The 101007-nt window shown below is 45.1% G+C and carries 80 protein-coding genes, 2 tRNA genes, 1 other RNA gene and 3 pseudogenes (1 of these 86 cut by a window edge); 60 read left to right on the forward strand and 26 right to left on the reverse strand.

The genetic code is table 11. From position 1 onward, the window contains the following. On the reverse strand, positions 1-666 hold the 5' portion of the coding sequence (gene mtnN / locus QTN95_RS02315) for a 5'-methylthioadenosine/S-adenosylhomocysteine nucleosidase (protein WP_331416190.1). Its footprint begins 30 nt before the window's first position; only the first 666 of its 696 coding nucleotides appear in the window; the start codon lies at positions 664-666; the stop codon falls past the left edge of the window. A gap of 375 nt (positions 667-1041) precedes the next feature. Between mtnN and rpsO the strand changes: the two genes are divergently transcribed. The 5 genes from rpsO (at position 1042) to QTN95_RS02340 (ending at position 6681) form a co-directional block, all read left to right on the forward strand. Then, positions 1042-1311, forward strand: a complete 270-nt coding sequence (gene rpsO / locus QTN95_RS02320; RefSeq protein WP_005472830.1) for a 30S ribosomal protein S15 — start codon at positions 1042-1044, stop codon at positions 1309-1311. 288 nt (positions 1312-1599) lie between these two features. Further along, complete coding sequence (gene pnp, locus QTN95_RS02325) at positions 1600-3732, forward strand: polyribonucleotide nucleotidyltransferase (protein WP_331416191.1); 2133 nt, start codon at positions 1600-1602, stop codon at positions 3730-3732. 120 nt (positions 3733-3852) lie between these two features. Further along, complete coding sequence (gene nlpI, locus QTN95_RS02330; RefSeq protein ID WP_331416192.1) at positions 3853-4764, forward strand: lipoprotein NlpI; 912 nt, start codon at positions 3853-3855, stop codon at positions 4762-4764. Between the two features lie 108 nt (positions 4765-4872). After that, complete coding sequence (locus QTN95_RS02335) at positions 4873-5283, forward strand: MarR family winged helix-turn-helix transcriptional regulator (RefSeq protein ID WP_331416193.1); 411 nt, start codon at positions 4873-4875, stop codon at positions 5281-5283. Between the two features lie 60 nt (positions 5284-5343). Further along, a complete protein-coding gene (locus QTN95_RS02340) occupies positions 5344-6681 on the forward strand; it encodes an MATE family efflux transporter (protein ID WP_331416194.1) in 1338 nt (445 codons plus the stop codon). 45 nt (positions 6682-6726) lie between these two features. On the opposite strand, the gene QTN95_RS02345 is transcribed toward QTN95_RS02340, so the two are convergent. From QTN95_RS02345 to QTN95_RS02355, 3 genes are all read right to left on the reverse strand, one after another. Then, positions 6727-7605: a U32 family peptidase gene (locus QTN95_RS02345; protein ID WP_331416195.1), complete on the reverse strand. Its 879-nt coding sequence runs from the start codon at positions 7603-7605 to the stop codon at positions 6727-6729. Positions 7606-7625: 20 nt separating this feature from the next. Then, a complete protein-coding gene (gene ubiU, locus QTN95_RS02350) occupies positions 7626-8639 on the reverse strand; it encodes a ubiquinone anaerobic biosynthesis protein UbiU (protein ID WP_331416196.1) in 1014 nt (337 codons plus the stop codon). Positions 8640-8753: 114 nt separating this feature from the next. Continuing rightward, complete coding sequence (locus tag QTN95_RS02355; protein WP_331416197.1) at positions 8754-10793, reverse strand: sensor domain-containing protein; 2040 nt, start codon at positions 10791-10793, stop codon at positions 8754-8756. 198 nt (positions 10794-10991) lie between these two features. Between QTN95_RS02355 and ubiT the strand changes: the two genes are divergently transcribed. From ubiT to truB, 10 genes are all read left to right on the forward strand, one after another. Next, on the forward strand, positions 10992-11519 hold the full coding sequence (ubiT, locus tag QTN95_RS02360) for a ubiquinone anaerobic biosynthesis accessory factor UbiT (RefSeq protein ID WP_138972559.1): 528 nt from the start codon (positions 10992-10994) through the stop codon (positions 11517-11519). Further along, the gene (locus QTN95_RS02365) at positions 11503-12006 is read left to right on the forward strand and encodes a GNAT family N-acetyltransferase (RefSeq protein WP_331416198.1); all 504 of its coding nucleotides are present in this window, start codon (positions 11503-11505) and stop codon (positions 12004-12006) included. The genes ubiT and QTN95_RS02365 overlap by 17 nt, the downstream gene beginning before the upstream one ends. A gap of 226 nt (positions 12007-12232) precedes the next feature. Beyond that, positions 12233-12565: a preprotein translocase subunit SecG gene (gene secG / locus QTN95_RS02370; protein ID WP_138972557.1), complete on the forward strand. Its 333-nt coding sequence runs from the start codon at positions 12233-12235 to the stop codon at positions 12563-12565. Positions 12566-12596: 31 nt separating this feature from the next. Next, positions 12597-12680 (forward strand) — tRNA-Leu (locus QTN95_RS02375). A gap of 56 nt (positions 12681-12736) precedes the next feature. Then, a tRNA-Met gene (locus QTN95_RS02380) sits at positions 12737-12813 on the forward strand. A gap of 206 nt (positions 12814-13019) precedes the next feature. Continuing rightward, complete coding sequence (gene rimP, locus QTN95_RS02385; RefSeq protein WP_269376563.1) at positions 13020-13475, forward strand: ribosome maturation factor RimP; 456 nt, start codon at positions 13020-13022, stop codon at positions 13473-13475. 24 nt (positions 13476-13499) lie between these two features. Next, on the forward strand, positions 13500-14987 hold the full coding sequence (nusA, locus tag QTN95_RS02390) for a transcription termination factor NusA (RefSeq protein WP_331416199.1): 1488 nt from the start codon (positions 13500-13502) through the stop codon (positions 14985-14987). Positions 14988-15009: 22 nt separating this feature from the next. Then, positions 15010-17673 (forward strand): translation initiation factor IF-2, encoded by a 2664-nt coding sequence (gene infB, locus QTN95_RS02395; RefSeq protein ID WP_331416200.1) that lies wholly within the window; start codon positions 15010-15012, stop codon positions 17671-17673. 113 nt (positions 17674-17786) lie between these two features. Beyond that, positions 17787-18197, forward strand: coding sequence for a 30S ribosome-binding factor RbfA (rbfA, locus tag QTN95_RS02400; RefSeq protein WP_138972553.1), 411 nt, complete (start codon positions 17787-17789; stop codon positions 18195-18197). Further along, the gene (gene truB / locus QTN95_RS02405; RefSeq protein WP_331416201.1) at positions 18197-19147 is read left to right on the forward strand and encodes a tRNA pseudouridine(55) synthase TruB; all 951 of its coding nucleotides are present in this window, start codon (positions 18197-18199) and stop codon (positions 19145-19147) included. Before rbfA ends, truB begins: the two co-directional genes overlap by 1 nt. A 61-nt stretch (positions 19148-19208) precedes the next feature. On the opposite strand, the gene QTN95_RS02410 is transcribed toward truB, so the two are convergent. From QTN95_RS02410 to gltB (QTN95_RS02430), 5 genes are all read right to left on the reverse strand, one after another. Next, complete coding sequence (locus QTN95_RS02410) at positions 19209-19637, reverse strand: DUF1499 domain-containing protein (RefSeq protein ID WP_331416202.1); 429 nt, start codon at positions 19635-19637, stop codon at positions 19209-19211. Positions 19638-19732: 95 nt separating this feature from the next. Continuing rightward, the gene (locus QTN95_RS02415; protein WP_331416203.1) at positions 19733-21145 is read right to left on the reverse strand and encodes an FAD-dependent oxidoreductase; all 1413 of its coding nucleotides are present in this window, start codon (positions 21143-21145) and stop codon (positions 19733-19735) included. A gap of 20 nt (positions 21146-21165) precedes the next feature. Beyond that, complete coding sequence (gltB, locus tag QTN95_RS02420; protein ID WP_331416204.1) at positions 21166-25629, reverse strand: glutamate synthase large subunit; 4464 nt, start codon at positions 25627-25629, stop codon at positions 21166-21168. 428 nt (positions 25630-26057) lie between these two features. Continuing rightward, positions 26058-27527, reverse strand: coding sequence for a glutamate synthase subunit beta (locus QTN95_RS02425; protein ID WP_331416205.1), 1470 nt, complete (start codon positions 27525-27527; stop codon positions 26058-26060). Next, the gene (gltB, locus tag QTN95_RS02430) at positions 27527-32074 is read right to left on the reverse strand and encodes a glutamate synthase large subunit (protein ID WP_331416206.1); all 4548 of its coding nucleotides are present in this window, start codon (positions 32072-32074) and stop codon (positions 27527-27529) included. Before gltB (QTN95_RS02430) ends, QTN95_RS02425 begins: the two co-directional genes overlap by 1 nt. A gap of 531 nt (positions 32075-32605) precedes the next feature. On the opposite strand from gltB (QTN95_RS02430), the gene QTN95_RS02435 reads away from it, so the two are divergent. The 4 genes from QTN95_RS02435 to QTN95_RS02450 all read left to right on the forward strand — a co-directional run bounded on the left by QTN95_RS02435 (position 32606) and on the right by QTN95_RS02450 (position 38253). Then, a complete protein-coding gene (locus tag QTN95_RS02435; protein WP_331416207.1) occupies positions 32606-33553 on the forward strand; it encodes a TIGR01212 family radical SAM protein in 948 nt (315 codons plus the stop codon). 59 nt (positions 33554-33612) lie between these two features. Then, positions 33613-35361 (forward strand): diguanylate cyclase domain-containing protein, encoded by a 1749-nt coding sequence (locus tag QTN95_RS02440; protein WP_331416208.1) that lies wholly within the window; start codon positions 33613-33615, stop codon positions 35359-35361. Positions 35362-35443: 82 nt separating this feature from the next. Next, complete coding sequence (arcB, locus tag QTN95_RS02445; protein ID WP_331416209.1) at positions 35444-37801, forward strand: aerobic respiration two-component sensor histidine kinase ArcB; 2358 nt, start codon at positions 35444-35446, stop codon at positions 37799-37801. A gap of 5 nt (positions 37802-37806) precedes the next feature. Next, complete coding sequence (locus QTN95_RS02450) at positions 37807-38253, forward strand: hypothetical protein (RefSeq protein WP_331416210.1); 447 nt, start codon at positions 37807-37809, stop codon at positions 38251-38253. Between the two features lie 68 nt (positions 38254-38321). Here QTN95_RS02450 and tolC read toward each other — a convergent pair whose 3' ends face one another. After that, positions 38322-39650, reverse strand: coding sequence for an outer membrane channel protein TolC (gene tolC / locus QTN95_RS02455; RefSeq protein ID WP_331416211.1), 1329 nt, complete (start codon positions 39648-39650; stop codon positions 38322-38324). Between the two features lie 233 nt (positions 39651-39883). On the opposite strand from tolC, the gene nudF reads away from it, so the two are divergent. The 6 genes and pseudogenes from nudF to parC all read left to right on the forward strand — a co-directional run bounded on the left by nudF (position 39884) and on the right by parC (position 46813). Next, on the forward strand, positions 39884-40513 hold the full coding sequence (gene nudF / locus QTN95_RS02460) for an ADP-ribose diphosphatase (protein ID WP_138972542.1): 630 nt from the start codon (positions 39884-39886) through the stop codon (positions 40511-40513). Next, a pseudogene (locus QTN95_RS02465) lies at positions 40501-40952 on the forward strand (DUF1249 family protein). Before nudF ends, QTN95_RS02465 begins: the two are co-directional and overlap by 13 nt. 9 nt (positions 40953-40961) lie before the next feature. After that, positions 40962-41783, forward strand: coding sequence for a 3',5'-cyclic-AMP phosphodiesterase (gene cpdA, locus QTN95_RS02470; RefSeq protein WP_138972540.1), 822 nt, complete (start codon positions 40962-40964; stop codon positions 41781-41783). A gap of 9 nt (positions 41784-41792) precedes the next feature. Then, entirely contained in the window at positions 41793-42374 is a 582-nt protein-coding gene (gene yqiA, locus QTN95_RS02475) for an esterase YqiA (RefSeq protein ID WP_331416212.1), read from the forward strand. A 272-nt stretch (positions 42375-42646) separates the two neighbouring features. Further along, positions 42647-44527, forward strand: a complete 1881-nt coding sequence (gene parE / locus QTN95_RS02480) for a DNA topoisomerase IV subunit B (protein ID WP_138972538.1) — start codon at positions 42647-42649, stop codon at positions 44525-44527. Positions 44528-44530: 3 nt separating this feature from the next. Then, positions 44531-46813 carry a DNA topoisomerase IV subunit A gene (gene parC, locus QTN95_RS02485; RefSeq protein ID WP_331416213.1) on the forward strand — a complete coding sequence of 761 codons (2283 nt, stop codon included), beginning with the start codon at positions 44531-44533 and terminating at the stop codon, positions 46811-46813. A gap of 59 nt (positions 46814-46872) precedes the next feature. Here parC and degS read toward each other — a convergent pair whose 3' ends face one another. The 3 genes from degS to zapG form a co-directional block, all read right to left on the reverse strand. Beyond that, positions 46873-47937, reverse strand: coding sequence for an outer membrane-stress sensor serine endopeptidase DegS (gene degS / locus QTN95_RS02490; protein WP_331416214.1), 1065 nt, complete (start codon positions 47935-47937; stop codon positions 46873-46875). A 130-nt stretch (positions 47938-48067) separates the two neighbouring features. Continuing rightward, positions 48068-49435 carry a DegQ family serine endoprotease gene (locus QTN95_RS02495; RefSeq protein ID WP_331416215.1) on the reverse strand — a complete coding sequence of 456 codons (1368 nt, stop codon included), beginning with the start codon at positions 49433-49435 and terminating at the stop codon, positions 48068-48070. Positions 49436-49563: 128 nt separating this feature from the next. Further along, positions 49564-50025 carry a Z-ring associated protein ZapG gene (zapG, locus tag QTN95_RS02500; RefSeq protein WP_138972534.1) on the reverse strand — a complete coding sequence of 154 codons (462 nt, stop codon included), beginning with the start codon at positions 50023-50025 and terminating at the stop codon, positions 49564-49566. 152 nt (positions 50026-50177) lie between these two features. Here zapG and zapE point away from each other — a divergent pair, with 152 nt between their 5' ends. The 8 genes from zapE (at position 50178) to sspB (ending at position 56520) form a co-directional block, all read left to right on the forward strand. Further along, positions 50178-51284: a cell division protein ZapE gene (gene zapE / locus QTN95_RS02505; RefSeq protein ID WP_331416216.1), complete on the forward strand. Its 1107-nt coding sequence runs from the start codon at positions 50178-50180 to the stop codon at positions 51282-51284. 248 nt (positions 51285-51532) lie between these two features. Continuing rightward, positions 51533-51961, forward strand: coding sequence for a 50S ribosomal protein L13 (gene rplM / locus QTN95_RS02510; RefSeq protein WP_138972532.1), 429 nt, complete (start codon positions 51533-51535; stop codon positions 51959-51961). A 15-nt stretch (positions 51962-51976) separates the two neighbouring features. After that, the gene (gene rpsI / locus QTN95_RS02515) at positions 51977-52369 is read left to right on the forward strand and encodes a 30S ribosomal protein S9 (protein WP_005436094.1); all 393 of its coding nucleotides are present in this window, start codon (positions 51977-51979) and stop codon (positions 52367-52369) included. Positions 52370-52698: 329 nt separating this feature from the next. Beyond that, positions 52699-53292, forward strand: a complete 594-nt coding sequence (gene petA / locus QTN95_RS02520; RefSeq protein WP_138972531.1) for a ubiquinol-cytochrome c reductase iron-sulfur subunit — start codon at positions 52699-52701, stop codon at positions 53290-53292. Beyond that, positions 53292-54557, forward strand: a complete 1266-nt coding sequence (locus QTN95_RS02525) for a cytochrome b (RefSeq protein ID WP_006877361.1) — start codon at positions 53292-53294, stop codon at positions 54555-54557. The genes petA and QTN95_RS02525 overlap by 1 nt, the downstream gene beginning before the upstream one ends. Further along, entirely contained in the window at positions 54554-55291 is a 738-nt protein-coding gene (locus QTN95_RS02530; protein ID WP_331416217.1) for a cytochrome c1, read from the forward strand. The genes QTN95_RS02525 and QTN95_RS02530 overlap by 4 nt, the downstream gene beginning before the upstream one ends. Positions 55292-55387: 96 nt before the next feature. Next, positions 55388-56023: a stringent starvation protein SspA gene (gene sspA / locus QTN95_RS02535; RefSeq protein WP_331416218.1), complete on the forward strand. Its 636-nt coding sequence runs from the start codon at positions 55388-55390 to the stop codon at positions 56021-56023. Positions 56024-56034: 11 nt separating this feature from the next. Next, on the forward strand, positions 56035-56520 hold the full coding sequence (gene sspB, locus QTN95_RS02540; protein ID WP_138972528.1) for a ClpXP protease specificity-enhancing factor: 486 nt from the start codon (positions 56035-56037) through the stop codon (positions 56518-56520). Positions 56521-56567: 47 nt separating this feature from the next. On the opposite strand, the gene QTN95_RS02545 is transcribed toward sspB, so the two are convergent. From QTN95_RS02545 to QTN95_RS02560, 4 genes are read right to left on the reverse strand one after another with little or no spacing between them, the layout of a single operon-like run. Then, entirely contained in the window at positions 56568-57137 is a 570-nt protein-coding gene (locus QTN95_RS02545; protein ID WP_331416246.1) for a BON domain-containing protein, read from the reverse strand. Positions 57138-57140: 3 nt separating this feature from the next. Beyond that, a complete protein-coding gene (locus tag QTN95_RS02550) occupies positions 57141-57731 on the reverse strand; it encodes a phosphoheptose isomerase (protein WP_331416219.1) in 591 nt (196 codons plus the stop codon). Positions 57732-57734: 3 nt separating this feature from the next. Then, positions 57735-58100, reverse strand: coding sequence for a YraN family protein (locus QTN95_RS02555; RefSeq protein WP_138972526.1), 366 nt, complete (start codon positions 58098-58100; stop codon positions 57735-57737). Continuing rightward, entirely contained in the window at positions 58087-59901 is a 1815-nt protein-coding gene (locus QTN95_RS02560; protein WP_331416220.1) for a penicillin-binding protein activator, read from the reverse strand. Before QTN95_RS02560 ends, QTN95_RS02555 begins: the two co-directional genes overlap by 14 nt. A gap of 63 nt (positions 59902-59964) precedes the next feature. Between QTN95_RS02560 and rsmI the strand changes: the two genes are divergently transcribed. From rsmI to lpxC, 16 genes are all read left to right on the forward strand, one after another. After that, positions 59965-60828, forward strand: a complete 864-nt coding sequence (gene rsmI / locus QTN95_RS02565) for a 16S rRNA (cytidine(1402)-2'-O)-methyltransferase (RefSeq protein ID WP_331416221.1) — start codon at positions 59965-59967, stop codon at positions 60826-60828. 197 nt (positions 60829-61025) lie between these two features. Beyond that, an RNA gene (rnpB, locus tag QTN95_RS02570) (RNase P RNA component class A) lies at positions 61026-61454 on the forward strand. A 186-nt stretch (positions 61455-61640) separates the two neighbouring features. After that, the gene (gene rsmH, locus QTN95_RS02575; RefSeq protein WP_331416222.1) at positions 61641-62591 is read left to right on the forward strand and encodes a 16S rRNA (cytosine(1402)-N(4))-methyltransferase RsmH; all 951 of its coding nucleotides are present in this window, start codon (positions 61641-61643) and stop codon (positions 62589-62591) included. 6 nt (positions 62592-62597) lie between these two features. Next, positions 62598-62915 (forward strand): cell division protein FtsL, encoded by a 318-nt coding sequence (gene ftsL, locus QTN95_RS02580; protein ID WP_138972522.1) that lies wholly within the window; start codon positions 62598-62600, stop codon positions 62913-62915. Continuing rightward, positions 62912-64636, forward strand: coding sequence for a penicillin-binding transpeptidase domain-containing protein (locus tag QTN95_RS02585; protein ID WP_331416223.1), 1725 nt, complete (start codon positions 62912-62914; stop codon positions 64634-64636). The genes ftsL and QTN95_RS02585 overlap by 4 nt, the downstream gene beginning before the upstream one ends. Before the next feature lie 11 nt (positions 64637-64647). Continuing rightward, positions 64648-66132 (forward strand): UDP-N-acetylmuramoyl-L-alanyl-D-glutamate--2,6-diaminopimelate ligase, encoded by a 1485-nt coding sequence (gene murE, locus QTN95_RS02590; RefSeq protein WP_331416224.1) that lies wholly within the window; start codon positions 64648-64650, stop codon positions 66130-66132. Beyond that, on the forward strand, positions 66129-67487 hold the full coding sequence (locus QTN95_RS02595) for a UDP-N-acetylmuramoyl-tripeptide--D-alanyl-D-alanine ligase (RefSeq protein WP_331416225.1): 1359 nt from the start codon (positions 66129-66131) through the stop codon (positions 67485-67487). Before murE ends, QTN95_RS02595 begins: the two co-directional genes overlap by 4 nt. After that, positions 67484-68566 carry a phospho-N-acetylmuramoyl-pentapeptide-transferase gene (gene mraY / locus QTN95_RS02600; RefSeq protein WP_331416226.1) on the forward strand — a complete coding sequence of 361 codons (1083 nt, stop codon included), beginning with the start codon at positions 67484-67486 and terminating at the stop codon, positions 68564-68566. The genes QTN95_RS02595 and mraY overlap by 4 nt, the downstream gene beginning before the upstream one ends. Before the next feature lie 13 nt (positions 68567-68579). Continuing rightward, positions 68580-69905, forward strand: coding sequence for a UDP-N-acetylmuramoyl-L-alanine--D-glutamate ligase (gene murD, locus QTN95_RS02605; RefSeq protein WP_331416227.1), 1326 nt, complete (start codon positions 68580-68582; stop codon positions 69903-69905). Between the two features lie 15 nt (positions 69906-69920). Beyond that, positions 69921-71120 (forward strand): cell division protein FtsW, encoded by a 1200-nt coding sequence (gene ftsW, locus QTN95_RS02610; protein WP_331416228.1) that lies wholly within the window; start codon positions 69921-69923, stop codon positions 71118-71120. After that, positions 71107-72168 (forward strand): undecaprenyldiphospho-muramoylpentapeptide beta-N-acetylglucosaminyltransferase, encoded by a 1062-nt coding sequence (murG, locus tag QTN95_RS02615; RefSeq protein WP_331416229.1) that lies wholly within the window; start codon positions 71107-71109, stop codon positions 72166-72168. The genes ftsW and murG overlap by 14 nt, the downstream gene beginning before the upstream one ends. A 12-nt stretch (positions 72169-72180) precedes the next feature. Further along, the gene (gene murC / locus QTN95_RS02620) at positions 72181-73641 is read left to right on the forward strand and encodes a UDP-N-acetylmuramate--L-alanine ligase (RefSeq protein WP_331416230.1); all 1461 of its coding nucleotides are present in this window, start codon (positions 72181-72183) and stop codon (positions 73639-73641) included. 183 nt (positions 73642-73824) lie between these two features. Continuing rightward, positions 73825-74607 (forward strand): cell division protein FtsQ/DivIB, encoded by a 783-nt coding sequence (locus tag QTN95_RS02625; RefSeq protein ID WP_331416231.1) that lies wholly within the window; start codon positions 73825-73827, stop codon positions 74605-74607. After that, complete coding sequence (gene ftsA, locus QTN95_RS02630) at positions 74600-75862, forward strand: cell division protein FtsA (protein ID WP_138972512.1); 1263 nt, start codon at positions 74600-74602, stop codon at positions 75860-75862. The genes QTN95_RS02625 and ftsA overlap by 8 nt, the downstream gene beginning before the upstream one ends. A gap of 30 nt (positions 75863-75892) precedes the next feature. Beyond that, positions 75893-77128 (forward strand): cell division protein FtsZ, encoded by a 1236-nt coding sequence (gene ftsZ / locus QTN95_RS02635; RefSeq protein WP_331416232.1) that lies wholly within the window; start codon positions 75893-75895, stop codon positions 77126-77128. A gap of 97 nt (positions 77129-77225) precedes the next feature. Beyond that, positions 77226-78143: a UDP-3-O-acyl-N-acetylglucosamine deacetylase gene (gene lpxC, locus QTN95_RS02640; RefSeq protein ID WP_331416233.1), complete on the forward strand. Its 918-nt coding sequence runs from the start codon at positions 77226-77228 to the stop codon at positions 78141-78143. Between the two features lie 57 nt (positions 78144-78200). Here the strand turns inward: lpxC and QTN95_RS02645 are convergent, their stop codons facing one another. Next, positions 78201-78653 (reverse strand): DUF721 domain-containing protein, encoded by a 453-nt coding sequence (locus QTN95_RS02645; protein WP_331416234.1) that lies wholly within the window; start codon positions 78651-78653, stop codon positions 78201-78203. A gap of 319 nt (positions 78654-78972) precedes the next feature. Here QTN95_RS02645 and secA point away from each other — a divergent pair, with 319 nt between their 5' ends. The 6 genes from secA to QTN95_RS02675 all read left to right on the forward strand — a co-directional run bounded on the left by secA (position 78973) and on the right by QTN95_RS02675 (position 89078). Continuing rightward, the gene (secA, locus tag QTN95_RS02650; protein WP_331416235.1) at positions 78973-81699 is read left to right on the forward strand and encodes a preprotein translocase subunit SecA; all 2727 of its coding nucleotides are present in this window, start codon (positions 78973-78975) and stop codon (positions 81697-81699) included. A 199-nt stretch (positions 81700-81898) separates the two neighbouring features. Next, positions 81899-82297 carry an 8-oxo-dGTP diphosphatase MutT gene (mutT, locus tag QTN95_RS02655; protein ID WP_331416236.1) on the forward strand — a complete coding sequence of 133 codons (399 nt, stop codon included), beginning with the start codon at positions 81899-81901 and terminating at the stop codon, positions 82295-82297. 96 nt (positions 82298-82393) lie between these two features. Further along, complete coding sequence (gene dapB, locus QTN95_RS02660) at positions 82394-83203, forward strand: 4-hydroxy-tetrahydrodipicolinate reductase (RefSeq protein WP_331416237.1); 810 nt, start codon at positions 82394-82396, stop codon at positions 83201-83203. Positions 83204-83728: 525 nt separating this feature from the next. Then, positions 83729-84868 carry a glutamine-hydrolyzing carbamoyl-phosphate synthase small subunit gene (carA, locus tag QTN95_RS02665; RefSeq protein WP_138972505.1) on the forward strand — a complete coding sequence of 380 codons (1140 nt, stop codon included), beginning with the start codon at positions 83729-83731 and terminating at the stop codon, positions 84866-84868. Between the two features lie 16 nt (positions 84869-84884). Further along, positions 84885-88118, forward strand: coding sequence for a carbamoyl-phosphate synthase large subunit (gene carB, locus QTN95_RS02670; RefSeq protein WP_138972504.1), 3234 nt, complete (start codon positions 84885-84887; stop codon positions 88116-88118). Between the two features lie 180 nt (positions 88119-88298). Further along, positions 88299-89078 (forward strand): TSUP family transporter, encoded by a 780-nt coding sequence (locus tag QTN95_RS02675; RefSeq protein ID WP_138972503.1) that lies wholly within the window; start codon positions 88299-88301, stop codon positions 89076-89078. Here the strand turns inward: QTN95_RS02675 and QTN95_RS02680 are convergent. Both QTN95_RS02680 and grcA read right to left on the reverse strand, forming a co-directional pair. Then, positions 89014-89874 (reverse strand): LysR family transcriptional regulator, encoded by an 861-nt coding sequence (locus QTN95_RS02680; RefSeq protein WP_331416238.1) that lies wholly within the window; start codon positions 89872-89874, stop codon positions 89014-89016. The genes QTN95_RS02675 and QTN95_RS02680 overlap by 65 nt on opposite strands. Before the next feature lie 116 nt (positions 89875-89990). After that, on the reverse strand, positions 89991-90368 hold the full coding sequence (gene grcA, locus QTN95_RS02685; RefSeq protein WP_138972501.1) for an autonomous glycyl radical cofactor GrcA: 378 nt from the start codon (positions 90366-90368) through the stop codon (positions 89991-89993). Between the two features lie 322 nt (positions 90369-90690). Between grcA and nfo the strand changes: the two genes are divergently transcribed. The 3 genes from nfo to QTN95_RS02700 all read left to right on the forward strand — a co-directional run bounded on the left by nfo (position 90691) and on the right by QTN95_RS02700 (position 93158). Next, positions 90691-91581, forward strand: coding sequence for a deoxyribonuclease IV (nfo, locus tag QTN95_RS02690; RefSeq protein WP_331416239.1), 891 nt, complete (start codon positions 90691-90693; stop codon positions 91579-91581). Between the two features lie 237 nt (positions 91582-91818). Further along, on the forward strand, positions 91819-92502 hold the full coding sequence (ung, locus tag QTN95_RS02695) for a uracil-DNA glycosylase (RefSeq protein WP_331416240.1): 684 nt from the start codon (positions 91819-91821) through the stop codon (positions 92500-92502). 104 nt (positions 92503-92606) lie between these two features. Further along, complete coding sequence (locus QTN95_RS02700; protein ID WP_138972498.1) at positions 92607-93158, forward strand: hemerythrin domain-containing protein; 552 nt, start codon at positions 92607-92609, stop codon at positions 93156-93158. Positions 93159-93195: 37 nt separating this feature from the next. On the opposite strand, the gene QTN95_RS02705 is transcribed toward QTN95_RS02700, so the two are convergent. Further along, positions 93196-93378, reverse strand: a complete 183-nt coding sequence (locus tag QTN95_RS02705) for a DUF3545 family protein (RefSeq protein WP_269376620.1) — start codon at positions 93376-93378, stop codon at positions 93196-93198. A gap of 697 nt (positions 93379-94075) precedes the next feature. On the opposite strand from QTN95_RS02705, the gene QTN95_RS02710 reads away from it, so the two are divergent. Beyond that, entirely contained in the window at positions 94076-95506 is a 1431-nt protein-coding gene (locus tag QTN95_RS02710; protein ID WP_138972496.1) for an alanine/glycine:cation symporter family protein, read from the forward strand. 58 nt (positions 95507-95564) lie between these two features. Here QTN95_RS02710 and QTN95_RS02715 read toward each other — a convergent pair. Together QTN95_RS02715 and QTN95_RS02720 are read right to left on the reverse strand one after the other, a co-directional pair. Next, positions 95565-95945, reverse strand: a pseudogene (locus tag QTN95_RS02715) (peptidase C39 family protein); the annotation flags it as partial. Continuing rightward, complete coding sequence (locus QTN95_RS02720; protein ID WP_138972495.1) at positions 95935-96114, reverse strand: hypothetical protein; 180 nt, start codon at positions 96112-96114, stop codon at positions 95935-95937. The pseudogene QTN95_RS02715 and the gene QTN95_RS02720, both read right to left, overlap by 11 nt. A gap of 60 nt (positions 96115-96174) precedes the next feature. Between QTN95_RS02720 and QTN95_RS02725 the strand changes: the two are divergent. Continuing rightward, a pseudogene (locus tag QTN95_RS02725) lies at positions 96175-96783 on the forward strand (ATP-grasp domain-containing protein); the annotation flags it as partial. 323 nt (positions 96784-97106) lie between these two features. Here the strand turns inward: QTN95_RS02725 and ptuB are convergent. The 3 genes from ptuB to QTN95_RS02740 are packed head-to-tail and all read right to left on the reverse strand — an operon-like array spanning position 97107 to position 100349. Further along, a complete protein-coding gene (gene ptuB, locus QTN95_RS02730; protein ID WP_331416241.1) occupies positions 97107-97778 on the reverse strand; it encodes a retron Ec78 anti-phage system effector HNH endonuclease PtuB in 672 nt (223 codons plus the stop codon). 5 nt (positions 97779-97783) lie between these two features. After that, a complete protein-coding gene (gene ptuA, locus QTN95_RS02735; protein ID WP_331416242.1) occupies positions 97784-99424 on the reverse strand; it encodes a retron Ec78 anti-phage system effector ATPase PtuA in 1641 nt (546 codons plus the stop codon). Further along, on the reverse strand, positions 99417-100349 hold the full coding sequence (locus QTN95_RS02740; protein WP_331416243.1) for a retron St85 family RNA-directed DNA polymerase: 933 nt from the start codon (positions 100347-100349) through the stop codon (positions 99417-99419). Before QTN95_RS02740 ends, ptuA begins: the two co-directional genes overlap by 8 nt. Between the last annotated feature and the right edge of the window lie 658 nt (positions 100350-101007).

The following is a 101007-nucleotide window of genomic DNA, read 5'->3' on the forward strand; positions in this document are numbered from 1 at the left end:
CATTTCAGATGAGCTTTGAGCGGCTAGCGGAAGAAACTCATCAAAGCTCATACCTGCTTCTTTGTCAGCCACATCAGAGATTGCGCGCACTACAACGAAAGGAACTTTGAACTGGTGACAAGTTTGAGCGATCGCTGCGGCTTCCATTTCTACCGCGACAACCGATGGGAAGTGTTTGCGGATAAATGCCTGACGTTCCGCACTACATACAAAAGCGTCACCAGTACATATTAGGCCGCGAACTGCGTGCTTATCTTCCATTTGTGATAGCGCTTTCTCTGCTACATCCATCAGTTTTTCATCTGCAATGAATGCCGCTGGTTGTTGTGCCATTTGCCCCATTTCGTAGCCAAATGCCGTCACATCGGCATCGTGGTGGCGAACTTCAGTTGAAATCACAACATCACCAACGTTGAGGCTAGAATCAAAACCACCCGCAGAGCCAGTGTTAATGATCACGTCAGGTTGGTACTCGTCCAGTAAAATTGTGGTGCCAACCGCTGCTGACACTTTGCCAATGCCGGATTGAAGTAAAACGACATCTACACCATTGATTTGCCCAGAGAAGTAAGTGCAACCTGCTTTGTTTACTTCTTGGCGGTTTTCAATTGCTTGTTTAAGGATCGAAACTTCTTGTTCCATTGCACCGATGATGCCGATTTTCATAATGAATCCTGTTAATTGACATGGGTCTAATTGAATGGAGCTAAGTGTAACAGAAAAGGGCTAGATGGGAACGGGCTTCGCCCTTCGAGAGTTTAGAGAGGGCGAGAACGCTTCGCTCCGAGAATCGAGACCGGACTTCGTCCTTCGAGAATTTAGGACGGGCTTTGCCCTGTTGGAGGTGGGGGCGGGCAGTAAGTTGATAAAACCTATAGTGTTAAAGGTGTTGACAGAACTACTCCTTAATAAGACATCATGTTCTCGATCAATTACCTATTGCTTAACCCATATACATCTCATATAATCCGCGCTTCGCGTAGCGGCTGAATCAGAGATTGGCTGCTACAAATTTAAACTTACTCTTATTAGGAGAGAATTATGTCTCTGAATGCAGAAACTAAAGCAGCAATCGTTGCAGAATACGCTCAAACTGAAGGCGATACAGGTTCACCAGAAGTTCAAGTAGCTCTACTTACAGCTTCTATCAACCACCTACAAGGTCACTTCAAAGCGCACAAAGGCGATCACCACAGCCGTCGTGGTCTTCTACGTATGGTTTCTCGCCGTCGTAAGCTTCTTGACTACTTGAAAGGCAAAAACCTTTCTCGTTACCAAGATCTAATCAAGCGTCTAGGCCTACGTCGCTAATCAGCGGCTGCATAGAACAGTTTGTCGAAAAAGGGGCTATACGCCCCTTTTTTGTGGCCTAAATTGTGCAAAACCTCTGCTAAGTAGTTTATACTACGTCCGGCTATAACCACCTTAGTGGTTTTATCTCCACAATACTTTTTGCATTACAGTCACCGATGTCGGCCAAAAGGTCGCGACTATTAAAAGGCTATTGCCCCGCAGTATTCTTTTACTAGTCGCGATTCGTAATGCCTTGAGTAATTTAATTAACTCAATCTAAGCACGTGCTTAGAGAAAGGAATAACAATGTTCGAAAAACCAGTTGTTAAAACGTTCCAGTACGGTAACCACACAGTTACTCTAGAAACTGGCGTTATCGCTCGTCAAGCTACAGCTGCCGTTATGGTAACTATGGATGATACAGCAGTATTTGTTTCTGTTGTTGGTAAAAAAGAGGCAGTTGAAGGTCAAGACTTCTTCCCTCTAACAGTTAACTACCAAGAGCGTACTTACGCTGCAGGTAAAATCCCTGGTGGTTTCTTCAAGCGTGAAGGTCGCCCATCTGAAGGTGAAACTCTGACTGCTCGTCTAATCGACCGTCCAATTCGCCCTCTATTCCCAGATGCGTTTAAAAACGAAGTTCAAGTAATCGCTACGGTTATGTCTGTAAACCCAGACGTTCAACCTGATATCGTAACTATGATCGGTACTTCAGCAGCGCTAGCTATCTCTGGTATCCCATTCAACGGTCCTATTGGTGCTGCACGTGTTGGTCACATTGACGGTCAACTAGTACTAAACCCAAGCAACACTGAGCTAGAAACATCTAAGCTTGACCTTGTTGTTGCGGGTACGGAATCTGCAGTTCTAATGGTTGAATCAGAAGCTGACAACCTAACTGAAGAAGAGATGCTTGCAGCAGTTGTTTACGGCCACGATCAACAGCAAGCTGTTATCAACGCAATCAACGAGTTCGCATCAGAAGTTGCTACTCCAGCTTGGGATTGGGTTGCTCCAGAAGAGAACACAACACTTGTAGCTAAGATTGCAGAACTCGCAGAAGCTAAGCTTGTTGAAGCGTACCAAATCACTGAGAAGATGGCTCGTTACGGTCGTATCCACGAGATCGCGGCAGAAGTTAATGAAGTGCTACTTGCTGAAGATCCCGAAGCAAACACCAAAGAAATCCACACTATCTTCCACGATCTAGAGAAGACAGTTGTACGTCGCAGCATCATTGCTGGTAACCCACGTATCGACGGTCGTGAGAAAGACATGGTTCGTGCTCTAGACGTTCGTACTGGCGTTCTTCCACGTACTCACGGTTCTTCACTATTCACTCGTGGTGAGACTCAGGCACTAGTAACTGCGACTCTAGGTACTCAGCGCGATGCTCAAATCATCGATGAGTTAACTGGTGAGCGTAAAGATCACTTCCTACTACACTACAACTTTCCTCCATACTGTGTTGGCGAAACGGGTTTTGTAGGTTCTCCTAAGCGTCGTGAGATTGGCCACGGTAAACTGGCTAAGCGTGGTATTGCAGCTGTAATGCCATCTATCGATGAGTTCCCATACACAGTACGTGTTGTATCGGAAATCACTGAATCTAACGGTTCATCTTCAATGGCTTCTGTATGTGGTACGTCTCTAGCTCTTATGGATGCTGGTGTACCAATCAAAGCCTCTGTTGCGGGTATCGCGATGGGTCTAGTGAAAGAAGGCGATGATTTCGTTGTTCTTTCTGACATCCTTGGTGACGAAGACCACCTAGGTGACATGGACTTTAAAGTAGCAGGTACTAACGAAGGTATCACTGCACTTCAGATGGATATCAAGATCGAAGGTATCACTAAAGAGATCATGCAAATTGCTCTTAACCAAGCGCAAGGTGCACGTAAGCACATCCTATCTGTAATGGATGAAGCGATTTCTGGTGCTCGTGAAGATATCTCTGAGTTCGCTCCGCGTATTCACACAATGAAGATCAGCGCAGAGAAGATCAAAGACGTTATCGGTAAAGGTGGTGCAGTTATCCGTGCTCTAACAGAAGAGACGGGTACAACTATCGAAATCGAAGATGACGGTACAATCAAGATTGCTGCAACTGAAGGCGCAGCAGCAAAAGAAGCGATTCGCCGTATCGAAGAGATCACTGCTGAAGTTGAAGTAGGCCGTATCTACACAGGTAAAGTTGCACGTCTAGCTGACTTTGGTGCGTTCGTTACGATTCTTCCTGGTAAAGATGGTCTTGTACACATTTCTCAAATCGCAGACAAGCGTGTAGAAAAAGTGTCTGACTACCTTGCTGAAGGTCAAGAAGTTCAAGTTAAAGTTCTTGAAATCGACCGTCAGGGCCGCGTTCGTCTAAGCATGAAAGAAGCGGTAGAACAGACTGAGGAAGTCGTTGCTGAAGAAAAACCTGCTACAGACGCATAATGCGAGCTTGATAGGCTAATTAGCTTATTACGCTAAAAGCATGTTATAAAGGGAGCATTACGCTCCCTTTTTTATTGCGGATTACTCTGAGTGCAAACTCAGTAACAGGAGTATCGATCTGTGAAATGGTTTCAAACCGCTACGCTTAGTCTCGCTATAGCTACGGCAGGCTGTGCATCGACCTCAAGCAACAACGCTCAGTGGCTATATCCACCAATGGCGGTTCCTTTGCAAGCCAGTGTGCAGCAAGAAGTTCAGATTGCGCGTTTATCTCAACTCTTACAAAGACCCGATCTTTCGAATGATGTTCGAGCCAAAATGCTTTATGAACGCGGTAACTACTATGGTAGTGTTGGTCTGAGAGATCTCGCTCGTTTAGATTACAATCAGTCACTTGCTCTTAATCCTGCCCAGCCAGATCTGTTTAATTTACTTGGCGTTTATTTTACCCAGGTGGGCGAGTTTGATGCTGCGTACGATGCTTTTGATTCTACCTTAGAGTTAGCTCCGGATAATTCTTATGCCGCACGCAACCGTGCCATTGCGCTTTACTATGGTGATCGGATTGACCTTGCTTTAGAAGATATGCAAAAGCATTATGATGAGGACCCTGGCGATCCATTTCGTGCTTTGTGGCGCTATATCATTAAGCAGGAAAAGCAACCGGATGTTGCTCGTGAAGAGCTACTCAAAGTCTACCAGACTCGTGATGAGCAATGGGGGTGGGTACTGGTTGCCATTACGCTTGGAGAAGTGTCTGAAGATCTGGCCTTTAAAGCCATTTTAGCCGGAACCCGAGACAATACTGTTTTGGCTCAGCGTCTAACAGAGGCTTACTTCTACTTGGGTAAGCGCTATCAAGCTGAAGGTGACTTTGCGAGCGCCATATCGTTATACAAACTGGCGATTTCGTTCAACGTCTTTGAGTATGTAGAACATCGTTATTCGTTCTTGGAACTTAGCCGAATCTACAATCAAGTTAAAGCTGAACATCTTGCCAAGAATAAAGCCAAAGCGCTTGAGATAGAATAAACATTGATGATATGAGTTCGGATAGCCGCTGCTTTGCAGCGGCTTTTTATTGCCAGATGGAAAAATGAAGACTAAAATAGTTAGCCTTGCTAACTAAATGTGCAGACAATGACTCTAGAAAATAGCTTAATGGAACTGGAACGATTCTGTTCCAAAGCGTGGCGAGTTCATGCCAAAGAAGATGCGTTATCAAACCTGAGTTTCAATGAATACGATTATCTTCGAGTGATACAAGAACACGCTCAGGGGATTCGCATCACCGATTTAGCTCAAGAGATGAAAGTGAGTAAGCCTTCCGCCTCAAATATGGTGGCACGATTGCAGAATAAAGGCTTAGTTTCACGGATCTCATGTAATGAAGATGGACGCGCTAAGCGAGTGATTCTAACGGAGCAGGTCATTAAAGACCTTTCGCTTGAACAAGTGGTTTACCGCAGGATCGCGGAGTCTATTGGCAACAAACTGACTGAGGTTGAAAACAGCCATTTGATTAGCTTGTTAGAAAAAGCACTTAAATAATTAACTCGAAGTCAGAAAAATTTATCTATTTAGTTAGCTATGCTAACTAGTGGTGAGAAAATGCAAACATCCATTTATAAACAGTTTTGGAAATACACGATACCTACCGTGGCAGCAATGCTGGTCAATGGTCTATATCAAGTCGTTGATGGCGTCTTCATTGGTCGCTATGTTGGTGCTGATGGCTTAGCGGGCATTAACGTCGCTTGGCCTATGATTGGTTCGATTCTTGGGCTAGGTATGCTGGTTGGTGTCGGAACCGGAGCACTCGTTTCAATACAACAAGGAAAAAAAGACAACCAAGGTGCAAAACAGATCCTCGCGACGGGATTACTGCTACTTATCGCTTTGGTGCCTGTGGTCTCGGTTGTTCTTTATCTGTTCGCAGATGATTTTCTTCGTTGGCAGGGAGCTGAAGGCCGAGTATTTGAGCTGGGGTTACAATATTTACATATCTTGATTGGGGCCTGTATTTTTACTTTGGGCTCGATTGCGATGCCTTTTTTGCTGCGTAATGATGAAAGCCCAAATATTGCGACCATGCTTATGGTCATTGGTGCATTCGTTAACATCGCCTTAGATTACCTCTTAATTGCTGTGTTGGGCTGGGAGTTAACCGGTGCCGCGATAGCTACCGCTATTGCACAAGGTGTGGTCACCGTATCGGGTTTGGCTTACTTTTTTTCATCTCATGCGAGATTGCGTTTGAAGTGGGCTGATTTGCGTTTAAAGCTGGCTATCATCCCCAACATCTTTGCGATTGGCGCATCCAGTTTCTTTATGTATGCCTATGGTTCTATGATGGTTGCACTGCACAACGCACTATTTTCTCAATATGGCGATCAGTTGATGATTGGCGCTTACGCCATACTAGGTTATATCGTCACCGTCTACTATCTCACAGCAGAAGGTATTGCAAACGGTATGCAGCCTTTGGTCAGCTACAATCATGGGGCGAGAAACCAACAAAACATCCGTAAACTTCTAAAAGTTGCGATGTATTCAGCGGTGATAGTGGGTAGTGTATTTGTGGTATTACTCAATCTATTCCCAACTCAATTTGTCTCTGTCTTTAACAAGGATGACGCACAGTTGATGGAACATACGGTGATGGGAATTCGTCTGCACATGTTTTCTATGGCACTCGACGGCTTCTTAGTGGTTGCTGGTGCTTACTACCAAGCGATCAACAAGGGGAGTAAAGCGCTGTTTGTCACTGTTGGCAATATGTTGGTGCAATTGCCTTTCTTGTACTTGATGCCTAAGTTGTTTGGTGTGCCGGGTATCTGGATTGCGTATCCATTGTCTAACATTGCACTCAGCTTGGTGGTGATGACGATGCTGTGGAAAGATATCAAGCGCTTAAAAGTGACATCGACCGAACAGGTCACCGCATAGAGAAAAGGGCTCATTTGAGCCCTTTAACATGTGTCATAAATTTAACTAGACGTTCTTCACTTCGAGACCGGCCAGTTGATGCCAGTAACCGTTGCACTGACGGTTATCGATTTGATCTGGGCTTTGACCACTCTCGTTCGCGCGGAATTTTTCAACTTGCGAGAAGGTATCGAGGCCAAGTGGACTCAGGCGTACGACATCGACCAATCCTTGCATACTTGGCAGATCGTTGATCAGGTTATAGCAATAGCCTGATTGAGTCTGGATGCCGTTCAGGTTGAACACTTGCTGGCCTTCTTGGCTGCTTACTTGAATGCCTGTTGGGTATTTAATACAGCAGGTCTCACAATCGTCTTTGGCACGATTCTCTGCTCTTGCGGTAAAGCATCGAGCTGAGTAAGCCAAAGGTAGGTAGCCATGACTGAAGACTTCGACCTCGAACTTATCCTTAATACCAATCTCATCACATTGGGTTAATACTTTGCTCAGCCAATCACGAGACAGCTCGACAGGCATGCACCAACGGATCATGCCCTGTTTAAGAAACAGGTTGAGCGTGTGGGCATTGTAAGTATTGACCGCAGGGCCAACCACAAACGGTACCTTACGCTCAGAGGCTAGCTGGATTGCAGAAACGTCATTGGCTTCAATCGCGAAGTTACCATTATCGATGTACTTCTTCATGATGTTGACTTCGCTCGGCGCTTCGAGAAGAGCCATGGTCGAAAGGACAACTTGTTTGCCAGCAGAACTAAGCTCTTTGGCAATATCAAACCAATGATTTGGTTTCATTTCACGTCGTTTAGAGCAAACACTTTCACCCAAATAAATGATATCTGCTGAACTGCTTTTAGCCTGATTATAAAAAGCTTCGACATCCTGCTTTGGCCAGAAATAGAGTAGTGGGCCAAGCGCGTATTTCATGTTTTTTTCCATATTGACCTCTACTGCCACTTGCGGTGGTATGCACCGAGTGTTGTTTGCTTACCTTCTGACACGTTTGCTAGAGTCGCATCCCAAGCCGCTTCGACTTGGTAGCCTTCAGGGTTTGCGAGATAGCGATCAATAGCGGCTCGCCAAGTACGTGTTACCTGCTCCACGTAGGCAGGGCTGCGTTGGCGTCCTTCGATTTTTACCGAGGCTACGTTCGCGGCAAACAGCTCAGGGAGCATAGAGAGGGTGTTCAAACTGGTTGGCTCTTCCAAAGCATGATAAGCCTTGGTTTGCTCTTCTAGATCGGCGGTGAAACGGCCTTTACATAAGGTCGGATAACCTGCATTTTCACCTTCGCTGTAACGGTCAATAAGAATGTTGTTGAGGCGAGACTCAAGCCCTTTCTCGGTTTCTTGCCAACGAACATATTTGGCAGGCGAGCATGCCCCCACTGTGTTTGGTGATTCTCCAGTCATGTATGAGGAGAGATAGCAGCGTCCTTCAGACATGATGCATAGGCTGCCAAACGCAAACACTTCAAGTTCGACATCGCTGGTGATATTACGTGATAGCTGTTTCACCTGATGAATCGAAAGAACACGAGGCAGAACAACGCGCTTGACGTTAAAGTTGTTCTTGTAGAAATCGATAGCCGCGACGTTTGTTGCCGAGGCCTGTACTGATAAGTGAAGTTCTAAGTCAGGGTACTTTTGCGATGCGTAATCAAGTACCGCGATATCTGCCACAATCAGAGCATCTACGCCATTATCCGCTGCACGGTCGACCGCATCGGTCCAACGGCTAAATCCGTCTGGATGAGCGAAAGTGTTGAGAGCGACATGAATCTTCTTCTTATGGTCATGAACGTACTGAACGGCTTTTTCCAGTTTCTTACCTGTAAAGTTTAAACCCGCAAAGTGACGGGCATTGGTATCATCTTTAAAACCGATGTAAACCGCATCAGCGCCACAATCAATTGCAGTTTTTAGTGCAGGCAAGTTACCTGCAGGGCATAGGAGTTCCATTGCTCTTACCAGACTGTCTCATAAAATTGTTGAGCATTTTATGAAGAATTATGAATGGCAAATTTGATATAAGGCAGGTTTGAGTGAGTTTCTAAGTGAAATAATTACTTAGGGTTAGTTTTTGTGGCGACGATTTTGTGCAAATAGCTCTTCAACCTCTTGTCTTGGCTGAGGGCGATGGAAGTGGAAGCCTTGAATTGAGTTACAGTTTAGATTAGACAGCAGAGTCGCTTGTTGCTGTGTCTCTACACCTTCGGCGACGACAGTCAAATTGAGTGATTTGCCTAGATTGATGATATTTTCTATGACTGTGATTTGTTTAGGCAGCGTATCAATATCAGAGATAAATGCTCGGTCAATTTTGAGTTCATCGATTGGAAATCTCGCTAAGTAGGAGAGCGATGAATAGCCCGTTCCGAAGTCATCGATTGATAGAGCAAAACCTAGTCGCTTAATCGCATTCAACATTTGAAGAGTGTGCTCACTATCACTCATCACCGCACTTTCTGTCAGCTCAAAAGTAATACAGCTTGGATCTAATTCTGTTGTGCGCAGCAACTTCTCCATGTAGTCGATTAACTTAGGGTTGCCAAATTGTTCAGGGGAGAGGTTGATCGCCACTCGACCCGGTAAAATACCTTGCAGCTTCCAGCGTTTGACTGTGGCAAAGACCTCGCGCATGACCACTCGGCCTAAATGCTCGATCAAGCCAGCTCGTTCCGCAACAGGAATAAATGCACCAGGGCTAATATAGCCTTCTACGGGATGTTTCCAACGAATCAGTGCTTCTGCGCCATTGATACTGAAGTCTCGCGCATTGACTTTTGGTTGATACCACACCTCAAGTCCATTTTGTTGCAGCGCTTTCTGTAATTCGATTTCCAGCCATAAGCGCATACGAGCTTCTTTGTTCATCTGATCATTAAATTTGATCAGTCGGTTACGACCACGATCCTTGGCCTCATACATTGCTGTGTCAGCGTTTTGTAGCAAGATACGAGCATCGTTGCCATCGCCAGGGTAGGCAACACTACCAATAGAGCACGCAAGTCGCTTGCTGAAGTGGTGTAGATCAAACGGTTGATTCACGAGAGAGATAATGCGTTCTGACAGCATTTCTGCCATGCGATTATTATCAGGTTCAGGCAGTATGATGCCGAACTCATCTCCTCCTAAATGCCCTAAAACCGCATGTGGAGGTAAAAGGCGCTTAAGACGAGAAGAGACTTCCTTGATCACTTTGTCCCCAATGTGGTGGCCAAGTGAGTCGTTGATATTTTTGAAGTTATCGATATCAAGATAGAGCATGATCAACGGTGTATCGTTGTGGATCAGTTGCTCTAAACGTTTGGTGAATCCGAAACGGTTATACAAGCCAGTGAGTGAGTCAACATGCGCATCTTCATACTGTGTTGGAGAGAGCTTCTTAGGTGTCGAATCTGCATCTTGGATCAAAACCAGTTGAGAATCACTACCGAGAATCATTGTCGCGTCAGCCAACAGCTGGACTTTGCGTTCAAATCCACAGCGAGGACCAGTCAGACACGTTAATGGTGCTTCACCGAGCGAGTTGACTAATGAGCTAGAAAAAACCGTTTTTGTTTTTTCATCGACAAATAGCCGTGAAAGGTTTTCTCCGAGTAGATCTTGTACCGACTCAAAACCAAGTAATCTTAACGCAGCAGGATTTGCTGAAATGATGCAATCGTCTTCCACTAACATGATTCCCTCAGGAACGAGAGAGGTCAAAGTCGAAAACTTACCTTCTGACTCTTCCAAAGAGCGAATGAGGATCTGTTTTTCAGAGGTGTCGAGAGCATGAAAGATGATGTGCTCGATCTTACCATCGGTATTCAGTGGCGAGATATTGAAATGCAGGCTGGTCTCTAAGTCGAGATCACCCATCGTCATTTCAGCTTCGATCGATTCGCCTTTAAAAGCGCGATCATAGTAAGGCTTTAGATGATTATAAAACTGTTGCCCCATGATCTGGCTGTCACTCATACCAACCAGTTCAGGAGGAGTAAGACCTGCGATATCACAATAGCGCCCGTTAACCACGGCATAATTATGCTGGTTATCTAAGATAGCGAAAAAAAACGGGCTGTTAGCCGTTATTTCTTTAAACCAGTGCTGTAATTGTTGCGATAGCATCAAGTTTTTCCAACTCTCCAACAGAGCTTGTGATTCACATCGGTTGTGAATATGAATGATGTAATAACTATAACTGTCATTGCCTGTAGTTTAAAGAATTTCAGGCATCACGCAGATTCTTTGACAAATAACAGGAATCGTTAGTTAAACATACTTTATGATGAGCAATTCCAACCCACAAAGTAACGGATAATTCGCGTGATTAACAAGATTCGCACTCAACTAGTTCAAAACGCTGCATCAATTTTGCGATCTCCAGTCCACTTATTGCCTCAATCTGTACAAAAAAAAGCCTTGCTTGAAGGGCTAAAAACGGTGTTTAAAGAGGCTCTTGAAGATGGGGATTTCGAATTCCTTGAAGATAAGTGGTTAAAAGTTGAAGTAAAAGATATGCAGCTGAGTTGGCTGATTAGCTATCAAGACGAACAGCTTGTCGTTGGTGATAAAAGTGTGAAGGAAGATGTGTTGTTTGGAGGGAATCTGAATGACTTAGTTTTGATTGCCGGACGCAAAGAAGATCCTGATACCCTGTTTTTCCAACGTCGCCTAACCATAGAAGGTGATACGGAATTGGGTTTGGAAGTCAAAAACTTGATGGACAGTGTCGATCTTGATTCATTGCCGAAAGCTGTTCAGACCTTGTTAAATCAGCTAGCCGAATTTGTGCAAAAAGGCTTACAATCGCCTTCAACACACAAAGAGGTTGTAAATGCTTATTCGAACTGAAGCACCAGCAGATATTCTGGCGGTCGATAGACTTCTAAAAGGAGCCTTCGACACTGAAGCAGAAGCGAACTTAGTGATGACACTAAGAGAAAATGGTCGCCGTACATTGTCGCTTGTTGCTTGCAACGATGAAGGTGAAGTCGTGGGTTATGTACTGTTTAGTCCGGTCACATTAGACGGTGAAGACCTAAACTGGCAGGGATTAGCGCCACTAGCTGTTCGTCACGATTACCGAAACAAGGGAATTGCCGCCGATCTCGTTAAAGAAGGATTAGCTTCTTTACTGGAGTTTGACTACCCAGCTTGCGTGGTACTTGGTGATCCTGCTTATTATGCTCGATTTGGCTTTGAAGCAAGTGAAAAGCATAATATGCGTTGTCAGTGGGATGTCCCTCAAGGTGCATTTCAGGTGCTAGGTTTAGTGGAAGGAGAGCTAAATCAGCGCACAGGTTTGATCGAATACAGCAGAGAATTTTCAGAACTTTAGCTTTGTTCGCGGCAGAAAAGGATGAAAAATTATCGTTTTGTCCTTTTTTTGACCGCTTGGCGGCCAGTAGCTAATTTTTTGCAAAAATCTACTTGTCAGCAATAGCGTGTTTCGCTAGTATTGCTCGGCCTTCGATAAGGAGGTCGCTAGCCTTGTTCAAAAACCTATTGAAAAGTAATGTTTTCGAGCGGCGCTGGCTCAACAATTTGGAACATAGGTGGAAACAATGTTTACAGTTCTACTTGTGATTTACCTGTTGGCAGCGGTTGGTGTAATCGGCCTAGTGTTGATTCAACAAGGTAAAGGCGCAGATATGGGAGCCTCATTCGGTGCAGGCGCATCAAACACAGTGTTTGGCGCAAGCGGCTCAGGTAATTTCCTAACCCGAATGACTGCAATTTTTGCAACAGTATTTTTCGTCCTCAGCTTGGTGCTAGGCAATATGTCTACACACAAAACTGAATCTCAGTGGGTTGACCCAACACAAGGTCAAGTTATCCAGCAAGCTGACGATGCGAGTGAAATTCCTGCCCCTCAAGGTAGTGAAATTCCTCAATAAGCTATTTTCTAGCTGAGAAATAGAATTAGCTGCCGAGATGGTGAAATTGGTAGACACGCTAGCATGAGGTGCTAGTGCCTTAGGTGTGAGGGTTCGAGTCCCTCTCTCGGCACCATTGATTTACAAACTTGTAAAACACCTTGGAGAGCGTATAATGCTCGACAAGTCGGACGCGGGGTGGAGCAGCTTGGTAGCTCGTCGGGCTCATAACCCGAAGGTCGTCGGTTCAAATCCGGCCCCCGCAACCAATCCTGTTAGGATTTGGACAAGTTTGCGCAGTAGCGATACTGCGAGTTAAGCGACAATGATTTTGCTTAACGTATCAGGGTCCAGCAACAAAAAACCCCGACTTTTCGGGGTTTTTTGTTATCTAAATTTCTGAAGAGAAATTTAGAGCTTTGCTTGGAATTTAAATTGGGCTGTGAGCCCTTTTTTTGTTTCTGGAGTGGTTAAAATGACTGGTTTAGAAAGACAACTTACTGAAATGCTTGAAGCTCCTGTAGCTGCATCAGGTTATGAGTTAGTTGGATTAGAATTTATTCGCGCAGGCGAGCATTCAACGTTGCGTATTTTTATCGACCACGAAAACGGCATTACTGTCGAAGATTGTGCGGAAGTTAGCCGTCAAGTAAGTGCGGTTATGGACGTTGAAGATCCAATCACAGTGGCTTACAACCTTGAAGTGTCTTCACCAGGTTTAGAAAGACCACTTTTCAAAGCTGCACACTATGAACAATTTATTGGTCACGAGGTAAGCATCGTTTTGAAGATGGCTGTAGGCAACCGTCGCAAGTGGAAAGGTGTAATCCACTCAGTGGATGGTGAAACTATCTCTGTTACTGTTGATGGTAATGAAGAAGAGTTTGCACTAAGCAATATCTCAAAAGCTAACCTGATCCCTAAATTTTAATTAAAGTCTTAGAGGCTATTTAAAATGAGTAAAGAAATTTTAGCGGTAGTAGAAGCGGTATCGAATGAGAAAGCGGTACCTCGTGAGCGTATCTTTGAAGCCCTTGAAATTGCTCTAGCAACTTCTACTAAGAAAAAACACGAAATCGAAATTGACGTTCGTGTTCAAATTGACCGTAAAACGGGCGAGTTCGAAACTTTCCGTCGCTGGTTAGTAGTAGAAAACGTTGAACATCCAACGAAGGAAATCTCTCTAGAAGCTGCTCAGTACGATGATGCAGAAGTTCAACTAGGTGATTACGTTGAAGATGATATTGAGTCTGTAACATTTGACCGTATTACGACTCAAACTGCTAAACAAGTTATCGTACAAAAAGTACGTGAAGCAGAGCGTGCACAAATCGTTGAACAGTTCATCGACAATGAAGGTGAACTTGTTACTGGCGTAGTTAAGAAAGTAAACCGTGAAACGGTTGTTCTTGACTTAGGTAACAACGCGGAAGCGGTAATCCTACGTGATGACCAACTTCCTCGTGAAAACTTACGCCCAGGTGACCGTGTGCGTGGTCTACTATACAAAGTGGCTCCAGAAGCGCGTGGCTTCCAGCTATTTGTTACTCGCTCTAAGCCTGAAATGCTTGCTGAGCTATTCCGTGTTGAAGTTCCTGAAATTGCGGAAGAGATCATTGAGCTTAAAGGTGCAGCTCGCGATCCAGGTTCTCGTGCAAAAATCGCAGTGAAAACAAACGACAAACGTATTGACCCAGTGGGTGCGTGTGTTGGCATGCGTGGTGCACGTGTACAAGCCGTTTCTGGTGAGCTTGGTGGTGAGCGTATCGATATCGTTCTTTGGGACGATAACCCAGCGCAATTTGTAATTAACGCAATGGCGCCTGCAGACGTTGCTTCTATCATCGTAGATGAAGATGCGAATGCTATGGATATCGCAGTTGAAGCGGACAACCTAGCACAAGCTATCGGCCGTAACGGTCAGAACGTACGTCTTGCATCTCAACTGACTGGTTGGGAACTTAACGTAATGACAGTAGAAGATCTTCACAAGAAACATGCTGAAGAGTCTCAAGCTGCTATTGATAGTTTCATGAAGCACCTAGATATCGAAGAAGACTTTGCTCAACTGCTTGTTGAAGAAGGCTTCTCAACTCTAGAAGAAGTTGCTTACGTTCCAGTTAACGAACTACTTGAAGTTGATGGTCTAGATGAAGATCTAGTCGAAGAACTACGTAATCGTGCTAAGAATGCACTAACGACTCTTGCGCTAGCACAAGAAGAGTCTTTCGAAGGCGTTGAGCCAGCAGAAGACCTACTAGGCCTTGAAGGTCTTGAGCGTGAGATGGCATTTAAACTGGCAGCTAAAGGTGTATCAACACTAGAAGACCTAGCTGATCAGGGCATCGATGATCTTGAAGGTATTGAAGGCCTGACCGAAGAGCGTGCGGGTGTGCTAATTATGGCAGCTCGTAACATCTGTTGGTTCGGCGACGAAGCATAATTTTCAGCAAGGAGAAAGCGGCATGACACAAATTACTGTTAAGGCACTGAGTGAAGAAATTGGAACTCCAGTGGACCGCTTAATTGAACAACTTGCTGATGCTGGTATGAACAAAGCGAGCAGTGATCAGGTTTCTGATGAAGAAAAGCAGAAACTTTTGACTCACTTAAAGAAAGAGCACGGTGACACTACGGGTGAATCTGAGCCAACTCGTTTAACTCTACAGCGTAAAACTCGCAGCACACTTAGCGTAAATGCTGGTGGCGGCAAGAGTAAGGATGTTCAAGTAGAAGTACGCAAAAAGCGAACTTATGTTAAGCGCAGCATTATCGAAGACGACGCAAAACGTGAGGCTGAGGAAGCAGCAAAGCGTGAGGCTGAAGAGCTAGCAAAACGTGAAGCTGCAGAGAAAGCACAACGCGAGGCCGATGAGAAAGCGAAGCGAGAAGCGGATGCAAAACGTGACGCAGAAGAAAAGGCAAAGCGCGTACAAGCTGATAAGGCTAAGAAAGACATGAATGCAAAAAATGCGGACGCTAATACGCAAGCGAAAAAAGAAGCTGACGAACTAAAACGTCGTCAGGAAGAAGAAGCCCAACGTAAAGCTGAACAAGAAGCTGCAAAGCTTGTTGAAGAAGCTCGTAAACTAGCTGAAGAAAATGAAGCTCGTTGGAATGAAGAAGAACAGAAGAAGAAAGAGCTTGAAAACTCTGACTACCACGTGACTACTTCTTCGTATGCACGTGAAGCAGAAGATGCTGCTGACCGCAAAGAAGAAGGCGCTCGTCGCAGGAAGAAAAAGAAATCTTCTCTAGATGAAGAGCCACCTCGTCCTAGCCGCAACCAGCGTGGTGGTAAAGGCCGTAAGCAAGGCAGACTTTCTAAGCCAGCTTCAATGCAGCAAGGCTTCGATAAGACCGCTACTGTTGCTAAAGCAGACGTTGTGATCGGCGAAACAATCGTTGTATCTGAACTTGCTAGCAAGATGTCGGTTAAAGGCACAGAAGTTATCAAGGTGATGATGAAGATGGGCGCTATGGCGACTATCAACCAAGTTATCGACCAAGAGACGGCTCAGCTAGTTGCTGAAGAAATGGGCCACAAAGTTATTCTGCGTAAAGAAAATGAGCTGGAAGAAGCGGTACTGTCAGATCGTGACAACAACGCTGAAGCCGTTCCTCGCGCACCTGTTGTGACTATCATGGGTCACGTTGACCATGGTAAAACGTCTACGCTTGACTACATTCGTCGCACACACGTTGCGTCTGGTGAAGCTGGTGGTATTACACAGCACATCGGTGCATACCACGTAGAAACAGACAACGGCATGATCACCTTCCTTGATACTCCTGGACACGCGGCGTTTACCGCTATGCGTGCTCGTGGTGCTCAAGCGACGGATATCGTTGTTCTTGTTGTTGCAGCGGACGATGGCGTTATGCCACAAACAGTTGAAGCGATTCAGCACGCGAAAGCGGCAGGCGTTCCACTGATTGTTGCGGTTAACAAGATCGATAAAGAAGACGCAAACCCAGACAACGTTAAGAATGAGCTAGCTCAGTACGACGTAATTCCTGAGGAGTGGGGTGGTGAGAACATGTTCGTTCACATCTCTGCGAAACAGGGTACTAACATTGACGGTCTTCTAGAAGCAATCCTTCTTCAGTCTGAAGTTCTTGAACTTAAAGCTGTGAAAGAAGGTATGGCGTCTGGTGTAGTTGTTGAATCTCGACTAGATAAAGGTCGTGGTCCAGTTGCTACAGTACTTGTTCAGTCAGGCACACTAAACAAAGGCGATATCGTTCTTTGTGGTCAAGAGTACGGCCGTGTTCGTGCGATGCGTGATGAGCTTGGTAAAGAAATCACAGAAGCGGGTCCTTCTATCCCTGTAGAGATCTTAGGTCTTTCAGGTGTGCCTTCTTCAGGTGACGAAGCGACTGTAGTACGTGATGAGCGTAAAGCGCGTGAAGTTGCTAACTACCGTGCTGGTAAGTTCCGTGAAGTGAAACTTGCACGTCAGCAGAAATCTAAACTAGAGAACATGTTCTCGAACATGACGGCTGGTGAAGTTGCTGAACTGAACGTAGTACTGAAGGCTGACGTACAAGGTTCTGTTGAAGCGATTGCAGACTCACTACTGAAACTATCGACTGACGAAGTGAAAGTAAACATCGTGGGTTCTGGTGTTGGTGGTATTACAGAAACTGACGCAGTTCTAGCTGAAGCTTCAAACGCAATCATCCTTGGCTTTAACGTTCGTGCTGACGCTTCTGCGCGTCGTGCGGTTGAAGCGGCAAGTGTTGACCTACGTTACTACTCAATCATTTACCAATTAATTGATGAAGTGAAACAAGCAATGGGCGGTATGCTTGCTCCAGAATTCAAGCAAGAGATCATTGGTCTTGCTGAAGTACGTGACGTGTTTAAGTCACCGAAACTGGGTGCAATCGCTGGTTGTATGGTTACTGAAGGTCTAATTAAGCGTAGCAACCCTATCCGTGTATTACGTGATAACGTTGTTATCTACGAAGGTGAGCTAGAATCACTACGTCGCTTTAAAGATGACGTTCAAGAAGTTAAGAATGGCTACGAGTGTGGTATCGGCGTTAAGAACTACAATGATGTTCGCGTTGGTGACCAGATCGAAGTATTCGAAATCGTAGAGATTAAACGTACTCTTGATTAATTGACTAAAATTACGAGCAAGATCTTCTTAAGATAAGCTGTAATTGGTTGTTGAATACGCCATGGGGGGCTGGTTACGACCATCCCCCCATTCTTTCTAATAAGAGAAAAGATATGTCAAAAGAATTTAGCCGCACGCAGCGAGTGTCACAACAGCTGCAAAAAGAGCTCGCTTTGATCCTTCAGCGCGAAGTTCGTGATTCACGCCTAGGCATGGTGACGATTTCTGATGTAGAAGTGTCACGTGATCTAGCGTATGCAAAAGTATTTGTTACCTTCCTTTGTGTTGGTGAGCAAACACCAGAGTCATGCCTTGAAGCATTACGTGAGCATGAAGTTCATATCCGCATGATGCTAGGCAAGCGTATCCGTCTGCGTTTAACGCCAGAAGTTCGTTTCTACTATGACAACACCTTGGTTGAAGGTATGCGTATGTCGAACCTTGTTTCTGAAGTCGTTAGTGAAGATAAGCGTAAGCAAAGAGACTCTGGTCGTGAAGAAGAACAGACTGGGGAAGACAGCTAATGGCTCGTCGTCGTAAAGGTCGTCCAATTAACGGTGTGATTCTGTTGGATAAACCAACGGGAATTTCATCGAACGATGCACTGCAGAAAGTAAAGCGAATCTATTTTGCTGAGAAAGCAGGTCATACGGGTGCACTGGATCCCCTAGCGACAGGTATGCTGCCGATCTGCCTCGGTGAAGCAACCAAGTTCTCGCAATTTTTGCTTGATTCCGACAAGCGCTACCGTGTGATTGCTAAGCTTGGTGAGAGAACCGATACCTCTGATTCTGATGGTGAAGTGGTAGAGACGCGTCCTATCAATGTTGATATGGATAAGCTGCTCGCTTGTATCGATAAGTTTCGCGGTGAATCTGATCAAGTGCCTTCAATGTTCTCTGCGCTCAAGTACCAAGGTAAGCCTTTGTACGAGTATGCGCGTCAAGGTATTGAAGTACCGAGAGAATCACGCAAGATCACGGTTTATGAAATCATCTTGCATCGCTTTGAAGGCGATGAAGTGGAAATGGAAGTACACTGTTCGAAAGGTACTTACATTCGCACAATCGTTGATGACCTAGGTGAAATGCTTGGTTGTGGTGCTCATGTCACTATGCTGCGTCGTACCGCGGTTGCAAATTACCCTTACGAGAAGATGGTGACGTTAGAGCAACTGAATGAGTTGCTTGAGCAAGCTCAACGTGAGGAAATTGCACCGAAAGATCTACTTGATCCACTGCTATTACCAATGGATACCGCAGTAGAAGAACTGCCGGAAGTTAACCTTAACGCAGAGCTTACCGATCTTGTTCAGCACGGTATGCCAGTCCAAGTGTTTGGTGCGCCAGAAGGTACCCCACTTCGCATGACATCTGGAGAAGAGAAACTCTTCATCGGTGTGGCTGAAGTCAACGCAGATGGCAAAGTCGCTCCGAAGCGACTGGTTGTCTTCCGAGATGAGACTCAGCAGTAATACCATTTAGAGAAAAGCCGAAGCACTTGCTTCGGCTTTATATTACGCCACATTCTAAATGCTATTGGATGAGCCCTTTCTCACTCAGAAGGGTACGAAGTTGATCCGCGCGTTTACGGTTAACGCCAAAGTCGGAGTAACCCATTCTAGACTCAGAACGTACCAACAGCTGTTCACCTTCAATGCGTAATTCGAGGTCATCAACAAATCGCATGATCTTTGAGGTGCATTCAATACGAAGATAATCCTGCTCCTTCACGGCTGTTTTAGCTCCGGGTAATTGCAGCGCGGCAGCTTCGATGGCATCAATACTGGTGCTGCTCGCCAAAGTAAAGGGTGCAAGCTGATGCTTCTCTCGTGCATCTTGAGTCGAGACACAGTTAGGTTTGTCACCACAAGGGAGAGAAGTGCGATCTGTCATGGTTGTGACTCCTTGGCTACATGCAGTTAAGGTGAGTAGGGTCAGAGAAAGGAGAGCCCCTTTTTTCATCTTGGATTCCTTAGTATTGGAACTGGTCAGATAATTATATGTTTTAAATAAAAAAAGGATCCAAAAATAGGATCCTTTTTCGTGGTTATGAGAGGTTAAACTTCTAGGAAGTCGAGAATACCTTCAGCCGCTTTACGTCCTTCATCGATGGCTGTTACAACCAAGTCAGATCCACGAACCGCGTCACCACCAGCGAAGATTTTCTTATTGCTGGTTTGGAACATAAACTCCTGCTCCGACGGCGCTTTAATACGCCCCCACTCATCGAGCTCGACGCCAAAAGGTGTTAGCCATGACATTTGATGAGGCTGGAAGCCAAACGCCATGATGACAGCGTCAGCAGCAAGCACGTGTTCACTGCCTTTTACGGGTTGAGGACGACGTCGTCCAGCATCATCGGGTTCACCCAGCGCGGTTTTAACGACTTTAACACCAGAGACTTTGCCACTGGCATCAACTTCGACACCGAGAGGCTGTAAGTTAAACATGAAGTCGACGCCTTCCTCTTTAGCGTTTTTCACTTCTCGACGTGAGCCAGGCATGTTTTCTTCATCACGACGATACGCACAGATAACGTTGGAGGCGCCTTGACGAATCGAAGTTCGAACACAGTCCATCGCGGTATCACCACCACCTAGGACAACGACCTTTTTTCCAGCCATATCGATAAATGCTTCTTCACTCGGTAACTCCATTACTTTATAAGTATTGGAGATAAGGAAAGGCAAGGCATCGTAGACACCTTGAGCATCTTCATTCTCAAGTCCGGCACGCATATTCTTGTAGGTTCCTACACCTAGGAAGACGGCATCATATTCATCGACAAGCTGCTGCATCTCAATGTCTTTACCGACTTCTACACCCAAACGGAACTCAACGCCCATTTCAGTGAATACTCGACGACGGTTTTCCATCACGCCTTTTTCAAGTTTAAACGATGGAATACCAAACGTAAGTAGGCCGCCAATTTCAGGGTAGCGGTCGAAGACAACCGGCTTCACACCGTTTCGGACCAAGATATCCGCAGCGGCAAGACCAGCAGGACCTGCACCGATAATCGCGACTTTTTTATCTGTCCAAACCACTTTAGACATGTCCGGTTTCCAGCCCATTTCAAAGGCTTTGTCGGTGATGTACTTTTCGATATTACCGATAGTGACCGCACCAAAGTCTTCGTTTAGGGTACAAGAACCTTCACAAAGACGATCTTGCGGACAGACGCGTCCACAAACTTCTGGAAGACTGTTGGTCTGGTGAGAGAGTTCTACCGCTTCCAGAATTCGCCCCTCATTCGCTAACTTTAGCCACTGAGGAATGTAGTTGTGAACCGGACACTTCCATTCACAGTAAGGGTTACCACAGTCTAAACAGCGATCTGCCTGAGCGGTAGCTTGCTGATTAGTAAAGGGTTCATAAATTTCAACGAACTCGATCTTACGAATTTTAATTGGTTTTTTCGCAGGATCGACGCGCTGAACATCGATAAATTGGTATACGTTCTGACTCATGATTCAAACATCCTCCATGATTACTGCGCTTGAACGCGAAGTTCTGCGGCACTGCGACTTTGATGACCAAGCAGAGTACTTAAATCTGCTGCCTGCGGTTTAACCAAGTAGAACTTCGGAATCCATTCATCAAAGTTCGCTAGGATGTTTTCTGCGTGGACTGAGCCTGTTTCTTCTAGGTGCTCAGCGATCAAACCGCGCAGGTGTTCTTGGTGGATATAAAGATCCGATAGCGCAATCGCTTCGACAGATTCTTGGTTTACTCGTCCTTGGAACTCTTCGTTCTCATCAAGCACGTAAGCGAAACCGCCTGTCATACCCGCACCAAAGTTAACTCCGGTCGCACCAAGGATAGCGACAATACCACCCGTCATGTATTCACAAGCGTTGTCACCTGCACCTTCAATCACGGCAATCGTACCTGAGTTACGGACACCAAATCGCTCACCTGCCGTACCTGCTGCGAAAAGTTTTCCGCCAGTCGCGCCATACAAACAGGTATTACCAATAATCGTTGCTTCATTACACTGGAAGGCAGTGCCTTGGTGAGGCTTGATGCTAATTTTGCCTCCAGCCATACCTTTACCCACGTAGTCGTTCGCATCGCCTGTCAGGTAAAGTTCAACACCGCCAGCATTCCAGACACCAAATGACTGACCAGCAGTACCATCTAGGTGAAGCCTGATCGGGCTTGCTGCCATACCTTGATTGCCATAGCGTTTCGCGATTTCACCAGATAAACGAGCGCCAATAGAACGGTCAGTGTTAATTACTTTGTAGAACAAGTCTTTAGACTGACATGCCTCAATAGATTCAAGCGCATCCGAGACAATCTTTTGGTTCAATTCAGCTTTATCAAATGGAGCATTTGATTCCGTCCAGTAAAGAGGGTGGCCTTGTGGCGATATTGGTGATTCAAGAATACCCGAAAGATCTAGCTTGCTCTGTTTCGCTGTTAGCCCCTCAACGGCTTCTAAGAGATCGGTGCGACCGATTAAGTCAGTCAGTTTCTCAACCCCAAGTTGTGAAAGTAACTCACGCACTTCATCGGCGAGGCCGATAAAGTAGTTCATCACCATTTCCGGCAGGCCTTTGAAGTACTCTTTGCGTAAGGTGTCATCTTGAGTCGCAACGCCAGTCGCACAGTTATTTAAGTGGCAGATACGTAAGAACTTACAACCCATAGCAACCATAGGCGCTGTACCGAAACCGAAGCTTTCTGCACCAAGAATCGCAGCTTTAACGACATCAAGTCCAGTTTTCAAGCCACCATCGACTTGAAGACGAATCTTATGGCGTAGACCATTGGCGACTAACGCTTGTTGAGTTTCTGCAAGACCCAGTTCCCAAGGGCTGCCAGCATATTTGACCGACGTTAATGGGCTAGCCGCAGTACCACCGTCATAACCTGAGATGGTAATTAAATCGGCGTATGCCTTGGCAACACCCGTCGCAATGGTGCCAACGCCCGGCTCAGAAACCAGTTTGACCGAAATCAGTGCTTCTGGGTTGACCTGTTTTAGGTCGAAAATCAGCTGAGCGAGATCCTCGATAGAGTAAATATCGTGGTGTGGTGGCGGAGAAATCAGTGTTACCCCTTGTACTGAGTAACGTAGTTTCGCGATCTCAGCGGTGACTTTATGTCCCGGTAACTGTCCACCTTCACCCGGTTTTGCTCCTTGCGCTACTTTGATTTGCAGTACATCTGCGTTGGTCAGATAGTGTGGTGTCACACCAAAACGACCAGAAGCAATCTGTTTAATGCGTGAGTTTCGCTCTGTACCAAAACGTCTTGGATCTTCACCACCTTCGCCTGAGTTTGAGTAACCGCCTAAACGGTTCATCGCGGTTGCTAGGGCTTCATGAGCTTCTGGGCTCAATGCACCGATTGACATCGCCGCCGAGTCAAAACGTTTGAAGAGTTCTGTACTCGGTTCAATTTTTTCTAATGGCAGCGGCGTTGACGATGTCTTCAGATGCATTAAGTCGCGCAGCATAGCAACGGGACGTTCGTTTACCTGCTTAGCAAAGCTTCGGTAATCAGAAGTGTCACCGGATTTTACCGCTTGTTGTAGCGTACCTACGACATCTGGGTTGTAGGCGTGGTATTCGCCGCCGTGAACGTATTTCAACAATCCACCATGTTCAATTGGCTTACGTTTCGTCCATGCTTTGCGAGATAGATTGTAAAGATCTTGCTCGAAGTCTTCGAAGTTCGCCCCTTGAATTCGGGTTGTGACTCCCTTGAAGCAGAGATCGACGACATCTTGGCTTAGACCTACTGCTTCAAATAGTTGAGAGCAACGATATGAGGCAACGGTTGATATGCCCATTTTCGACATGATCTTGTATAGACCTTTGTTGATGCCGCTCTGGTAGTTTTGCATCACCTGTCGATAGCTCTTGGCGATAGCGCCATCATCAATGACTTTCGCTAAGGTTTCATAAGCCAGATATGGATAAACCGCTGTTGCACCGAAACCAAGCAGTACTGCAAATTGGTGAGGGTCTCGCACAGTACCTGTTTCGGCGATGATGTTGGCGTCACAGCGAAGGTTTGCATCGATCAATCGGCTTTGTACTGCCCCTACAGCCATGGCTGCTGGAATTGGTAATCGGCCTTTTTGTAGTGCTTTGTCTGAAAGAACCACGAGAACGGTTCCTTCGCGAACCGCTTGCTCTGCCTGATCACAAAGATCAAGAATCGCTTGCTCAAGGTCTTTGTCGTCGGGGTTGTAGTTGATGTCTAGTACCGTACTACGGTAGTGCTCATCACTTAACTCAAGTAGTTGCTGCATATCTGAGTAAAGCAGAACCGGTGAATCAAAGGTTACACGATGAGCGTGACCGTCGGTCTCGCAGAATACGTTCATCTCTTGGCCGACACTGGTCGCCAATGACATGACGTGTTTTTCACGAAGTGGATCGATCGGTGGATTGGTTACCTGAGCGAATTTCTGACGGAAATAATCAGTAATCAATCTCTCTTTAGACGACAACACTGCCATTGGCGTATCGTCACCCATTGAGCCGACTGCTTCTTGTCCCATATCGCCAAGAACACGCAATACCTGATCAACCTCTTCGTTGCTCATCGCAAACTGCTTTTGATAGGTCTTTAGTTCATCTTCATCGAAGCTCCGTTCACCCACTTGGTCTTCTGGCAACTTAGAGAATGGTGTCAGTTTATGGACATTATTTTCCATCCATTCACGGTATGGGTGGCGATCTTTGAGGTCATTATCGATCTCACTTGATTGCCAAAGCTTTCCACGGCGAGTATCAATAACTAAAAGCTCGCCTGGACCCACTCGTCCTTTTTCTGCGACTTCATCGGGAGCGTAGTCCCAGATACCAACCTCAGACGCTAACGTAATTAACTTATCTTTTGTTATGACATAACGAGCAGGACGTAAGCCATTACGGTCAAGGTTACATGCGGCGTAACGACCATCTGATAAGACGATACCAGCAGGGCCATCCCACGGTTCCATGTGTTTGGAGTTGAAATCATAGAAGGCACGTAAGTCAGGATCCATATCAGGGTGGTTTTGCCACGCTGGCGGAACGAGCATTCGCATCGCACGGAAGATATCCATACCCCCAGCTAAAAACAGATCGAGCATGTTGTCTAAGCTTGATGAGTCTGAACCTGTCTCGTTAACGAAGGGTGCAGCTGTTTGCAGGTCAGGAAGCAGTGGTGACGCGAATTTGTACGCTCGTGCTCGAGCCCATTGTCGGTTGCCTTGAATCGTATTGATTTCACCATTGTGAGCCAGATATCTGAATGGCTGAGCGAGTGGCCAACGAGGCTGAGTGTTCGTCGAGAAACGCTGGTGGAACAAGCAGATAGCAGATTCCATACGCAGGTCTGCCAAGTCGAGATAAAACCTTGGTAGGTCGGCTGGCATGCATAGACCTTTGTACACTATGACTTGTGTCGACAGGCTACAGACGTAGAATTCACTATCATCAACAATGCGTTTTTCAATACGGCGGCGGGCGATATATAGGCGACGTTCAATATCGCGTTCACGCCAGCCAGCAGGCGCTGAAATAAAAACTTGCTGAATGTTTGGTAAAGAATCTGCGGCAATTGGTCCGAGTACTGTTGGGTTGGTTGGCACGTCACGCCAGCCAGATACAGTCAGAGTTTCTTGGGCAAGTTCTTGATTGATAATGTCTTTTGCTTGCTGTGCTTTGGCTGGGTCTTGGTTAAAGAAAATCATGCCAACGGCATATTGTTTACCAAGCTTAAAGCCATTTTCTTCGGCAATAAGACGTAGATATGATTCGGGCTTTTGTAGTAATAGACCACATCCGTCACCCGTTTTTCCATCAGCCGCGATGCCGCCACGGTGGGTCATGCGATCAAGTGCTGAAATTGCGGTACGTACCAGTTTATGGCTTGGCTCACCTTCCATATGTGCAATTAAGCCAAATCCACAGTTGTCTTTCTCGAGACTAGGATCGTATAGAGCCATTGCAATTCTCCCTTTGCTTCTCTGTCATCCCGACAGAACTACCAACATTTAAAGGGTTGGTATTTATGACTAACTATTCATTTTAATTGTTATATATCGTATAGATATGCAGTAAATGTTCTTAAAACATTTAACAAAATTTGACGAATTCATTTTCATCGACTTCACAACGTATAGGTTATTATGAAAAAGGTCAAGTTCTTGGTGGAAAATCACGCTAATATACAATTTACCACGGAATACGCTGTAATTATCTATAGAATTCAGTTGGTTAGAATTTTGATTGTTACAGCTTTGCAACATTTGAATGTCAGGGAAATAAAAAAGACCAGCACAATGTACTGGTCAAATGGGAAAGTTTGGAAGGAATGATTGGTTATTCTAAACCACCTAGAATCTAATAAAATTCTTCATCTAGGTGGCTCACTTTATGCGGAAAGCATTAGTGAGTCGGCTTTCGCTTCAAGATTTGAGTTACCCATTAGATAACTATCAATAGCGATTGCACACTCACGACCTTCATTGATACAGCGAACAACCAGAGATTGGCCTGTACGCATATCGCCGGCAGCAAACACACCTTTTTGGTTCGTTGCAAAACCGTCGGTCGCCACGTTACCACGTTCATCTAGCTTAACATCTAGCTGCGCCAAAACACCGTTTGGCTCTGGATGTAAGAAGCCCATAGCCAAGAATGCCATGTCGCATGGGATGATACGCTCTGAGTTAGCAATTTCTTTAAACTCTGGGCGTTGACCTGGTTGTGCATCTTGCCACACGATGTCAGCAATACGCAGACCCGTCACTTCACCTTTATCGTTGCCAATAAATTCCTTGGTCAAAATGTTCCAATGACGTTGACAGCCCTCTTCGTGCGAAGTGGTTGTTTTCATGATCATTGGGTATTGTGGCCAAGGCATATTTACAGGGCGCTTTTCTGGTGGGATCGGCATGATCTCTACCTGAGTTACGCTCGCTGCTTTGTGACGGTTTGAGGTACCCACGCAGTCAGAACCGGTATCACCACCACCGATGACGACAACATGCTTGTCTTTAGCGTGAATCTCTTCACCTTTCAGATCCATGTCGTTAGCACGGCGGTTATTCTGAGCTAGGAACTCCATCGCGAAGTGAACGCCTTTTAGTTCACGGCCTGGTACTGGCAAATCACGAGGAACCGTTGAACCGCCAGTAAGCAGAACAACATCAAACTCCTGACGTAGTTGCTGAGCATTAACGTCAACACCGATATGTTGATTGACCTTGAACTCAACGCCTGCGTCGGCCATTAGGTTGATCTTGCGATCAATCACATCCATACCCAGCTTGAAGTCTGGGATACCAAAACGCAGTAGTCCACCAACTTTCTCATCACGCTCAAATACAGTAACAGAGTGACCTGCGCTGTTGAGCTGCTCAGCTGCGGCTAGACCTGCAGGGCCTGAACCGATGATGGCGATCGTTTTACCAGTGCGAGAACGAGGCGTTTTAGGTTTTGCGTACCCTTCACGGTACGCAGTTTCGACGATGGTTTTCTCAATGTTACAGATAGTGATTGGATCTTGGTTGATACCTAGTACACAAGCACTTTCACACGGGGCAGGACATACTCGACCTGTGAACTCTGGGAAGTTGTTGGTTGAACTTAGGATGTTCCATGCTTCTTCCCAGCTATCACGGTATACCGCATCGTTGAACTCAGGGATGATGTTACCAATCGGACAACCGTTGTGACAGAAAGGCACACCACAATCCATACAACGAGAAGCCTGAGTATTGATTTTGTCGCCAAACTCTTCGTTTAGAACGAATTCTTTGTTGTTTTCAATACGAACTGATGGGTCGAGCTTCTTTGGAAGCTCACGACCATGTTCTAAAAATCCAGTAGGCTTACCCATTATACTGCCTCCACTTGTTCCGTTTGTGCTTGTTCAGCGGCTGCCTTACGCTTTTGAAGTACCGCTTTGTAGTCGCGCGGCATAACCTTAACCATGGTTTCTAGGCTTGCTTCAAAGTTGTCGAGGAAAGACTTCGCTACTTCACTTCCTGTGAATTGAACCTGCTTAGTGAGCATCTCTTTTAGTAGTTCACGATCTTCAGCTTCGATTGGATCTAGGTCGACAAGTTCAGGGTTCAGCTTAGTTTCAAAGTCACCAGACTTATCCCAAACATAAGCGACACCGCCACTCATACCCGCTGCAAAGTTACGACCTGTTGAACCTAGGATGACAGCAACACCGCCAGTCATGTATTCACAACCGTGGTCACCGATACCTTCAACAACGACTTTTGCACCTGAGTTACGAACACAGAAACGTTCACCAGCCATACCACGAATGTATGACTCACCTGAAGTTGCACCGTAGAAACATACGTTACCTACTACAATGTTGTCTTCAGCGATGATGGTTGACTTCGAGTCTGGGTAAAGAACCAGCGTACCGCCTGATAGACCTTTGCCCCAGTAGTCGTTCGCATCGCCTTCAACCTCGAATTTCACGCCTTTTGCTAGGAATGCCCCAAATGATTGGCCAGCAGAACCGGTGAACTTAACGTTCATTGGTTTTGGTAAACCTTGGTCTTTGTACACTTTCGAAATTTCATTCGATAGCATGGTACCAGCAGAACGGTCAGTGTTAATGATCGGGAACTCAGCGTTAACGGCTTCGCCTTTCTCAAGCGCAGGGATTGCAGCTTGAATCAGTTTGCGGTCAAGAACCTGTTCTAAATTGTGGTTCTGTTCAGTCTGATTAAAGACACCATCGTTTTCACGCGCATGCTCAATGTGCAGTACTGGAGATAGATCAAGGTTCTTGTATTTCCAGTGACCAATATCTTCGCGAACTTTCAATTTCTGCGATTGACCAACCATCTCATCGATGGTGCGGAAACCGAGCTCTGCCATGATTTCACGTAGGCCTTCTGCCATGTATTGGAAGAAGGTTACGACGTCTTCAACACGACCATCAAAACGTTCACGTAGGGTCTTGTTCTGAGTTGCGATACCAACAGGACAGGTGTTTTTATGACACTTACGCATCATGATACAACCTTCAACAACCAGTGCCGCTGTCGCGATACCCCATTCTTCAGCACCAAGCAGTGTTGCTACCGCTAGGTCACGAGGTGTTTTCATCTGACCATCTGACTGAACTACGATACGGTTACGTAGGCCGTTTTTCAGTAGTGTCTGGTGTGTTTCTGCTAGACCCAGTTCCCAAGGCAGACCTGTATGGCGAATCGAAGACATTGGTGATGCACCTGTACCACCATCAAAACCAGCGATAAGAACCACATCCGCCTTCGCTTTCGCTACACCAGAGGCAATCGTACCTACACCGGCTTCTGATACCAGCTTGACGTTAACTCGGCCAGCACGGTTGGCGTTTTTCAAATCAAAGATTAGCTGAGCCAAATCCTCAATTGAGTAGATGTCGTGGTGAGGAGGTGGCGAGATTAGACCAACACCTGGTGTGGAGTGACGAGTCGCACCAATCCAGTCATCAACCTTATCACCTGGTAGCTGACCACCTTCACCCGGCTTAGCACCTTGAGCCATCTTGATTTGTAGCTCATCGGCGTTAGTTAGGTAGTAAGACGTCACACCGAAACGACCTGAAGCAACCTGTTTGATTGCTGAACGCTCCCAATCACCATTCTCTTTACGTTCGAAACGAGAAGGGTCTTCACCACCTTCACCTGAGTTCGATTTAGCACCAATGCGGTTCATCGCGACTGCGAGAGTAGAGTGTGCCTCGTAAGAGATCGAACCAAATGACATTGCTCCGGTAGCAAAACGTTTAAGGATGTTTTCAATCGGCTCCACTTCTTCGAGCGGGATAGAACCTGCTGGATTCTTAACGAAATCGAGCTGGCTACGTAGCGTTGCTGCGTTATCGCCTTGATCATCAACCGCTTTCGCATATTGCTTAAACTGAACATAGTCTTTGTTACGAGTTGATTGTTGAAGCAGTGAAATAGTTTCAGGGTTAAACAGGTGTTTTTCACCACGCTGTTTCCACTGATAAACACCACCAACATCCAGTACTTGAACAGGGATTTCACGTGTTGGGAAGCCAATACGATGACGTACAAGCACTTCTTTGGCGATGTCATCAATAGTAAGACCTTGGATACGCGAAACCGTACCAGTGAAGTACTTGTCGACAACAGACTTGCTGATACCCAGAGCTTCAAAAATTTGTGCACCGTGGTACGACTGCAAGGTTGAAATACCCATTTTCGAGAAGATCTTCAATAGACCGCCGTTGATAGATTTGCGGTAGTTCTCGAACAGTTCTCGAATGTTGGTTTCAGGATCCAGTTTTTTGATGCGTTGCAGTTCAACCATAGTCTCAATAACTAGGTATGGGTTGATTGCGTTTGCACCGTAGCCAATCAGAGTCGCAAAGTGGTGCGTCTCACGAGCATCACCTGTCTCGATAACTATGTCACACTTAGCACGGAGACCTTTACGGATCAGGTGATGGTGTACAGCGCCAACGGCGAGCATTGCTGGAATAGCTGCGTGGTTAGAGTTTACTGCGCGGTCTGTTAACAAGATGATTGAGTAACCATCGATCACGGCATCTTCTGCATATTGACAGATACGCTTCAGTGCACGTTCTAGCTTACCTTCATCTTCACTTGCTTGGAATACGATATCTAACGTCTTAGCCTGTAAGTGCTCGTTATCGATAGCACGCAGTTTTTCAAGCTCAGAGTTTGAAAGTACTGGCGATTCAAGCTCAACTTTTTGACAGTGCAGTGGTGACTCGGCAAGAAGGTTCTGATCCTTACCTAGGTAAGTATTCAGAGACATAACCATACGCTCACGAATCGGGTCGATAGGCGGGTTAGTTACCTGAGCAAATAACTGTTTAAAGTAGTTTGAGAGGTGTTGCGACTGGTGCGAAAGGATCGCAAGTGGCCAGTCGGCACCCATAGCCGAAAGTGGCTCTTTACCATCACGAGCCATAGGAACGATAATCTCGTTCACTTCTTCTGAGCTCACGCCAAATGCTTGCTGCTTGTGCAGAAGCTTTTCCGGTGACGGTTGGCTGAATTCGTTGCTCGCATCCGGCAGTTTCTTCAGGCTGAGCAGATTCTCTGCTACCCATTTCTCGTAAGGCTGTGCTGATGCAATGCCGTCTTTTACTTCTTCATCAGAAATAATACGCCCTTGCTCTAGGTCAGCAACGAAGATACGACCCGGTTGTAGGCGACCACGGAATTCGACGTTTTCTGGTGCAATATCCACAACACCAGACTCAGACGCCATGACTAAGAAATCATCTTTTGTCACTGTGTAGCGAGAAGGGCGAAGGCCGTTACGGTCAAGAGTTGCACCTACCTGAACACCGTCTGTGAAACAGACTGAAGCTGGGCCGTCCCATGGTTCCATGACGTTGGCGTGGTATTGGTAAAACGCACGACGAGTTGGATCCATGTTTTTGTTTTCTTGCCACGCTTCTGGAATCATCATCATCAATGCGTGTGGCAGGCTACGGCCCGAAAGAACCAGAAGTTCTAGCGCCATGTCGAAGTTAGATGAGTCGGAAGCACCTTCCTGACAGATAGGCAATAACATATCGATTTCAGCTTGAGTAAACAGGTCTGATTCGATGATCGCCTCGCGTGCTTTCATCCAGTTCAGGTTACCGCGAACGGTGTTGATTTCACCATTGTGAGCGATGTAACGGAAAGGTTGAGCTAAGCGCCATTTCGGGAAAGTGTTGGTTGAGAAACGAGAGTGAACCAGCGCAAGTGCTGTCACCATCGTTGGATTCTGTAGATCGAGGAAGTACTGTGGTACTTGCTCTGTTGTCAACTGACCTTTGTAGACAAGTGTTTTGTATGACATTGAGTTGATGTAGAAATCATCACCAATGTTAGAGACACTTTCTAGACAGACTCGAACTGTGTAGTTACGCAGTACGTACAACTTACGCTCTAGCTCTTCAGGCGTGATGCCAGGACCACCAGAGATGAATACGTGTTCGAATTGCGGTTCAGTGCTTAAAGGGTCAGCACCGATCATTGAGTTGTCTGTCGGCAAAACACGATAGCCGATAACATCGAGCTCTAGACGTTTAGCATTACGTTCTAGGATATCGCGACATTGCGCGCGTTTGTGTTCGTCTTTTGGGAAAAGCACCACACCAACGCCGTATTTCTCGAAAGAAGGGAGCTTGATACCAAGCTTAACGGCTTCTTCTAACAGAAATTCGTGTGGTTTTTGTAGCAAGATACCAGCGCCATCACCTGAGCAAGGATCACATCCTTGACCACCACGGTGCTCCATCCTTGCAAGCATATCAAGAGCTTGCGTAACTACTTCGTGCGATTTACGGTTTTTTAAGTGAGCAACAAAACCGATACCACAAGCGTCATGCTCCAATTCAGGAGTGTACAGACCTTGTGAAGTTTGCTCTCTATCTACCATGGATACATCCTTCCAGTTCAAATAGGCGCAATTGGGCTAGTCGAAACTAGTTCTACGTCCTGTCCTTTATTTTTATGATTCGAAGTCAGCCTAGCTGGCGACTTTGATTCCATTCCGTCTCTCGCTGAAAAATATGGCGAGAAAAACAATCCTTGGTGAAATCCAGTTTTTTTGTATCACAATCTAGTGATTTATATAGGTAGGAGTAGGAGTTCACCGATGTTTTGCCAAATTTTAATGTAATAAAAAACACAAAATGCAGCAAAATCTGTAAGTATCCTACAATTTACTCAGCACAAAATGCAATCAAAAGTCGTGCTTGTTGCCCAGATTTTTTGCGTTATAAATTGATATTATGTTTAACTTTTGCTTAACAATTGGCTTGAGGCACATTATTTCTGCATGTTTATTGACTTTGCATAACAACAACCCCGTTTGAAAACGTTACATTTATTCCCAAATTTCTTTCAATATTGTAATTAAATTACATAGATCTTAATGATATTTATTTCGTTTTAGACAAGGGTAAAAATGCAACTTCACGAGCTGGTCAACACTATTGGACAAGACTTACAGAGAAGGTACGGGGAAAAAGTTCATAAACTGACACTGCATGGTGGGTTCAGCTGCCCAAATCGAGACGGCACGATTGGCCGTGGTGGATGCACATTTTGCAATGTCGCTTCGTTCGCTGATGAAGCCGCGCAAATAAAAACTATCCATGAGCAGCTAATCGATCGAGCTGGAGAGATTGCTCGAGCCAAGCGCTACCTTGCCTATTTTCAGGCTTATACAAGTACTTATGCCGAAGTACAGGTTCTTAAAAACATGTACGAGCAAGCACTGAAAGCGGCTGACATTGTGGGATTGTGCGTAGGGACTCGTCCTGACTGTGTTCCTGATGCCGTCCTAGAACTGTTGGCAAATTACGTCGAACAAGGGTACGAAATCTGGCTGGAGCTCGGTTTACAAACGGCAAACAATCAGACGCTAAAACGCATCAACCGAGGCCATGATTTCGAATGTTATGCTGAGATTACTCGACGTGCACGCGCACTTGGCATCAAAGTTTGTACGCACCTGATTGTGGGCTTACCCAGAGAAACACGTGAAGACAATATCGCGACAATGAAGCAAGTATTGGCGGTTGGCACGGACGGCATTAAACTTCATGGTCTTCATATTGTCGAAGGCAGCACCATGGCCAAAGCATGGAAAGCGGGAAAGTTGTCAGCTCCAGAGCTCCAAGAATACGTGTCGATTGCCAGTGAGCTAATACGTATGACACCTCCCGAAGTGGTGTATCACCGTGTCTCTTCAGCAGCACGTAGACCTACGTTATTGGCACCTTTATGGTGTGAAAACCGTTGGTTAGCCATGACTCAAATCGGTCGTTCTCTACACCAGTTAGGGGCGCAAGGCTCTTTGATAAATCAACCATTTGAATACACAAGGCCGATATTAAAGGCTGATAATTAAGCAATAAGCTGATATCTTTTGTACCCTTATAAAGATTATTCATTGAGTCAGAGTTATAAATGGAGCAAGTATTAGTTTGGTTGTGGGACTCTACCCGCGGGCACGGTTTTGACTTTGTTGTCATCCTACTTGCTATTTTTGCAGCAATAGCTATTTATGCGAAAAATCAGGCGCACCTGATTGAACTACTTGAGACAACGCCCAACGCATTACTGTTAATTGACAGTAAAACTGGTGAATTAATGCTTGCTAACCCAGCCGCGACCCAAGTTTTAGGGGTGCGTAAAGTGGGTAAGAGCTTTATGTTACCAGATTTAGTGACACCTCAGTTTCTGCTTTCTATTCCCTCGTCGTTTACCGGTTCGCGTTTCTCTTCACATATGTTGAGCTGGCCTATTTCGCAAACCAGAGCGATTAAACTTGATGTCTCCGGGCATAAAACTCTGTTTCGCCGCCGTGCAACTTGGTTACTCTATTTCTCTCCGCATCATTTAACCGATCAAGAACTAAAGAAAGAGATCAATTCACTTTCAATGATCAAAAGTGCGTTCGACAACTTGTCTGAGTTGGTCTTTATCAAGAACAATGACGGCCAGATCATCTCAACTAACCGAGCGTTTCAGCGCTTTTGGCATAATCGCGAAGAAGAGGGAACTGCCGATATCCAAGGTGTGATTAAGGGGCGGGCAAGTCAAAGGTGTTGGACGGTGACTCCAGATGGCCGTAGCTGCTTGCTCGAAAGTTACCAGAATATCTTGCTGTCATCTGATGGAGAAAAGCTAGGCACACTGTGTATTAGCCACGATGTGACGGATTGGCACGATATGCAGAAAAACTTGCGCGACGAGATGGAGAAGCGCCGAGATACTGAAGTTGCGCTAGCACAACGCGACACGATCTTACAAAACATCCTCGAATCAAGCCCGGATTCTATCGGTATCTTTAATGAAAACATGGTCTATCAAGCATGTAATCAGCCGTTTGTGAAAGCGTTAGGAATTGCTGACGTTGATGATTTGATTGGTAAGCGTCTGCAGGATGTAATCCCTAATGATAGCTACGAACGACTATCAGAAACGGATAAAAAGGTGCTTTATGAAGGTAAGTCGTTGCGCTATATCGATCGCATGATCAGCAGTAACGGTGCATATATTTGGTACGACGTGGTGAAATCTCCATTCAGAGACCCTGCTTCTGGAACCAATGGCGTACTGATCATGGCTCGTGATGTTTCAGAGCGTTACTTAGCGGAACAAAAACTGGAAGAGGCCAATCAAGAGTTAGAGCGTCTGAGCTTTATTGATGGATTGACTCAGATTTCAAACCGTCGTCGCTTTGATGAACAACTTGAAACACTTTGGTATCTCCATATCCGCGAGCAGCAACCACTCACGATTATCTTGTGTGATATTGATTACTTTAAAGGTTACAACGACTTTTATGGTCATCAACGCGGTGATGAAGCACTGATCAAAGTGGGGGAAGTCTTTAAGAAAGTGCTCACCCGCTCAAGTGATTGTGTGGCTCGTTATGGCGGAGAAGAGTTCGGCTTCATCTTGCCAAATACCACCACAGAAGGCGCACTGTTAGTGGCTCAGCGTATTCATGAAGGTGTGGCTGAACTTGCTCTAGAGCATCAGAAATCTGAGGTATCCAACCAGATCACGACCAGTATTGGTCTTGTTTCGATTGTGCCTAAACCGATGACCAGCAGCGAAACGATTATCGCTTTGGCTGACAGTGCTTTGTACCAAGCAAAAGCCAACGGTCGCAATCAGACTTGTGTGCATCACACATCAGAGAATTAGCACTTTTTGTTGTAAGGATTCCTTTAGCTGTCGGTAGTGAAAACAGGTAATATTTAACGACTGTTACCGTGCGGAGTTCTCGATGAAGCCGATTAAAAATCTTGCGCAGTATTATGTCGATTTGTTAGTCAAACTGGGCATCCTGCGTTTTTCTATTCTTCTTGCTTTGGCCTTGGTGGCACTTGCTGTTGTTGTCCAAGTCGGAATTACTCTTGTTTTAAGTGGGCACGTCGATGACATCGACATCGTACGCTCAGTTTTCTTTGGCTTATTAATTACTCCTTGGGCGGTGTATTTTCTATCGGTGGTTGTCGATCAATTGGAAGAATCGCGCCAACGTCTCTCCAAGCTTGTCTCGAAATTGAAAGATATGCGTTCACGAGATCAGGAACTCAACCACAAGCTTCAACAAAACATTGCCAAGCTTAATCAAGAAATTGAAGAACGTATTAAAGCTGAAGAAGCGCGTGAAGAAGCGATGAAAGACCTTGAGAATGAGGTCTATCAGCGTGAGAAAACACAGGTAGAATTGGCGGAGAGAACCGCACTTCTACGTTCGTTTATTGATGCTTCTCCTGACCTTATTTACTACCGCAACGCAGAGGGCGTTTTCTCCGGTTGTAACCGAGCAATGGAAGAGCTGACGGGTAAGAAAGAGAGTCAACTGGTCGGTCTGACACCTTGGGATGTTTACAGCAAGGAAGTCGCTCAACAAATTGTTGATACAGACCAGAAGGTTTTCTCTGATAATCAAGCGCTAACTTATGAGCAGTGGCTTGAGTATCCTGATGGACGTAAAAACTATTTCGAATTACGTAAAGTCCCTTTCTACAGCAAAGAGGGGCGTCACTTAGGTCTGGTGGGTTTTGGCCGTGATATCACAGAGCGTAAGCGCCATGAAGAATCGCTAGAAAAAGCCAGCCGAGATAAAACAACATTTATATCGACGATCAGTCATGAGCTACGCACCCCCCTTAACGGTATCGTTGGTTTGAGTCGAATGCTGCTTGATACTCAGCTTACCGAAGAGCAGCGTAACCATATGCAGACCATTAATGTCAGTGCAATTACCTTGGGTAACATCTTCAACGACATTATTGATATGGACAAGTTCGACCGCCGCAAACTCGAACTTTATCCATCGACACTTAATTTTGAAGAATTTGTCGCAGAGATGGAGAGCATCTCTGCATTGATGGCGTCGCAGAAAGGGCTGCGCTTTGATCTGGAACGTCTGAGCGAACTGCCTAGTGCGATTGAAGTCGATGCGACTCGTCTCCGTCAGGTACTTTGGAACCTCATCAGCAATGCGATGAAGTTTACTAAAGAGGGAGGGGTGGTGATGACGGTCAGCTCTGAGATAGAAGACCAACACGCTCATATTACGATGGAGATAGAGGATAGCGGTATCGGTATCCCAGAAGCTGAGCTCGAAAAAATCTTTGCCATGTACTATCAGGTCAAGTCTGGGAAAGACAACCTCCATGCAGTCGGAACAGGTATCGGTCTTGCTGTGTCAAAGCAGCTAATCAATATGATGAACGGCGATATTACCGTCTCGAGTGAAGAGGGATTTGGCAGTACTTTCACCGTCACTATCAGTGTGCCATTGGCAGAAGTTGAAGAGTCTTTATCATCAGTGGCTGCACCATCGCAAGAACTCAATATCTTTATGGTTGAGGATATTGAGCTCAATATTACGGTTGCTCGCTCACTGCTAGAGAGTATGGGACATGAAGTTTCTGTTGCCATGACAGGTATGGAAGCGATGGAAATGTTTGATCCTGAAATTTACGACTTGGTGTTCCTAGACATCCAGCTACCAGACATGACCGGGTTTGATGTTGCAGAATACTTTAGACGCACATACTCGGATCTGCCGCCATTGGTAGCCTTGACAGCCAATGTCCTCAAGAACAAACAAGAGTACCTTGATAAAGGGATGGATGATGCGATCAGTAAACCTCTTTCAGTGACTGCGGTGCAAGAGGTTCTGGCTAAGTTTACTCAAGGAGAGGTGGAGCAAACCAAGTATCAAACCGTCGAGCCCGAAGTGATCGCCGAAGGTGGGGAGATCTATTCTCGTATACTTGACCTAGATATGCTTGAGTCCTATGTCAGTATTGTTGGGCCAGAGCCTGTACTTAGCAGCATAGAGATGTTTGAAGAGATGATGCCAGAGTACTTGCAAGTGTTGGACTCAAACATGGTCGCCAAGCATCAGGAAGGTATAGTTTCAGAGGCTCACAAAATTAAAGGAGCCGCAGGCTCTATTGGATTAAAGCATATTCAGAGCGTGGCGCAGAAAGCGCAGTCGCCAGATTTTCCAACTTGGTGGGAAAACATCGACGATTGGGTTGAAGAAATAAAGAATGAGTATGACAATGATATTCATATCTTGAAAGAATGGTTACAACACCACTCGGAACGACAAAGGTGAATCAAATGAAAAAGTTAGCAGCACTCTCACTTGGTGTGGCGTTAATGGTGGGCTGTACTTCACAACCTGTAGGCTGGGAGCAAGGCAACCAGTTGGAATTCGCCGATACCACTGTAGTACTCAAAAGTAATCTTTGGATCAATAAGATGCCCACCATTGGCGAAGTGCAAGACAGTACTCTACATGGTGCGCTCTATTTAGAATCTGACAAACCCTTACCAGCGGAGCTAGATGTTGAAAGCGTGTCTATTCAGCAAGGTGATCAGAGCTGGATTATCGACGGGGACTTACTCGAACTTCGCACCCATAACCAGAACGAGTGGGAAGTTGTGTTTGTATGGCAAATTCCCCTCGATTTGGACCAACCAGTTGACGTGGCATTGCATATCAAACGCGAAGACAAAGTGGATTGGTTAGTCGAGAAAAACGTCAAGATAGATACCGTCTACTAATGCAGACAGATAGAAATAAAAAGGCTTGCTTCAAGGGAGCAAGCCTTTTTTATCGAATGATTAGTGTGTTATTTGCTCGCCGTCTTGAGACCAGCATTAACATCGAGGATGTCTTGCTCACTCAGTGTACCAACGGCTTGACGTAGCTGAAGCACACTTAGAATGTAATCGTAACGAGCGTTAGATAGGCTCTTATTGGCATCGTATAGACGACGAGTAGAATCTAGAACGTCAACAATGGTACGTGTACCAACATCAAACCCCGCTTCTGTTGCTTCAAGGGCTGATTGTGCCGAGACAACGGTCTGCTCGTAAGCACGCAGCGCTCCAATTGATGCGCTGATATTGTTGTTGAATGCACGAACATCTTTCACAACACTGCGGTAAGCAGCTTCAAGATCTTGGCTTGCTGCAACATAGCTGTATTCAGCTTGTTTAGTTTGCGAGCTAATGTTGCCACCTGTGTATAGTGGAACATTCAGATTGACGCCAATGTTGAAGTTATTGGTTGTGCCGTTTGAGTTGATGCTGTCTGAAATATCGCCGTAGTTGTATCCACCATCAAGTGTTAGCGATGGTAGGTGTCCTGAACTGGCTAGCGAAATGTTGTCTTTGGCTACGTCTTGCGCGATACGTGCAGATAGCAAGCTTAAGTTTTTCTCTTGGGCTTCGTTTACTAGTGCATCAATTGCCGTAGAAGTCTTACTTGCTGAGAAACGCTTAGTATCAAGAACATCAAGATTCGAGTGCTCTTGACCAGTAATTTCACGCAGACCTTCGTAGCTGTTTACTAGGCTGTTTTGTGCCAATACTTCATCAGCGAGTACTGCGTCGTACTGAGCTTGAGCGTCATGTACGTCAGTGATTGCTGAAAGCCCAACCTCAAAACGTTGCTTCGTTTGCTCTAACTGACGGCCAACCGCTGCTTTCTCTGCCTGAACAAACTCTAGGTTGTCTTGTGCACGCAATACATCAAAGTACGCGGTCGAAACACGCAGAATCAAAGCTTGTTGTGCTGCGGCATAAGACGCATCTGCTTGGCGTGCCGATTTTTCAGACACATCCAGAGCAACCCAGCTAGAACGTTGGTAAAGTTCTTGCGAGAAGTTGATGCCAGCTGTTAGCGCATTCTTATCGTTGTCAATAGTACTACCCGTGTCCAAATCCGTGTCGCCACGTGTTAGGTTGTAACCAGCAGTCAAATTAATTTGTGGTAGAAGTGTTGCACGGCTAGAGGTCACGGCTTCAAAGGCAGCATCACGCTGGGCTGCGGCACTAAGTAGCGTTGGGTCATTCTCTTTTGCTTGATTGTAAATGTCTGCCAGAGTATCAGCGAAAGCATGAGTACTTAGGCTGCCTAGTGCTGCACTGATAACTAGTGGAAGCAGTTTCTTCATAGGTTCAATTCCTGCCAAAAAACGAAAAATATTAGTCATCAAGAGTTTAACTCAATTGATGTCAATTCACTCGAAAACTTTGCAAAGTTTTACACTTAACTATCCAGCTGTGTAATAAGTATAATTCATCAATTTAAATTAAACTGCAAAAATTGTATGAAAAGTTGAGCCACGTCCTTGGAAGTTACGCTTAGGTCTGAGTAAACTATAAGATTCACTCAGAGAGGTGCCAAATGCAACAGTCTGACCAGCAACATAAGCAGTTCACTCGACAAGATGTGGAAATAATCTCAAAAGAAACACTGTTTCAGGGATTTTTTAAAATGATTAAGTACCGCTTCAAACATAAGTTGTTTGAAGGAGGGTGGAGTGAAACTATCGAACGCGAAATGTTCGAGCGTGGACACGCAGCGGCTATGCTACCTTACGATCCGATTAGAGACGAGGTGGTATTGATTGAACAAATCCGCGTTGGTGCTCTTGAACATGACAGCCCTTGGCAGTTGGAAATCGTCGCAGGCATGATAGATCGTGAAGAAGACGCTGAAAGTGTTGTTCGACGTGAAGCGGTAGAAGAAGCCGGTATTGAAGTAGGTCAGTTAGAGAAAGTAACCTCGTATTACCCTTCATCAGGCGGTTGTTCCGAAAAACTTGATGTGTATGTCGGTCAAGTTGATGCGAGTACAGCGAATGGGATTCATGGTTTAGACTATGAAGGTGAGGATATTCGAGTTCATGTGGTATCCCGCCAGCAAGCCTACCAATGGGTTATTGATGGGAAATTTGAAAATGGTGCCTCCATTATTGCATTGCAATGGTTGGAGCTTAACCAGCAACGTTTGAAGAGACAATGGCGCACGTAGCACTAAAGAAACCGTATCATGTTGATTTATCTGACCTGATGCGCACATATGAGACAAATTACGCAAAACTAAACGCTTTGCTGCCTTATCAGCCGAGTGTCAGTGATGTACGCTGCTATCAAGCTGCTATCAAGCTGCTTATATGACGTATCAGATTCAAGTGGTCGAAGTCACAAAGTACACAACTTTGGTCGACATTTGTCAAAGTGATGACGTTCCAGTATTTCCATTGCCAACAATGTCTGTCAGGCTCTACCACGATGCTCGCGTAGCAGAAGTTTGTAGCTGTGAACATCTTAAACGTGTGAATGCTCGATACGACTACCCGAATGATAAGATGCTGCAACAAGATGAAAAGGTACAACTCAATCGTTTTCTCGGTGATTGGCTGTCATTTTGTTTGAAACAGGGTATCAGTCGCACTCCATTGAATATTTAGGTTTTAGTTTTGAAAGTAACGTCAAGTTCCTTAGATAGCGGCAGTATAAAGCTACTCCAGATTACTGATACTCATTTATTTGAGCCAGCGGATGGTAGTCTGCTCAGTGTTAAAACTCTCGATAGTTTTAGTGCAGTTATTGCCGCTATTGTGCAGGAGAAGCGATCGTTCGATGCGATTCTCTCAACGGGTGATATCTCTCAGGATCACTCTGCTGGCTCCTATCAAAGATTCGAGCAAGGCATTGCACCACTTGAGAAAACATGTTTCTGGTTACCGGGCAATCATGACTTTAAACCGGCCATGGGTTCGGTCTTACCTTCACCTCAGATTCAACAGGTTGAACATGTCTTGCTCGGTGAAAAGTGGCAAATGATATTGCTTGATTCTCAGGTTGTCGGTGTACCTCATGGTCGCTTGAGCGATCAACAACTGACACTGCTTGATGAAAAGCTCAGCGAATATCCAGAGCGTTATACGCTTGTTTTAATGCACCATCATCCCCTGTTGGTTGGTAGCCGTTGGTTAGATCAGCATGCACTGAAAGATGCTGAAGATTTTTGGCAAGTGGTAGACAAACACAGCAGCGTTAAAGCGGTGTTATGTGGACATGTGCATCAAGATATGAATGTTGTGTATAAAGGTGCGAGAGTGATGGCCACGCCATCGACTTGTGTTCAGTTTAAACCTAATAGCGATGACTTTGCGTTGGATACGCTTTCCCCAGGCTGGCGCGAACTAGAGTTACATGCCGATGGCAGTGTGTCGACAGAAGTAAAACGCTTACCAGCTGGCAGTTTCCAGCCTGATTTCACTTCTGCTGGCTATTGAGGAAAGGAAATGAAACCGTCTTTACTACTTTATATTCATGGTTTTAACAGTTCACCATTGTCACTCAAAGCAAATCTAATGCGAGAGTACTGTGAACAGTATCGTCCAGATATTAAGGTAGTGATACCGCGTTTACCTTGTTTTCCTGAGCAAGCTGCGCAGCATCTGTTGGATATTGTCAATCAATATAAAGATGATTATCAGATTGGCTTGGTCGGAAGTTCGCTTGGTGGTTATTTTTCGATGTGGCTCAATGCGCAGTTTGCCTTTAAAGCGGTAGTGGTTAACCCTGCGGTCAAGCCTTATGAGTTGCTTGCGGATTTTCTTGGTGAGCAAGAAAACCCGTACACTCAAGAGCGTTATGTTTTAGAGCATCCCCATATTGTTGAGCTCAAGCAACTCGACACTCCGGTTATTAAAACGCCGTCGGACTTTTGGTTGCTACAGCAAACCGAGGATGAAGTTCTCGATTATCGTCAAGCAGTGCAACATTTTTGTGGAGCTAAGCAGACTGTCGAGCAAGGTGGTGATCACAGCTTCGTCAACTTCGAGCGTTATCCGGCTAAGATCATCGAATTCTTGGCGCTTTAATCTGCCTGGTTAGTGTTGATGAACCTAACGTCTTTCGCTCTCAATGACATATTCATTGAGGGAAGAGTCATAATTTTACTTGTTACTTACTTATCTCTCTTGACATAATTGGGTCTGTTCCAGACTATGTCTCACCAGTACTTGTGTGGATTTGAAGTGTTTGGATTTTCGTCGTTAACCTTGTGGATACCCGACAAGGTTGCCATTTAAGCCGACACATTGAAATCGCCTGCCAAGTAAACCTTTTATTACCTAAGACGAAATTCCGTATTATGACTGAACAATATAATGCTGGGGCCATTGAGGTTCTTAATGGTTTGGAGCCAGTACGTCGCCGACCAGGGATGTATACGGATACAGCGCGCCCAAACCACTTGGGCCAAGAAGTCATCGACAACAGTGTCGATGAAGCGCTAGCCGGACACGCTTCAAAGGTTCAAGTAATTTTACATGCCGACCAATCACTTGAAGTGATCGATGATGGTCGTGGCATGCCTGTAGATATCCACCCTGAAGAAAAAGTTTCAGGGGTTGAACTGATACTATGTAAGCTGCACGCTGGTGGTAAGTTTTCCAATAAAAACTACCAATTTTCAGGTGGCTTACACGGTGTTGGTATCTCGGTAGTAAACGCGCTGTCTAAGCGTGTTGAAGTGACCGTTCGTCGTGATGGGCAAGTGTATGAAATTGCATTTGAACATGGCGAGAAAGTATCTGACTTAACGGTGACTGGCACTTGTGGTCGTCGCAACAAAGGTACCAGCGTTCACTTCTGGCCGGACACGAAGTATTTCGATTCAGCAAATTTTTCTGTTACACGCCTAGTCAATAACCTACGAGCAAAAGCGGTTCTTTGTCCTGGCTTAGAGATTACCTTTAGCGATAAGGTAAATGGCAAAGATTACAGTTGGTTATATGAAGATGGCCTGAAAGACTACCTAGCTGAAGGTGTCAAAGGGTACACGGTTCTACCAGAAGAACCTTATACCGGTGAGTTTTCTGCTGAAACAGAGGCTGCTAACTGGGCCGTGATCTGGCAACCAGAAGGTGGTGAGCTGATCACCGAAAGTTACGTTAACTTGATTCCAACGGCACAAGGCGGTACTCACGTTAACGGCCTACGCCAAGGCTTGCTCGATGCAATGCGTGAATTTTGCGAGTTCCGTAATCTGTTACCGCGTGGCGTGAAACTGACGGGGGATGACGTTTTCGATCGTTGTTCTTACGTGTTGTCGGTGAAAATGCAAGATCCGCAGTTTGCTGGTCAAACTAAAGAACGACTCTCTTCACGTCAGACGGCGGCATTCGTTTCTGGCGTCGTTAAAGATTCATTTAGCCTGTGGTTGAATGAAAAGCCTCAGTTAGCTGAGCAACTGGCGGAAGTCTGTATCGCCAACGCACATCGTCGTATGCGTGCGAGTAAAAAGGTTGTGCGTAAAAAAGTCGCTTCTGGCCCTGCTTTGCCAGGTAAGTTAACCGACTGTTCAGTTCAGGACTTAAACCGCACTGAAATCTTCTTTGTCGAAGGTGACTCGGCTGGTGGTTCTGCTAAACAGGCGCGTGATCGTGAGTTTCAAGCTGTGATGCCGCTACGAGGTAAGATCCTGAATACTTGGGAAGTCTCGCCTGATCAGGTTCTCGCGTCTCAGGAAGTTCATGACATCTCTGTGGCATTAGGTATCGATCCTGATACCGAGAACTTAGACGGTCTTCGCTACGGTAAAGTTTGTATCCTTGCCGATGCGGACTCGGATGGTCTTCATATCGCCACTTTGCTATGTGCATTGTTTACACGCCATTTCCGTTCGCTAGTTGAAGCGGGGCACATCTATGTCGCGATGCCTCCACTGTATCGTATCGACTGTGGAAAAGAGGTTTTCTATGCGCTTGATGATGATGAAAAAGAAGGCATTTTAGAGCGTTTGTCGAAGAAGAAAGCCAAAATCAACGTGCAGCGATTCAAAGGTCTGGGTGAAATGAATCCACTTCAGCTACGTGAAACGACCATGGATCCCAACACTCGTCGTTTGGTTCAGTTAACGATTGACGATAGTGAAGCAACGATGGAAATGATGGATATGCTGCTAGGTAAGAAGCGAGCGGATGACCGTCGCTCTTGGTTGCAAAGCAACGGCGATATGGCAGAGGTTTAACGAATGTCGACAGAAATTACATATGATGGCGTTGAACAGTTGCCAATGCGCAAGTTCACTGAAGACGCTTATCTAAATTACTCAATGTACGTAATCATGGATCGTGCTTTGCCATACATTGGTGATGGTTTGAAGCCGGTTCAGAGACGTATCATTTACGCAATGTCAGAGTTGGGTCTCTCAGCCTCTGCTAAGTACAAAAAGTCAGCCCGTACCGTTGGTGACGTGTTAGGTAAATATCACCCACATGGTGATTCAGCATGTTATGAAGCTATGGTTCTTATGGCTCAGCCATTCTCTTACCGCTACCCATTAGTGGATGGTCAAGGTAACTGGGGTGCGCCAGATGATCCTAAATCGTTCGCTGCGATGCGTTATACCGAAGCTAAACTATCTAAGTTTGCTGAGGTATTGCTAGGAGAACTAGGGCAGGGTACGGTTGAGTGGCAGCCTAACTTTGACGGCACAATGAAAGAGCCGCAAATGTTGCCAGCACGTTTGCCTCACATTCTACTCAATGGCGTAACAGGTATTGCTGTTGGTATGGCAACGGATATTCCACCTCACAACGTACGTGAAGTGGCGGATGCAACGATTCATTTGATCGATAATCCAAAGTCAGAACTTGCCGATATCATGAACTTTGTTAAAGGTCCTGACTATCCGACTGAAGCAGAGATCATTTCTCCAAAGGCAGATCTAGATAAGATTTATCGTACTGGACGAGGCAGCATTAAGATGCGTGCGGTCTGGCACAAAGAGGGCAATGAGATTGTCATTACCTCTCTTCCTCACCAAGTGTCAGGTGCCAAGCTTCTAGAGCAAATCGCTGGCCAGATGCGTGCGAAAAAACTGCCGATGGTTGATGATCTTCGTGATGAATCTGATCATGAAAACCCGACACGAATTGTTGTTGTACCGCGTTCCAACCGAGTGGATAGCGATCAGTTGATGAATCACTTGTTTGCATCGACGGATCTAGAAAAGAACTTCCGTGTTAACCTAAACATGATTGGTCTTGATAACCGTCCTCAGGTTAAAGGATTAGTTCAGATTCTCTCTGAGTGGATCGAGTTCCGCCGTACAACTGTTCGTCGCCGTCTACAGTATCGATTAGATAAAGTTCTTGCTCGACTACACATCTTAGAAGGTTTGTTGATTGCCTATCTAAACCTTGATGAAGTGATTGAGATTATCCGTACTGAAGATGATCCAAAAGCCGTGCTGATGGCACGTTTTGGCATCACTGATATTCAAGCCGATGCGATTCTAGATACCAAACTTCGTCACCTAGCCAAGCTAGAAGAAATGAAGATCCGTGGTGAACAAGAAGAGCTCGAAAAAGAGCGTGACAAGCTAGAGTTACTGCTAGGTTCTGAGCGTCGTCTTAACACGCTACTTAAGAAAGAGATTCAAGCTGACGCTGAAAAATACGGCGATGACCGTCGTTCACCTATGGTTGAACGCGCTGAAGCGAAAGCGTTGACTGAAAGAGATCTTGTGCCTAGTGAACCAATCACGGTTGTTCTTTCTGAAAAAGGCTGGATTCGTCACGCGAAAGGTCACGATGTTGATGCGGGTACACTGAACTACAAGTCTGGTGATAATTACCTTGCCCATGCGCGCGGTAAGAGTAACCAGCAAGCGGTATTCCTAGGCAGTGATGGACGTAGCTACTCACTAGAGTCACACTCGCTACCATCTGCACGAACTCAAGGTGAGCCAATTACAGGACGCTTGAACGTCAACGCAGGGACGAGTATTCGTCACGTTGTGATGGGTGAAGAAGATCAACTGTGGTTAGTTGGTTCGGATGCCGGATATGGCTTTGTGTGTAAAGGCAGTGACCTATTGTCGAAGAACCGCAGTGGTAAAGCATTAGTGAGCTTACCTCAAAACTCAGAGGTACTGTTACCAAAAGCGATTGGAGATCTGGATAGTGATGAGATCTTAGCCATCACGAACCAAGGGCGTATGCTGCTGTTCCCGATCAAAGATCTTCCTCAGCTTGGCAAAGGTAAAGGTAACAAGATCATCAACATACCGGCGGCAAAAGCCAAAGATCGTGAAGAGTTTGTTTCTCACTTGATTGCTCTACCACAACAGAGCACCGTTACGCTTTATGCAGGTAAACGCAAGCTCGGTCTTCGACCATCGGATCTTGAAAACTTCCGTGGTGAAAGAGGACGACGTGGTGGTTTACTACCTCGTGGGTTACAAAGAGTGACGCGGATTGAAATTGAAACCGCTGGCTCTAGCGACATAGAGCCTGATGTTCAAGAGTGATAAATAAACCCATGCATTGCATGGGTTTTTTTCTTATCCAATTAGAATGACCATCAAGGTTATTCGCGGGTATCTTCTTTTATCGTCACTTTAAGTGTCTTCTCTTGTCCTTTATGCAGGATCAGCACATCAACGACAGTACCAGGACGAAGTTCGGTGACTATGTCCAAGACGCTCTGGCGGCCATTAATTTTTTGTCCGTCAATCTTGAGAATAATGTCTTGTTCTTCAAAACCAGCTTCCGCTGCTGGGCCGTTAGGATCAACCCCAAGAACCACAATTCCACCGAGATGTTCGCTACCTAACAGGCGAGAGGTCACCGAGTTAATATCTTGCCCGTCAATGCCGATATAGCCGCGAATAACGCGACCGTCAGCAATAATTTTCTGCATTATTTTATTGGCGAGTGCAAAAGGAATCGCAAAAGAGATACCGTAGGTTTCCAACTCCGTTGCCTGCTGGAATGAAGCAGTATTGATACCGACTAATTCACCTTGAGTATTGACCAAGGCCCCTCCAGAGTTACCCTCGTTGATCGCAGCATCTGTTTGAATAAAGGCTTGATGTCCGTCTGCACTAATTGAAGAACGACCTGTCGCTGAAATAATGCCGAATGTGGTTGTTTGGCCGAGGTTATATGGATTTCCAATAGCTAAAACAACATCACCGACTTTTGGCGAGTAGTCTGGATTCAAAGGAATGACGGGTAGGTTTTCGCCTTCGACACGAAGTACGGCAATGTCTGTACGTCTGTCTTTACCAACCAGCTGTGCCGCGGCTATCCGACCGTCTTGTAAAGCCACAATGATTTGGTCTGCTTGAGCAACAACATGATAGTTAGTAATGATGTAGCCTTTTTCACTAACAATGACTCCCGATCCAAGTCCCTGTGTGAGTAATTTCGAACGGTCTTCTTCGGTGTACTTACGGCTATAGATATTGACCACGGCAGGAGCCGCTTTACGGACGGCTTGATTGAATGAAATCTGTACCTGAGTGCTATCAATATTGCTGGTTTGTACCGTCGCAGGAACAAGGTTGGAACGCAAGGATGGAACCGCGAGCAATAGCAGGGCAGCGGTAGCGAGCCCCAAACCTACAGATCGCAATACGAATTGCAGCATGCTTTCCTCATCAATAGTCATAAAGTGTTTTAGTCGGTGAAGAATAGCATTAGATGAGAAAATAACAAAAGGACAGCGGGTTGAGCAGCTGTCCTTTCAAAGCGATATCGCGTTTTGAGTGAAATGTTATTTAACGAATAACAAGGTAAATGCTTCGTTCACCACGCTGAATGTTGAGTGCAAGAACACCTGACTGTTTCTCAACTATTTTTCTAAACTCCGCTAAGTTCTTTACTCTTTGACGGTTTACACCGATGATAATGTCATCCTTTTGCAGCTGATAAGCTTCGGCGTTGGAGCCTTTTTCGACGGTTGACACCTTAACACCCTGCACTTTATCACTGGCCATTGTGTTGGTGAGCTCTGCCCCTGCCAAACCTTCATGAAGTTTGTCGGCTGTGGTTTTAACATTGGTTTGCGCACCAAGGGTGACATCAAAAGACTTCTGCTTACCATCTCTGACGACACCTAGCGTTACCTTTTTACCAGCACCCAGTGTGGCGACTTTAGCTCGAAGTTCGCTAAATGAGTTAATTGCCTTATCATTTACCGAAACGATCACATCGCCAGCCTCAATGCCGGCTTTATCGGCTGCACTGTCTGGTACCACTTGGCTAACAAACGCACCTTTACTTGATTCATAGCCTAAGGCTTCTGCAAGTTCAGAGGTAATCTCACCGCCTTGAACACCAAGCATACCGCGCTTTACTTCACCAAATTCTAAGATTTGGTCAGTGAGGTTATTCATCATATTGGAAGGAATCGCAAAACCTATCCCGACGTTACCACCATTTGGTCCAAGAATTGCGGTGTTGATACCAATCAACTCACCCTTCAGGTTGATCAAAGCACCACCAGAGTTACCACTATTGATCGCTGCATCGGTTTGGATAAAGTTTTCGAAGTTCTCAATGTTTAGACCACTGCGACCCAGAGCAGAGACAATACCAGACGTCACGGTTTGACCAAGACCAAATGGATTACCAATCGCAACAGTGAAATCGCCGACTCGCAACTTGTCTGAATCTGCAATCTTGATTTCGGTAAGATTTTTCGCTTTTTCGAGCTTTAACAGGGCAACATCAGACATCTGGTCGCCACCGACCAACTCTGCGTCATATTCTCTGCCATCGTGAAGTTTGACACGAATTTTTTCTGCACCATTAATCACGTGGTAGTTAGTCACAACATGACCTTGCTTGGCATCGATAATCACACCAGAACCTAAACCACGGAATGGCCTTTCTTGCAGTTGTTCAGTTGGAAAATCAGGACCGAAGAAAAAGCGAAACTGTTCAGGAATTTGTTGGCGAGACACTTGAGTGCCTTCAACTGAGATACTGACTACCGCGGGAGTGACTTTCTCAAGCATCGGAGCGAGGCTTGGCAGTTGTTCACCATCAACCGTAAACGGTAAAGCAGCAGTCGCTTGCATTGGCGTGATGATTGAACTTAGGCTTAGAGAGAGAACGGTTAAGGCAAGCAAAGGTTTTTTCATCGGATACTCCTATATAGTTAAGCCCCAAAAATTCAAACGTTTATACGTTGAAGAAGAATTAAAGGGGCACTTATCGGAATTTAAGACTCAAAAAACGATGTAAAGTTCATCACAAAAGAAAGATTGGGTTATGACGCTTTAGCGGAGACCACGTCTTGTGAGTCTAGAATTTCTTTTTTCTGGTCTTTTAGTAATCCAGTTGAACCTGCTGCGTAGTCTTTTGGAGCTTCGCTAAGAGGTTGAACCGTAGAATCAGAATCGAAAACGTGAGAATCGACCTCTGATTGTTGACTAATCTTCTTGATAAACGGATTGTCTTGTTCAGGAAGATTAGGCAGTAACTCCGCAGAGGTTTTAGCCATGTGTTGATAAAGCTTAGTGTACTCTTTACCTAGTGAGTCGAGCATTTCAGCAGACTGTGCAAAATGATCAGCAAGATCTTGTTTTTGCTGCTCTAATTCAAATTTGGCCTTATCCAAATCTTTCTGAACGTTCTTCTGCTTCTTATATCCGGGCGTCGTAAGACGTGAAATGACAGCGCCTAAAAGCATCCCAACAAGCAAGCCTACAAGGGCGTAAATCCAAGGCATAATTGCTCCTTATCATTGTTATTTAACATGTTCTTTACTGGTTAGTTACACATGTTCAAATCACATGGTACTATGAGTGCTTAAGCCAATAAAGAAAAATGCATGTGCTCTACATAGCAGTTTAACAGTCTTCTTCATTAGGTATCGAAGCGATGACGCCACTAGAAATCTATAATAAAGATATAAAAGAACACGGTTTTCAGAAAGATGCTGCTCAGTTACAAGCGGTAACTGCCTTAGATAAGCTCTATCATGAATTCATTGAATACCTAGAAACCCCGATAGAAAAACCATCAGGGTGGAAAACTTGGTTCAGTAATAAACAGCCTAAGCTTCCAGAGTCGCCTAAAGGTCTTTATTTCTGGGGTGGGGTTGGGCGTGGTAAAACCTATCTAGTTGATACCTTTTTCGATGCACTTCCAACCGAAAAAAAAATGCGAGTTCACTTTCACCGCTTTATGTACCGCGTACATGATGAGTTGAACGCACTTGGGGATGTCAATGATCCACTTGAGTTGGTTGCTGATAAATTCAAGGCAGAAACCGAGATCATCTGTTTTGATGAGTTTTTTGTTTCAGATATTACCGATGCCATGATTTTGGGGACTCTGTTTCAGGCACTGTTTAAGCGTGGTGTCATTCTGGTTGCGACATCAAACATTCCGCCACAAGACCTTTACCGAAACGGATTACAGAGAGCTCGATTTCTCCCTGCGATTGCACTGATTCAGGCCAATTGCGTAGTACTCAATGTGGATAGTGGTATTGATTATCGCTTGAGAACGCTAGAACAAGCAGAAATCTATCACTCCCCCCTTGATGAGCAAGCTAATAAGAACCTTTGTCACTACTATGAGCAACTGGTTGGTGAAGGTAAAAAGGGGGTGAGTGTCATAGACATAAACCACCGTCAGATTGAGGTGGTGCAAGCGTCGGAAGGTGTGCTTCACGCTACCTTTGCTCAGTTATGTAAATCTGCGCGTAGCCAGAATGACTATATAGAGCTATCGCGTATTTACCACACCGTGCTATTGGCTGATGTTCAGCAGATGAACGCGAGCATTGATGATGCAGCTCGCCGCTTTATCGCCTTAGTCGATGAGTTCTACGAGCGTAACGTTAAGCTTATCATCTCGGCTGAAGTAGAATTGGAGGCTCTTTATGCGGGTGGTTTACTTGAGTTTGAGTTCAAACGTTGTCAGTCGAGATTGATTGAAATGCAAAGCCATGATTATTTGGCGAAAGAGCATTTAGCTTAGCGAGCTTGTGGTTAAAGGGTTGAGCTTGAAAAAAATGAAATTTTTATCCAAAAAAAGGTGATTTTTTCAACTGACTTCTCTATAATCCTGCGACCCACCGTTACTGCAGACCTTGATTATCGAAGGTATTTCGACATAACGGGTCGAGAGTGCCAACCACTCGAAGGGGTGTTGACTGGACTCTTAGTCAGTGGGGGCAAGCTTGCTCCTTAAGTGTAAATTTAAATATTGAACGGGTTATTATTAGCATGAAAACTTTCGTTGCTAAACCAGAAACTGTAAAACGCGACTGGTACGTTGTAGACGCTGAAGGTAAAACTCTTGGTCGTCTAGCAAGTGAAATTGCATCTCGCCTACGTGGCAAACACAAAGCTGAATACACTCCACACGTTGACACTGGTGATTACATCATCGTTGTAAACGCGGAGAAAGTTACTGTAACTGGTAACAAGGCTAAAGGTAAGATTTACTACCGTCACTCTGAATTCCCAGGCGGCCTAAAATCAATCAGCTTCGAGAAGCTAATTGATCGTAAGCCAGAGATGGCTCTTGAGCTAGCGGTTAAAGGTATGCTACCACGTGGTCCTCTTGGCCGTGCTATGTACCGTAAGCTTAAAGTTTACGCTGGCGCTGAGCACAACCATGTTGCTCAACAACCACAAGTACTAGACATCTAATCGGGGATTTCGAAAATGGCAGAGAATCAATACTACGGCACTGGCCGTCGCAAAAGCTCAGCTGCGCGTGTTTTCATCAAACCAGGCAGCGGCAACATCGTAATCAACAAGCGTAGTCTTGATGAGTACTTCGGTCGTCCAACTTCTCGCATGGTTGTTAAACAACCTCTTGAGCTAGTTGAACTAACTGAGAAACTAGACCTATACGTTACTGTTAAAGGTGGCGGTATTTCTGGTCAAGCTGGTGCTATCCGTCACGGTATCACTCGCGCTCTAATGGAATACGATGAGTCTCTACGTCCTACTCTACGTGCAGCTGGTTACGTTACTCGTGACGCTCGTTGCGTTGAACGTAAGAAAGTTGGTCTACGTAAAGCACGTCGTCGTCCACAGTTCTCTAAGCGTTAATCTTTTTTCGAAAAGATTCGCTTCCAATGCTTGCATTGGATGTGGCACCAAAAAGCCTGGCATTATGTCAGGCTTTTTTGTTTTTCCGCTCCAAAAAAATCCTTTGTCACCCGTACTTACTGTTTGATTTGTCGTACTTACGCAGCTTTTGTGACGTCACTGGCGATTCGCCTCACAAATGTTACAAAAAGGTAGCTTTATCTTGTCAAAAAGTAGGGTTTTATTTATCATTTCCCATCAAATAAATACAACTAAATTCGTATTTTGTTAGCCATGCTCTTTAAGCGGAATAACAATAATCCACAAGGAGCAAATGGGAGAATGTTTGGATGAGCAATGCGCCTTTAAATAACGGTCGCAGACGTTTCTTAACTGCTACAACAGCTGTTGTTGGTGGTTTAGGAGCAGCTGCTGTCGCCGTTCCTTTTATTAAATCTTGGAACCCAAGTGAAAAAGCCAAAGCTGCGGGTGCCCCTGTTGAAGTTGATATCGGTAAACTTGAAGAAGGGCAGATGGTACGTGTCGAGTGGCGTGGTAAACCTGTATGGGTTGTACGTCGTGCACAAACCGTAGTCGATGGACTGAAAGCAATTGATGGTCAACTACGTGACCCTGCATCTGGAGAAGAACAGCAGCCAACTTATGCTCAAAACGCTTACCGCTCAATTAAGCCTGAGTATTTTGTCGCTGTTGGTATCTGTACGCACCTTGGTTGTTCTCCAACCTATTTACCTGACAGTTTTGCTGAACAAGTTCAGGGTGTTAAGTCTGGTTTCTTCTGTCCATGTCACGGCTCTAAGTTCGACATGGCTGGTCGTGTATTCCAAGGTGTACCAGCACCACTTAACCTAGTTGTTCCAAAACACATGTACCTAAGTGATACCAGAATCCTTATCGGTGTTGACGAAGAAGGGGAGGCATAATGCAAGCTCTACTTGATTGGGTAGAAAAACGCATACCCGCAATGAATGCGTACAAGAAGCACCTTTCTGAGTACCCGATGCCAAAGAACTTTAACTTTTGGTATCTATTTGGCTCGCTAGCGATGCTTGTATTGGTCAACCAAATCCTAACGGGTATTTGGTTAACAATGAACTACGTACCGTCTGGTGATGGCGCGTTTGCGTCAATCGAATACATCATGCGTGATGTTGAGTACGGTTGGTTGTTACGTTACATGCACTCAACGGGTGCTTCGGCATTCTTCGTTGTTGTTTACCTACACATGTTCCGTGGCTTAATCTACGGTTCTTACCAGAAGCCTCGTGAGCTACTATGGATCTTCGGTATGCTAATCTTCCTCGTGTTGATGGCAGAAGCATTCATGGGCTACCTACTACCATGGGGTCAGATGTCTTACTGGGGTGCACAGGTAATCATTTCTCTGTTTGGTGCCATTCCTGTTATCGGTGATGATCTAACACTTTGGATTCGTGGTGACTACGTAATCTCTGGTGCGACGCTTAACCGTTTCTTCGCTCTACACGTTATCGCACTACCAATCGTACTATTGCTGTTGATCGTTCTACACGTTCTAGCTCTGCACGAAGTGGGTTCAAACAACCCTGATGGTATTGAAACTAAGCTGCCAAAAGGCACGATGGGCGACGATTACCAGACACAGTTTAAGTTCCACGACTACTACACTAAGAAGTACGATATCATCGACTCTATTCCTTTCCACCCATACGGTACGGTTAAGGATATGGTCGGTGTAGCAGGATTCTTGTTCCTATTCTGTTACGTGTTGTTCTTCAACCCAGAAATGGGCGGTTACTTCCTTGAGCCACCTAACTTTGAAGCAGCGAACCCACTGAAAACACCTGAGCACATTGCTCCTGTATGGTACTTCACTCCGTTCTACGCGATTCTGCGTGCGGTTCCAGACAAGCTATTAGGTGTTATTGCAATGGGTGCGTCGATTGCGGTTCTATTTGTACTACCTTGGCTAGACCGTTGTCGCGTGCGTTCTTACCGCTACCGCAGTAAGTTCCATTTATTCAACATCATCCAGTTCACGATCAGCTTTATCGCGTTGGGTATTCTTGGTGCGCTTCCAGCAACACCAACGTACACGCTACTAGCTCAGATCTTCAGCTTAGCTTACTTCATGTTCTTCGTACTGCTGTACTTCTACAGTAAGAACGAAGCGACTAAGCCACTACCAGAAAGGGTGACATTCAAATGAAAAAATGGATTGTAATTTTATTTGCAATGCTGCCTTCATTAGCAATGGCAGCGGGTGCGAACGTACCACTAGACAAAGCAAACAACGATCTGAGTGACCAAGCTTCATTGCAAAACGGTGCAAAGCTGTTTATGAACTACTGTTTTGGCTGTCACTCAGCTCAATACCAACGTTACGAGCGAGTTGGTCGTGACATCGGTATTCCTCTAGATTTGCTAAAAGACAATTTAATCTTCGACTCAGAAGCAAAAGTGGGTGACTTGATGGAGAACGCAATTCCAGATAAGTCAGCGGCGAAATGGTTCGGTGCTCCACCGCCAGATCTAACACTTGTTGCTCGTGTTCGTGGTACAGATTGGCTATACACTTACCTACGTGCTTTCTACGAGGATCCAGGCCGTCCGTTTGGCGTGAACAACATTGTTTTCCCAAGCGTTGGTATGCCTCACGTTCTTGAAGAGCTACAAGGTATTCCTAAGCCAGTTTATGAAACGCACGTAGTTGATGGTAAAGAAGTGACGAAAGTTGTTGGCGTAGAAGCTGATGGCAGCGGTGAGCTTAACCGTGAAGAGTACGACAATGCAGTTCGCGATTTGGTGAACTTCCTTGAGTACTCAGGTGACCCAGTGAAGCTTGAGCGTCACGCTCTTGGCTGGTGGGTTATGGGCTTCTTAATCATCTTTACAATCGTTGTTGTATTGCTGAAGAAAGAGTATTGGCGTGATGTGCACTAATTGTGCTACGATACTGTGCTAATTCCCAAATTTTTAACTTAACAATGGAGGCTTAGCCTCCATTGTTTTTATTTTGTAAGTGTGCTGGAGGGCTCCATGGCTGTAGCTGCCAATAAACGTTCTGTGATGACTCTATTTTCAAGTGCATCTGATATGTATAGCCATCAGGTTCGTATTGTTCTAGCAGAGAAAGGTGTAAGTGTAGAAGTAGAGCTTGTTGATGAAGCAAATCTACCTGCTGAACTTATCGAACTTAATCCATATAAGACAGTACCAACACTTGTTGACCGTGAACTAGCGCTTTACGACTCAAAGATCATCATGGAATACTTAGATGAGCGTTTTCCTCATCCGCCATTGATGCCTGTATACCCAGTCGCTCGTGGTAACAGCCGTCTAATGATCTTCCGTATCGAGAAAAACTGGTACACGCTTGCTGAAAAGATTGTAAAAGGCACTGCTGATGAAGCAGAAGCTGCCCGCAACAAACTGCGCAACGACCTGCTAACTCTAGGCCCTGTTTTCGCTGAGTATGAATACTTCATGAGCGAAGAATTTAGCCTAATCGACTGCTACCTAGCACCATTGCTATGGCGTCTGCCTCAACTTGGTATTGATCTAGTTGGTCCAGGTTCGAAAGAGCTTAAAGTTTACATGAATCGTGTATTTGAGCGTGATTCATTCCTAGCTTCTCTAACGGAAGCTGAACGTGAAATGCGTCTAACTCGTTAATTGGCGAGAAGATGGATATTGTCAATATGACACCACGCCGACCATATATGCTTCGTGCGTTTTATGATTGGTTGGTGGATAACGATTTAACGCCGCATGTCGTAGTGGCAGCAGAACTGCCTGGTGTCCGAGTACCGATGGAGTTTGTTCAAGATGGACAAATCATCCTAAATATTGCTCCTAGAGCGGTGGGTAACTTGGAACTAGGAAACGAAGCGATCACCTTTAATGCTCGTTTTAGTGGTCGTCCTCATTCTGTTATCGTCCCTTTGTATGCTGTTCAAGCTATTTATGCCCGTGAAAATGGTGCAGGTACCATGTTTGAACCTGAAGAAGCTTACATGGGCGAATATGAAGAAGAAGGGATTTATGAGGAACAAGATGAAGAGAACTCTTTGTCTGTTGCTGACGAGAGTGCGGAACGAGAGTCCCTCAACTCTGATGATGAGCCTCCAAGACCGACCAAAGGGCGTCCAAGCCTAAGAGTAGTCAAATAAAAAAGCAGCGCTAATGCGCTGCTTTTTTTTATCTCAATTTGTTGTGCTTAGCCCTGTTGGTGAAAGGCACGTACAACCTGTTTTACACCAGATATGTTGCGCGCTAACTCGGTTGCAATGTCAGCATGTTGTTGAGAAACATAACCGAGTAAGAATACTTCTTTGTCTTCGGTGATCACTTTAATTTTTACGCCGTTAAGCTCCGAGTTCGCCAGTAAAGCGGATTTCACTTTCGTCGTTATCCAACTATCGTGGCTAATCTCGCCCACAGACAACGGTGCTTTAACACGCAACTGATTGTGAATGTTTTTAACGCCTTTGATTTTACGTGCTTGCGATTCAAACTCTTGCTTGAGTTGATCGCTGTTTGCCTGTCCCATCAAAACCACGGTGCCGTTGTATGAACTGGCAGTAATACGGGCATTGCCTCTGAATGGGGGCTTGTTACCAATACCCGCGACTTCAAACTCAATATTATTATCGTTCCAGATCTCTTGCGTTGTTCGAGGGTCAATAACGATTGCTGCTGTCGTTGCTGCGCCAGCAACAAATAGACCAGCGCATCCGGTGAGATTGAGTAGCAATAGAGATAACAGTAGAGGTTTAAACCAATTCATCATTTAGTCTTCGTGTGCAGGAAACAATACTTGGTCGATAAGATCGCATAAGCAGTGTAGCGTCACCATATGAACTTCGTGAATTCTTGCTGTTCTGTGAGATGGGATCCGAATCTCCACATCGTTCTCACCCAATAACCCTGCCATTTCACCGCCATCCTTGCCTGTTAAGGCGATGATAGTCATGTCTCTTGTCACCGCAGCTTCCATCGCCTTGATGATATTTTTGCTATTCCCGCTGGTGGAAATAGCCAGCAGAATGTCACCAGTCTGACCAAAGGCGCGAACTTGCTTAGAGAAAATCTCTTTGTAGTGATAGTCGTTTGCGACCGCGGTAAGAGTCGTGTTATCGGCGGTTAAGGCCATTGCAGGTAGGCTAGGGCGCTCAGTTTCAAAACGGTTTAAAAGACAAGAAACAAACTGTTGTGCGTTCGAGGATGAGCCACCGTTGCCACAACACAGGATCTTGTTGCCATTAAGAAGACTAGCAACCATAGCTTGTGCGGCATGTGTAATGGCATCAGGCAGTGCTTCTGCTGCGGCAATTTGAATTTGAATACTTTCAGTAAAACTGTCTTTAATGCTGTCTAGCATCGATTATCCTTGAGTTATTACGTTTTTGAGCCATTCGATTTGGTGGCCATGGTTATGAATCGCCACCAAGTCAAAGCGAAAATCTGTCGAGTAAACGGATAAGCCGTTCTTCATTAGCCATACATTTGCGGTTTTTATTAGCTTGCGTATTTTGCTAGGCGTGACGGTCTCCGCAGCATGTCCGAACGATTGGCTTTTACGATAGCGTACCTCAACGAAGACGATAGTTGTACCATCGCGCATAATGAGGTCTATCTCGCCAGCTTTGGCTAGGAAGTTTCGCTCAATTAATGAGAGGCCGCAACCAGTAAGATATTTTTGTGCTGCGGCTTCGTAGTGTTGTCCGTGCTCTCTTTTATTGGTTGGCACTATGCTCCGCCCAACTGATCTCGCGCTGTACGACGCAATTATCGTCGATACTTAGCAAGCCAGTATTTCCCTCGATAGAGTAGCCTTGAACGACTTTCATTTGAGGGAGATGTTCCATCAAACGGTAAGCATCCATACCTAGGGCTTGCAGGCGCTTCTCTGCGTTAGAATCTTTCGGCCACAATTTATCCATTTGAGCTTTCAGGCTTGCATCTGGTTGAATTAATAGTGGAATATCACTGTACATCACACCGGTTAGATCTTCATACTGCTGACGGCCACTATTGCTGCGTGAGTTAGAATAGAGCTTCGGTGGGAACGTATCTGGGTTAATCGCTACTTCAATAAATGGTTTGATTAATGTTAACTCAGCACTGCTTGCAACGATGTAGACTGCATCGACATCGCGGCGACTGCGTGGTTGGCTCTCCAGCGGGATACTAAGTAAAGATTCCATCTGAGCAATGTGCTGCTGGCTATCTTGCAAACCGAATACTTTATTGATGTCACGTTGCAGTTGGCGTTTATCACCAAAGAGGTTTACCGCCACCTTGTTATCACTGTATTTGCTCCACTCTTGCTTAAACGCATCCACGACACGTGAGCCTAAACGTCCATTAGGAGCAAGGATGAGCGGGTATTGGTAGCCTTGTTTAGCTAAATGTTTTGCTGCTTGAGCAACTTCTTGCTCAGGCGAAAGGGCGAGATAGCAAGTGTTGTTTCCCGCTTCAACATTATCAGGGATGTTAAGCGCAAGCATCGGTAAACTTGAAGTAAAGCTTGCTTGAGCTTGTTGCAGTTTCTCAATGTTCTCTTTAAGTAACGGGCCTACAACTGAATCAATTTGCTTTTCAACTAAGGTCGACTCTAATTCAGCTACGCTTGTTGCATTGGTATCGATCACGGTGAGCGTTGCGTTAGGATCTCGTTCCTTGTCATTCATCATCTCTAGGATGAAGCCGTCGCGAATTAGCTTAGCTTGTTGAGCAAACTTGCCACTAAGTGGTAGCAGTAGGGCTGTGTTGACGGGTTTAATGAGTTCAAGAGACAAAATTTCATTAATTGCCTGCGGAGTGTATAGCGATGCAGGGTGAGTTGGATTAGCCGCTAACCATTGTTCTAAGCTGCTTTTCAGCTGTGGTAGGTTGCTCGCATAGTTCTTGGTGAAGCCAGTTACTTCAAGCCAGCCAGCGATAACAGGGTCAGTCTCTTGTTGCTTGAAGGTGTCAAGTTGAGTTCCGGTGTATTGGCCTAAATTGTTCCAGATACTTTGTGCCACAAAAGCTTGCTCACTTTCAGGTAAGTAACCACTGCTTAACGATAGTTCACGAGTGGCATTGAAAAAATCACCTTGTTTCGTGAATAGGGAGGCGCGAAGTTGGTGGTAGCTTAGCCACTGCTCATCGGCAAGTTGCCACGATGGTCTGAAATTAAGTTGTGAGAGTGCTTCTTGGTGCTGATTTTGAGCAACAAGTAGTTCTGCACGAGCGAGTTGCCACTCGGCTTGCTGCATATCGGTTAAGGATTGACGAGCTAAACGCTTCATCAATAGCTCCGCATTAGTTGCGTCTCCAGCATCGATAGAGGCTTTCAGTGCCATGATTAGCCAATCATTTTGTAGGCTTCCTTGGCTGCTATCAGCACGCATCAGATAGGTCTGGATTGGCTGATTTGGGTCGAGGGTAATATCGACACTTGTTGGCGCCTTTGGAGCAGAAGAACACGCTGCCAATGTGACAGCAAGTGCTACAGGAGTCAGTAAGCGTGTTACACTGAGACGCTTGTGGTTTTTCATGGCCATGAGCTCTTTGTTAATTCCGTATAAAATTGTGTCTATATTAATCGTTGAAGTGATGGTAAACAAATGACAGATAACAAAACCTTACTAACTGAGGTTCCTACCCTTTATATCGTACCTACACCAATTGGCAATCTGGGCGATATTACTCAGCGAGCGATTGAAGTGCTATCTAATGTCGATCTTATTGCCGCAGAAGATACACGTCATACAGGTAAGTTGCTTTCTCACTTCAATATTCAAACTAAAACTTATGCTCTCCATGATCATAATGAACAGCAAAAAGCGCAAGTCTTAGTCGACAAATTGTTAGCTGGGCACTCAATTGCACTCGTTTCTGATGCCGGCACCCCATTAATTAGTGATCCAGGATACCATCTTGTCACGCAATGTCGTCAGGCGGGCGTTAAAGTTGTCCCACTGCCTGGGGCTTGCGCAGTGATTACTGCGCTCAGCGCATCGGGATTACCTTCTGACAGATTCAGCTTTGAAGGGTTCTTACCTGCGAAAAGCAAGGGACGAAAAGATAAGTTCCTAGAAATCGCCAAAGTAGAACGTACATGTGTATTCTACGAATCCCCTCACCGCATCCTAGATTCACTTGCGGATATGCTAGACATTTTGGGGCCTGAGCGAGAAGTTGTTCTTGCCCGTGAACTGACCAAAACCTTTGAGACTATTCAAGGCATGCCACTGGGTGAATTGGTGGAATGGGTTAAAGCTGATGAGAATCAGCAGCGTGGTGAAATTGCGCTGTTGATTCATGGTTACCGTTCGAGTGAAGAAGAGACTTTGCCAGAGGAAGCGACTCGCACACTGGCGATTTTGACCAAAGAGTTACCCCTTAAAAAAGCCGCAGCATTGGCCGCAGAAATATACAACCTGAAGAAAAATGCGCTGTATAAGTGGGGGTTGGAGAACTTGAGTTAAGAGTTGAGACATTGGAGTCGAGAATCAAGAAGAAGCCGCTTTAGCTCTAGCTTTCCATTGCTCGACTCTCGAAGGGCAGCGTTCTTAACTCGCGAAGCAACGTATTCTGTCTATTCCTTGACCACTTAACGCCTCGTTTGCATCATATTTGTGATCTCGCTAGACACTTCGTGGATTAGTCTATACAATCCGCCCTCGGAGCTGACTGGGTAGTCGCTGCTTTGTTGATGTCCTTCGGGAGACTGACGTTGAGGTCCCTTTGGGAGACTGACGTTGACGTCCTTCGGGAGACTGACAGAGGGGAGGAAAGTCCGGGCTTCATAGAGCAAGGTGCCAGGTAACGCCTGGGGGGCGCAAGCCTACGACAAGTGCAGCAGAGAGAAGACCGCCGATGGCCCTAGGGCACAGGTAAGGGTGAAAGGGTGCGGTAAGAGCGCACCGGACGACTAGTAATAGTTCGTAGCAGGGTAAACTCCACCTGAAGCAAGACCAAATAGGCCTCCACATTGCGTTGCTCGCGTAAGGAGGCGGGTAGGTTGCTCGAGCCAGTGAGCGATTGCTGGCCTAGACGAATGGCTACCGCCGCGCAAGCGGAACAGAACCCGGCTTATGTGTCGGCTCCACCTATTCGAGACCCATCGTAACTTTGTTGTTATGATGGGTTTTTTGCTTTTAATTGACCAAATTTATTTCCGAACCATTAAACTTGGCGCTAAATCACGAGTTCTCATGTGCTAATAGTGGCGATACGCCGCTAAATCAGTACACTGGAGAATCTGAATCCGTCAATGCGACAGCCACATGAGATAACTATGACCGAAGCATTTAAACACATATCCGTACTCCTGCATGAATCGATTGATGGCTTAGTAATAAAGCCTGACGGTATCTATATCGATGGTACATTCGGTCGTGGCGGTCATAGCCGTACGATATTGTCTCAGTTGGGCGAAAATGGTCGCCTTTACAGTATCGACCGTGACCCACAAGCTATCGCTGAAGCAAACAAAATTGACGATCCTCGTTTTACCATTATTCATGGTCCTTTCTCTGGTATGGCGGACTATGCCGAAGAGTATGGATTGGTTGGTAAAGTGGATGGTGTTCTGCTGGATTTGGGTGTTTCTTCTCCTCAACTTGATGACGCTGAGCGTGGTTTCAGCTTTATGAAAGATGGTCCGCTGGATATGCGAATGGATCCAACGTCTGGTATCCCTGTTTCACAATGGCTGCTGGAAGCTGACTTGGATGATATTACTTGGGTTATCCGCGAGTTTGGTGAAGATAAGCATGCGCGTCGCATTGCTAAAGCGATCGTTGCTTACCGTGAGAACGAAGAGAACGAGCCTCTGACGCGCACCAGTCAGCTAGCCAAATTGATTTCAGACGCAGCACCAAAAAGTTTTAAAGAGAAAAAGCATCCAGCCACACGTGCTTTCCAAGCCTTCCGTATTTACATCAACAGTGAGTTAGAAGAAATCGATACGGCGCTAAAAGGTGCAGCGAAGATTCTTGCGCCACAAGGTCGACTATCAGTGATTAGCTTCCACTCTCTGGAAGACCGCATGGTAAAACGCTTTATTCGTAAAGAGAGTAAAGGACCAGAAGTACCTCACGGTATTCCAATGACTGAAGAGCAGATCAAAGCTTTAGGCAGTGCGAACTTAAAAGCGGTTGGTAAGGCAATTAAACCGTCAAAACAAGAAGTTGAACACAATGCACGTTCACGCAGTTCAGTGCTACGTATTGCAGAAAAGCTATAACAAACCATGAGTAAGTCAACGCCCAATCTCGCTAAGCTGATTGCACTCGATCTTTTGAGTGTTGGTCGTGTACCGCTAATCTTCCTCTTGATGATTTTTGCTAGTGCGATGGGGGTGGTATTTACGACTCACCACACACGCCAAGCCATTACCGAAAAAGATCAGGCCTTAGTTGAACGTGAGAGGCTTGATAATGAATGGCGTAATTTGTTACTTGAAGAAACCGCATTAGCCGAGCACAGTCGCGTACAAGCCGTGGCAAAACAAGAGCTGGAAATGAAGCGTCCAGATTCCGATAAAGAAGTCATTATTAACCTCCCATGAGCAAGAAAGAAAAACACGCTGAGCCGAAAGCCGAGCCGCAGCCAACTCATCTTATCCGTTGGCGATTCTATGTAGTGCTATTTTTTGTTTTTTGTGCCTTTGCAGCACTTGCTGGTCGTATCGCTTATATCCAAATTATTGAACCTGATAACTTGATCAAGCAAGGGGATTTACGTTCGGTTCGAGCCAAAACGCTGCATTCAGCTCGCGGCATCATTTCTGATCGCAATGGTGAACCTTTAGCGGTAAGTGTGCCTGTTGAGGCGGTTTGGGCTGATCCAGTGGCCATTTTCAAAGCCGGTGGTCTAGATGATATAAACCGTTGGTATGCACTCGCTGACGTGTTAGGCGTTAAGCGTCAAAGCCTGATCGATAAGATTAATGACAACAAAGACCGTCGCTTTATCTATCTTCAGCGTCAGGTTAGTCCAGCAATGGCGCACTACATTCGCGAATTGAAACTTTCAGGCATCGGACTAAAGGCTGAGTCAAGACGTTACTATCCAGCAGGTGAGGTAAGTGCCCACTTAGTGGGGGTGACTGGGATTGATGGTCATGGTCTTGAAGGTGTTGAGCGCAGCTATGACAAATGGCTGACTGGTGAAGCCGGCAAACGGATTATTCGTAAAGACCGTTATGGACGCGTGGTAGAAAACATCTCTTTGGAAGAACGTGAAGAAGGCAAGCCGTTAGAGCTGACGATTGATCAACGTATTCAAGCGATCGCGTTCCGAGCCATTAAGCAGGCAGTTGCTGACTATCGTGCAACCTCGGGTTCTGCCGTTATCCTTGATGTGAAAACGGGAGCCGTCTTGGCGATGGTGAATGCGCCGTCTTACAACCCAAATAATCGCTCAGACCTTCAGTCTGCCAAAATGCGTAACCGAGTGATTACCGATGCGTTTGAACCTGGTTCAACGGTGAAACCTTTTGTTGTTTTGGCGGCTTTAGAGAACGGTGTTGCCGATGACAAAACGGTGATTGATACCGGTGACGGCATCATGCAAATTGGCGGAAGCCGTGTCCGTGATACCTCAAAAGTCGGTAAGGCTGACTTAACCACCATTCTTAAAAAGTCGAGTAATATCGGGGTGGCTAAACTGGCGTTAGAAATGCCACTTGAAGCCTTGTTAGGTATGTATAGTTCGGTGGGTTTTGGTGAAGTGTCAGGGCTCAACCTAGTTGGTGAAACACAGGGGATTTTCCCTAATCGTCGTCGCTGGTCAAAATTTGAAATCGCGACTTTATCATTCGGTTATGGTCTCACTATCACGCCTCTTCAATTAGCCCATGCTTATGCCACGTTGGGTAATTTAGGTCTGTATCAGCCCATTCATATCATCGAGAACAATCAGCAAGATCTGTCAAAACAAGTTATCGATAGAGAAAATGCTCGAAAAGTACTGGCGATGCTAGAAACGGTCACACAGCCTGGCGGTACTGCGACGAAAGCAGCCGTACCTGGTTACCGAGTTGCCGCAAAAACAGGTACTTCACGTAAAGCGATAGCGGGCGGTTATGGTGATGAATATTTTGCCTATACCGCGGGCGTAGCGCCAGCCAGCGATCCAAGAGTCGCTTTGGTTGTGGTGGTCAATGAACCACAAGGTGATAACTACTACGGTGGTTCTGTAGCGGGCCCCGTCTTTGCTGAAATATTAAAAGGGACGTTACAGATATTGAATGTAGCGCCTGACGAAAACAAATTTAAACAAGATTAAGTGAGTTTGATATGTCCAAGGAACTGACCTTAGCCGCCTTACTTTCCCCGTGGTTGGATATTTCTGCTGAAGATAGTGCCAGTATAGTCGTGCAACGACTAGAACTCGATAGCCGCAAAGTCACTCAAGGCACGACGTTTGTTGCGATTAAAGGTCATGCCGTTGATGGTCGACGTTTTATCCCTTCAGCAATAGAGCAGGGCGCAAACGCGGTGATTGCTGAGGCGTGTGAGTTGCATCCTCATGGTGAGGTAACGAATGTCTCTGGAGTGAGTGTTGTCTATATCAACCAACTCAATCAGCATCTATCCGCTCTCGCTAGCCAACTTTATCCGCTGGCCAAGAACAAGCTCATTGGCGTAACGGGAACGAATGGTAAAACCACGATTACCCAGATTATGGCGCAGTGGCTTGATCTTGTCGGCCAGAAAGCAGCCGTTATGGGTACTACGGGCAATGGTTTTCTCTCTGACCTGCAACCCGTAGCGAACACGACAGGCAATGCGATAGAAATTCAGCAAACTCTGTATCGATTAGAAGAGCAGGGGGCGCGATACTCCGCGTTGGAAGTTTCTTCACATGGCTTGGTTCAAGGGCGCGTTAAAACTCTACCGTTTGAAGTCGGCGTGTTTTCCAATCTTAGTCGTGATCACCTCGATTATCATGGCACGATGGAAGAGTATGCCGAGGCAAAGTTTTCGCTATTTAGCCAACATCAGTGCAAAGCGGCGGTGATTAACGTTGATGATGAAGTCGGGGCTTGTTGGATTCAACGCCTAGATTCGGCCATTGCGGTTTCTCTTCAGCCAACGGATTACCCAAATGCAGTATGGGCTCAAAGTGTAAGTTATAGCGAAGCAGGAATAACGTTATCCATTGATGGGATGTTTGGGCGTGGAGAATTTACGGTCGCACTTATCGGTGAGTTCAATGCAAGTAATGTCTTAGTGGCATTAACCGCACTACTCGCACTTGGTATCGACAAACAAGCGTTGTTTGATGTGGCTGGTTCCTTAAAACCAGTACTCGGTCGAATGGAGCTATTTACAGCAAATGGCAAAGCGAAAGTTGTGGTCGATTATGCCCACACCCCAGATGCATTAGAAAAAGCATTACAAGCGCTTCGTGTTCATTGCCATGGCAAGCTATGGGCAATCTTTGGTTGTGGTGGTGATCGTGATAAGGGTAAGCGTCCAATGATGGCTGCGATTGGTGAAAGTCTGGCTGACAAAGTGATATTGACCGATGATAACCCACGTAGTGAATCTCCGGCAGCAATCGTAGAGGACATGCTGGAAGGAATGCAGAATCCCCAACAAGCCATTATTGAGCACAATCGATTTAATGCGCTCAAGCATGCCCTCGCTCATAGCAGTGAGTTGGACATTATCTTACTTGCTGGCAAAGGGCATGAAGATTATCAAGTGATGGCGGACAAAACTATCCAATATTCAGACCGAGAGTCTGCGCTACAACTTTTGGAGGTGTCGTTATGATTACCTTGATGTTAAGCCAAATCGCACAAGCATTAGACGCTGAGCTAATTGGTAATGACACGGCAATAGAATCTGTATCAACGGATACACGAGTGATTGAAACTGGTGCTCTTTTTGTTGCACTGGTTGGCGAACGTTTTGATGCCCATGACTTCGTTGCACAAGCGGTTGAGTCAGGTGCTGGTGCTCTGTTGGTCAGTAGAGTCGTGGACAGTGATGTCCCGCAACTGTTGGTCAAAGATACTAAACTGGCTTTGGGTCAGCTTGGTTCACTGGTTCATCATGCTTGTCAGACCCCTACTGTTGCGATCACGGGCAGTGCTGGCAAAACAACCGTTAAAGAGATGGTTGCGAGCATTATGGCGCAGCGAGGACGAGTTTTGTTTACCGCTGGGAATTTCAATAACGACATCGGTGTTCCACTAACATTGCTGCGTTCAACGCCTGAAGATGACTATGCCGTTATTGAGATGGGCGCGAACCACATCGGAGAAATTGCTTACACGACCAATCTGGTCAAAGCAGACGTTGCGTTAGTCAATAATGTTGCTGCGGCGCACTTAGAAGGTTTTGGCTCTCTTGATGGCGTAAAACAAGCGAAAGGTGAAATCTATCAGGGATTAAAACCTGGCTCGGTCGCGATTATCAATTTAGACAGTCATGGTGGAGATTATTGGCAAGATGTTCTCGCTGACAAACAGGTAAAAAGTTTTTCAGTTGTTGATTCAGATGCCGATTACTTTGCCAAAGAGATCGGTCTCAATGCGTGTGGTGAAGCCAGTTTTACTCTGGTTTCACCGTTTGGCGAGATTGCAGTCAAACTTGGCATTGTTGGTCAACACAACGTTGCTAACGCATTGGCGGCGGCAGCATTGGCGTTAGAACTTGGCGCCAATCTAGAAATGGTACAAACCGGCTTGGCTCATTTAAGCAAGGTTAAAGGTCGAGTTGAGGTAATTGAACTCAACGACAAGATCAAGCTTATTGACGATAGTTATAATGCCAGCGTACCCGCGATGAAAGCCGCGGCGGATCTGTTGGCGAGCTTCAAGGGAATTCGTTGGTTAATTTTGGGTAATATGGCTGAGTTAGGCGATGAAAGTCTTGCACTTCACCGTCAAGTCGGAGAACATGCAGCCCCATTCGAATTCGAACACGTGCTCACATATGGCGCTGATGCAAAAGCGATCAGCAATGAGTGTGATGGTCTTCATTTTGATAGCCATCAGAGCATGATTGATTATATTAAACAGCAGATAGTACAGCATCAAGAACCACAAACACTGCTAGTCAAAGGGGCAAATAGTGCTGGAATGAGTAAAGTCGCTACTGCTGTCAAGGAGATGTATACATGATTATTTGGCTCGCGGAGCTACTACAGCCATACTTTTCATTCTTCCGATTATTTGAGTACCTGTCGTTTCGTGCGATTGTGAGTGTACTTACCGCGTTAGGCATTTCATTGTGGATGGGACCAATCATGATCCGCCGTTTGCAGTTATTGCAGATCGGTCAGGTAGTTCGAAATGAAGGTCCTGAGTCTCACTTCAGTAAACGCGGTACGCCTACAATGGGTGGGATAATGATTCTGACGTCCATTGTAACGACGGTTCTGTTATGGACGGATCTCTCAAACCCTTATGTATGGTCAGTTCTGGCCGTTCTTATTGGTTACGGTGCAGTCGGGTTTGTTGATGACTACCGCAAGGTGGTACGTAAAAACACCGATGGTTTGATTGCTCGCTGGAAGTACTTTTGGCAGTCTGCCATTGCGCTGGTTGTCGCTTTCGCGCTATACGCTCATGGTAAAGACACCGCGGCCACTCAGCTAGTGGTACCGTTTTTCAAAGAGATCATGCCTCAACTTGGCTTGATGTACATTGTACTGACTTACTTCGTTATTGTCGGCACCAGTAATGCGGTGAACTTGACCGATGGCCTGGATGGCCTAGCGATTATGCCAACGGTATTAGTTTCAGCTGGTTTTGCGGCTATTGCTTGGGCGACGGGCAACGTCAACTTTGCTAATTACCTACATATTCCATACATTCCGCAAGCGTCGGAGCTAGTGGTCGTTTGTACCGCAATAGTGGGCGCAGGACTTGGTTTCCTATGGTTCAACACTTACCCAGCACAAGTGTTTATGGGTGATGTGGGCTCACTCGCCTTAGGTGGTGCGCTTGGTACCATTGCCGTGTTGGTTCGTCAGGAGTTTGTTTTAGTGATTATGGGGGGTGTTTTTGTAATGGAAACGCTTTCTGTAATCTTACAGGTCGGTTCCTATAAGTTGCGTGGTCAACGTATTTTCCGTATGGCACCAATTCACCATCATTACGAGCTAAAAGGTTGGCCTGAACCACGAGTGATCGTTCGTTTCTGGATCATCTCTATTGTGCTTGTTCTTGTCGGTTTAGCGACGCTTAAAGTTCGATAAGGAAGTTCACACCATGACCACGGATCGTTGGCAAGGTATTGAGAAAGTCGTTGTTGTAGGGCTCGGTATCACCGGGCTCTCTGTCGTTAAGTACTTAACCTCATTACAGAAAACGCTAGATGTTCGCGTTATCGATACGCGTGAAAACCCACCGGGCAGTGAAGCCTTACCGCAGGGGATTGCTCTACATAGTGGAAGTTGGAATCTGAACTGGCTACTTGAAGCTGATCTGGTTGTGACTAATCCCGGAATTGCTTTAGCGACGCCCGAAATTCAGCAGGTGCTCGCCAAGAGTATCCCTGTTGTTGGCGATATTGAGCTGTTTGCGTGGCAAGTCGATAAACCAGTGATCGCCATTACTGGCTCAAATGGTAAGAGTACCGTCACAGATTGGACGGGGCAGGTTGCTAAAGCGGCCGGTCTTACAGTCGGTGTTGGCGGCAACATTGGTGTGCCTGCGTTAGATCTTCTTGCGTTGGATGCGGACTTATATGTTCTAGAATTGTCCAGCTTCCAGTTAGAAACGACGCGCTCATTAGCGCCAAAAGCGGCGGCGTTTTTGAATCTATCTGAAGACCATATGGATCGTTACCAAGGTATGGAAGATTATCGCCAAGCGAAGTTGCGCATCTTTGAGCATGCTGAAGCTTGTGTGGTCAATGCTGACGATAAACAAACCTACCCAGACCATGATGGGCATAACCTGATCGAGTTTAGTCTGGTTGAGCCAACCCAGTTTGCCGTTACTGCGCAGCATGGTATCGAGTATATTTCAGTCAATGGCACGCTTATTTGTCCTACATCGGAACTCTCACTTGTTGGTCGTCATAATGTTGCCAACGCATTAGTGGTATTAGCCTTGTTAGCGCAAGTCGGCGTTGATATCGAAAAAGGCTTAGCTGCGTTGAAATCTTACCGCGGTTTGACACATCGCTGCCAAGTGGTTGCCGATAATCGTGGTGTTAAGTGGGTCAATGATTCGAAAGCGACGAATGTCGCCAGCACTATGGCAGCCTTGGCGGGTCTTGAGCTGGAAGGCACCCTGTATCTTTTAGTGGGTGGTGTCGGTAAAGGTGCTGATTTCTCCCAGTTAGAACCGATACTCAAGCCTTTGAAGCTGCAATTGTGCTGTTTTGGTGAGGACGGTGACCAGTTTATGCCGCTCCACGCAAGCGCTCAGCGTTTTGACGATATGGAAGAGATCATTCAGTGGTTAGCACCCAATGTGATTGCCGGAGATATGGTATTACTTTCTCCAGCCTGTGCCAGCTTTGACCAGTTCAGTAATTTTATGGCTCGTGGAGATGCATTCACCGAGCTAGCGAAAGCTTACGCATAAATAACGTAGGGAACTATGCAAATTCGAAACGTTTTTGGCAGCATCAAACGTTGGGTGACTACATCGTCACCCGAAGCCCTGTATGACCGACAGTTAGTATGGATCTCTTTGGGGTTGATGCTGACTGGGTTGGTGATGGTGACCTCTGCTTCGTTTCCAATCAGTTCTCGGTTAACTGACCAACCTTTTCACTTTATGTTTCGCCACGCTATTTTTTTGGTGCTGGCCATCTCCACCTCGGCCGTTATCCTTCAAGTCCCGATCAAGCGTTGGTTAGAGTTCAGTACTTGGCTTTTGTTGCTTTCAATCGGACTACTCATCGTCGTGCTCGTTGCGGGTAAATCGGTGAACGGTGCTTCGCGATGGATTCCATTAGGCTTGTTTAACTTACAGCCAGCAGAAGTCGCCAAACTGTCGTTGTTCATCTTCATGTCTGGTTATTTAGTGCGAAAGAGTGAAGAAGTTCGGTCCAGCTTTTTCGGCGGTTTTATCAAGCCGATTATTGTCTTTGCAACGCTGGCGAGTTTACTGTTGCTCCAGCCTGACTTAGGGACCGTCATCGTGATGTTGGTTACTCTGTTTGGTATGTTGTTTATTGCTGGAGCCAAGCTGACTCAGTTTCTCGCTTTAATGGTCGTAGGCTTGGTTGCGGTTGCAACGCTTATCTATATCGAACCTTACCGGATGCGCCGTGTTACCTCTTTCATGGATCCGTGGGATGACCCATTTGGTAGTGGATATCAGTTAACTCAATCTTTGATGGCATTTGGCCGTGGCGAGTGGTTCGGCCAAGGGTTAGGCAACTCAATTCAAAAATTGGAATATCTACCAGAAGCGCATACTGACTTTGTCTTCGCCGTGCTAGCCGAAGAGTTAGGTTATGTGGGGGTTGTACTGGTATTGATGCTGATTTTTAGTTTGGTGTTAAAAGCGATTTATATTGGTCGTAAGGCATTTGAAAACAACCAACTCTTTGGTGGCTATTTAGCATTTGGTATCGGGATTTGGTTTGCTTTCCAAACTCTAGTCAACGTCGGTGCTGCTGCAGGTATGGTACCCACCAAAGGTTTGACGTTACCTCTGATCAGTTATGGTGGTTCGAGTTTGATCGTCATGGCTGTTGCCGTTTCCATTTTACTGCGTATTGATTATGAGTGCCGATTGGGTAGTGCAGAAAAACAAGAACAAAAGTTAAATACAGATGAAAACGAATAAAAGATTAATGGTTATGGCTGGCGGGACAGGTGGCCATGTTTTCCCAGGACTTGCCGTTGCGAAAAAGCTTCAGTCGCAAGGTTGGGATATTCGCTGGTTGGGTACTGCTGATCGTATGGAAGCGGATTTGGTGCCGAAACACGGTATCGAGATCGATTTTATCAAAGTAAAAGGTCTACGCGGTCAAGGCATTGGCCGATTAATTGCCGCACCATTGCAGATTATCAATGCTGTGTTTCAGGCGAGAGCTCATATGAAGCGTTGGAAGCCAGATGCAGTTCTTGGTATGGGTGGCTACGTAAGTGGACCGGGCGGAATCGCTGCATGGTCACTTGGTATCCCTATTGTTTTGCATGAACAAAACGCTGTTGCGGGCCTGACAAATCAATGGCTATCTAAGATAGCTCGTCAGGTTTTTCAGGCTTTCCCAGGGGCTTTCCCAGCGGCTCCAGTTGTTGGTAACCCTGTGCGTGAAGATGTGGTGACCATTGAACCGCCAACTAGCCGGATGAGTCAGCGTGATGGTGATATCAGAATTTTGGTTATGGGAGGCAGCCAAGGTGCTCAGATCCTTAACCGAACGTTACCTGAAGTGATGGCTAAGCTTGGCAGTGGCTATCAGATTCGCCACCAGGCTGGTAAAAACAACCAGCAGGAAGTGGCGCAAGCATACGCCGAGCATCAAGTCGAGAGCGCGGAAGTGCTCGAGTTTATCGATGATGTAGCCGCGGCTTATCAATGGGCTGATCTACTTGTGTGTCGCTCAGGTGCGCTGACCGTATCTGAAGTATCCGCTGCGGGTGTCGGGGCTATCTTTATCCCGTTTATGCATAAAGATAGACAGCAGGCCTTGAATGCTGACCATTTGGTAGAGTGTGGTGCAGCAAAAATGATTGAGCAGGGTGAACTCACCGTAGAGAAACTTGCGAACGAAATTCAACAGCTAGATCGCGCGGCTTTGCTTGATATGGCAAAGAAAGCACGAGACGCTGCTAAGTTAGATGCAGATAGTGTGGTCTCTGAAGCCATTATTGCACTGACGAAATAACGAGAAAGAATCATGACAGTTAAACATACTCAAGATTTGGCTCAGATTAGAGCTATGGTGCCAGAGATGCGCCGCGTAAAATGCATTCACTTCATCGGTATTGGTGGTGCAGGTATGAGCGGTATTGCCGAAGTATTACTGAATGAAGGATATCAAATTTCTGGATCAGATATTGCGGCTAATGTGACGATAGAACGTCTGATTAAGAAAGGCGCGACAGTATTTATTGGTCATGCAAAAGAAAATGTTTCAGAGGCGAGTGTTGTCGTTGTTTCAACCGCCATCAATGAAGAAAACCCAGAGATAATAGCGGCGCGCGCAGCACGTATTCCGGTCGTTCGTCGTGCTGAAATGCTTGCTGAGTTAATGCGCTTCCGCCACGGCATTGCGGTTGCTGGTACACATGGTAAAACCACAACCACTGCACTTGTCACACAAATTTACTCAGAAGCTGGCTTAGATCCAACGTTCGTTAATGGCGGTCTTGTTAAGAGTGTGGGAACTAATGCTCGTCTCGGTTCGAGCCGTATCTTAATTGCAGAAGCGGATGAAAGTGATGCTTCATTCCTACACCTTCAGCCAATGGTCAGCATCGTCACCAATATCGAAGCTGATCATATGGATACCTATGGTGGTGATTTTGAGACTCTAAAGCAGACATTTATCGATTTTCTTCACAACCTTCCATTTTACGGTCAAGCGATCGTATGCATTGATGATCCTGTTGTACGAGAATTGGTTCCAATCATTAGCCGTCAGGTGATCACCTATGGTTTCTCTGAGGATGCGGATGTACGCATTACTCATTACCGACAAGAAGGGCAACAAGGCAAATTCACCGTTGCTCGCCATGGTAAACCGGATTTAGATATTACTCTCAATATTCCTGGTAGGCACAACGCACTGAATGCGTCTGCGGCAATCGCGGTTGCTACTGAGGATGACATTAGTGATGAGGCCGTTCTAAAAGCCATGGCCGGAACTCAAGGTACAGGACGCAGATTTGAACACCTTGGTGAGTTCAATACCGGTAATGGTCAGGCCATGCTGGTCGATGATTATGGACATCATCCAACGGAAGTTGATGTGACCATTCAAGCTGCACGCAATGGTTGGCAGGATAAACGTCTCGTTATGATTTTTCAGCCTCACCGTTATAGCCGAACACGAGATCTTTACGATGATTTCGCCAATGTACTCGAACAAGTTGATGTTCTGATCATGTTGGATGTTTATTCTGCAGGTGAGAAACCTATCTCGGGAGCCGATGGACGCTCTTTATGTAGGACTATTCGTAGTCGCGGTAAGATTGATCCGATTTTTGTTCCAGATAGCAAGGCGTTACCTTCAGTTCTCGCTAATGTTTTACAAGATGGTGACTTAGTACTAACTCAAGGTGCGGGTGATGTTGGTAAGGTAGCGAAACAGCTCGAAGCTCTTGAGTTAAATGTCGACAAGATGTCTCAAGCTTGATTTAAACATTGAATTTTGACTAATTGCGTCACTTATTCCGTTTTAAGTGGCGATTTCTTAATATCAGTGTTTGATACTTTCTATGACGCCAGTATAATCTGAAGGTTAAAGTAAGTGCTTTTGCCTCTATATACGAATTGAGATAGGGAAAATAAGCGAGCTAATTGGCAAGGACTATGGACTTTGATTAAAAGTGCTTTTAATGAAGGCCGTCGTTTAACCTCTAAACCACTAGTTAAAGAACACGCTCTAGGTGGCGCATTCTTGCTGGTGGTATTGTTGTTAATAGGCTCTCTCCTTTACTCTACGATCTCTTGGATGTGGGATGACCAGCGTCTTCCGCTATCTAAGATCGTGCTCCAGGGTGAATTACATTACGTTTCAGCAGCTGATGTACAGCGAGCATTTGCTCAGCTTGATCATGTTGGAACGTTTATGTCGCAGGATATTAACGTGCTACAAAATATGGCCGAGTCTATCCCCTGGGTATCACATGCCTCAATTCGTAAACAATGGCCTGACACGGTTAAAGTCTTTCTTACTGAGTTTCATGCAGAGGCTATCTGGAATGGCAATGCACTACTCAATGAAGATGGGCAAGTTTTCGACGGTGACATAGCCAAATTGGATGAAGAGCGAGTAAAACTTTATGGACCGCAAAACAGTAGCGAAGAAGTGTTGCGAGTGTGGCGTGAGATCAGTCCAAAGTTTCAGTCACTTAACTTAACGATTACTTCCTTGGTGTTGAATGAACGCCGAGCTTGGCAGATTATCCTAGATAACGGAATTCGCCTCGAGCTAGGCAAAGAGTCACTACAGGAACGGATAGAGCGCTTTGTTTCGCTTTATCAGAATTTGGGTAGCGATGCTCAGCGAGTAAGCTACATCGACCTCAGGTATGATACGGGAGCCTCAATTGGATGGTTCCCAGAACAAGAGTTAGAGCAAGAGAATACAGATGACTAAGACCGCTGATGACAGCATTATTGTTGGTCTTGATATAGGCACTGCAACCGTATCGGCTCTCGTGGGTGAAGTATTGCCTGATGGTCAAATCAATATTATTGGCGCAGGCAGCAGTCCTTCCCGCGGGATGGATAAAGGTGGCGTGAATGACCTTGAATCGGTTGTAAAATCGGTTCAGCGAGCGGTCGATCAAGCAGAGCTGATGGCAGAATGCGATATCACGAATGTGTTTATCTCCCTTTCAGGGCGTCACATTGCTAGCCGAATTGAGAAAGGCATGGGAACCATTTCGGATGAAGAGGTCTCTCAAGAAGATATGGATCGTGCGATTCATACTGCCAAATCAATTAAGATTGGTGACGAACAGCGCATTCTGCACGTTATCCCTCAAGAATTTACGATTGACTATCAAGAAGGGATAAAAAATCCGCTAGGTTTATCAGGAGTGCGCATGGAAGTTAGCGTGCACCTGATCTCTTGTCACAATGATATGGCGAGAAATATCATAAAAGCAGTCGAGCGTTGTGGACTCAAAGTTGAGCATCTGGTTTATTCAGGGTTAGCAGCGAGTAATGCTGTGATCACTGAAGATGAACGAGAGCTTGGTGTTTGTGTTGTAGACATCGGTGCTGGTACGATGGATGTATCCATTTGGACTGGCGGCGCATTGCGTCATACCGAAGTGTTTTCATACGCTGGCAATGCAGTGACAAGTGATATCGCTTTTGCCTTCGGTACCCCAGTTAGTGATGCTGAAGAAATTAAAGTGAAATATGGCTGTGCTCTAAGTGAGTTAGTCAGTAAAGATGATACAGTTAACGTTCCAAGTGTAGGCGGACGCCCATCACGTAGTTTACAAAGACAGACTTTGTCTGAAGTGATTGAGCCTCGTTATACTGAGTTGATGGGACTGGTTAACCAAACTATCGATACCGTACAAGAAAAACTGCGCGAAGAAGGGATTAAACATCACCTAGCCGCAGGAGTGGTGCTCACAGGAGGAGCGTCACAGATTGAAGGTTTGGTAGAATGTGCGGAACGTGTATTCCGCAACCAAGTTAGAGTCGGCAAACCCTTAGAGGTGAGTGGCTTAACTGATTACGTTAAAGAGCCGTATCATTCTACGGCAGTTGGTTTACTTCATTACGCAAGAGATGCACGAGTAAATGATGATACTGAGTATAACGAGCCCTCTCGTGCCTCTGTAACGGGTTTATTTGGTCGTTTGCGTAATTGGATACAAAAAGAGTTTTAACCTGAGCAGCAGGAAAAACGGAGATAACACATGTTTGAACCGATGATGGAAATGTCTGACGATGCAGTAATTAAAGTCGTTGGGGTTGGTGGCGGTGGCGGTAACGCCGTTGAACACATGGTACGTGAATCCATCGAAGGTGTTGAGTTTATTAGTATTAATACTGATGCTCAGGCACTTCGTAAAACCAGCGTGAATAGCGTTATTCAGATTGGTGGTGATATCACAAAAGGACTTGGCGCAGGTGCAAACCCACAAGTTGGGCGTGACGCAGCTCTCGAAGATCGTGATCGAATTAAAGAAGAGCTGAGTGGTGCCGATATGGTATTTATCGCAGCTGGCATGGGTGGTGGTACTGGTACAGGTGCAGCCCCAGTAATTGCAGAAGTAGCAAGAGAGCTCAATATCTTGACTGTTGCTGTAGTGACTAAGCCATTTAGCTTTGAAGGCAAGAAACGCCTAGCGTTTGCTGAACAAGGTATTGAAGAGCTTTCTAAACATGTGGATTCATTAATCACGATTCCTAATGAAAAGCTTCTCAAAGTACTTGGTCGTGGTATTACACTACTTGAAGCCTTTGCGAGTGCTAACGATGTATTGAAGAATGCAGTACAGGGTATTGCAGAGCTGATTACTCGTCCTGGCATGATTAACGTCGACTTTGCTGACGTACGTACAGTTATGTCGGAAATGGGTCATGCGATGATGGGTAGCGGTGTTGCAAAAGGTGAAGACCGTGCAGAAGAAGCGGCTGAAATGGCGATTTCAAGCCCGCTGCTTGAAGATATCGATCTTGCTGGCGCACGTGGTGTACTTGTGAACATCACTGCGGGTCTAGATATGCGTCTAGACGAGTTTGAAACTGTAGGTAATACAGTAAAAGCTTTCGCATCAGATAACGCTACGGTTGTTATCGGTACTTCACTTGATCCTGATATGGCAGATGAAATTCGTGTAACAGTTGTTGCTACGGGTATTGGTAACGAGAAGAAACCTGACATCACGCTAGTTGCGGGCGGTAAGGCGAAAGTTGCGCCAGTTGCTCAGCCACAGACTCAACCACAAGCGGTGACATCTCAGCATGCAACCGTCAATAAAGTGGAAGAGAAAACGGCATCAACTTTGCAAGACAAGCCACAGGTAACTCCTCAGCCAACGACATCTGCGTCGTCTGGTTCGAGTGCAAGCCAAAGTGCAGCGCCGAAAGCGGACAAAGAAAGCGGCTACTTAGATATTCCAGCCTTCTTACGTCGTCAAGCTGACTAATACAATCGCAATTTGACACTGTTCAATTTTGTGGTAGCATGCACGGTCAATATCACCATTGACCGTGATTTGTAGCATTTTTACTGAGGCAAAGTAGATGATCAGACAACGTACTCTGAAAGAAATAGTGAAAACAACTGGTGTGGGTCTCCACTCTGGTCGTAAAGTCACACTTACTCTTCGCCCAGCAGCTGCAAATACAGGCATTATTTACCGCCGTACCGATGTAAATCCACCGGTTGATTTTCCTGCGGATCCACAATCTGTTCGCGATACAATGCTATGTACAGCGCTGGTGAATGATCAAGGTGTACGTATCTCTACAGTAGAGCACTTAAATGCGGCTCTGGCTGGTATGGGCATTGACAACATCGTTGTTGAAGTCGATGCGCCAGAAATTCCAATTATGGATGGCAGTGCAAGCCCGTTCGTATTCTTATTGCAACAGGCTGGTATTGAAGAGCAAAACGCGGCGAAACGCTTTATTCGCATTAAAAAGCCAGTACGTTTTGAAGATGGCGATAAGTGGGCTGAGTTTGTTCCTTTCAATGGCTTCCGCATGGATTTCGAAATCGAGTTTAATCACCCAGCGATTGATGCAGATGAGCAACACTTGTTGTTTGACTTCTCTTCTCAAGGCTTCGTGAAAGAAATCTCTCGTGCGCGTACGTTTGGTTTCATGCGCGATATTGAATACCTTCAATCACAGAACCTAGCTCTAGGTGGTAGCTTCGATAACGCTATCGTGCTTGATGAGTACCGTATCTTGAATGAAGAAGGCCTTCGTTTCGAAAATGAGTTTGTGACGCATAAAGTTCTTGATGCAATTGGTGATCTTTACATGTGTGGTCATCCAATTATTGGTGAGTTCCGTGCGTTCAAATCAGGCCATGGTCTAAACAACCAGCTACTTCGTTCAGTACTTGCTGATCAAGAAGCGTGGGAGTGGGTGACTTTCGAAGAAGAATCAACGTCTCCGGTAGCATTTGCCGAGCCAAATGTAGTATTGGCATAAGTAGATTGAATTAAAAAAGCCAGACGAGAGTCTGGCTTTTTTATGCCTACAATAAAACTAATCTTTGTTAGCAAGCTTCGCTAAGCTTTCCAAACGAGCCTTAACTTTAGGTGATGCACCACTGGCAATCATTTCTAAGTACTGAGCGGCTGTTTCAGAAATAGGGTCGCGAGGCTTAGAGCTCTCTTTTTTCTCTTCACGACTTCGATAAAGATCTGGGTTGATCTGCACCGTTACACCAATGAGGCGAGCAAAACCTTTTGCTCGTAATTGATTAAGGATATGCAAACGCTCATAGTCGATCTTCATTTTGATCGCTGCACTGGCCACTTCGAGGATCAGTTGATTATCGCGAATGTTTGCCACCCGGCAATGATCTTCCGCGCCTCTGGGCAGAATTACCTTTAATTCTTTGTTGATTGTCATGATCTCTTTTGCGTGCTGTTGGAGCTGCGAAAGTCGTGAATCGGCAATGATCTCGTCACCTAACGTTGGGCGATGGTCTCTCATAATGAGCCTCAAGTTCCATAGTCAGCCCTATTTTAGTCAAAGGATTGGTATGAAGATAGGGCAGATAACGAATAAACTTCCATCATATAACGTCAAAAAATAAAGAATGCTTCAAACAAATCACCTTGTTATTGGTTGTCGGAGGCAAAATTTCATAAACTATGCGCCACTTATAGTGATATAAGCCTTGAAATCTAGAGTTCTCATCTCAATATCTGAGTTACGTGATTTATCTCAGTATTCTTAGTAAAAAACTGTTAGAGACTGAAGGCATTGAAATAGATCGGGCCCGATCTAAATAAAGAGAGATTCATAGCAAATGATAACTAAGCTACTGACAAAGGTAATTGGCAGTCGCAATGACAGAACACTGCGACGCCTGAGAAAAATTGTAAAAGAGATTAATAATTACGAACCAACGTTTGAAGCTCTATCTGACGAAGAGTTAAAAGCTAAAACGGTTGAGTTCCGTCAGCGTTTAGAACAGGGTGAAACGTTAGATAAATTACTACCAGAAGCTTTTGCAACGGTACGTGAAGCATCTAAGCGTGTTTATGGCATGCGCCATTTCGACGTTCAGCTTATCGGTGGTATGGTACTGAACGCAGGCCAAATCGCAGAAATGCGTACAGGTGAAGGTAAAACATTAACAGCAACCTTGCCTGCCTACTTAAATGCCCTTCCTGGTAAAGGTGTCCATGTTGTTACGGTGAATGACTATCTAGCCAAACGTGATGCAGAAACAAACCGTCCTTTATTTGAATTCCTAGGTATGACTGTTGGTGTGAACGTGCCTAACATGGCGCCACCAGAGAAGAAGCAAGCTTATCTAGCCGATATTCTGTACGGCACAAACAACGAATTTGGTTTCGACTACTTACGCGATAATATGGCTTTCCGTGCCGAAGACCGCGTACAGCGTGAACGCTTCTTTGCTGTTGTCGATGAGGTGGACTCGATTCTGATTGATGAAGCGCGTACGCCGCTGATCATTTCAGGCCCTGCTGAAGATAGCTCAGAGCTCTACACTCGCATTAATACCCTGATCCCACATCTACAAAAACAAGATAAAGAAGATTCAGAAGAGTACCGCGGTGACGGTCACTACACTGTAGATGAGAAGTCTAAGCAAGTTCACTTGACTGAAACGGGTCAAGAATTTGTGGAAGAGCTAATGATTAAAAATGGACTGATGGAAGAGGGTGACACACTTTATTCACCAACCAATATCAGTCTACTACATCACGTGAATGCAGCTCTGCGCGCTCACGTATTGTTTGAGAAAAACGTCGATTATATCGTTACCGAAGATGGTGAAGTGGTTATTGTTGACGAACACACTGGCCGTACAATGCCGGGACGTCGTTGGTCAGAAGGGCTACACCAAGCGGTAGAAGCAAAAGAAGGCGTGAAGATCCAGAATGAAAACCAGACTCTGGCATCGATCACTTTCCAGAACTATTTCCGTCTATACGAAAAACTGTCAGGTATGACAGGTACCGCAGATACAGAAGCGTTCGAATTCCAGTCTATCTATGGTCTTGAAACAGTTGTTATTCCAACGAACAAGCCAATGATTCGTAACGATATGCCAGATGTGGTTTATCGTACCGAAGCTGAAAAATTCAACGCGATCATCGAAGACATTAAAGAACGTGTTGAGAAAGGTCAGCCATCTCTAGTGGGTACGGTTTCGATTGAAAAATCTGAGCTTCTTTCTAATGCATTGAAGAAAGCCAAAATCAAGCACAATGTTCTTAACGCCAAGTTCCACGAGCGAGAAGCTGAGATCGTTGCAGAAGCAGGTATTCCTGGCGCGGTCACTATCGCTACTAACATGGCTGGTCGTGGTACCGACATCGTGTTGGGTGGTAGCTGGCAAGCGAAAGTGGAGGCATTGCAAAATCCTTCACAAGAGCAGATTGATGCAATTAAAGCTGAATGGAAAGTGGTTCACGACCAAGTTCTGCAAGCGGGTGGTTTGCATATTATTGGTACAGAGCGTCATGAATCTCGCCGTATCGACAACCAGTTACGTGGTCGTTCTGGTCGTCAAGGTGATGCAGGTTCTTCTCGTTTCTACCTATCGATGGAAGACTCACTGCTGCGTATCTTCACCTCTGATCGTATGGCAAGCCTGATCCAAAGTGGTATGGATGAGGGCGAAGCGATTGAATCTAAGATGTTATCTCGTTCGATCGAGAAAGCTCAGCGTAAAGTAGAAGGTCGCAACTTCGATATTCGTAAGCAGTTGCTCGAATACGATGACGTGGCGAATGACCAGCGTAAGGTTGTTTACGAACTTCGCGATGAACTGATGAATGTTGAAGACATCAGCGAAATGATCGAACAAAACCGCGTTGATGTTCTGTCTGCAACGATTGATGAGTACATCCCACCACAATCTCTGGAAGATATGTGGGATATTGAAGGCCTTCAAGAGCGTCTTAAAAATGACTTTGACCTCAATGCCCCAATCAAACAGTGGCTTGAGGAAGACGACAAGCTATACGAAGAAGCATTGCGCGAGAAGATCCTAGATACCGCGGTAGCCGTTTACAAACAGAAAGAAGAAGTGGTCGGTGCGCAAGTACTCCGTAACTTTGAAAAATCTGTCATGCTACAAACGCTAGATACATTGTGGAAAGAACACCTAGCTGCGATGGATCACCTTCGTCAAGGTATTCACTTACGTGGTTATGCACAGAAGAACCCTAAGCAAGAATACAAACGTGAGTCATTTGAACTGTTTGAAGGTCTTCTTGATTCTCTAAAAGCTGACGTGATCACGATTCTTTCTAAGGTCCGCGTTCAACAGCAGGAAGAAGTAGAACGTATGGAAGCTCAGCGTCTTGCTCAAGCTGAAGAAGCGGCTCGACGTGCGCAAGCTCAACATGCGTCTGCTGATAATCAGTTGTCTGATAGTGATGAATCGCAAGGTGCTCACCAACCGGTCGTTCGTGATGAACGTAAAGTGGGACGCAACGAACCATGCCCATGTGGTAGTGGTAAAAAATACAAGCAGTGCCACGGACAAATAAACTAATGTCTTGGCTGAGGACAGCGTCGGCAGTGCCTATTTACTCACGTAAACTCCGCATTGCCTGGTTGTCCCTAACGCGTGCTGCTATGGAAAATTGATAATATAAAGAGTCGCGTTTGCGGCTCTTTTTGTATCTAATGGTTGTAATTAGAACAGTCTGCCCAGTTGCAGGGTATGGCAACCAAAGTAATTAGGAAGTCAGATGAAAAGAATCCATATTGTCGCAGGTATTATTTTTAACCTCGATAAATCACAGGTATTCATTACAAAACGTCCAGATGACAAGCATAAAGGGGGCTTCTGGGAGTTTCCTGGCGGTAAAGTTGAGCAGGGTGAAACCATTGAACAGGCTATGATTCGAGAGCTTGAAGAAGAAATTGGTATTACGACTACCGAGCAGCAACCTTTTGAACACTTGGAGTTTGATTATCCAGATAAGTCACTCAAATTTGATTTCATGACAGTGACTCAATTTGAAGGTGAACCCTACGGTAAAGAAGGGCAACAGGGTTTGTGGGTTGCGATAGATGAACTTGTTAATTACACCTTTCCTGAAGCCAATGTGCCGATTCTAGAGCGAGTAGTAAAAGAGTTTTACTAACTTGCACTCTATAGCCGACTAGCCATCGCCTATTAATACTGTTAGTTTTATCCAATTGGCTATAAGAACAACTATTCGAAGAATGGAGAAAATGCAATGGTACGTATTGCAATTGCAGGAGCAGCGGGTCGCATGGGCCGCAATCTAGTTAAAGCGACTTGCTTAAACCAGCAAGCTCAAGTGGCAGCTGGCTCAGAACGCCCTGAATCATCATTAGTGGGTGTGGATATCGGCGAATTATGCGGTGAAGGGAAGCTCGACGTTTTTCTGACTGATGACCTAGCAAAAGAGGTTGATAACTTTGATGTGATCATTGACTTTACCGCCCCCGCGAGCACGTTGGCGAATATTGAGCTTTGTAAGCAACACGGAAAGTGCATTGTGATCGGGACAACCGGATTTTCAGATCAAGAACGTGAACTGATTGATCAGCATGCTAAAGCGATCCCTGTTGTGATGGCGCCAAATTACTCGGTTGGCGTTAACCTAGTATTTAAACTTCTAGAGAAAGCCGCCAAAGTAATGGGTGATTACTGCGATATCGAAATTGTAGAAGCTCACCACAGACATAAAGTTGATGCTCCTTCAGGGACTGCTATTGGTATGGGCCAAGCGATTGCTGAAGCTATGGGCAATAAGCTCAATGACGTCGCCGTATACGCACGTGAGGGTATTACGGGTGAACGTACAAAAGATGAAATCGGCTTCGCAACCATTCGTGCAGGCGACATCATTGGCGAACATACCGCTATGTTTGCTGATATTGGTGAGCGTGTTGAGATTACACACAAGGCGACCGATAGAATGACGTTTGCCAACGGTGCTGTGAAAGCCGCGGTGTGGCTAAAAGAGAAGCCAGCCGGTTTTTATACAATGACAGATGTACTTGGACTCAATGAACTCTAATTTGAGGTGAATGGGTCAACACGATCAAATCATTAAAGCAATATTAAATAATTATGCGCTGGGTTATCCCGGCGCTTTTTGTATTTGTCCATAGTTAGGGGCTGCTATACCCTTTATTAAAGCGCAGTGACTAGTTAAGTTTAGTTATGTTTTTGGCGATTATTGTCACTTATTGGCATTAAATGCTTAAAAGTGAGAGTTAACTTTGGTGGTGCAACGTTTGCGTAAATCATAGCTAAAAAAGTGTGATCTGAAATCTGTTATGGTTAGTGAGATTCATCGTATTTTCATGAACACGATTGCTAATCGCGAGTAAACTTGTTTTTTTGGGGGTCTAAAACCATTTTTTGTTTTAACTGCTTTAAATAGTAAATTTATTTTCATGTCTATGTTGACACGAACCGCAAGCGTCTTTAGAATACCGCCAATTTGTCTAAAATACCTATTTGCGTTTTTTTATTGCGCCAAGGAAGGCAAATTTGCAGTTAAATTTATTATTTTTGCATTTTTATTCTGGAGGTTGTCTTGAGTAAATCAGCACTGTTAGTCCTAGAAGATGGGACAGTGTTCCGCGGTGTTTCCATTGGAGCAGATGGTTTATCCGTTGGTGAAGTTGTTTTTAATACCTCGATGACGGGGTACCAAGAAATCCTCACTGATCCTTCCTATTCCCAACAGATCGTCACCCTTACTTATCCTCACATTGGCAATACCGGTACTAATACCGAAGACGAAGAATCTTCTTCAATCCACGCACAAGGCCTTGTGATTCGCGATCTTCCTCTTATCGCTTCTAACTTCCGTAACCAACAATCCCTTTCTGACTACCTTAAATCGCAAAATATCGTCGGTATTGCTGATATCGATACGCGTAAACTTACTCGTATTTTGCGTGAAAAAGGTGCACAGAACGGTTGTATCGTCGCTGGTAACAACTTAGACGAGGCTCTAGCTCTTGCTAAAGCGAAAGAATTCCCTGGCCTAAAAGGTATGGACCTTGCGAAAGAAGTTACAACAAAAGAAGCGTACCAATGGAAACAGGGCTCGTGGACGCTTGAGGGTGGACTTCCTGAAGCGCAAGACGATAGCGAGCTGCCATATCATGTTGTTGCCTACGACTTCGGTGCGAAACGCAACATCCTGCGTATGCTTGTTGACCGAGGCTGCCGCCTAACCGTTGTACCTGCTGAAACTTCAGCGGAAGAAGTCTTAGCTCTGAATCCAGATGGCGTATTCTTATCGAACGGCCCTGGCGATCCAGAACCATGTACTTACGCAATTGAAGCGACAAAAGTATTCCTAGAAAAAGGTTTGCCAGTCTTTGGTATCTGTCTTGGCCACCAAATCCTAGCACTAGCTTCTGGTGCGAAGACTGTGAAGATGAAGTTCGGTCACCATGGTGCTAACCACCCAGTTAAAGACCTAGACCGCAATGTTGTCATGATTACTTCTCAGAACCACGGTTTTGCGGCGGATGAAGCAACGCTACCTGAGAACTTGCGTGCAACTCACGTGTCACTATTTGATGGCTCTCTTCAAGGTATCCACCGTACGGATAAGCCAGCATTTAGCTTTCAAGGTCACCCTGAAGCAAGCCCAGGTCCACATGACGCGGCTCCGCTATTTGACCACTTTATCGAACTAATCAAACAACACAGCGCTTAATTCGGAGTAGTAGAGAATGCCAAAACGTACTGACATAAAAAGTATTCTAATTCTAGGTGCAGGCCCGATTGTTATCGGTCAGGCATGTGAGTTTGACTACTCTGGTGCTCAAGCATGTAAAGCACTGCGTGAAGAGGGTTACCGAGTAATTCTTGTTAACTCGAACCCAGCAACCATCATGACTGACCCAGACATGGCGGATGCCACTTACATTGAACCAATTCAATGGGAAGTCGTGCGTAAGATCATCGAAAAAGAGCGTCCAGATGCGGTTCTCCCAACGATGGGTGGTCAGACAGCGCTTAACTGTGCACTAGACCTAGAGAAGCACGGCGTCCTTGCCGAATTCGGTGTAGAGATGATTGGTGCAACGGCTGACGCTATCGATAAAGCAGAAGACCGTTCTCGTTTCGATAAAGCGATGAAGTCTATCGGCCTTGAGTGTCCACGTGCTGATACGGCGAAAACAATGGAACAAGCTTACGCTGTTCTGGATATGGTTGGCTTCCCTTGTATTATTCGTCCTTCATTCACTATGGGTGGTACCGGTGGTGGTATCGCGTATAACAAAGAAGAGTTCGAAGAGATCTGTCGTCGTGGTCTTGACCTTTCTCCAACAAACGAACTGCTAATCGATGAATCTCTAATCGGTTGGAAAGAGTACGAGATGGAAGTGGTTCGTGATAAAGCGGACAACTGTATCATCGTATGTTCTATCGAGAACTTCGACCCAATGGGTATTCACACGGGTGACTCAATTACAGTTGCTCCAGCTCAAACGTTGACCGACAAAGAATACCAACTGATGCGTAACGCATCTCTAGCGGTACTGCGCGAAATTGGTGTTGAAACAGGTGGTTCTAACGTACAGTTTGGTATCAACCCGAAAGATGGCCGCATGGTTATCATCGAGATGAACCCTCGTGTATCTCGCTCTTCTGCTCTAGCTTCTAAAGCAACAGGTTTCCCAATCGCGAAGATTGCAGCGAAACTGGCTGTTGGTTTTACGCTTGATGAGCTACAAAATGACATCACGGGTGGTGCAACTCCAGCATCATTCGAACCAACTATCGACTATGTAGTAACAAAGATTCCTCGTTTTAACTTCGAGAAATTCGCAGGTGCTAACGATCGTCTAACAACTCAGATGAAGTCCGTTGGTGAGGTTATGGCGATCGGTCGTAACCAACAAGAATCTCTACAAAAAGCACTTCGTGGTCTAGAAGTTGGTGCAAATGGTTTTGACGAGATGGTTGACCTAGATGCGCCAGACGCACTAACAACTATTCGCCATGAGCTGAAAGAAGCCGGTGCCGAGCGTATTTGGTACATCGCTGATGCATTCCGTGCTGGTATGTCAGTCGATGGCGTATTCAACCTAACGCAAATTGACCGCTGGTTCCTTGTTCAAATTGAAGAACTTGTTAGCCTAGAAAACCAAGTTAAAGCGGGTGGCTTTGCTGGTCTAACGGAAGATGTTCTGCGTAAGATGAAGCGCAAAGGTTTCTCTGATGCTCGTCTATCTTCAATCCTAGGTGTATCGGAAAGCGAAATCCGTCGTCTGCGTGACCAGTATGATATTCATCCGGTATACAAACGTGTTGATACGTGTGCGGCTGAATTTTCATCTGATACGGCTTACATGTACTCATCTTACGATGACGAATGTGAAGCTCAACCGACAGATAGAGATAAGATCATGGTTCTTGGCGGAGGTCCAAACCGTATCGGCCAAGGTATTGAATTTGACTACTGTTGTGTTCACGCATCACTAGCTCTACGTGAAGATGGTTACGAAACTATCATGGTCAACTGTAACCCAGAGACCGTTTCTACCGATTACGATACGTCTGACCGTCTGTACTTCGAACCTGTAACACTGGAAGATGTACTTTCAATCGTGCGTGTTGAGAAGCCAAAAGGCGTTATCGTTCAGTACGGTGGTCAGACTCCACTTAAATTGGCTCGTGCGCTTGAAGCCGCGGGTGTACCAATCATTGGTACTAGCCCAGATGCAATCGACCGTGCCGAAGATCGTGAGCGTTTCCAAGCAGCAGTTGAGCGTTTAGGCCTGTTACAGCCAGAAAACGCGACCGTAACCACTATGGAACAAGCGGTTGAGAAGTCGAAAGAAATTGGCTTCCCACTTGTTGTACGTCCTTCCTATGTACTTGGTGGTCGTGCGATGGAAATCGTATACGATGAGCAAGACCTACGTCGTTACTTCAATGAAGCGGTTAGCGTATCGAACGAGTCGCCAGTTCTTCTTGACCGTTTCCTAGATGATGCAACGGAAGTTGATATCGATGCTATCTGTGACGGTGAGCGTGTGGTTATCGGCGGTATCATGGAGCATATCGAGCAAGCGGGCGTTCACTCAGGTGACTCGGCATGTTCACTTCCTGCTTACACGCTAAGCCAAGAAATCCAAGACAAGATGCGCGAGCAAGTTGAGAAGCTAGCCTTCGAACTTGGTGTACGTGGTCTAATGAACACTCAGTTCGCAGTGAAAGATAACGAAGTTTACCTAATTGAAGTCAACCCACGTGCTGCACGTACGGTTCCATTCGTATCGAAAGCAACAGGTGCACCACTAGCGAAAATTGCTGCACGTGTTATGGCGGGTCAATCTCTAGAGTCTCAGGGCTTCACTAAAGAGATCATCCCACCATACTACTCAGTGAAAGAAGTTGTACTACCATTCAACAAATTCCCAGGTGTTGACCCACTGCTAGGCCCTGAAATGCGCTCTACTGGTGAAGTGATGGGTGTCGGCGCAACGTTTGCTGAAGCTTACGCTAAAGCAGAACTTGGTTGTGGCGCGGTTTACCCAGAAGGTGGTCGTGCGCTACTGTCTGTTCGTGAAGGCGATAAACAGCGTGTAGTGGACCTTGCTTCTAAACTAACTAAGCTTGGTTACCAACTAGATGCAACGCATGGTACAGCGGTAATTCTAGGTGAAGCGGGCATTAACCCTCGTCTAGTGAACAAGGTACACGAAGGTCGTCCACACATTCTTGACCGTATCAAGAACAATGAGTACACCTATATCGTCAACACGGCTTCTGGTCGTCAAGCGATTGAGGATTCTAAAGTACTACGTCGTGGCGCACTGGCAGAGAAAGTAAACTACACAACGACGCTAAACGCAGCTTTTGCTGTATGTATGGCACACACTGCAGACGCGAAAACGTCGGTTACTTCAGTTCAAGAGCTGCACGCAAGAGTCGCGGCGAACGAAGCGAAATAAAAATCAGTAGGCTCGCAACAGAGCTTATATGACAACCTCATTGCCCGCTCATTTGAGCGGGCTTTTTTATCTCGATATTGTTGAAAATATGGAATGGGTTATAGTCGAATCTTTCTCTAAGTGAATTGTTAACTTGATGATATTTTGATTAACAGATAGCTGATAACCAATTGATTGAGAATGGAACTAACACTCGAAATTCTGACGATTCTTTTCATCGCAGCGACCACTGCTGGCTTTATTGACGCAATGGCTGGAGGCGGTGGTTTAATTACGCTGCCTGCACTTCTTGCTGCTGGTGTTCCGCCTACGCAAGCGCTGGCAACCAACAAACTACAAAGTTCGTTTGGCAGCTTTTCCGCAAGCTGGTATTTCGTGCGTAATGGCTTAGTGAGCATTAAAGAAATGCGTTTGGCGATAGCATGTACGTTTATCGGTTCAGCCGTTGGTGCTGAGGCGGTGCAATATATCGACGCAGGCGTCTTAACAAGCCTAATACCGATTTTGCTGGTTGCTATCTCACTCTACTTTCTTCTTACCCCAAAAACCAAGCAGTATTCAGGGCAGGCAAAGATCTCTGAAGCCATGTTCGCCTTTTCCGTTGGCGGAGGCGTGGGATTCTATGATGGATTTTTTGGTCCGGGAACTGGTTCTATCTTTACCGTTTGTTTTGTGGCTTTAGGTCACTTTTCGCTGGTGGATGCGACCGCTCGAACCAAGGTACTTAACTTCACATCTAATATCGCCGCATTACTATTTTTTGTTCTCGCTGGCTTGCCTGTTTGGGAGATCGGTTTAGTCATGGCAGTAGGAGGATTTATCGGAGCACAACTAGGCGCAAAGGTCGTGGTGACTAAAGGGCAAAAGTGGATCCGCCCTCTGGTGATTACCATGTCTATGCTAATGGCACTGAAGCTGCTTTGGGAACAGCATCAGCAATGGTTGTTATCAATGTTCTGATCCTGGGGTTTTGATAAGAAGACGTTCGACAACAAATATGAATCGGGCGGTATAGAGAGCTCAATTGTTCGAAATGAGAGCAGTATTTGGGCTCAATTTTCATCGCCTTGATCACCGAGATTGGTACTAAAGCTGGCGCTATTCCTTGCATTGCTAGTTGAGCTGCGGCTGAATAGGAGTCCATCTGCATGATCGGCTTGATATTAAGACGGGTTAAAATATCGAGTTGGTAACTGTTCGCTGGATTATTCAGATCATTGGTAATGATCGTATTGGGTAGGGCGGTAAGCTTTTGATCCGATACGATATAGAAGGCTTCATCAATCAAGTGAAACTGCATAAGATTGTTCTGCTTGGAAAGATGACCGGCACATACACCAATGTGTGCCTTACCAGATTGAACGTGTTCAACGATTCTTGGTGTGTGATTAGTGGTTAGAGTCAGATAGGGATCAATTTGAAAGTAGTCCGCGATAACCGTCGATAAATAGCCTGCAACCAAGGTTTCCGAGCAATCGAGTTTTAAAATGCTTTGATCCGCCATGACCTGTTGATCATTGATCAGTCCCTGTAGCTCGTTAAAAGCGGGCCCAATACTATTGATAAGATTGAGGGCATCCTGAGTGAGTTGAACATTTCGTCCATCTGGCACGATCAGCTTTTTACCGAGCTTGCTTTCTAAATTGGCAATACGTTTACTGACGGCCGATTGGCTAATGTAGAGCAGACTGCCAGTGCGGCTCATGGTTTTCGCTTTGCTTAAAACGAGTAAGGTTTCGATACCTTCTAATAGCATCTTGTCAATTCTGTCGCGGAAGAATAGGGTTAATGTATCTTACACTCGTGTGGCTAAGATAGAGCAAACATAAAAAAGGCGCTCAATGAGCGCCTTTTCGAGTTCATAAACTGAGATTATAGAGACTCAGTGAAAGTACGTGCGATTACGTCACGTTGCTGTTCAACTGTTAGTGAGTTAAAACGAACTGCGTAGCCAGAAACGCGGATAGTCAATTGTGGGTACTTTTCTGGGTGAGCAACAGCATCTTCAAGAGTTTCACGCTTAAGAACGTTAACGTTTAGGTGTTGACCACCTTCGATGCGTGGTGCTGTTTCGATAGCAACTTCGCGGCTTTCGTACTCGCCAAGTTCGTTGATCGCAACAACTTGATCTGCTTCAAAGCCTGCGTTTGCTGCAACACAGCGTGCTTCGTTTTTCTCGCTGTCTAGTAGCCAGATTGAGTTAAGTAGATCGTCGTTTGCTGCTTTAGTGATTTGAATACCTTGGATCATTACTATCTCCTAGTCCACTTAGTGGTTAATTGGTGTTAACTTTCGAATTTTGTTGAGCTACGTATTATATAGTCAATATCCACTATGATAGTATTGATTTATGTCAAATAACAACTAAAAACATTAAATAAATGAAGGTTATTTTATTGTTCTAAATCAATAAAATCTTTAAAAACAATGTATTTACAATAAATTTGAATGTATAAAAAATATTTAAGTGATCATTTTGTTGTAAATTTACTACAAAATTAGCTAAGGAATTGAACCTAGTGCACTAAATACCTGTTAATTGGTAGCCATTCTGAAAGTGTAAAGTGATTAAATGACAATGATAAAAAATAGCGACGGAAAGAAATTTATTGGTGCCCATGTCTCTGCGGCGGGTGGTGTTGATCAAGCTCCACTCAGAGCTCGTGAAATCGGGGCCAATGCTTTTGCTCTGTTTACGAAAAATCAGAGGCAATGGGTGGCCAAGCCATTGGATCAGAAAACCATCTCGGCTTTTAAAGCAAACTGCAAAATGCTGGGTTTTTCTGCGCGGCAGATATTGCCACATGATTCATACCTGATTAATTTGGGCGCGCCTGAAGAGGACAAACTCGCTAAGTCTCGGGCTGCGTTTATTGATGAAATGGAGCGCTGTCATCAGCTTGGTCTAACACTGCTCAACTTCCACCCAGGGAGTCACTTAAAGAAAATTTCAGAAGAAGAGTGTTTATCTCGTATTGCCGAGTCTATTAATCTTGCTCACCAAGCGGTTCCAGACGTCGTTGCCGTTATCGAAAATACGGCGGGTCAAGGAACCAACTTGGGATGGCGATTTGAACATCTCGCAGAGATTATTGAGCAGGTGGAGGATAAATCACGTGTGGGGGTCTGTATTGATACCTGTCATACATTTGCGGCAGGTTACGATTTGAGCAGTTTTGCTGCTTGTGACGCAACGTTTGCTGAGTTCGATTCTATCGTTGGTATGCGCTATTTAAAGGCAATGCACATTAATGACTCAAAAATAGCGTTAGGCGGCAAAGTAGACCGCCATCACTCTTTAGGTGTTGGGGAGATAGGCTGGCACTGTTTTGAATATATTGCCAAAGATGCAAGATTTGATGGCATACCTTTGATTCTAGAGACCATTGACCCCGATATTTGGTCGCAAGAAATCGCCAAATTAAGAGAGTTTCATCATCAGGCATTAAGTGAAACTGAATAAAAGAAAATGTTGGCATTAATTTTTCATGGCTTGTTCTGTGTTCAATGCAATGGAGAGGTCATTATGCCTTATTCTTCTTTTTATACTGCTGCGCGTCCTGTTCGTTACCCTACGCCAAATCGTCACATTACGGGACAAGGTCACTACCGTACACCACAGAAGCAGTAATCTTATCTTTGTTCCTTCTACTTATTTTGCGACAATTGAAGCGCAAGCTTTAGGTAGAAGGAATAGAGGATGAAGTCTCAACTCACATGGCACGATGTTATCGGAGCTGAAAAACAGCAAGATTACTTTAAACAGACTTTAGCGTTTGTAGAAAGTGAAAGGGCATTGGGTAAAGTGGTTTATCCTCCAGCAAAAGATGTGTTCAACGCGTTTAAATCGACTGAATTTGGCGATGTGAAAGTGGTGATTTTGGGTCAAGATCCTTACCATGGCCCCAATCAAGCTCACGGATTATGTTTTTCTGTTCTTCCTGGTGTAAAAACACCGCCTTCACTTGTCAATATGTATAAAGAACTCGCACAAGATATCGAAGGGTTTGAAGTGCCAGCCCATGGCTATTTGCAAAGCTGGGCTGAGCAAGGTGTCTTATTATTGAATACTGTATTAACGGTAGAGCAAGGAAAGGCACACTCTCACGCTAAGTCAGGATGGGAAACGTTCACAGACAGAGTGATAGAAGCCGTTAATCAACATCAGAGTGGTGTTGTATTCCTTCTCTGGGGAGCGCATGCGCAGAAAAAAGGTCGATTTATTGATCGCAATAAGCATTTTGTCTTGGCAGGTACGCATCCCTCTCCGCTTTCTGCTCATCGAGGCTTTTTTGGCTGTCGCCATTTTTCACAAGCAAACCAGATATTGATTCAGCAAGGATTGACGCCGATTGAATGGCGCTTGCCGTTACAAGTGGACTGAACGTCTCCTATTGTTCGATGTTTGTCTAAATTTTGGTCATGATCAAAGCGGGAAGAGCGGTCCTCTTATACACTTATTAAATATAGGTGTTAAGGAGAGTCGCTATGATGATTGAAAGGATACGTCGAGAGCATGGCTATATGGTTCGTTTACTTGCTCTGCTACGTCATAAGTTAACGCAGTTGAAAAGTGAGCGCCCGGTGAATTATCGTGTATTAAGAGAGTTAGTTGATTACCTCGCTAACCATTCAGAAAAAGTTCACCACCCTAAAGAAGACATTCTGTATCACTACTACACAGAGCATTATGGTCATCACCACCAAATTGATAATTTGGAGTTAGAGCACGAGACCTTGTCCAAGAAGACCCATGATTTTCTTGGTGTTGTCGATATGGTGTTGCAGGACGCCGTGATTCCACAAGATATGTTTATCGAGCAACTCGAGGGTTTTCTTGATTCACAGAAAGCGCATCTAGAAATAGAAGAGAAGTCGATATTCCCTTATCTGATCGATAAGTTTACGGTACAGGATTGGCAGGCTGTAGAACAGCAATGGAGTGTGTGTGAAGATGATCCTGTCTTTGGCACTACGATTGCTGAGCAGTACAAAGAGTTGGCCGAACGTGTTCATCAAACCGAACACGAATGCATTTAATATAAAAAGGTAAAAAAGAGGCGAAATCGCCTCTTTTTTATAATTCAACTTTCTCTAAATCATCAAAGCCGATATCCATATCCATTAACTCTCTTTGTAGTCGCTGGCGATCTTTTATCGCTTCGATTTCTCGCCATTTACGCTTAACCGGTTTTGAACGGCCAACTCGTCCTTTTGGAAAATCCTGTTCATACATTTCTTCAAAGTTTAAGCCTTCCATAAGCTACCTCGTTATGATTTTTGTCCCTCTAAATGGGGTCATTTTTTAATACCATATCTAAATCAACCGTAACCTTGATTCGTTTCTCATTTGTTACGTTTCAATGAAGTTTTTGCTGATATTGTGCTAGCGAGTCACAAATTGACAGGGTGTAATTGGTTGTTTTTTGTTCGGTTGGGTGGCAAATTGGCGCTAATTTACCATCGCTAGGTTGTTAACTCGCTGTACAACACTTCATCTTGGTGAGAGTCAATTGGCTATGTGTCTATGAGCAGAAGAGGTCTTGGTGATTTATACCTTATTACATTAACTCAATGCCTTGCGTGGTAAGGAATCTTAATGATGACATGCTCATCAAAATAATATGTTTCGGAATATGCTGGTTGTTGTAATTTTTTAGAGTAATTGTTTTGCTTTTGTGGGGTGATTGCATTGTTATGTGTTAATTGTTGGTAACTATATGGTGAAAAATAACAAATAAATACATCTGTTTGCATATTGATTTTTGTTCTTCTTCGCTGCATTATCCGCCCGTCAAAAAATACGCTGATACGTAAAATGGAAGCATGAGGCGAGTTTTACAGGTCTAAACTGCATAGAACAACTATATCAACGCTAAGCAATATTGACACTTAGTGGGGCAGTTAGATGGATGGCTGGGAAGCGGAGATCAGCGAAATCTCAATATGAGGATGTTATGACAGACTTAATTAATTTAATGAATGACCTGCTTTGGGGTTCAATTCTTGTTTATCTTCTGGTCGGTGTGGGAATTTATTTTACAGTCCGCTTGGGCTTCATTCAGTTTCGCCACTTCGGTCACATGTTCTCGGTACTGAAAAACAGCCGCAAAGCTGATAAAGCAGGTATCTCATCTTTCCAAGCACTTTGTACGAGTTTAGCGGCGCGTGTTGGCACGGGTAACATGGCGGGGGTTGCCGTTGCTCTAACCGCTGGTGGCCCTGGCGCTATCTTCTGGATGTGGCTAATCGCAATGCTGGGTATGGCAACTTCGTTTGCAGAAAGTACCCTAGCTCAGCTATACAAAACCAAAGATGATGACGGTAACTACCGCGGTGGCCCAGCATACTACATGGAAAAAGGCCTAGGTATGCGCTGGATGGGGGTTCTCTTCTCGGTATTCTTGATCATTGCGTTTGGTTTGGTTTTCAACGCGGTACAAGCCAACTCTATTGCCAATGCAATGCATAATGCATTCGGTTGGGATGATACTTACGTTGGTATTGTGGTTGTCCTGCTATCTTCGATTGTTATTTTTGGTGGTATCAAGCGTATCGCTCGTGTCGCAGAACTGATTGTTCCAGTTATGGCATTGGCTTACCTACTTCTTGCTATGTTTGTCATGGTGATTAACATCGAAAAGCTTCCAGCGGTTCTGACGTTGATCTTTAAGAGCGCGTTTGGCTTACAGGAAGCGGCTGCAGGTGGTTTAGGCTATGCTATTGCTCAGGCGATGATTAACGGTGTTAAACGCGGTCTATTTTCAAATGAAGCTGGTATGGGTTCAGCACCTAACGCTGCAGCATCCGCGACACCATATCCGCCACACCCAGCCTCTCAAGGTTATGTACAGATGTTGGGCGTATTTATGGACACGATCGTTATCTGTTCAGCTACAGTTGCCATTATCCTGATGTCTGGTGAGTATGTTCCTCACGGTGAAATTACCGGTATCGAGCTAACTCAAACGGCGTTGAGTTCTCAGGTGGGTGACTGGGGTAGTATCTTTGTTGCGGTAGCGATTTTCTTCTTCGCCTTTACCTCTATTATTGCTAACTACTCTTACGCTGAAACTAACTTGATTTTCTTAGAGCACAACCATAAAGCAGGTCTTGGCATTTTCCGTATTATCGTGCTTGGCATGGTGATGTTTGGTGCAGTCGCCTCTCTACCTGTTGTGTGGTCGCTTGCTGATGTTTCAATGGGCTTGATGGCGATAGTCAACTTGATTGCTATTCTTCTGTTGTCTGGCATCGTGATCAAACTTGCTAAAGATTACAATCGTCAACTTGGTGAAGGCAAAGTTCCTACGTTTGATTCAAACGACTTCCCTGAGCTAAAGTCTCAACTTAAAGATGGTATCTGGGATCAGAGCAACAAAGACTAATTGTAAGCGTTCACCAAGGTAGCTTGACTTGTCATGATTAAAGGGAGCGAGACTTCGTTTAGACTTCTTTGGGGAATATAACTACACAAGCCGTATGTTTTTGTTTTCCAAAGCCTACAATTTGGTCTAAAGCACTTTTACCTATTGGAATATAGGCAGCTGATACCGCATCTTGCGTTTCTTCAATCAAAGGGTCGTGAAAGTAAAAAAACTGTTCACTCATCCCGCTGAGTACAATCCAATGAGGTTCTTTGCAACCATTAAATCGGTAGGTGCTAATGAGCAATAACACAGCGGCACCCTGTTGAATCCAGTTTTCTATTTGCGGAATGTGTGTGGGGGGGCTTGTTCAACTTTAATATCGGTCTGTTCGATTATGATCCATAAAGTCGCCATGGACCAGTTCGATCACGGATTTTTTCAGTGGGTCACGAACAGAGTGCATATCCAGCGAGTTGTTCGTTTTCTTTGGCGATAAATAACAGACAGTGATGAGATTGAATAAACCGCTTCATTTGTCTACGGTTTATATTGTCACTGGTGAATACCTGATTTTCCAAGGAAAGAAGAGAATCTAAATCATCGAGTTGAGCGTTACTGTATTCCATTTCAGCCTCGTTATTTGCTTTGATGATCTCACCCAACAATTCATGCTAAACCTCAAGCAAACGGAATTACTGACCTTAAATAAAGTACCGCTACCAAACAGTATGGTTTTGCGTGTTGGTGCCAGTGAGCAGTTGGAAGAAGCGGTGAATAAAATCGGTTTCCCGATGGTGTTAAAAGTGCCGGATGGCGCCTTCTCCATCGACGTAGTGAAAGTGAAAAATGTAGAAGAACTAACGAAGCAGTGTGATAAGGTTTTTGAGAAAAGTGCGTTGATTTTGGCGCAAGAATATCTACCAACGGATTTCGATTGGCGAATCGGTATCATGAATCGCCAACCCATTTATGCGTGCAAGTATTTAATGAGCCGTGGCCATTGGCAGATTTATCAACATCATGATTCAGGTCGGGTTACCTCTGGTGGATTTGAAACACTCGATATTAAACATGTCCCTAAGCATGTAATTGATGCTGGTACTAAAGCTGCCAACTTAATTGGCTGTGGAATCTATGGGGTGGACGTAAAAGAGATCGGTGACAAGGCATATGTCATTGAAGTCAATGATAACCCAAGTATTGATCATCATGTTGAAGATGCCTTTTTGGGGGATTTACTTTACGACAGAATTGTCACCGAATTTTTACGACGAATTCAAATGCGTGGTCTCTGATGCTGAAGAAATGTCCAAGCGAATGAAATATGCCACTTTGTTACAAATGGTCGATGTCTTAGTAAGAGTTAGATAGACCGTCCGAAATCGAGCTTGCAAAAGAGGTAAGCTCGGCTAGGAACTTTATTTGGAGTTATCCGTTATCAACTAAATTAGTAAAGTACTAAATTGGAAGTGTCCATCTTCGTTTCAGCCAGTGCTGGTTGAAACAGTTTTGCCCCAAAGTGAGTTAGAATAAAAAATCAGTCATATTCTATTCATCCTATTCCCCTTACAAAAACTTATCCGAATTCACCTCAGCTATCATCTGTATCTAGGGCGGTTTAGTATTGCTCGTTATGTGTCCACAAATGTTCTAATGCCGTTGAATGCTCGACTTCTTTAATTCTGATTAATGCTTCAGATAACTCAGCTTCCAGAAGTTCAGCTAGTTCACCAGTATCATCATTGACTAGCATCTCCCAATAACTATCCGCCAAACTTTTTTCTCCAGCGATAGCAGTTTTTCGTGAGTTTTCTAGTGTGCTATCACCATCAAGATTGAAAACAGCAATAGTGTTATCAGCAATTTCTTTATTTTGCTGTGTTAAACCAGCTCTAGATCTAACCTTTCCAGAATTAAGGAAAAGTAATAACTCACTAGGATCCATCACATCAGGTTTACATACCTTGGCTAAGTCTATTTTTTTAGCGGCTGGAGCCTCATCTTTGTACTTCCCGCAACGATTCGGATTGTTACATGAACCAAATAAGTTATCCCAATTAAAGGTCATACTAGGTACTTGGCCCTTTTGAATGAAATGCTCAATATGTCTTTTGGTATTATCTTCATATAACTGGCACTCACAATACGCACAGAACCCACGCTGCATGATGTTGAGCTTTTCCCAAATATCGTTAGTTAAACCATTGGTTGAAATAACAGACCAATTATCTCGACCATGCCTAAATTGAGCTAAACAAAGGGGAGCATCACTACGAACCAATTTCTTCATCTGAATCAAATTCCTTTTAGTGCTCTGGCCTTTAATTTGAATTCTTGAGTTCTAATGTCGCCTTTAATTTTTACCACCTCAGGGTGATCAGTACCGAAATGCTTCACAATTTCATCAAATAACTTTATGCCTTCCTTCGACTTCCAGAGGTTCTCTGCAACCAAAGCCGAATAATCAGAAAGCCAACTTGCTTCGCATACTGGTGGAACAGAAAACGTGCCCATAATCTGTTCTAGAACATCAGAGCTACACACACCTTTGGTCTGATATATTGGTTTGTCTATAGAAGCAACTCCATTGTCATCAAATCGAAGTATACGAATGCAATCTTTATCTACAGTAGACAGTACCTGGGGGCTATGAGTGGTCACGATGAATTGGAGGTTAGGGAAAGTCGCTTGAAGGCCAATTAGGATTTCTTGTTGCCATTTGGGATGGAGGTGTAATTCAATTTCATCAATAATTACAATTCCATGACCATGTAAAGGGGCATCAGCGTCAGGATTTAGGTTAACTAAACGTCTTGCCAAATCTCCAGAAAGAGCTATCAGCATCTTCTGACCTTGTGATAACTGGGCTATATTCACTCTATTCCCAAAGTTATCAACCATTAGTCTGGCCTTTCCTGAACTGCGATCCACTTCAAGGTTTTTTATTTCTGGAACAAGCGCTTCTATTGCTCGATTGACTAGCTCTAAATGTCGTTGATATTTTGCTGAAGATTGAGTCGTTAGTAAGTTCGCTAACTCTTGTTTTTTAGCATTTAACTTGGCACTGAATGCATCATTTTCAGGAAGCTCTTGCCCTGCATATACATCATCAATAGTAGCTTGCAAAGTAGCTATCTGAACCTTCAGTTCTTGAACTTCTTTAGTCTCCTCTCCTTTTGCTCGATTAACCAACTCTATATAAAGTTTAGAAAAATCTTCCAGTTTCCCGCTTCCATCTAAAGCGGTCTTAAGGTCAGAAAACCTATTGCTGACAATGTCCCCTGAAGCTGCCTCTGTGACCGTTGAAGACAATGAAAAATCTGAGCGTTCAACCGAATAGAAAACTAAAAGTGGAATATTTATTAATGGATTTTTAGCTGTACTTTTATACATATCAGCAACTTGTCTTATGGCTACTACATCCGTAGGTGAATTGCCATCATACCCAGAAACAGTGTTACCAATACTCGCATCAAACTTATTCTGCTTATCAAATTTAAACTTGGTTGCAACCTCACTAAACTCTTTAGAGTTAACATGGATATCACTTTCTGTAATCGGTCTACCAACTACATCTGTTTTTTCCAGATTATTATTCAACCACGACAATGTCTTCGCAATAGCTTCTGCAACACTCGTTTTTCCAGCCCCATTCGCACCGATGAGAACAGTAACTTTCTCATCAAATGAAATATCAAGAGCCGTAAATCTTCTGAAATCAGTCAGGTTTATTGATGATAAAACAAGTCTCTTTTCAAGAAGCGCAGATTCTACTTTAGTCAAATATTGACAAGCTAAGCCCGCATCTTTCTGCTCTACATTTTTACCTTCAGAGTAGTTTCGATACAGTTGATACGAAGATTGAAAATTCCCTTTATCTGAGCTTTGAATTAGGTGTTTAACAGATCTGCTTCTATTTTTGCGTGACTTAGCCATTTGATTCCTCAACAATTTGAGTAATTAACTCAGCTGAATATTTTCGTTTCAACGATTGAACAAACACAGGTTCTACATGCTTAGCGAAAGCAATAAGACCTCTAAGGTGTTGCCTATCCTCAGCATTAAGTTTATTTAGTTGAACTTGATGCACTAAATGTTTGATATATCTTTTGCGCTCTCTTCCTAGAGAGAGATTCCCATCATTACTAATGGTGATACCTGTAACATGTCTATTGTGAGCTCTAGATGAAAACCTAGTTTTCTTTCTATTGATTCTTATCGCACTCCCAAAAAAAACAGCTAGCTTTTCTTTTACAAGCTCTGGAAGGGCAAAAAGAGAGTCCTTATACTTGGTTGAGAAGGTCAAGTCATCAGCATACCGTGTATACATAATTTCCTTTTCAACGCATAACTTACTAAGAGCACAATCAAATTGGTACATGAAGAAATTTGATACTAGTGGAGAACTTGGTGCTCCTATACTGAGAACTAAAGCTTCTCCAGTTGTTTTACTTGGACACCAGAAAAGTAAGTTTTCTAAAGTTTGCTTATCTTGGTCTGAAGGCAAAGGCAGTATTGACTCCCAAACTTTCCAAAACAATTTATCAGAGATGGAATTGAAAAAGTTTTCGAGATCTAGCTTGAGTAAGTAAGGGTTATTTTTATGAGCAATTGCATTCTGCTTAATGCTCATTCCTTTTCGATAAGCCATTGCAGAGTCATGGATAGGTAACTGCTGAAGTTCCAAATACTTACGCTGATACTCTTTCAGCTCTTTAGAGGGTTGAGCAATAACTCGGTGTCCAGAGGTGCGCTTTGGAATGGTATAGACTTTGTACCTTTTAGGCGCACTCAGCAAAAAGCGAGCGACTTCGTCTTCACTCTTTTTCAACTCTAATGCTAGTTGTTCTATCAAAGTCATTTTTAATCCCATAAAAAGCCCAAGAGCATCACTCTTGGGCTTAACTCTTTACTAGAGGAAGCGATAGGTTCGCAACCTGATTGACGAACGGAGTGAGGAGATCAGGTTGCGAACCTATCGCAACCATAAAACCGTTCAATAAATTAGAGTCTGGCTAAACACCCGACTAGACGAATTCGTCCTAAGCTAAAGAGCTCTTTAATTATATAGTAAGTCTATGAGGTTATTCAATTTCATGTTGTTACTATTCTACTCTTAGTAATGCGTCGCTAACCAAGTAACCGCTTGATGCAAAGGAAGAAGCTATCAAACTTGTTCTTGAGCAGGTTGAAGTACAGGCAATTGGTATAAGTACTGACAAAGACAAGGTCGATACCTTGCCTTTTGAATATTTACGTGTCATTAAATCTGTTGCTGTACACAAGCGTTTCACATTAAGAAAACTTACCTCAACAGCCTTTATAGAATTTAAACTCTAAATGGTTTCTGTCCAAATACGATTCATTGCCAATTAAGAAAAGCAGTCTCTCGACCTCCTGAAAAAGTGGCATTGGAAATGGTTCAAGAACGGCTCAAATCTTCTCTCGCTCGCATAGATAGAGAAAAAGTGATCTTACTTCGACATATTTTGCCTAGTTTTTCTTTTTAAGTCAGAAAA

Origin of the sequence: Vibrio sp. M260112 (assembly GCF_036533775.1) — a bacterium.
GTDB lineage: Bacteria > Pseudomonadota > Gammaproteobacteria > Enterobacterales > Vibrionaceae > Vibrio.

What these genes read in the sequence shown, in the direction of transcription:
- rpsO (WP_005472830.1), top strand. Translation starts at nt 1,042, where the DNA reads ATGTCTCTGAATGCAGAAACTAAAGCAGCAATCGTTGCAGAATACGCT.
- pnp (WP_331416191.1), top strand. Translation starts at nt 1,600, where the DNA reads ATGTTCGAAAAACCAGTTGTTAAAACGTTCCAGTACGGTAACCACACA.
- QTN95_RS02335 (WP_331416193.1), top strand. Translation starts at nt 4,873, where the DNA reads ATGACTCTAGAAAATAGCTTAATGGAACTGGAACGATTCTGTTCCAAA.
- QTN95_RS02340 (WP_331416194.1), top strand. Translation starts at nt 5,344, where the DNA reads ATGCAAACATCCATTTATAAACAGTTTTGGAAATACACGATACCTACC.
- QTN95_RS02345 (WP_331416195.1), bottom strand. Translation starts at nt 7,605, where the DNA reads ATGAAATACGCGCTTGGCCCACTACTCTATTTCTGGCCAAAGCAGGAT.
- ubiU (WP_331416196.1), bottom strand. Translation starts at nt 8,639, where the DNA reads ATGGAACTCCTATGCCCTGCAGGTAACTTGCCTGCACTAAAAACTGCA.
- QTN95_RS02355 (WP_331416197.1), bottom strand. Translation starts at nt 10,793, where the DNA reads ATGCTATCGCAACAATTACAGCACTGGTTTAAAGAAATAACGGCTAAC.
- QTN95_RS02365 (WP_331416198.1), top strand. Translation starts at nt 11,503, where the DNA reads ATGCTTATTCGAACTGAAGCACCAGCAGATATTCTGGCGGTCGATAGA.
- secG (WP_138972557.1), top strand. Translation starts at nt 12,233, where the DNA reads ATGTTTACAGTTCTACTTGTGATTTACCTGTTGGCAGCGGTTGGTGTA.
- rimP (WP_269376563.1), top strand. Translation starts at nt 13,020, where the DNA reads ATGACTGGTTTAGAAAGACAACTTACTGAAATGCTTGAAGCTCCTGTA.
- nusA (WP_331416199.1), top strand. Translation starts at nt 13,500, where the DNA reads ATGAGTAAAGAAATTTTAGCGGTAGTAGAAGCGGTATCGAATGAGAAA.
- infB (WP_331416200.1), top strand. Translation starts at nt 15,010, where the DNA reads ATGACACAAATTACTGTTAAGGCACTGAGTGAAGAAATTGGAACTCCA.
- rbfA (WP_138972553.1), top strand. Translation starts at nt 17,787, where the DNA reads ATGTCAAAAGAATTTAGCCGCACGCAGCGAGTGTCACAACAGCTGCAA.
- truB (WP_331416201.1), top strand. Translation starts at nt 18,197, where the DNA reads ATGGCTCGTCGTCGTAAAGGTCGTCCAATTAACGGTGTGATTCTGTTG.
- QTN95_RS02410 (WP_331416202.1), bottom strand. Translation starts at nt 19,637, where the DNA reads ATGAAAAAAGGGGCTCTCCTTTCTCTGACCCTACTCACCTTAACTGCA.
- QTN95_RS02415 (WP_331416203.1), bottom strand. Translation starts at nt 21,145, where the DNA reads ATGAGTCAGAACGTATACCAATTTATCGATGTTCAGCGCGTCGATCCT.
- gltB (WP_331416204.1), bottom strand. Translation starts at nt 25,629, where the DNA reads ATGGCTCTATACGATCCTAGTCTCGAGAAAGACAACTGTGGATTTGGC.
- QTN95_RS02425 (WP_331416205.1), bottom strand. Translation starts at nt 27,527, where the DNA reads ATGGGTAAGCCTACTGGATTTTTAGAACATGGTCGTGAGCTTCCAAAG.
- gltB (WP_331416206.1), bottom strand. Translation starts at nt 32,074, where the DNA reads ATGGTAGATAGAGAGCAAACTTCACAAGGTCTGTACACTCCTGAATTG.
- QTN95_RS02435 (WP_331416207.1), top strand. Translation starts at nt 32,606, where the DNA reads ATGCAACTTCACGAGCTGGTCAACACTATTGGACAAGACTTACAGAGA.
- QTN95_RS02440 (WP_331416208.1), top strand. Translation starts at nt 33,613, where the DNA reads ATGGAGCAAGTATTAGTTTGGTTGTGGGACTCTACCCGCGGGCACGGT.
- arcB (WP_331416209.1), top strand. Translation starts at nt 35,444, where the DNA reads ATGAAGCCGATTAAAAATCTTGCGCAGTATTATGTCGATTTGTTAGTC.
- QTN95_RS02450 (WP_331416210.1), top strand. Translation starts at nt 37,807, where the DNA reads ATGAAAAAGTTAGCAGCACTCTCACTTGGTGTGGCGTTAATGGTGGGC.
- tolC (WP_331416211.1), bottom strand. Translation starts at nt 39,650, where the DNA reads ATGAAGAAACTGCTTCCACTAGTTATCAGTGCAGCACTAGGCAGCCTA.
- nudF (WP_138972542.1), top strand. Translation starts at nt 39,884, where the DNA reads ATGCAACAGTCTGACCAGCAACATAAGCAGTTCACTCGACAAGATGTG.
- yqiA (WP_331416212.1), top strand. Translation starts at nt 41,793, where the DNA reads ATGAAACCGTCTTTACTACTTTATATTCATGGTTTTAACAGTTCACCA.
- parE (WP_138972538.1), top strand. Translation starts at nt 42,647, where the DNA reads ATGACTGAACAATATAATGCTGGGGCCATTGAGGTTCTTAATGGTTTG.
- parC (WP_331416213.1), top strand. Translation starts at nt 44,531, where the DNA reads ATGTCGACAGAAATTACATATGATGGCGTTGAACAGTTGCCAATGCGC.
- degS (WP_331416214.1), bottom strand. Translation starts at nt 47,937, where the DNA reads ATGCTGCAATTCGTATTGCGATCTGTAGGTTTGGGGCTCGCTACCGCT.
- QTN95_RS02495 (WP_331416215.1), bottom strand. Translation starts at nt 49,435, where the DNA reads ATGAAAAAACCTTTGCTTGCCTTAACCGTTCTCTCTCTAAGCCTAAGT.
- zapG (WP_138972534.1), bottom strand. Translation starts at nt 50,025, where the DNA reads ATGCCTTGGATTTACGCCCTTGTAGGCTTGCTTGTTGGGATGCTTTTA.
- zapE (WP_331416216.1), top strand. Translation starts at nt 50,178, where the DNA reads ATGACGCCACTAGAAATCTATAATAAAGATATAAAAGAACACGGTTTT.
- rplM (WP_138972532.1), top strand. Translation starts at nt 51,533, where the DNA reads ATGAAAACTTTCGTTGCTAAACCAGAAACTGTAAAACGCGACTGGTAC.
- rpsI (WP_005436094.1), top strand. Translation starts at nt 51,977, where the DNA reads ATGGCAGAGAATCAATACTACGGCACTGGCCGTCGCAAAAGCTCAGCT.
- petA (WP_138972531.1), top strand. Translation starts at nt 52,699, where the DNA reads ATGAGCAATGCGCCTTTAAATAACGGTCGCAGACGTTTCTTAACTGCT.
- QTN95_RS02525 (WP_006877361.1), top strand. Translation starts at nt 53,292, where the DNA reads ATGCAAGCTCTACTTGATTGGGTAGAAAAACGCATACCCGCAATGAAT.
- QTN95_RS02530 (WP_331416217.1), top strand. Translation starts at nt 54,554, where the DNA reads ATGAAAAAATGGATTGTAATTTTATTTGCAATGCTGCCTTCATTAGCA.
- sspA (WP_331416218.1), top strand. Translation starts at nt 55,388, where the DNA reads ATGGCTGTAGCTGCCAATAAACGTTCTGTGATGACTCTATTTTCAAGT.
- sspB (WP_138972528.1), top strand. Translation starts at nt 56,035, where the DNA reads ATGGATATTGTCAATATGACACCACGCCGACCATATATGCTTCGTGCG.
- QTN95_RS02545 (WP_331416246.1), bottom strand. Translation starts at nt 57,137, where the DNA reads ATGAATTGGTTTAAACCTCTACTGTTATCTCTATTGCTACTCAATCTC.
- QTN95_RS02550 (WP_331416219.1), bottom strand. Translation starts at nt 57,731, where the DNA reads ATGCTAGACAGCATTAAAGACAGTTTTACTGAAAGTATTCAAATTCAA.
- QTN95_RS02560 (WP_331416220.1), bottom strand. Translation starts at nt 59,901, where the DNA reads ATGGCCATGAAAAACCACAAGCGTCTCAGTGTAACACGCTTACTGACT.
- rsmI (WP_331416221.1), top strand. Translation starts at nt 59,965, where the DNA reads ATGACAGATAACAAAACCTTACTAACTGAGGTTCCTACCCTTTATATC.
- rsmH (WP_331416222.1), top strand. Translation starts at nt 61,641, where the DNA reads ATGACCGAAGCATTTAAACACATATCCGTACTCCTGCATGAATCGATT.
- ftsL (WP_138972522.1), top strand. Translation starts at nt 62,598, where the DNA reads ATGAGTAAGTCAACGCCCAATCTCGCTAAGCTGATTGCACTCGATCTT.
- QTN95_RS02585 (WP_331416223.1), top strand. Translation starts at nt 62,912, where the DNA reads ATGAGCAAGAAAGAAAAACACGCTGAGCCGAAAGCCGAGCCGCAGCCA.
- murE (WP_331416224.1), top strand. Translation starts at nt 64,648, where the DNA reads ATGTCCAAGGAACTGACCTTAGCCGCCTTACTTTCCCCGTGGTTGGAT.
- QTN95_RS02595 (WP_331416225.1), top strand. Translation starts at nt 66,129, where the DNA reads ATGATTACCTTGATGTTAAGCCAAATCGCACAAGCATTAGACGCTGAG.
- mraY (WP_331416226.1), top strand. Translation starts at nt 67,484, where the DNA reads ATGATTATTTGGCTCGCGGAGCTACTACAGCCATACTTTTCATTCTTC.
- murD (WP_331416227.1), top strand. Translation starts at nt 68,580, where the DNA reads ATGACCACGGATCGTTGGCAAGGTATTGAGAAAGTCGTTGTTGTAGGG.
- ftsW (WP_331416228.1), top strand. Translation starts at nt 69,921, where the DNA reads ATGCAAATTCGAAACGTTTTTGGCAGCATCAAACGTTGGGTGACTACA.
- murG (WP_331416229.1), top strand. Translation starts at nt 71,107, where the DNA reads ATGAAAACGAATAAAAGATTAATGGTTATGGCTGGCGGGACAGGTGGC.
- murC (WP_331416230.1), top strand. Translation starts at nt 72,181, where the DNA reads ATGACAGTTAAACATACTCAAGATTTGGCTCAGATTAGAGCTATGGTG.
- ftsA (WP_138972512.1), top strand. Translation starts at nt 74,600, where the DNA reads ATGACTAAGACCGCTGATGACAGCATTATTGTTGGTCTTGATATAGGC.
- ftsZ (WP_331416232.1), top strand. Translation starts at nt 75,893, where the DNA reads ATGTTTGAACCGATGATGGAAATGTCTGACGATGCAGTAATTAAAGTC.
- lpxC (WP_331416233.1), top strand. Translation starts at nt 77,226, where the DNA reads ATGATCAGACAACGTACTCTGAAAGAAATAGTGAAAACAACTGGTGTG.
- QTN95_RS02645 (WP_331416234.1), bottom strand. Translation starts at nt 78,653, where the DNA reads ATGAGAGACCATCGCCCAACGTTAGGTGACGAGATCATTGCCGATTCA.
- secA (WP_331416235.1), top strand. Translation starts at nt 78,973, where the DNA reads ATGATAACTAAGCTACTGACAAAGGTAATTGGCAGTCGCAATGACAGA.
- mutT (WP_331416236.1), top strand. Translation starts at nt 81,899, where the DNA reads ATGAAAAGAATCCATATTGTCGCAGGTATTATTTTTAACCTCGATAAA.
- dapB (WP_331416237.1), top strand. Translation starts at nt 82,394, where the DNA reads ATGGTACGTATTGCAATTGCAGGAGCAGCGGGTCGCATGGGCCGCAAT.
- carB (WP_138972504.1), top strand. Translation starts at nt 84,885, where the DNA reads ATGCCAAAACGTACTGACATAAAAAGTATTCTAATTCTAGGTGCAGGC.
- QTN95_RS02675 (WP_138972503.1), top strand. Translation starts at nt 88,299, where the DNA reads ATGGAACTAACACTCGAAATTCTGACGATTCTTTTCATCGCAGCGACC.
- QTN95_RS02680 (WP_331416238.1), bottom strand. Translation starts at nt 89,874, where the DNA reads ATGCTATTAGAAGGTATCGAAACCTTACTCGTTTTAAGCAAAGCGAAA.
- grcA (WP_138972501.1), bottom strand. Translation starts at nt 90,368, where the DNA reads ATGATCCAAGGTATTCAAATCACTAAAGCAGCAAACGACGATCTACTT.
- nfo (WP_331416239.1), top strand. Translation starts at nt 90,691, where the DNA reads ATGACAATGATAAAAAATAGCGACGGAAAGAAATTTATTGGTGCCCAT.
- ung (WP_331416240.1), top strand. Translation starts at nt 91,819, where the DNA reads ATGAAGTCTCAACTCACATGGCACGATGTTATCGGAGCTGAAAAACAG.
- QTN95_RS02700 (WP_138972498.1), top strand. Translation starts at nt 92,607, where the DNA reads ATGATGATTGAAAGGATACGTCGAGAGCATGGCTATATGGTTCGTTTA.
- QTN95_RS02705 (WP_269376620.1), bottom strand. Translation starts at nt 93,378, where the DNA reads ATGGAAGGCTTAAACTTTGAAGAAATGTATGAACAGGATTTTCCAAAA.
- QTN95_RS02710 (WP_138972496.1), top strand. Translation starts at nt 94,076, where the DNA reads ATGACAGACTTAATTAATTTAATGAATGACCTGCTTTGGGGTTCAATT.
- QTN95_RS02720 (WP_138972495.1), bottom strand. Translation starts at nt 96,114, where the DNA reads ATGGAATACAGTAACGCTCAACTCGATGATTTAGATTCTCTTCTTTCC.
- ptuB (WP_331416241.1), bottom strand. Translation starts at nt 97,778, where the DNA reads ATGAAGAAATTGGTTCGTAGTGATGCTCCCCTTTGTTTAGCTCAATTT.
- ptuA (WP_331416242.1), bottom strand. Translation starts at nt 99,424, where the DNA reads ATGGCTAAGTCACGCAAAAATAGAAGCAGATCTGTTAAACACCTAATT.
- QTN95_RS02740 (WP_331416243.1), bottom strand. Translation starts at nt 100,349, where the DNA reads ATGACTTTGATAGAACAACTAGCATTAGAGTTGAAAAAGAGTGAAGAC.